Source organism: Kitasatospora sp. Ki12 (assembly GCF_054601375.1).
The window spans coordinates 1,601,568-1,716,540 of record NZ_BAAIHT010000001.1 but is presented as its reverse complement, the minus strand read 5'-3'; the positions used below and the strand labels follow the sequence as shown (position 1 = coordinate 1,716,540).

Here is a 114,973-nt window from a genome sequence, read left to right as displayed (position 1 = left end):
CGCCCGCGACGAGCCGGTCCTCGCCTTCCGGGCCTTCTGCGCCGACTTCACCGGAGGCACCGGTGCCTGAGGCCCCGCACCCGCACCTGCACCTGCGCCGTCAGGGCACCGGCCCGGCCGTGCTCTGGATCCACGGCTACACCATGGACTCCACCACCTGGCAACCGCTGTGGGACCGCCTCCCCGGCTGGACCCACATCGGCGTCGACCTGCCCGGCCACGGCGGCTCGGCCCCGCTCCCCCCGGGGCTGACGCTCACCGCTCTGGCCGGGCAGCTGGCCGGGGTCGCCGAGGAGACCGGCGCCCGGCGGCTGGTCGGGCTCTCCTTCGGCTCTCTGTCGGCGCTGCAACTCGCCATCCAGGAACCGTCGTTGCTCGACCGCCTGGTCCTCGCCGCCCCCACCCTCGCCGGCACCCCCAACGAGGACTCCGCGCGGGTCCGCTACCAGCAGCTGGCCATGCTCTACCGCATGACCGGCCCCGGCGAACCACTGGCCGACCTCTGGATGCAGTCCCCGCCCGACATCTTCACCGGCACCCGGCGCCACCCCGCCCTGCGCGCCGCCCTCAGGTCGGTCGTCGCCCGCCACAGCTGGGCCGAACTCGGCAACCGCGCCATGGACGCCCTCACCGCCCACCAGCACACCACCGACGACCTGCGCCGCATCACCGCCCGCACCCTGGTCCTCCTCGGCGACGAGGACATGCCCGCCTTCGTGCGCAACGCCGAACTCCTGCACGCCACCGTCCCCGACTGCACGCTGGAGACCCTGACGGCCACCGGCCACCTCCCCCTCCTGGAACGCCCCGAGGAATGCGCCCCCCTCCTCGCCGCCCACCTGGCCTGACCGCCGTACGCCCAGCGGCCCGCTCCCCGAGGACAGGGAGCGGGCCGCTTCGGTTCCGAGCCGGTACGGCTACTGGTGCAGGTACGTGTCGGTGAAGCTGGTGCCGCCGGAGCCGAGACCGCTGGTGCGGGCCTCGTAGGTGCCGTTCGCGCTGGGGTCGAGCGCGACCGGGCCGTAGGAGCCGAGGGACTTGCCGTTGACGGTGGCCGAAGTGAAGCTCAGGGTGCCGAAGTTGGGGTACGAGCCGGTCGGCGACTCGATGATGACCTCGGCGCTGGTGCGCTGCGCGGAGAGGGTCTTGGTGGTGGTGTACGTCCAGCCCCGCGAGGAGTCGGTCAGCTTCAGGGTGTACCTGTTGCTCCCGGCGTAGGTCACCGAGGCGCTGATGGAGTCGCCGGCCGACACCGGGTACGAGCCGGTGCTCAGGTACACCGGGGCCGCCGGGTACATCTCGTACCAGGCCTGGTTCACCGGGCTGCCGCTGGAGCAGTCCGTCGCCACCCCGGTCTGCTCCACGCTGGACGAGCCGTACCCGTCGATGCCGACCCAGGGGGCGTAGAGGTCGTCGGTGGAGTTGCAGGTCACGTGCGGCTCGGTCCAGGTCGCCGACACCGAGGTGAAGCCGCTCCCGGTGGCGGCGTAACCGCCCCAGTTGTACCCGTTGGTGTTGAACTGCAAGGGGCGGAACGACACCCCCTGCGCCGCGGCCGCCGTGCTCGGCGCGGCGGGAACGGCGAGCGTGGTCGCGGCCGCCGCGAGGGTGGCGACACGTATCAGGAATCTGCGCATGCTGGCTCCTTCGTGGGGGACGAGCAGGAGGCTCACACGCCGACCCGGGCCGTGGGGGTGGCCGTGGCAGGGTGGCAGAAGCAGGATTGCCGACCTGTCATGAGCCGAGCAAGGGGAGCGGCACGAAGGTTGATGAAGGAATTGCCATGCCGAGTACAGCACTTGACGTTGCACGGCGGTATCTCATGTTCCGGATGCCCACACGCCCGTGGCCGTCGGCCCGCCGCTCACGAGCGGCAGGCCGACGGGGAGGGAGCCGGATCAGGCCGGCGGGGTGCCGTTGGGCCAGACACAGGGCGAGCTGACGTTCAGGGAGACGTTGCGGCTCGCGTCGGAGACCCCGTCCAGGACGGCGAGGAAGTTGTCCGTGGGGTTCTTGAGCTTGATCCAGTCAGGATGGAAGCTGGGAGTGTCCGGTACCGGCTGGAATCCTCGCTGGGTCATCAGGGTGCGAAACGCACTGACAGCCTCGGCCCTTGCGGCGGACGGAACGTCCCCGAAGTCGTATCCGCGGCTCGTCTGTTTTCTGCCATGCGGACCGATGTCGTTGGCATCGCATTCCAGATCGCCGAAGTCGCCCGAACTCGCAGTTGGCTTGATCGGCAGCTTGGCCAGGATGTCGGTGAGGTAGTCGTCGATCTGCTTCTTGGTCTGGTCCAGTGTCATCGTGGGCTTGGACCGTTCCTTCAGCGTGCTCGCTCCACAGGCATTGAGGGTCAGCATCGTGAGCGTCAGGACGGCCGCGATCCCGAGGCTTCTGGCCGATGATGCCGTTGGGGAGACGCGCATCGAGGTGCTCATGAGATCGGCTTTCCCGCGATGGCCTGTCCCATCGCGACGAGGGACGGGGAGTTGGGCTCCCAGTAGCCCGAGTGATCCGTCCCCGGGCTGGTGGGGAGTGCCTGCGCGCCGAACTGCGGGACGCTCGGGTCGCGTCCGAAGGCTACGTGATGGTCAGGATTGTCGGTGAACCCCAAGTCGGCGCCGACGTTGTTCACGATATTGCTCGCCGCATTGTCCGCGTTCTCCGGAATCGCGAACTTGATGGGGTCCTTGTCGCCCTGTGCCACGAAGACGCGGGACGGGTCGACGCCCAGATCACGGGCGTGTTCGACGCCGGCGCCCGGGCTGGCGATCAGGACGACGTTGTCGACCGGAAGCCCCTTGTCACGCAGGGTGTAGCCCACGGTGGTGGTGCCGAAGCTGTGGCCGAGGATGGTGTTGTTCGACGGCTTCCCTTCGTGCGTGGCGCGGAGCCCCGTCTCGAAGTTGTGCAGATCGTTCTCGGCGGCCTTGGCGTAGAGGTCGATCGCCGCGTCGGGGACGATCGACTGTGGCGCGGTGTAGCCGACCCAGGTGATCGACGACGTGGTGGCGGGGTCTCCAGCCTTCTTGTTGGCGGCGTTGGCGGAGGCGACCATCCGGTCCGAGCGCTCGATGTCGCCGGCGAGGCTGCCGCCGACGCGCGCTCCGGTGCCGGGGACGTAGGTCGAGACGTTGTCGGCGGTGTCCGGGTTGTTGACCGCGATGATGGCACGTCCCGTGCCCTTGGTGTCGAAGCCGAGCAGGAACGCGGGCGGGTGGTCGGCGTCGACGCGCGTGGTCAGCCGGTTCTCGATGGCCTCGATGCCGTGCTTCTTGTCCTCAAGGGCGGCGTACTTGCGCTTCCACTCGTCGTAGCCGGGGTTCTTGACGGGTTGGCCGTCGACGGTTGTCAGGGTCTTCACCGGCTCGGGGCCGAGGTCGTTGATCTGGCGCTGCACGTCCTCCTTGCCGCGCTGCAGGTTGATCCAGTTGGCCTGGTTCCGGGCTACGGCGGGGATGCCGTCGAGGCCGCCGACCTTGTCAGGTGAGGTGAGGATCATCCGCTGGCGCTGAGCGTCGGTGAGGCCGTTCCACCAGGTCTTGACGCTGTTCGGGTCGGTGCCGGCGGGCGGGACCTGGCTGAGCGCGTTCGCCGCGGCCTGGTCGTTCTTCGCGGTGGCGGCATCGAGCCCGGTGCCGTCGGTCGCGTTGGTGGACAGGTGGCCGAGCCGGGCGCTGATGGCCTGGTCGGCGTGGTCGGCCTCGGTGAGCGCGTCGGTGATCCGTTTGCTGATCGCTTGGGCGGTGGACTCGGCCTTTTCACCCGCGTAGTTGGCGGAGTTGGGGTCGTTGTCCCAGGTGATGCGGCCGTCGGGGGCCACGGTCATCTTGTTGTTCTTGGCGTCGTCCAGCGCGGTGATCAGGTGGGACTGCGCTGCCGCGATGCCCTCGGCGGCGTCGGAGAGCGCCTTGCTGATGAGGCCGAGTTCCTGCTTCGCCGCCTGGAGTTCGGTGCCCAGGAACTGGATCCGGGCGTGGGCGTGGCCGGAGGCCGTACCGGTCCAGTGCGAGTTGGTGAGCCGGTTGACGACGTCGTGGTCCCAGGACTCGATGTGCTGTCCGAAGGCGGTGAAGAGGGCGTCGTAGGCGTTCTTCGCGACGGTGATGTTGTTGATGTTGGCGTCGTAGAGCGTCTTGATGTCCACCGGCTACTCCGCCGCCTTTGCGCTGTAGGGCTTCACCGGGCCTGGGGCGACGACCGTGCCGAATGGGTCGGGCTCGTCCGTCGGCGAGTTCGGGTCCTTGAGGCTGGCGTGGATGGCCTTCTCGACCTGGCGGTAGTAGGTGGCCGACGAGGCGAGCTTGGTGCCGACATCCCCCATGTCGCCGCCGAGCTTGTCCAGCAGTGTCTTCCAGTTGGTGCCGCAGTTCCGGATGGCGGTGGCCAGCTGCCAGCCCGCCAGGGTGCCGGCGGCCTGGTTGGACGGTTCGGTGATCTTCGAGGTCTCGCCCGGTATGAGCCCTCCGATGTGCTGGGCGCTCTGCCCGCAGCCGTCCAGCTCGGCCGGGTTGACCTTGAGCTCCAATGCCTGATCAGTGTCTGCCATCTGTTCCCCCCTGCAGTCGGGCCCCGGTGCGCCGCCTGGGGCCGTGTATTCGACAGCATGTTCCTGTCCGATAGTAGTCGGCTGCTTCCTGGGAGCGATCGACAGGCCGCGTGCGCCGGCGTCGGGCACCGCGGAGCAAGGCTGTTGCGGAGGTTCGCGCCACCCGTGGACGCGAGGCAGGTACGCCAACGGCCCGCCGCCGGGAGCGGGCCGTCTCGGTGCGCCGGTTACGGTGCCCGGCGTGCGGGAGCCGGCCGCGCGCACAGGTGTCTCGTAACCCTCGTACGAGAGGAGGAGTGGGAAGTCGGCCGGGCCGACTTCCCACTCCTCCGTGGCCGACGTGCCGGCTCAGGTCGCCCGGACCGGGCGGACCTCGACGAGGTCGCCCGGGGCGGAGGGCAGGCGGCGGGCCCAGGTGACGGCCTCGGCCTCGTCGGCCACGTCGATGACCCAGATGCCGCCGAGGTGTTCGTGGCCGGAGCGGTACGGGCCGTCGGAGACCGGGGCTCCGGCGGCGCCGCCCGGCACCACCAGGCGGGCGGTGCAGCTGCGGTGCAGCCCGCCGCCGTAGCGGACGGTGACGCCGGCCTCGTACATCTCGCGGCCGAATCTCGCGTGCGCGGCGTCGAGGGCGGCCTCCTCCGCCTCGCTCAGCCCGTTCCAGACCCGCTCGTCGCCGTGAATGAGCAGGGTGTATTCCATCGCTATCGCTTCTCCGTTCCCACCGGCCGGTTGGTCCGCGGGGGCCCGTCGCAGCGACGGACCTCCACCCGGCCCGATTCGCTGAGCGGGAGTTTCGCCGCCCAGCCGAGCGCCTCCTGTTCGGAGGGCACGTCGATCACCCAGAGGCCGCCGACCTCCAGGACGCCGTCCGCGGCCCGGGCCTCGCCCTCGGCGGCGGCCGGCCGGGCCAGCCGCGCGCCGTAGGCGATGCGCACGCCGGCTTCGGCGAGTTCGCGGCCGAAGGCGCGGTTGGCGCTGAAGCGGGCCTCCCGCTCCTCGGACGTCATCCGGTCCCAGTCCGTCTCCTGGCCGTAGACCAGCAGGGCGTACTCCATGTCCCCTCCCCGGAGCCGAGAACTACATCTGGCGGCTGGCGAGGCGGGCGAACAGCCCGTCCCGGTCGGCCAGCAACTCTTCGTACCGGCCCTGTTGGACGACCCGGCCCTGGTCCATGACGATGATCCGGTCGGCCTCGGCGACGGTGGAGAGCCGGTGGGCGATGACGACCCGGGTGGCGTTGAGCCGGCGGGTGGATTCGGTGACCAGCCGCTGGGTCGGGTTGTCCAGGGCGCTCGTCGCCTCGTCGAAGAAGACGATGCGGGGCCGGGAGACGAGCGCGCGGGCGATCATCAGCCGTTGCCGCTGGCCGCCGCTGAGGGTGCTGGTGCCTTCGGAGAGCACGGTGTTCATGCCCATCGGCAGCGCGGCGATGTCCTTGTCGATGCCGGCCATCTCGGCGGCGGCCCAGGCGTCGTCGAGGGTGTGGTTGGTGGAGCCGACGATGTTGGCCTTGATGTCGCCGGCTAGCAGTGCGCCGTGCTGGAGGACCACCCCGCACTGGCGGCGGACGGCGGAGACCTCCAGCTCGCCGAGGTCCTGGCCGTCGTAGAGGACGGTGCCGGCCTCGGGCCGTTCGAAGCCGAGCAGCAGTCGCAGCACGGTGGACTTGCCGCTGCCGGAGGGGCCGACGACGGCGACGAACTCGCCGGGTTCGATGGTGAGGGTGACGTCCTGGAGGGCGGGCGGGCCGTCCTGGCCGTAGCGGAAGGTGACGTGGCTGAGGCCGAGGCGGCCGGAGAGGTCGCCGGGGTCGGCCTTGCTGTCGTCGACCTCGGGCTTCTCCTCCAGGATGGGCCGCAGCCGTTCCAGCATCGGGACGACGCCCATGGCGGTGACGGCGGCCGAGGTGAACTGGAGGCTGGAGGCGATCAGCAGGTTGAAGGCGGTGAAGAAGGAGAGGAAGACGGGGATCGGCACGCTGCCGTCGAGCGGGCCGGCGATCACGCCGAAGACGATCACCGAACAGACCAGCGGGAAGCCGGCGTTGAAGGTGGTGACGGCGTTCTGCACCCGGCGGGAGGAGGCGGCGAGGCCGCGGCCCTTGCCGAATTCGGCGGCCCAGACCCCGAACACCCGGTCCTCGGCCGCGGTCACCCGCAACTTGGGGATGGCGGTGAGCAGTTGGAAGACCCGGGCGGACATGGTCTGCTCGTGCGCGTACAGCCGGCGCTGCCAGCGGACCTCGAACCGGCCGGCGGCCAGCGCGAAGCCGCCGCCGATCAGGACGAGGGCGGTGGCGAGCGCGGCGAGCCGCAGGTCGTAGAAGAAGACCAGCACCAGGTTGGCCAGCCCGGTCAGCAGCCCGAGGGTCGCCGTGGTCATCATCCCGGAGAGGGTCTCCTGGGCGGCGCTGACGCCGAGCACGGTGGTGCCGAGTTCGCCGGTGGAGTAGTTGGCGAAGAACGGCGCGGGCAGGGAGAGCAGCCTGGTCCAGACGCCGACCTGCATGGCGGCGGTGGAGCGGCTCTCGATCCGCAGCACCGCGATGTTCTGGACGATGGAGAGCGCGGCGACCGCCATCGCGGAGCCGATCACCACCAGGGCGCCCTCGGTGATCAGGTTGCGCTGGGCGTGGGCGACGAAGGTGCCGAGGACCTCGCCGGTCATCACCGGGACGAGCAGGCCGATCAGGGCGACCAGCGCGGCCATGCCGGTGAACATCCACAGGTCGCGCCGGTTGTTGCGCAGGCCGAACCTCAGCAGCCCGGCGACGGACCGTACGGTCGCCGGGAGCGGCCGGTAGAGGACGGTGGCCTTGTTCTGGAGTTCGGCGGCGACCTTCGGGGTGAGCGGGGTGACCTTGCCGCCCTCGGCGAGGACGTAGCCGCCGCCGGAGCCGTCGCCGATGGGGAGCAGGGCGACCGGGGCGCCGGCCTTGCGGTAGCCGACCATGGCGCCGAGGTCGTGGTGCCACCACCGGCCGTCGAGGCGGACCGAGCGGGTGCGGACGCCGGAGGCCAGGGCGATGGCCTGGAGCCGGTCGAGCCGGCGGTCGTGCCCGTTGCCGGTGACCGGGGCGGTGACGGTGTAGCCCTCGTGGGCGGCGACCAGCCGGGCGGCGGCGAGGGTGGGTTCGTCGCCGGTGGCGTCGCTGATCCGCAGCCGGGAGGAGGTGTCGCGCAGGACGGTCTCGAAGCCGCGCGCGGAGTCGGCGAGGGTGCCGGCGTCGCGTTCCCGCCGGGTGGCGATCAGCTCGGTCTCGCCGTCGCGGCGGGTTTCGATCCGGCGGTCGACGGTGTCCAGCAGCCGCCCGCAGTGGGTGGCGAGGCGTTCCCAGAGGCCGCCCTCGTCGAGCAGTTCGCGCGGGGAGCGGGCCCGGACGGTGGCGGCGCCGGTGGCGACCAGCCAGTCCTTCTCGGTGAGGCAGATTTCGCTGCCTTCGGTGAGTTCGCCGGTGCCGCCGCCGGGCGTCTCGCCCTGTGCTCCGTCGGGCGCCTCGACGGTGCCTTCCTCGATCCGCACCCACTGGAGGCCGTCGACGGAGCGCAGGGCCTGGCCGCGTTTGAGGGCGGTCGGCCCGGCGGGGTCGAGCGGGGTGAACTCGCGCGGGGGCAGGGTGTCGCGCAGGGCGCCGGCCAGTGCGGTGAGGCCGCGGCCGAGGCCGGCCAGGAACTGGTCGGCGGCGAGCTGCTGTTCGCCTTCGGGCAGGGCCCGGACGGCGGCGCCGGCCGCGGTGCCGCAGTCCCGGCCGCGGGCGGAGAGGCCTTCGACCCAGGCGGTGGCGAGGAAGGAGAGTTCGGCGCCGAGCACCGGGCGGGCGACGATGCCGCGCCGTGGTCCGGCGGCCGCGCCGGGGACCAGGGTGCCCGCCTCGATGCGGCAGAGGAAGTGCCAACGGCCTTGCGGTGCACCGGAGTCGATGCTGACCGCGAACAGGTCGACGGCGCCCGAGCGGACCAGCAGCATCCGCCGGGGGTCGTCCAGGACGAGGTAGCGGTCGGCGAGCGGGTCGACCGGTTCGGCCGCGTCGGTGAAGAACGGTGAGAAGACTTCCATCGCGAGCGTCATGCGTCCACCTCGCTACGCTCGGCAGCCGCTGACGCGAAGTCGCACCTTCTGATGGTTCGCTCGCTCACAGTTCGTCCTCCTCCTCGCGGCGCGCGGACTCGATGAGCGCGGTGTAGTGCCCGCCCAGCGCCAACAGCTCGTCGTGGGTGCCCCGTTCGACGATCTCGCCCTGGCTCAGCACGATGATCTCGTCGGCGTCGCGGACGGTGGAGAGCCGGTGCGCGATGATCAGGCAGGCGCAGCCGCGGCGGCGCAGGTTGTCCATGATCACCCGCTCGGTCTCCGGGTCGAGCGCGCTGGTCGCCTCGTCCAGCACCAGCAGGGTCGGTTCGGTGGCCAACGCGCGGGCCAGCTCCAGGCGTTGGCGCTGTCCGCCGCTGAAGTTGCGCCCGCCCTCCAGGACGGCGCTGTGGATGCCGCCGGGCCTGGTCATCACGGTGTCGAAGACGGCGGCGTCGTGCAGCGCGGCGGTGACGGCCTCGTCGGGGACGTCGTCGTTCCACAGGGTGAGGTTGTCCCGGACGGTGCCCTCGAAGAGCGAGATGTCCTGGTCGACGTAGGCCAGTGAGGAGGCCAGGACGGTCCGGGAGAGCTCCTCGCGGGGCCGTCCGTCGAGCAGGATCCGGCCCGACCACGGGGTGTAGAGGCCGGTCAGCAGTCGGCCGAGGGTGGACTTGCCGCTGCCGGAGCCGCCGACCACGGCGATCCGGCGGCCGGGGACCACGGTCAGGCTGAGGTCCTTGATGATCGGCTCGGAGAGCGGGCTGTAGCCGAAGCGGACGTTCTCGAACTCCAGGTTGCCGTCCAGCTTGGGCCCGGCGGGCGGTTCGGGCTTGGCGAAGGCGGCGGCCACCGGGTAGCGCTCGACGTCGTACAGCCGCTTGATGTCGGCGGTGACGTCCTGGAGCCGGCCGCCCAGGTTGGTGAGCTGGGTGACGGGGCGGCTGAGCGCGGCGAGCAGGGTCTGGAAGGAGACCAGGATGCCGACGCTCATCGCGCCGTCGACCACCCGCTGTCCGCCGACCAGCAGGATCAGTCCGCTGTTGAGGGCGGCGAGCATCGGCGGTACCACGGTGAGCACGGCGCTGGGGATGCCCAGCTTCTGCTTGGCGGTGACGACCTTGGCGAGGAAGCCGGCCCAGCGGCTGAACGCGTCCGGCTCGGAGCCGGTGGCCTTGACCGTCTCGATCAGCGAGAGCGTGGTGAAGGTGGTGGCGGTCAGGTTGCCGCGGTCGGTGCGCAGCGCGGCGACGGCGTCGGTGCGGGAGCGGGCGACGGCCTGCAGCACCACGATGTTGAGCAGCGCCATGCCGAGGCCGACGACGCCGAGCAGGATGTCGTAGCGGATCAGTACGGCCGCGTAGAAGAGCACCAGGCCGAGGTTGATGACGGTGAGCGCGAGGTCGCGGGAGAGGATCTCGGCGACCACGTCGTTGCCGGACACCCGTTTGGCGACTTCGGCGGGGCGGCGTTGCAGGAAGAAGTCGACGGGCAGCCGCAGCAGGTGCCGGAAGAACCGGGCGGAGCTGACCAGCCCCATCCGGATCTCGATCCGCAGCAGGTAGTGCCGCTGGACGGAGGTCAGCACGAAGACGACCACGGCGGTGGCGGTCATGGCGGCCAGGAGTGGCAGCAGGTAGCCGCCGCCGCTGCCGGTGAGCACCCGGTCGATGAAGACCCGGGTGTACGCGGGGATCGCGATGCCGGGCAGCACCAGCAGCAGGCTGGCGAGCAGCACCAGCGGCATGGCCCGGCCGGTGGGCAGCCGGCGTTCGAGCAGGGCGCGGGTGACGCCGCCCTTGTCGCCGCCGGGTTCGAAGTCGGGGCCCTTCTCGAAGGAGAGCACGATCCCGGTGAAGCCGGAGTCGAACTCGTCCCACTCCATCAGGCGGGGGCCGCTGGCGGGGTCGTTGACCGCGACGACGGTGCGCCCGTACCGGGTGCGGATGCCCTCGACGACCATGAAGTGCTGGAAGGCCCAGAAGATGATCACCGGGCCGTCGAGGTCGCGGAGCTTCTCGGCCTCGGTCTGGTAGCCGCGGGCCTTGAGCCCGTACGTACGGGCGGCGTTGAGCAGGGTGGAGGCGCGGGCGCCGTCGCGGGAGACGCCGCAGACGCCGCGCAGGTCCTCCAGCGGCACCCAGCGGCCGTGGTGGGCGAGGATCATGGCGAGGCTGGCGGCGCCGCACTCGACCGATTCCATCTGCAGGACGGTCGGTACGGCGTGCCGCCAGCGCCGCGGCGCGGCCGCCCGGGTGGGGCGGCCGCGGCGGTTCTTCTTCTGTCCGGGTTCGGGCTCGGGCGCGGTGGCCCGGGTGGCCTCCGGGATCGTGGCTGTCATCGGAGCCCCCTCAGCGGCCGAGGATCAGGTTGAACGGGGTCTGCTTGCCCACGTTGATCGTCGCGGTGACGGCGACCTGGGTGCCGAGTGGGTTCGGCGGGCCGCTCTGCGAGGTCCAGGCGTAGCCGGTCGGGGTGTCCGGGTCGGGCGTCAGCTCGACCACGACCAGCCGCGGGGCGTCCTTGCCCAGGTAGCGCTGGGCGGCGAGGTCGCCGCCGACCAGGCCGGAGATCGCCTCCTTGGTGAGCGCGTACGGGCTGACCGAGCTGACCGTGCCGCGCAGCAGGCCGAAGGCGCCGGCCGGGCTGGTGGACACGTTGAGGTCGACCTGGTCGCCGGGCGTGAGCCCGACGGTGTGGGTCGCGGGTACGAAGACCATCGCGACCACGCCCTCCTGGGGGTCGTCGATCCGTTCGACCGAGACCACCGGGGAGCCGGGGGCGACGACCTGGCCGTCGGTGACCGACAGGCCGACCACCCGCCCGCCGAACGGGCTGGTGATCTCCCGGCTGTGGCCCTCGGAGTCCTCGACCCGGGCCACCGACTGGCCCTGCTTGACCTGGTCGGAGGGCTTGGCCAGGACGGTGCGGACCATCCCGCCGAACGGGCTCTGGATCATCGCGGTGCCGTGCGGGCGGGTCAGCAGGCCGGGGGCGTCCACGGTGATCGGGATGGTGCCGGCGAAGGTCCAGAGCAGCGCCGCCGCCATGGTGATCATGACGACGAACAGGGCGATCCAGCCCCGCGGCGCGGCGAGCAGCGTGGGCGAGTCCAGCTCGTCCGGCTCGCGCATCCGCTGCAGCGCCTTGAAACGGAACTTCATCTTCTGGCTTCTCTCCGTGGGACGCCGACGTCCTGGCGCAGCGTCGGGGGCCGGCTGCCGATCACGAGCTCACCGACGGTGCCCTCGGTGAAGTAGTCGATGCCGCTGGCCGCGGCGAAGTCGGCGGCGTCGCCGCCACCGAGGCCGCAGACCGCGAGGTCCATCGCGGTGCCGACCAGGTAGAGGGTCTGGTAGAGCGCGCCGACGTGCTTGAGGATCAGCGGGTAGGCGACCGTCTCGTACTTCCACATCACCCGGCCGAACCGCGCGGTGACCAGCAGCACCACCTGCGGGTCGGCCTTCATCAGGCTGGACTCGCGGGCACTGGCGACGAGTTGGGCGGTCGCCGGGGTGGGCTCGCTGACCAGCTCCAGCTCGTGCCGGTCGGTCGCGTAGTGCCACAGGCCGGGCTCGAGGCCGGCGCAGGAGGTGACCAGCGGGTACACCTCCAGCTCGTGCACCGCGCCGCCGCTCGGGTACGGCCGGTCGGCCAGCTCCTGGCCGTCGCCGCCGGTGAAGGTCTGCCGCCGGCGCACGGAGCGCCAGAGCAGTTCGCCGAGCCGCTCGACGGTGATCGGCGCCTGCTCGTCGTGGTCGCGCACCGAGCGGCGCTGTTCCAGCACCTCGGTGAACGGCCGGTCGGCGCGGACGAGTTCGTCCAGGTCCGGGACGGGCAGGGCGACCTTCTCGCCGGGGAACGGCGCCGGCGAGGCCGGCTCCGGGGCGAACCGGTCGCCGAACCGGTAGGTGCCGCCGTACCCGGCGACCGTGGTCGGCCGGCGGGTGCGGGAGTGGAACGCGAGGTCGGCCGCCTGCCACTGGGCGAAGCGCTGCTCCTCGGCCTCCGGCTCGGCGCCGGGGGAGCCGTACGCGAGCAGGCCGGCCGCGGCGAACAGCCGCAGGGTCTGCCGGACGGCGTCCAGCGGCAGGCCGCCGGGCAGCTGGGCGAGCGCGGCGGGGCTGGTCCAGCCCGCCAGCGCGGCGAGCAGTCCGGCCGCCCGGGCGGTCAGCCCGACGGCCAGCGGGCCGCCGGGGGCGCGGACCAGCAGGGCGCCGTCCTCGGCCGAGGCGGAGGCGAAGCGGGACAGCTTCACCCGCCCGGTCGGGTCCGGGGTGGGCCCCGGCTCGGCGGCGCCCCGGCCGACCGGCCGCAGCCGGGCCAGCGGCTCGTCCGCGGTGTCGGTGACCAGGTGGACGGAGTGTTCCAGCAGCCCGGCGGTGCCGAGCCGGCGGCGGGTGAGCTGCCAGCGCAGCAGCCCGGCGTCGCCGTCCCGGGCCGCGACCAGGGCGGCCAGCTCCTCCTCGGTGTGCTCGCCGGCGGCCAGCGCGGCCACGGCCTCCAGAGCGCCGGGGGCGAGGTCGTTCAGGTTCAGCGCGCCGACGGGCGCGGTCAGCCGGACGGCGCGCGGGCCGAGCGGCGCGAACGAGCCGTCGGGGCGCAGCCGCAGCCGGCGGACCGTACGGGCGGTCGCGGGCAGGTGGGCGTCGTCCTGGGGGGTCGTCAGAGCGGTGGTCATGGTGTCAGCACCCGGCCGTTCCTAGAAGAAGACGTTCTTCGGGTTGAGCTGCTCCTCGGTGTGCGGAGCGGCGAGCCGGCCCTGGCGCACCGGGACGTCGTACAGCCGGCCGGGGGCGAGGCGGCGCCAGAAGTGGCGCATGCCGGGGGCGATCACCTTGACGACGCTGAGGTCGAGGTCGGGGCGGCTCTGGTCGAGCACGATCACCTCGACGCCGGCCTTGGCGGCGCGCTCGACGCAGTCCCGGACGTGGTCGGCCAGGTCGTCACCGACGAGCGGGGCGAAGTCGGCGAGGGTGCTGGCGGCGGTGTCGCGGTCGGGCAGCAGCCAGGGCTCGTTCGCGACGGTCGCGGTCCTGCACCACTCCAGGGTCTCCAGGTCGTCGGTGCGGTAGAGGGTGTTGCCCTCCTCGTCCCGGCGGTCGACGAACGGGAGGAACTGGTTGACCTCGGTGAGCGCGCGGATCGCGGCGATCCGCGGGTCCGGGTGGGCGCCGAAGCCGACCATGATGTCCTCGACCGCGTGCTTGCGCCGGGAGATCGCGGCGAACACCGGGACGCCGAGGTCGGAGGTGATGTCGAGGACCCACAGCTCGCGGTCGACCGAGGCGTAGAAGGCCCGCATGGTGTCGACGTACGGGTCGTTCAGCGAGTCGAGGTCGAACTCGGGCTGGGCGAGCCGGTTGTACCACCACAGGGCGACGGCGTCGCGCTCGACGACCTCGCAGAAGCCCTGCAGGATCGCCTCCTCCAGGGTGTTGCCGCTGGCGCAGCCGTTGGAGTCGCCGACGCAGTAGAAGTGCTGCTGCAGGTCGGGGTGGCCGTACCAGGCGTAGCCGGAGGGGACGAGGCGCTCGGCGTCGTGGGTGAGCGACCAGGCGCGGGTCCAGTCCAGTTCGACGTCGGTCGGGAACGGGTCGGGCACCAGGTGCAGCCGGTGGTTGGGGTCGGCGTTCCACGCGGCGCGGCCGGCGAACTGCTCGTCGGAGAACTGCAGCAGGGCGTCCATGTGGACGGCGGTGGCCGGGTCGAGGTCGCGGTAGGCGGCGCGCACCACCGGCTCCTCGCCGCGCCAGACCGCCGAGTAGCGCTCGATGGCCTCGCAGATCGCGCTGACCTTGGCCTGGATCTCGGAGCGGCCCTTGCCGCCGCTCTGGCCGCGCATGTTGCGGCGCAGCAGGTCCATGTTGTCGTTGACCATGGCGAAGTTGTGGCCGGCGGTGAAGCTGAAGGTGATGCCGTTGCCGGTGTCCTCGTGCGCGCCGAGGCGGGTGATCGCGCCCAGCTGCGGGCTGATGTGGTGCTTCAGCCGGTCGTAGGTGAACTGCGGGGCCTGTACCCGGTAGCCGCCGTCGGTGGTGTGCCGGGCGGGGCTGGGCCGCAGGACGACCTTGGGGCTGCGCTCGGTGAGCAGCGCCGGGTCGCCGCAGCTCGGGCACTGCGGCTGGCGGACCAGCGTGTGCTCGGTGGTCTGCAGGGTGTTGAGGTCGAGGCTGATCATCGTGCCGGCCAGCGCGGCGCAGCACTCGTCGGCGAGGGTGCGGGCGGTCTCGGCGGCCAGCAGCTGGGCGGCCATCGCCGGGCCGGCCGGGATCGCGGCGCGCAGCGGGTGCAGCGGCACGGTCTCGCCGCGCTTGCCGGCCAGGTAGCGCTCGACCTGGCGGTTGCCGCTGATCCGCTGCGCGAGGCAGGTCCAGCAGCCGGTGTCGCCGGGGCGCAGCAGCGGGCCGAGCCACGGGGCGGTGCCGGTGGGCTTGGCGAGCAGCCAGGGGCGGCCGTCGGCGAGGCGGGCGGTGTTGAGCCGCTCCAGCGCGCGGTCCAGGTAGTCGTCGGTCAGCGCGATCACCATGGCGGCGGGGCCGCCGGCGACGGCCTCGTCCTCGGTCACCGGGCGGGCCCGCAGGCCGGTCGCGGTCAGCGCGTCCACCAGGGGCGCGGCGTCGGCGGAGCCGAGGGCCAGCACCAGCAGCTCGGTGGCCTGCGCGGTCTCCAGCGCGACGGCCGGGTCGACGCCCTGGGCGTCCCAGTACGCGAGCACGTGGTCGGGCAGGTCGGGCCGGCCCTCGGCGAGGTGCCCGGCGGCCTCGTAGCGGCGCAGTGCGGTCAGCGCCTGGCCGAGGGGCACGGTGCCGCCCAGCTCCTGGAGGATCTCGGCGACGGTGCGCCGTCCGTCCAGGTAGGGCAGGAGGCGCACCGCGGCGGCCCCCGGGACGAGGTAGTCCTGCCCCTCTCCGAGCAGGAAGACCTTTTCGCCCACCGTCTCGGTGAGGAAATGGGCCTTGAGCCGCGGTCGCTCCATAATCATCCCCCTGTGTTCACAAGTTCGTCGTTGATATTGAACACTCCGTGAAAACCGCTGTACATACTGCATATTCGTCCGGGCGGCCGATATACGCATCGGCCGGAATTACGTATTCCGCCGGGCCGGTACGTAGCGCGGTACGTATTCGTCCGGCGCGTTGACAGCCGGGTGGGCGAGGCGATACTGGTGGGTCCGCGTGAGGTACCGACGGGGGGTTGCGTTGACTGGTGGAGTTTTGCTGCACCGTGAACAGGAGCTGGCCGAGTTGGCCCGGGCGGTGGCCGGCGCGGGTGCCGGACGACCGGCTGTGGTGCTGGTCAGAGGGGTGCGGGGGATCGGCAAGAGTGCGCTGCTGCGGGCCGCGCTGGCCCGGATGCCGGGCGAGGCGGTGGTGCTGCGGGCCCGATGTCACGACAACGAGCGGGACTTTCCGTACGGGGTGGTGCGCCAGCTCTTCGACCCCTTCATGCGCATGTCAAGCAATGTCGCGCAGGGCGCCGAATTCCCCGGCGGGGAATTTCTCGCGACCGCGCTCCCGGAAGGCCCGGAAAGTCCCGGGAACGGTCGGGAACGGGTCCTCAGCAACCTTTTCCAGGCCGCCCGCTCACTGACCTCCCGAACCCCCGTCGTGATGGCCGTGGACGACCTCCACCTGGCCGACGAGGAGTCCCGGCAGTGGTTCTCCTACCTCGCCCGCCGGCTCGACGGCCTGCCGGTCGCGCTGCTCGCCACCACCGCCGACGAGGCCGACGACCCGCTCGCCGCCGAACTCGGCGCACTCGGCCACGCCCGCACCGTCACCCCCGGACCGCTCTGCGACAGCTGCGTCGCCGAGCGGGTCGCCGAGGAGTTCGACGCCCCGGTCGACCCCGAACTGGCCGCCGTCTGCCACAACCTCTCCCGCGGCAACCCGCTGGTGCTGGAGGAACTCACCGCCCGGCTCGTCGCCGCCCGGATCTCCCCCGGCTCACCCGACCTCCACACCGTGCGCCGGATCGGCGCCGGCACCCTCGCCGACACCACGCTCAGCTGGCTGCGGCAGAGCCACCCCCGGGCCGCCGACCTGCTCACCGGCCTCGCCGTCCTCGGCGCCGACGCCGACCTCGCCACCGCCGCCCTGCTCGCCGGCCAGGGCGAACTGCTCGCCGACGAGGCCCGCGAGGCGCTGCGCCGCACCGACCTGATCGAACCCGGGCCGCCCGAGACCTTCCGGCACGAACTCGTCCGCACCGCCGTCCTGGCCCGCACCGACCCGCGGATCCTGGTCGCCCTGCACGAGCGGGCCGCCGCCCTGCTGGTCCGGCTCGGCGCCCCGGCCGGCCGTACCGCCGAACACCTGATGTCCTCCGGCACCACCGGCCTCGACTGGGCCGTCCCGGTGCTGCGCACCGCCGCCCGGGACGCCGCCGCCGACGGACACTGGGACGACGCCGCCCGCTACCTCCAGCGCGCGCTCGCCGACACCACCGACCCGGACACGGTCCGCTCGCTCACCGGTCAGCTCGGCGCCGTCGAACTCCACCGGGACGTCGCCGCCGCCGCCCGCTGCGCCGCCGGCCTGGCCACCGTCGCCGACCCGGTCGACCGGGCCCGGCTGCTGGCGCCCTTCACCGGCCCGGTCCTGGCGCTCAGCTCCTCCGGCGCGGCCACCGTCCCCTTCACCGAGGCCGCCCACGCCCTCGCCGCCACCGCCGGACCCCCCGCCGACCTGCTGCTGCCGCTCGCCGCCCAGGCCCTGCTGACCGGCCGGCGCACCGCCCTGCGGCAGGCCGTCGCCGCCCTGCGCGCCGACCCCGCCGCCGCCTCGGCCCCCGCCCTGCTGGGCGCCCTGGCCGCGACGGCCGCCGCCGGCGGCCAGCCCCGTACGGCGGTCCGGCTGGCGGCCCGCAGCGTGCGCGGGGTCTCGCCCGCCGAGGCCGGCGTCGAGGTGCTCGGCGCGGCGATGGCCTACGCCTGGACTGGACGGCTGGACGAGGCGGCCGCCTGGGCCGGCCGGGCGGTCCGCTCCGCCCAGCGCTGGAACCACCGCGGCGAACTCGCCCTCGCGCTGCTCGCCCGCTCCGACATCGCCCACCGCCAGGGCCGGCTGGACGCCGCCCTGGCCGACGCCGAACACGCCGCGGAGCTGGCCTGCAGGGTCCGCGCCGAGGAACTCGCGGGCGCCGCCCGGGCCCTGGTCGTCCGGACCCGGCTGCGCCGCGGCCTGCCGGTGGACGGCACGGACCTCGCCGCGGTCGACCTGCCGGCCGAGGCCCACCCGCTGCTGCGCGCCGCGGTGCTGGAGGCCCGCGGCCTGCTCGCCGCCCACCGCGGCGACCACCAGCAGGCGCTGCGGCTCTTCCTGGAGTGCGGACACCAGCTGGCCGCCCGCGGCATCGCCAACCCGGCCTGCGTGCCGTGGCGTTCGCACGCCGCCCAGGCGTACCAGGCGCTCGGCGAACCCGCCGCGGCCCGGACCATCGCCGCCGAGCCGCTGCCCGGCGGCGACGCCCGCCCCCGCCCCGCCGAGGACCGCGGGCCGGCCATCGGCACCCGCGACGCCGGGCCGGTCCGGCTCACCCCGAGCGAACGCCGGGTCACCGAACTGGTCCTGCAGGGGCTGAGCAACCTGGAGGTCGCCGAGCGCCTCTGCCTCAGCAAGCGCACCGTCGACACCCACCTGGGCCGGATCTACCGCAAGCTGGCGATCAAGGGCAGGCCCGAACTGGCCTCGGCGGTCAAGGCGTTGTGACGTTCGGCGCCGGGGCGGCCCGGTGCACTGACGGTCCGGTGCCGTCCTGCCGTGACGCCGTGACTTCGTGACGCCGTGACAGCAGGACGGCAGGACCCGATCCCCCCGGTCGGGCCCTGCCGTCAGTCCCGGTCGCCGTCGGCCGGCGCCGAGACGACGCCGAACTCGGCGCCCCACGGGTCGCGCAGCACCGGCGGCTCCTCGCGGCCCGGGCGGATCAGCCGCGCGCCGAGCTCCACCGCCCGGCGCACGGTGTCCGCCGGGTCGAGGGCGCCGACGTGGGGCAGCCACTGCGGGCGGCCCTGGTCGCTCTCGACCACCCGGGCCCGTCCGTCCCCGTCGAGCTCGAACTCCCCGTCGGCGGTGAGCCGGTAGCCGAAGAGCGCGCCGTAGAAGGCCTCGGCCCGGGCGGCGAGCGGCACCCGCAGCTCGTGGCCGCTGATCGCGCCGGGTTCGTCGGCGAGCACCACGCCCTCGGCGCGGCTGCCCTCCCAGAAGCCGACCGCGGCGCCGGAGGGGTCGACGGTGAGGAAGAGCCGGCCGTTCGTCCCGACCGGCACCGGCGGCATCACCACCCGGCCGCCGTGGCGCCCGACCTGCGTGCAGGTGCGGGTGGCGTCCTTGGTCGCCAGGTAGATGTTCCACACCGCGCCCGGCGGCATCCCGGCCGGCGCGGCGCCGAAGCCGCCGATGATCTCCCCGCCGAGCATCGCGAGCTGGTAGTCGGGCGACTCGGCGACGAACTCCCAGCCGAACAGCGCCGAGTAGAAGTCCCGGCTCCCGTTCAGATCGGGAGTGATGCAGTCAGCCCAGCACGGAGCGCCGATGGCATAGCGGGTACGTCGAGGCACGACTCGTCCTTCTCCTTGGTCATTGCGTGATCGATCAGGCCCGCCGCCTCCTCCGCCCCGCCCACACCGGGCAGGTGCAGGCAGTGGGTCGGCGCCCCGGCGAGCAGGCCGGCCGATCCGGCCGGCCAGGTCTGGGTCGTGAACTCCCATGGTGCCAGCCGGACTTCCTCGTCGACGCCGCGACACAGCCGGACCAGCGCGGGCGGTGCCAGCCGGGCCCGTACCGGAACGACCGGGCCGAGGCACTCGGGGCGGACCAGCAGCACCTCGCCGCCGATCGGCGAGGCGACCGTGCGCCACATCCCCTCCGGCAGTCCGGCGCCGCGCAGCCAGGCCGCGGCGGGGCCGCGCGCCTCCAGCGGGGTGAGGTAGGGCAGCACGTGGCCGCTGCGGCGGTCCAGCACCAGCAGCCGTCCGGACACGAACTCCCAGGAGCGCTGGGCCAGCGCGGCGCCGACGTTCGCCTGTTCCGAGTACGGCCCGCCGAGCAGTGCGACGGTGGCGCCGCCCTTGGCCAGCACCACGGCCGGGAGCAGGCAGAACCGGTCCTGCAGCGCGGCGAACGGCGGCACGGCGGGCGGCACGTTGCCCCAGCCCCGGAAGGGCCGCCGCAGCAGCGGCGTGCCGTCGCTGCGGCGGACCAGGAAATCGCCCGGGGAGCCATTTCCGGCGGCGCCGGAGAATTCCACCCGCAGCTGGTCCGGATCCTGGGAAATCCCTGTGAGGTGAGGACCGAAATGGAACGAGATCTCATCGCGGTCGGCCCGGACGAGGCCGACCTCGATGCCGAAGAAGTTCAGCACAATCGGCTCGATAACCGGCACTGTCGCTCCTGACGGGTTTGTTGCACATTCAATTTCTTGCGGCGCCCGGAGTTCGGTCCCGGCCGGGTCGGCCCGGGTGGGGCGCGCGGGGGCGGGCGGCACCCTTCGGCGCGGCCGGCGCGGCGGGCCGACGGATGCGGTCGGCCGGTGCGGCCGGAAGGGGCCGGCGCGGGGGCCGCGCCCGTCGGCCGGCCCGGTGGGCGGGTGCGTCCACCTGGGGCCTCGTCACCGCCCGACGGACGGTGTGCGATGAGGGGACGTCATGTGCGCGGTGTGTCGGCGGCTTTGCCGCTCACTCCCAGCGCCAGTCGCCCGGCGCGTTGATGCCGGGCAGCTTGGCCAGCCGGGACGTGCTGATCTCGTCGGCGAGGTGGCCCAGCGCGGTGGACACCGAGGCGACGGCGGTCGGGCCGGCGGTCGGCGCGTGGCTGGTCGCGGCCTGCGCCGACCCGGCCAGGACGCCGCAGGCCAGGGCGATCGCGGCGGCGGTGGTACAGGCGAACCTACGGCAGGAAAGCATGGAGTCCCCCAGGACGAACAGTGTTTCGGAAGCGGCGCCGGGCATTTCCCGCGACCGCTGCGGTCGACCGCCGGTGAGAGCGGTCCGCGGTCATTGGCGGGCCCGGCCGGGGAGCTCGCCGCTCCCCGACAACCGAAAGTCTGCTGCACGCCGAGGGGCACCGGAAGGTGTTCGGGACGGCAGGAAGAACGGCGTGGCACGATGGTGCCATTACCATTCCATTACCTTTCCCGGGCGGGCCGATCGACGGACCGGAACAGGGGGCTCCGGGCGGTTGTCCCGGTCCGCTCGCCCTGGCATGATCAGGCGGCAACTCGTCCGGTCGAAATTGCCGGTCGGGGCGACGGACTACGGGGGTGGTGCGCCGATGACGGACGGGATCGACGACGCCGCACAGGCGGTCTACCGGTTGATGCTGACTGATCATCATCTGGATGCCAAGGGGATCGCCGACGAGCTCGGCCTGCCCGAGGGACGCATCCGTGCCGCGCTCGACCAGCTCGCCGACCTCCGACTGCTCCGGCCGTCCGAGGAACTCCCGGGCGAGCTCCCGGGCGGCCTGCGGCCGGTCGACCCCAGGGTCGGGCTGCCGGCCCTGCTGCGCCACTACGAGTCCGTCCAGCAGCGCACCCAGCAGGAGTTCGAACGGCGCCAGAACGCGATCACCAGCCTGCTCGCCGAGTACCGGGACGAGACCGCCCGGGAGGACAGCCAGCTGGAGCGGCTGATCGGGCTCGCCACCGTGCAGGCCCGGCTGGACGAGCTGGTCCGCTCGGTCACCGGGGAACTGCTCACCTTCAACCCCGGCGGCGCCCAGTCCGCCGCCTCGCTCCAGGCCAGCCGCCCCGGCAACGAGGAACTGCTCGCCCGCGGCGTGGCGATGCGGACGGTCTACCTGGACAGCGTCCGCAAGGACCGGGCCACCGTCCAGCACGCCGAGTGGCTGACCGGCCTGGGCTGCGAGGTCCGGACGGTGCCCGCGCTCCCGCTGCGGATGATGGTCATCGACCGCCGGGTGGCCCTGGTGCCGATAGACCCGGCCAACACCCGCAAGGGCGCGGTGCAGATCTCCTCGCCCGGCGTGATCACCGCCCTCCTCTCCCTGTTCGAGCAGACCTGGTCCGACGCCACCCCCTTCGGCGCCCCGCGCGAGCGCGACGAGCAGGGCCTGACCCGCCAGGAGCACGAACTGCTCCGCCTGCTCGGCCAGGGCTACACCGACGAGGCGGCCGGCAAGCACCTCGGGCTCTCCCTGCGCACCGTGCGCCGGATGATGGCCGACCTGATGGACCGCCTCAGCGCCCGCAGCCGCTTCGAGGCCGGCCTCCTGGCCGGCCGCCGCGGCTGGCTCTGAGCCCGCCACCCTCCCCCGGGCAGTGGCATGAGTCACGTCGGAATCGGTCGGTTTCAGGTGTTCTGCCTGGTGATCGCCCTGCCGTCGCCGCGGTAGCCGGGTGACCGGAGGTCGGTGATCGCGTCGCGCCTAAATATGATCGGAAGCAACGATTGTCGGTTGGTGCCGATGGTCGTACGTGCAACCTGGGAAACGGTTGGGGCCGTCTCTCTGTGTGCGGTGCGCCAGATCGTCCGGGGCGTCGCTTCCGTCGGTGAAAGGTACGCGCATGTCAGGTCAGTGGGGCGAGGGCCCGGCTCGGGGCGAGGACGCACCCGGCGCGCTCACGACCGAGGGCACCGAGAGCGGCGGCGCCGTGCCGTCCCCCCGTTCCGGCGGCCGGGCCGAGGCCCGCCGTGCGGCCTCCCAGGGCAAGGGCGGCCGCGGCGGCAAGGCGACGGGCCCGGACACCGGCGGCCGGGCGGCCGCGCGCAAGAACGCCAAGCCGAAGAAGAACGTCAAGAAGATCGTCGCCTGGTCGGCGGCCGGCGTCCTGGTCCTGATCGCCGGCGCGGGCGGCGCGATCTACTTCAAGCTGAACGCCAACATCAAGTCCTTCGACGGCGACGCGATATCCCATGACCGTCCGCCCGAGGCGAAGGCCGACGCGGACGGCAACAAGCCGGTGAACATCCTGCTGATCGGCTCGGACAGCCGCGGCAAGAACAACGCCGACCTCGGCGGCGGCGAGGACGGCGGCGCCCGCTCGGACACCACGATCCTGCTGCACGTCTACGCCGACCACAAGCATGCCGTGGGCATCTCGATCCCGCGCAACACGATGGTCCAGCTGCCGTCCTGCAAGCTTCCCAACGGCAAGTGGACCAAGGGCGGCAACACCGACCTGTTCAACGCGGCCTTCTCGACCGGCGGCAGCGACGACGGGAACCCGGCCTGCACCCAGAACACCGTGGAGAAGCTGACCGGCATCCGGGTCGACCACACCATGGTGGTCGACTTCAACGGCTTCGCCGCGATGACCAAGGCCGTCAACGGCGTGGACATCTGCCTGCCGAAGGCGATCTACGAGGGCGACATCAACCCCAACCTGCACAAGAAGGGCGACCTCGTCCTCCCGGCGGGCAAGCAGACCGTGGACGGCCAGAAGGCGCTCGACTACGTACGGCTGCGGCACGGCATCGGCGACGGCTCCGACATCGGCCGGATGAAGCGCCAGCAGGCCTTCATGAGCTCCCTCATCAGCAAGATCAAGAAGGACGGGCTGAGCCCCACCAACCTGCTGCCGCTGGCCGACGCCGCCACCAAGTCGCTGACCGTCGACCCGGGCCTGAACTCGGCGGACAAGCTGCTCTCCTTCGGGCTGTCGATGAAGAACATCGACATGCACGACCTCAAGTTCGTGACGGCGCCCTGGCGTTACCGCACCCAGGACTCCAACATCGACCTCATCCAGTCGGACGCCAACAAGCTCTGGGAGACCCTCAAGGCCGACCAGACCATCGACGGCCAGAACGCCACCGGCCAGCAGCCCGACGCGCCCGGCAGCGGCACCAGCCCGGCCGCGCAGCCGCCCGCGCCCACCACCCCGGCCGCCCCCGCCGCGGACGCCTCCAACGCCGCGATCAAGGTGTCGGTCTACAACGGGACCGTCGTCAACGGCCTGGCCGGCAAGGGCACCGAACTGCTGAAGACCGCCAAGTTCGGCGCCACCACCGCGGGCCAGGCGGCGAGCACCAAGTACAAGACCACCACGATCGAGTACGGCTCCGGGCAGAAGGCCAATGCCGAGAAGATCGCCGCGCTGTTCCCGGGGGCCGAACTGTCCTCCGGCAGCTCCAAGGGCATCTCGGTGATCGTCGGCCAGGACTTCGCGGCGACCACCGGCGGCGGCACCGGCTCGCCCAGCGGGACGGCCGGCGCCACCCCCGGCGTCCCGTCCCCGCCGCAGCCGCTGCCCACCACCGTCACCAACGACGCCCGCTCGGCGGACGACGACATCTGCGCCAACACCACGTACGGCAGCGGCGGCTGATCGCACCGCCCGCCCCGGGACCGACCGTCCCCGGCACGACCCCCGACCCCCGACCCCCGACCGGCGTCCCAGGGCGCGCGGGCCCGGGGGTCGTGCCATCGTGGCCACAGGAGGAGGGGACGGGCACCGAAAGGCGGACCCCATGCCCGAGATCGCCCTGCAGTTCGACATCGCCGCGCCCCGGGCCGTCGTCCTCACCGCGCTCACCACGCACGACGGGCTGACCTCCTGGTGGACCACCGCGGTGGACCGGGAGGACGACGTCCTGCTGTTCGACTTTCCCGAGGTCCCCGAGCCCTTCCGGCTCCGGGTGGAGCGGGCCGACCAGGACCGGGTGGTGTGGACCAACGCCGGGGCCTTCCCGCCGCACTGGGCGGGCACCTGGATCAGCTGGGAGCTGGCCGAACAGCCCGGAGCACCCGAACGCACCCGGCTGCTGTTCCGGCACGGCGGCTGGCAGCCGGGCAGCGAGGAGGGCGTCCCGGCGGTGGCCGGCACCTGGGCCGAGCTGCTGGTCCGGCTCAAGGACCACGCGCAGAGCGGCAAGGTCCAGCCGTACTTCGTCACCGCCCGGCGCCACGACGCTCCGTGACCGCGCCGTGACCGCCGTGCCCGCCAGCACCGGCCCGTACCGGTCCGCGACGACCGGAACCGGCCCTTCCCGCGACGCGCCGCCGGGAAATCGGCGGCTTCCCCCCGTTCCCGGGTAAGACTGCACCCATGCTGGGGCTACCGGACGACATCCGTGCTTTCCTCTTCGACCTCGACGGGGTGCTCACCCAGACCGCGAAGGTGCACGCCGCGGCCTGGAAGGACACCTTCGACGCCTTCCTGCGCGCCGAAGCCGCCCGCACCGGCGGGCCGTTCGTCCCCTTCGACGCCGTCGCCGAGTACGACGCCTACGTGGACGGCCGTCCGCGACTCGACGGCACCCGGACGTTCCTGCGCAGCCGGGGCATCGACCTGCCCGAGGGCGCCCCGGACGATCCGCCCAACTCCCGTACCGTGCAGGGGATCAGCCGGGCCAAGAACGACACCGTGCTGCGGATGATCCGGGAGCAGGGCGTCCAGCCGTACGAGGGCTCCGTCGCCTACGTGCACCGGATGCGCGCGGCCGGGCTGCCGGGCGCGGTGGTCTCCTCCAGCGCCAACTGCCGTGACGTGCTGCGGGCGGCGGGCATCGAGGACCTGTTCGAGGTGATCGTGGACGGCCAGGTCGCCAAGGCCGAGGGCCTGCCCGGCAAGCCCGCCCCGGACACCTACCTGTACGCCGCCCGCGCACTCGGTGTCGAGCCCGCGCACGCCGCCGTCTTCGAGGACGCGCTCGCCGGGGTGGCCTCCGGCCGGGCGGGCGGCTTCGGCGCGGTCGTCGGGGTGAACCGCACCGGTCAGGCCGCCGAGCTGCGCCGCGACGGCGCCACCGTGGTCGTCGAGGACCTCTCCGAGCTCCTGGGAGAGGGAGAGGGAGAGGGAGAGAAGGCATGAGCGAGCGCAGCGAGCTCATCATCGAGAGGTGCGTCTGGGCGAATGCCCCTGCCGAGCGCAGCGAGGTGGGCGCATGAGCCCCTCGGACAACTTCGCGATCGACCCCTGGCAGGTCACCGAGCAGGGCCTGGACCTGGGCGCGCTGGCCCGCGCCGAGTCGGTCTTCGCCCTCTCCAACGGGCACATCGGCCTGCGCGCCAACCTGGACGAGGGCGAGCCGCACGGCCTGCCCGGCACCTACCTCAACGGGGTCTTCGAGCTGCGCCCGCTGCCGTACGGCGAGGGCGGTTACGGCTATCCGGAGTCCAGTCAGAGCGTCATCAACGTGACCAATGGCAAGATCATCCGGCTGCTGGTGGACGATGAGCCCTTCGATCTGCGCTACGGCGAACTCATCAGCCACAAGCGCTGGTTGGACTTCCGTGAGGGGCTGCTTCACCGCGAGGCCGAGTGGACCTCCCCGGCCGGCCGGACCATCCGGGTGCGCTCCTCGCGGCTGGTCTCGCTCACCCAGCGCGCGGTCGCCGCCGTCGAGTACAGCGTCGAGGCGGTGGACGGCCCGGTGCGGATCGTGCTGCAGTCCGAGCTGGTCGCCAACGAGCAGCTGCCCGGCGGCCCCGAGGGCGACCCGCGCGCCGCCGCCGTCCTGGAGGCGCCGCTGCAGCCCGAGGTGCACCACGCCGGCGGCACCAAGGCCGTCCTGGTGCACCGCACCCGCTACAGCGGCATCCGGGTCGCGGCCGGCATGGACCACGTCATCGCGGGCCCGGAGAGGTCCGACACCGTCGCCGAGGCGGAGGCCGACCACTGCCGGATCAGTGTCACCACCGTCCTGGAGCCCGGCGCCAGGCTGCGGCTGACCAAGTTCATCGCCTACGGCTGGTCCGGCACCCGCTCGCTGCCCGCCGTCCGGGACCAGGTGGAGGCCGCGCTGACCGCCGCCCGGTACACCGGCTGGGACGGCCTGGTCGCCGAACAGGCGGAGTTCCTGCGGGAGTTCTGGGAGAACAGCGACATCGAGATCGAGGGCGACGTCGAACTCCAGCAGGCCGTCCGGTTCGCGATCTTCCACGTGCTGCAGGCCGGCGCCCGCAGCGAGGAACGGGCCATCCCCGCCAAGGGGCTGACCGGGCCCGGCTACGACGGGCACAGCTTCTGGGACACCGAGACCTTCGTCCTGCCGGTGCTCACCTACTGCCTGCCCGCGGCCGTCAACCAGGCCCTGCGCTGGCGGCACACCACCCTCCCGCTGGCCCGTGAGCGCGCCGCCCAGCTCGGCCTGGCCGGCGCGGTGTTCCCCTGGCGGACGATCCACGGCGAGGAGTGCTCCGGGTACTGGCCGGCCGGCACCGCGGCCTTCCACATCGGTGCCGACATCGCCGCCGCCGTCGCCCGCTACGTCCGGGCCACCGGGGACGAGGAGTTCGAGCGGGTGTACGGGCTCGAACTCCTCGTGGAGACCGCCCGGATGTGGCGCTCGCTCGGCCACCACGACGTCGCCGGGAAGTTCCGCATCGAGGGCGTCACCGGCCCCGACGAGTACAGCGCCATCGCCGACAACAACGTCTTCACCAACCTGATGGCCCAGTCCAACCTGCGCGCCGCCGCCGAGGCCGCCGTCCGTCACCCGCACGAGGCCGCCGAACTCGGCGTGGACACCGAGGAGACCGCCGCCTGGCGGGACGCGGCCGCCGCGATGTTCATCCCCTACGACGAGGACCTCGGCGTCCACCCGCAGGCCGACGGCTTCACCGACCACCAGGTCTGGGACTTCGAGAACACCCCGCCCGAGAAGTACCCGCTGCTGCTGCACTTCCCGTACTTCGACCTCTACCGCAAGCAGGTGGTCAAGCAGGCCGACCTGGTGCTCGCCATGCAGGTCCGCGGCGACGCCTTCACCGACGAGCAGAAGGCCCGCAACTTCGCCTACTACGAGCGCCTCACCGTCCGCGACTCCTCCCTCTCCGCCTGCACCCAGGCGGTCATCGCCGCCGAGGTCGGCCAGCTCGACCTCGCGTACGACTACACCGCCGAAGCGGCCCTGATGGACCTCCACGACCTCGGCGGCAACACCCGCGACGGCCTGCACATGGCCTCCCTCGCGGGGGCCTGCATCGCCCTGGTGGCCGGCTTCGGCGGGCTGCGCGACCACGGCGAGACGCTCGACTTCCGGCCCCGGCTGCCGTCCGGACTGATGCGGCTCAGCTTCTCGCTGCTGGTGCGCGGACGGCTGCTCGGCGTCCGGATCGGCCACGACGGGACGACGTACACGCTGCGCCGCGGCGAGGTCCTCCACCTGCGCCACGACGGGGAGGAGGTGGAGGTCAAGGCCGGCGCCCCGGTCACCCTGCCGACCGCCGCCCCGCCCGCCCAGGAGCGGTTCGCCCAGCCCCCCGGCCGGGAGCCCGCCCGCCGCCAGCCCCAGGCGGGCCTGGCCGCCGGCAAGCTCGGCCAGCAGGACCACCTGGCCGCCGAGTAGCCGTCCCGGGGCTCCGCCACCGCGGCCGTTCCGGACCCTCACCCGTTCGGCCCACTCCGGGTGCCCCGGGGCCCCGCCCGTCGGAGGGTGCAGGTGTCCTGCGCCGCCGCAGGTGTCCTGCGGCGGGGCGGCGGTGAGTGACGACGATGGGAGCACACCCGTGGCGAGCGTGGCCGAACAGATGGTGGAGGTGCTCCGGCAGGCCGGGGTGGAGCGGGTCTACGGCGTCGTCGGCGACAGCCTCAACCCCGTCGTGGACGCGATCCGCCGGGCCGAGGGCATCGCCTGGGTGCACGTGCGCAACGAGGAGGCCGGCGCGTTCGCGGCCGCCGCCGAGGCCGAACTCACCGGCCGGATCGCGGTCTGCGCCGGCTCCTGCGGCCCCGGCAACACCCACCTCATCCAGGGCCTCTACGACGCCCAGCGCAGCGGCCTGCCCGTCCTCGCGCTGGCCTCGCACATCCCCTCCGCCCAGATCGGCACCGGCTTCTTCCAGGAGACCCACCCCGAGCGGGTCTTCACCGACTGCAGCAACTGGTGCGAGATGCTCTCGGCCCCCGCCCAGCTGCCCCGGCTGCTGCGGATCGCCGTCCAGCACGCGCTCGGCTCGCACGGCGTCTCGGTGCTCTCCTTCCCCGGGGACGTCGCCGCGCTGCCCGCCGCCGGCCCCACCGGCACCAGCCACTTCCTCACCGAGCAGGCCGTCGCCGCGCCGCCGTGGTCCCAGGTCCAGGAGCTGGCCCGGCTGCTCAACGCCGCCCGCAAGGTCGTGCTGTTCTGCGGCGCCGGGGTGCGCGGCGCGCACGCCGAGGTGATGGCGGCCGCGCAGGCCCTGAACGCGCCGATCGGGCACTCGCTGCGCGGCAAGGAGTGGATCCAGTACGACAACCCGTACGACGTCGGGATGAGCGGTCTGCTCGGCTACGGCGCCTGCCACGAGGCGCTGCACTCCGCCGACCTGGTGCTGCTGCTCGGCACCGACTTCCCCTACGACTCCTTCCTGCCGCAGGCGCACACCGTCCAGGTCGACCACGACGCGACCCGGCTCGGCCGCCGCACCGCCCTCGACCTGGCCGTCCACGGCGACGTCGCCGCCACCCTGCGGGCCGTGCTGCCGCTGCTGGACGCCAAGCGGGACCGGGCCTTCCTGGACGGCATGCTGCGCAAGCACTGCCGCGCCCTGGAGGACGTGGTCGGCGCCTACACCCGCGACATCGAGAAGCACCTGCCGATCCACCCCGAGTACGTGGCCTCGGTCCTCGACGAGGTCGCCGCCGAGGACGCCGTGTTCACCGTCGACACCGGGATGAACAACGTCTGGGCCGCCCGCTACCTGCAGCCCAACGGCCGCCGCCGGGTGATCGGCTCCTTCCTGCACGGTTCGATGGCCAACGCCCTCCCGCACGCCGTCGGCGCCCAGCTCGCCCACCCCGGGCGCCAGGTGGTCGCGATGGCCGGCGACGGCGGCATCGGCATGCTCCTCGGCGAGCTGCTCACGGTGGCGAAGCACCGGCTGCCGGTGAAGACGGTGGTGTTCAACAACGGCGCGCTCGGCATGATCAAACTGGAGATGCTGGTCTCCGGCTACCCGGAGTGGGAGATCGACAACGGCGACGTGGACTACGCGGGCATCGCCCGGGCGATGGGCATCCCGGCCAAGCGGGTCACCGAGCCGGCCCGGGTGCGGGAGGTGCTGGCCGAGGCGCTGGAACGGCCGGGGCCCGCGCTGGTGGACGTGGTCACCGACCCCAACGCGCTGTCCATCCCGCCGCACATCACCGCCGCCCAGCTGAAGGGCTTCGCGCTGGCGGCCGGGCGGACGGTGCTCTCCGGCGGCGTCGGCCGGATGGTCGACCTGGCCCGGAGCAACCTGCGGAACATCCCCCGACCCTGAGCCGGCAGGGGCCCGCCGAACGGGCCTGCCGAAGGGGCCCGCCGAAGGGGCCCGCCGAACGGGGCCGCCGAAGGGGCCTGCCAAGGGCGCGCGGACGTGGTTTGCCCCAGAGGCAAAATTCTTGCCCGTGCGGCACGTCGGGTGTCCACTGGGCACATGACCACCAGCTCCACCGGCACCCCCGCCACCGGCGACCAGCTCGACGACCAGGAGGTCGTCGGCCTCGCCGCCCGCCTCCGCGAGCACCGGCTCAGCAGCCGCCTCACCCTGGAGGTGGCCGCCGCGCGGGTCGGGCTCTCCCCAGCCTATCTGTCCCGGCTGGAGACCGGCCGGCGGCAGCCCTCGCTGCCCGTCCTGCTCGGCCTCGCCCGCGCCTACGGCACCTCGGTGTCCGGCCTCCTCGGCGAGACCGCCGCCGAACCCGACCCGGTGGTCCGCGGCGGCGCCATCGAACCCGGCCGGGCCGGCGGCTGGGGCTACCGCCGGGCCGGCGCCCCCGGCCGCGCCATGCAGGCCCTGCGGGTGCACGTCCCGCCGGGCGTGCAGGACGCGGTGGTCCGGGTCCACCCGGGCGAGGAGTGGCTGTACATCCTGCGCGGCGAGCTCCGGCTCACCCTCGGCGACCGCGTCCACCACCTCGGCGTGGGCGACTCCGCCCACTACGACTCGCTCACCCCGCACTGCATCGCCGCCGAATCCGACAGCGGCGTCGAACTGCTCTTCGTCCACACCCTGCTGCAGAGCCCCGGCGGCGAACTCTGCCTCGGCGGCGGCCCCGCCACCGTTCACTGACCAGCCGTCAGAACACCCTGGAGGAGATCACCATGGCCGATCCCACCACCACCGTCACCCCCGTCGCCGCCGTGACCCCGGCCGCTGCCGTCACCCCGGCCGCCGCCGGCGACACCGCCGCCGGCCCGAAGACCATGGACGCTGGCAAGTGGGCCAACAAGCGGGTCTACCTCCGCCTGGTGATCTACACCGCCGGCATCCACGCCTTCGCCGGCTTCATCATGCTCCTGTTCGAACTCGGCAGCCGCAACAAGTAGCCCCGCCCCCGATCGCCACCCCTCAGGCCCCGCGCAGCAGTTCGCAGAGGGCCCGGACCGCCGCCGGGAAGGCGTGGTCCGGCGGGGTGGCGTAGCCGATCACGAGGGACGGCGGGGGCGGGGTGTCGGCGGCCCCGGTCGGGACGGCGCGGTGCGAGACGAGGCCGCTGAGGGAGATGCCGGCGGCCTGGGCCCGGGCCAGGAGTTCGGGTTCGGGGGTGGCGTCGGGCGGCAGCTGGACGACGGCGTGGAGGCCGGCCGCGATGCCGGTGACCCGGACGTGCGGGGCGTGTTCGGCGAGGGCGGCGACCAGCTGGTCGCGGCGGCGGCGGTAGTGCAGCCGGCAGCGCCGGACGTGGCGGTCGTACGTGCCGGAGGTGATCAGTTCCGCCAGGGTCAGCTGGTCGAGCACCGGGGACATCGTGTCGGCCAGCACCTTGAGCCGGGCGACCGGTTCGACCAGGGCGTCGGGCAGGGCGAGCCAGGCCAGCCGCAGTCCGGGGGCGAGGCTCTTGGCGGCCGTACCGGCGTACACCACCCGCTGCGGGTCGAGCGCCTGCATCGCGCCGAGCGGCTGCCGGTCGTAGCGGAACTCGCCGTCGTAGTCGTCCTCGATGACGTACCGGTCCTGCTCGCGCGCCCACCGCACGGCCTCCGCCCGGCGTTCGGCGGACAGCGGGGCGCCGGTGGGGTACTGGTGGGCCGGGGTGAGCAGGACGGCGCCGGGCCGGGCGTCCAGCCGGTCGACCAGGGCGCCCTCCTCGTCCAGCGGCAGCGGGACGGTGGTGAGTCCGGCGGCGCGGACGACGGCGTGCTGCGGCGGCAGCCCGTACTCCTCGACGGCGAGCGTCCGGGTGCCGCGTTCCCGCAGGGCGGCGCAGAGCAGGCCGAGGCCCTGGGTGACGCCGCTGCAGACGAGCAGGTGGTCGGGGTCGGTGCGCACGCCGCGGACCCGGGCGAGGTAGTGGGTGAGGGCCTCCCGCAGTTCGATCCGGCCGAGCGGGCTGCCGTAGTCGAGGGCTTCGTGCGGCGCGACGGCGAGGGCGCGGCGGGCGGCGGCGAGCCAGGCGGTGCGGGGGAAGAGCGAGAGGTCGGGCCGGCCGGAGGTCAGGTCGTGCCGGGCGGTCCGCCGCGGTGCCGTCCGGGCGTCGGTGCGCCGGCCGGGGGCGGGGTTCTCCGGTACGGCGCGGCGGGCGACGGTGGTGCCGGAGCCCTGCCGGGAGTCCAGCCAGCCCTCCGCGGTGAGCTGGCCGTACGCCTCGACGACGGTGTTGCGGGCGATCCCGAGGTCCTCGCCGAGGGCCCGGGAGGAGGGCAGCCGGGTGCCGGGTGCAAGCCGCCCGTCCTGGACGGCTTCGCGCAGGGCGTCCTCCAAGGCGGCCCGCAGGCCGGTGCCGGCGGCGCGCCGTTCGGTGAGGTCCAGGTGGAGGTCGCCGCCGAAGGAGGTCCAGGAGCTGGTCACGGGCCCATTCTCGCCCGGGACCGGGGGTCCCGGGGTTCACCAGGTGGTGCCGGCGGGCTCCTCGATGGTGGCGTTGATGCGGTTGAAGAGGTTGGTGAGCGCGATCATCAGGATGATCGCGGAGAGCTGCGCCTCGTCGAAGTGGTCGGCGGCGGCGTCCCAGACGTCGTCGGGGACGGCCTTGCCGGTGCGGTCGGCGATCCGGGTGGCGGCTTCGGTGAGTTCGAGCGCGGCGCGCTCCTCGTCGGTGAAGAACGGGGCCTCGCGCCACGCGGCGACGGCGTGCAGCCGCTCGTCGGTCTCGCCGTGCTGCTTCGCGCCCTGGACGCCGGAGAACACGCAGGCGCTGCAGCCGTTGATCTGGCTGGCGCGCAGGTGGACCAGTTCCAGGATCCGCGGGGCGACGCCGCCCTGGTACGCGGCCTTGTAGATGTTCTGGATGCCCTTGGTCGCGTCCGGCAGGACCAGCGCGGGGTTCTTCATCCGGGCGGTGCGGGCGGTGCGGCCAGCCGGAGCGGTGGGGGCGGTGGTGCGGTCGGTGGTCACGGTGGTCTCCTCGTCGGTTAGCGTCCGTCACTGGACCGACGGATCCCGACGCGAGGATGTGACAGGGTGAGCGAGGAAGTTTCTTCGGCCGAACTGACCGGACTGGCAGGGCGGTTCGAGACCGAGCGGCCGCAACTGCGGTCGGTGGCCTACCGTATGCTGGGGTCGATCGCGGAGGCCGAGGACGCCGTCCAGGAGGCCTGGCTGAAGCTGAGCCGCAGCGACGTGAGCGAGGTGCGCAACCTCGGGGCGTGGCTCACGACGGTGGTCGGCCGGATCTGCCTGGACCAGCTGCGTTCCCGCGCCTCCCGGCGGGAGGACCCGCTGCCCGAGCAGGACGGACAGGTACGGCTGCCGGACCCGGTGGTGAGCGGGCTGGCGGCGTTGGACCCGGTGCACGAGATCCTGGTCGCCGACTCGGTGGGGATCGCGCTGATGGTGGTCCTGGAGACGCTGTCGCCGGCCGAGCGGGTGGCGTTCGTGCTGCACGACATGTTCGAGGTGCCCTTCGACGGGATCGCCGAGGTGCTCGGCCGCACCTCGGCCTCGACCCGGCAGCTGGCCAGCCGTGCCCGCCGCCGGGTGCAGGGCGCGACCCCGGCCGGGGACGCGGACGACGCCCGCAAGCGCGAGGTGGTGGAGGCGTTCCTGACGGCTTCCCGGGCGGGTGACTTCGACGCCCTGCTGACGGTGCTGGACCCGGACGTGGTGGCGCGTTCCGACGGCGGCACGCTGGTGCCGAGCGTGCTGCGCCGGGGCGCGGGCGACGTCGCCTCGCAGGCGATCGTCTTCGCCCGGTACGCCAAGGAGGGCCGGACGGTCCTGGTCAACGGCTCGCCCGGGGTGGTGTCGTTCGCCGACGGCCGTCCGCTGTCGGTCATGTCGTTCACCATCCACGAGGGCCGGATCACCGAGATGAACATCCTCACCGACCCGACCCGGCTGGCCGCGCTGGGCCTCACGGCCTGAGCGGCCCCGCCCGTCCCGGGTCCGTCCGGCAGCCCGCCGGGCGGACCCGGGCGGGTCCTCAGGCCAGGCCGCCGGTGGCGCGGAGGTTCTGGCCGGTGATCCAGCGGCCGTCCGGGCCGGCCAGGAAGGCGATGACGTCGGCGATGTCCTCGGGCCGGCCGAGGCGGCGCAGCGGGGTGAGGCCGGCGACGCGGGTGAGGGCCTCGGGCGGGTTGGTGCCGCGCAGCAGGTCGGTGTCGGTGGCGCCGGGGGAGACGGTGTTGACGGTGATCCCGCGCGGGCCGAGTTCGACGGCGGCGACGGCGGTGAGCTGTTCGACGGCGCCCTTGCTGGCGGCGTACGCGGCGATGCCGGGGACGGGCCGGACGGTGTTCGCGGTGGAGATGTTGACGATCCGTCCGCCGTCGCGCATCCGGCGGGCGGCGTAGCGGACGGTGGTGAAGACGGAGCGGGTGTTGACCGCGAGGACGCCGTCGAGGGCCGCGTCGTCGAGCTCGGCGAGCGGGGTGGGGACGAAGGACTTGGCGGCGTTGTTCACCAGGACGTCCAGCCCGCCGAGCCGTTCCTCCGCCTCGGCCATCAGCCGTTCGGCGGCGCCCGGTTCGCCGAGGTCGGCCCGCAGGGCCCAGGCGCGGCCGCCCTCGGCCGCCACGGCGCGGACCGTCTCCTCGGCGGCCTCCTCGTCGCGGGCGTAGGCGAGGACGACGTCCGCGCCGTCGCGCGCCAGTCGGCGGACGACGGCCCGCCCGATGCCCCGCGAGCCGCCGGTGACGACCGCCGCCTTCCCCTCCAGCGGCCTCGACCCGTTCGACCCGTTCGGCGGGCTCGACGGATACGACGGGTTCGACGCTTCCACCATGTTTCCTCCACGTGTTGTTCGCCGTAGTTTCCCGGGCCGCTGTCGGACCCGCACGCTACGGTGCCGCCCATGGCGAACTTTGTACTGGTGGCGGGCGCGTGGCTCGGCTCGTGGGCTTGGGACGAGGTCGTGTCGGAGCTGCGCGCGGCCGGGCACGGAGCGTACCCGCTGACGCTCTCCGGGCTCGCGGAGAAGGGCTCGGCACCCGCCGGGCAGCAGACGCACGTCGCGGACGTGGTGGCCGAGGTGGTGGAGCGCGACCTGCGGGACGTCGTGCTGGTGGGGCACAGCTACTCGGGCATCCCGGTCGGCCAGGCCGCCGAGCGGATCGGCGACCGGCTGGCCGGGCTGGTCCTGGTGGACGCCAACGTGCCGGTGGCGGGGGAGTCCTTCGCCGACCAGATACCGGAGCCGGCCGGGCTGCGGGCGGACCTCGCCGCCCACGGGGGCTGGTGGCAGCCGCTGCCGCCCGCCGACTTCGCCGGGCAGGGGCTGTCGGCCGGGCAGATCGCCCGGATCGCCGAGCGGGCCACCCCGCACCCGGGCGCCTCGCTGACCGAACCGGCCGTCCTGGCGGGCCCGTTGAGCGCGCTCCCGACGGTGTACGTGAAGTGCCTGCTGGACTGGCCGGAGCCGCCGCCCGGGGTCGCCCGGCTGGTCGCGGACGGGCACTGGCGGCTGGTGGAGCTGGACACCGGGCACTGGCCGATGTTCTCCCGTCCGGCCGAACTCGCCCGCGTCCTGAGCGAGTTCCGGGGCGCCGTGCCGGCCCGGACCGACAGGGCCGAGACCGACGAGGCTCAGACCGACGGGGCTCAGACCGACAGGTAGACCGCGCTGCCGACGCCGGCCAGGAAGCAGTAGACCGCGAACGGCGTCAGGCTGCGGGTCTCGAAGTACTTGGTGAGGAACCGCACCGAGACGTACCCGGCGGCGAAGGCGGCGACGCTGCCCGCGGCCACCGGGCCGAGCACGGCGGAGTTCTCCGGCTTGAACAGCTCGGGGACCTTCAGCGCCGAGGCGGCCAGGATGACCGGGGTGGCGAGCAGGAAGGAGAACCGGGCGGCGTCCTCGTGGTGGAGTCCGCGCAGGATGCCGGCGCTCATGGTGACGCCGGAGCGGCTGATGCCCGGGAACAGGGCGAGGATCTGCGCGGCGCCGATCCAGGCGCCCTGGACGAAGCTCAGCCTGGTGAGCCGCTGGTCGGAGGCGATCGCCGGGTCCAGGCCCGGCTCGTCGACGGGCGCGGCGTGTCCGTGCCCGGCCCGGCGGCGGCCGCTGCCGCCGCGCTTGAGCCGTTCGGCGCCGAGCAGCACCAGCCCGTTGAGGGCGAGGAAGACGGCGGCGGGGACGGGCTTGCCGAGCGCGTTGCGCAGGGCCTTCTCCAGGACCAGGCCGGCTACGCCGACCGGGATGGTGGAGAGGATGAGCAGCCAGGTGAGCCGCTCGTTGCGGGTCTCCACCCGGCGGTGGCGGATCGAGCTGACCAGGCCCTCGGCGACCCGGACCCAGTCCTTCCGGAAGTAGACGACCAGCGCGAGCGCGGTGGCCAGGTGCAGGGCGACCAGGGCGGCGAGGTAGGAGGAGCCCTCGGCGGTCATGTCGAGGTCGTGCTGGATCTTCCCGCCGATCAGGGCGGGCAGCAGGATGCTGTGGCCGAGGCTGGAGACCGGGAAGAGTTCCGTCACTCCCTGCAGCAGGCCGACGCCTATCGCTTCCGGGTAGGTCAGGGTGGACATCGCGCACCTTCGCTCGGGGGTCGCCGGCCGGTCCGATCCGGGGGCCCTCGCGAAGCTACTACGGGCATGTAGACGCCCGGCAGTCCCGCCGCCAGAAGTTCACCGACCGTACGTCCGGCCGACATCGAGGCCGAGGTGGTGGACCAGCGCCCCGGCCACGGCGGCCGGCACGGTGACGGACGGGACGGCCCGGTGCGCGGCGTCGCCGAGCAGGACGGCGGCGGTCACCGCGAGCGGGGTGCCCACCAGCGGCAGGGCGACGGTCAGGACGGCGGGCAGACGGTGCACGGTGGCTCCCGGGGCTCGGGTTCGGGTTCGGCGGGGACTTCTGGTCCGGCGCACGCCACGATGCCGCCTCCCGCAGCGTCAGGCTCAAGTCCTTTTCCGCCGCCCGGTTCCGTGGCGCCCAGCGCCCGAGCCCGGCTCAGCCCGTCGCCACCCGCCGCCAGCCCGATCCGTCCGCCGCCACCGGAGCCGCCGCGAAGTCGTACCGCAGCCGGTCCGGCCCGAGCGCGAGCAGCGAGATCGAGGAGGAGCCCCAGATCCGTCCGTCGCCGAAGTCCCGCCGCTGGACCAGCGCCGCGTCCGCGTCCGGCGCCAGCCCGTCCCCGGCGACGATCGGCAGCCAGGCGCCCCAGGCCCGGGCGGTCGGGGCGTCGCCGGTCGGTTCGGGCCGGGGCGCGGCGGTGAAGCGGGCCCGGAAGTGGTCGGCGCGGGCGGCCATCAGCGCGCTGACCCGCTCGGAGGCGGAGCGGTTGGCGGCCTGGCCCTCCAGCCCGTCGTTGAGCACCACGCTGAGGCCGGCGGGCAGTTCGCGCCGCTCCAGGCGCCCGCCGTCCCAGCTGCTGACGGTGGCGCCGTCCGGCCGGGCCAGGACGAGGTGGAAGGGGTCGTACGGGGTGAGGTCGAGGTGGTCGATCCCGCCCGCGGTGACGGCGGTGAGCGGCAGGTGGCCGCGGGTGCGCCGGGTGCCGGCGGGGGCGGGCGGGCCGAAGCCGTTCAGCAGGCAGGCGGCGGTGCGCCGGGCGGGGTCGACGGCCAGCCAGGTGCCGCCGGCCGCGAGGTCCAGTCCGCCGAGCAGCCCGGGCCGGTCCGGCCAGTGGTGGTCCGGCGGCAGCCAGGCGCGTCCGAGGTACTCGTCCCGGACGGACAGCAGCAGCACCGGTACCGCCGCCCCGGGTTCGATGCTGACGAACGCCGTGCACACGACCTGGGCCCCCTGACCTCGTCCTCCCGGTGATCCTCGCACGGCTGTTCGCACACCGGAAGTGGCCCAAGGAACCCGGTGCCGAATGCACCAGGACGGCGGGCCACCGCCCTCCTAGGCTGGCGCTCATGACGACGAACGAGACCGTGCCGGCCACCGACGCGGCGAACCGCGCGCCCGTACCCGCCCCGGCCCAGCGCATCGTGCTGCCGAAGCTCGCCCCGGCCTTCTACCGGGCGATGGCCGCCACCGACGAGGCCGCCAGGAACGGCCTCGACCCGGTGGTCGTCGAGCTGGTCAAGCTGCACGCCTCGATGATCAACGGCTGCGCCTACTGCATCGACATGCACTCCACCGACGCGATCGCGCAGGGCGAGCGGGAGCACCGGCTGCTCTCCCTCCCGGCCTGGCGCGAGACCTCCTGGTTCACCGCCCGGGAGCGCGCCGCGCTCGCCCTCACCGAGTCGGTGACCCTGCTGACCCAGGGCCACGTGCCGGACGCGGTGTGGGCGGAGGCCGCCGAGCAGTTCGACGAGACCGAGCTGGCCCAGCTGGTGGCGCTGATCGCCACCATCAACGCCTGGAACCGGATCGGTGTCAGCACCCGCATGAGCCCGGCCGCGAAGTGAGGGCCGCGGACATGACCTCGCTGCGGGAGAAGGCCCTGCTGCTCCGGGAACTGCACCGCCCGGGCGATCCGCTGGTGCTCGCCAACGTGTGGGACGCGGCGAGCGCCCGCCTGGTGGCGGCCGCCGGGGCGCGGGCGGTGGCCACGGCCAGCGCGAGCGTCTGCTGGTCGCTCGGCAGTCCGGACGGCGGCGGCGTCGACCGCGAGGAGGTGCTGGCCCGGACCGCCGGGGTGGTCCGGTCGGTGGACCTGCCGGTCACCGCCGACCTGGAGGACGGCTACGCGGCGACCGCGGCCGGGGTCGGCGAGACCGTCACCGCGCTGCTCGCCACCGGTGCCGTCGGGGTCAATCTGGAGGACGGCGGACGCCCCGTGGCGGAGGCCGCCGAGCGGATCGCGGCGGCGCGGTCGGCGGCGGACGCGGCCGGTGTCCCGCTCTTCGTCAACGGGCGCACCGACGTGTTCCTGCTGGGCACCGGCGCCCCGGAGGGCCGGCTGGACGACGCGGTCGAGCGGCTGCGGGCGTACGTCGAGGCGGGTGCGGACGGCGTGTTCGTCCCCGGCGTGGCCGACCCGGAGACCGTCGCCGCCCTGGTCGCGGCCGTCCCGGCGCCGCTGAACGTGCTGGCCGGCCCGGGCTCGCTGTCGGTCGCCGAACTGGCGAAGCTCGGCGTGGGCCGGATCAGCCTCGGCCCCGGCCTGGCCAAGGCCGCGTACGCGGCGGTCCGCCGGGCCGCCGAGGAGGTCTACGCGAGCGGCACGTACACCGCCCTCGACGGCGGGCTGACCTACCCGGAGCTCAACGGGCTCTTCACGGACTGAGCGGCACCGGCGCACCGGCGCACGGGCGGCCGGCCGTACGGGGGTCGGCCGGCCGCCCGGGCGCTCAGCCGAGGGCGCGGTCGATGGCGTTGGTCCTGCCGCAGTCGTCCACGTGGTCGCCGAGCGAGCCGCCGAGCACCGGCACCACCGCCACCTCCTGGAAGCAGACGGCGGCGGCGGTGAGGCCCCAGCCGCGGGCCGGGGCGGTCCCGTCGGCGACCGCGGGCGCGGCCGACGCGGCCGACGCGGCCGACGCGGCCGACGCCACCAGGGCCAGGGCGAGGGCGAGCGGCGTGCGCATCCCGGTCAGCCGATCTGCCCGCTGAGCCCCGGGTGGCTCATCTGGTTGGTGCCGACGGCCTCGATCTCGTTGGCGGTGTGCCCGACCACCGGGAGCTTGCCCGCGGTCTGCAGGGCGAGGTCGGCGGGGGAGAGGTTGAGCCCGTCGGTCAGGCCGCCGGTGGCGTCCGGCGAGGCCGCCGTCTGGGTGGTGGCGGAGGCGGCCGGGGCGGCGAGGGCGAGGCCCGCCATGGTGAGGGCGGCCAGGGTGGCGAGCTTCTTCATGCCGTGGTTCTTCATGCCGTGGCTCCTCGCGCCTTCGTTCGTGCGGTGCGTGCCGTGCGTGCCACGCGTGCCGTGGTTCGTCATGCACTGCCGAACGACCCGGCCGCCCTCAGGTCACCGGCCGGGTCCGACGGTCACCCACAGGGTCCGCACGCTGTTGCTGACGAAGGACGCGATCGGCTCGTTCGTCCGCCCCTCGGCGAGGGCCAGCCCTGGGAAGCGCGTGAACAGGTGCCGCAGCGCCGTCTCGGCCTCCAGCCGGGCGAGCCCGGAGCCGAGGCAGAAGTGCGGGCCGTGGCCGAGCGACAGGTGCCGGTTGGGCTGCCGGGTGAGGTCGAAGCGGTCGGCGTCGGGGTGGTGTCCGCCGTCGCGGCCGGCCGCCGCGTACGAGGCCAGCAGGGCCTCGCCGCGCCGGATCACCACGTCGCCGACCTCGATGTCCTCGATCGCGTAGCGCAGCGGGAACTGGCCGACCGGTGAGTCGTAGCGCAGCGTCTCCTCGACCACCGCCGACCACGGCTGCGCGCCGTCCAGGACGAGCCGCAGCTGGTCCGGGTGGGCGAGCAGGGCGCGGACGGCGTTGGTGATCAGGTTGAGCGTGGTCTCGTGGCCGGCGACCAGCATCAGCAGCAGGGTGCCGACCAGCTCGGCGTCGCTGAGCCGCTGCTGGCCGGGGTCGTGGCCGGACTCCTGGGCGGCGATCAGCGCGGTGGTCAGGTCGTCGCCGGGCCGGGCCCGCTTGGCGGCCACCACCGAGGCCAGCAGCGCGTTCAGGTCCCGCTGCGCGGCGACGGCCGCGGCCGGGGTGGCCGAACTGGAGACCAGGGTGTCGGAGAGCGCGTGCAGCTCGTCCTGCTGTTCCAGGGCGAGGCCGAGCAGTTCGCCGATCACCTGCATCGGCAGCGGGTAGGCGAAGTGCTCGCGGAGGTCGAACTCGCCGTCGAGCTCGGCGACCTCGTCGAGCAGCGCGACGGCCCTGGCCTCGATCGCGGGGGCCAGGTCGGCGATCCGGCGCGGGGTGAAGGCCTGGGAGACCAGTCCGCGCAGCCGCCGGTGGTCCTCGCCGTCGGCGGTGACCATGCCGGGGACGGCGATGAAGTTGGTCAGCGGCCAGCCCTCCGGGAGCCGCCCCTCCCGGAAGGTCGTCCACAGCCGGGCGTTCTTGCCGACGCGGGGGTCGGCCAGCAGCGCCTGGAGGGTGTCGTGGTGGGTTATCGCCCAGACCACCACCCCGCCAGGGAGCTCCACCAGGACCGCGGGGCCGGCCGCTCGGAGCCGGGCGTTCTCTCCGTGCTGGTCGCCTCCGAAGGGGTCGAGTCTGACGGGTTCGGGGCGGGCTCCTGCGGAGTCGACGGCGGTGTCCATGCGGGCCTCTCGGGGGCTGGCGGGCGGGGCGGGGTGAAGGCGCTGTAGAGCACCGGCAGGGCGGTCAGGGCCCGTGACCACGGGGACGGCCGCCAGGTCAGTTCGCCCGGCGGGACGGCGAGTTGGAGGTCCGGCAGGCGGTGCAGCAGGGTCTCGACGGCGGTCTCGACGATGATCCGGGCCGGCTGCTGGGCCGGGCAGACGTGCCGGCCCGCGCCCCAGGCGAGGTGGGCCCGGTTGCCGCCGAGCGAGCCCTGGGCGGCGGCCGAGACGCCCTGGGCGGCCGGGTCGGCGTTGGCCGCGGCCAGGCCGAGGACCAGCATGTCGCCGGCGCTGATGTACTGGCCGCCGAGCACGGTGTCGCCGGTGGCCCAGCGGCCGGGGAAGTTCTGCGTCGGCGGGTCGCGCCAGAGCACCTCCTCCAGCGCGTCCGAGACGGTGAGCCGGCCGCCGGTGAGGGTGGCCCGGAAGCGCCGGTCGGTGAGCAGCAGCCGCAGGGTGTTGCCGGTCCAGTTGATCGAGGTCTCGTTGCCCGCGACCAGCAGCACCACCAGGTGGTGCACCGCCTCCTCGTCGGTCAGCCCGGCCGGGTGGGCGAGCAGCCAGGAGGTGAGGTCGGCGCTGGGCGCGGTCCGGCGGCGCCGGACCAGGTCGACCAGGATCCCCTGGAACTCGGCGCCGGCCCGCTGGGACTCCGCGCTGCTGTCCACGAAGTGGCTGATCAGCTGGACCAGCCGGGGCCCGGCCTCGACGGGGAGGCCGACCAGCTGGGTGAAGACCAGCAGGGGCAGCTGCCGGGCGTACCGGGCGATCAGGTCGGCGGTGCCGTCCGGCCCCCAGCTGTCGATCAGGCCGTTGGCGGCGGCCTCGGTGGTCTCGCGCAGCTGGTGGTGGTCGATCTGGGCGAGGGTGTCCGAGACGGCGGAGCGCAGCCGCTGGTGCTCGGCCCCGTCCAGGTTGAGCAGGGTCGGCCGCCAGGAGGTCATCGTGAGCAGCCGGGACTCGGCGGACAGCCGGCCCTCGGCGGGCACCCGCCAGCGGCGCGAGTCCTTGGAGAACAGCGCCTCGTTGCGGGTGAGTTCGAGCATCTCGGCGTAGCCGAGGACGAGCCAGGCCTCGACCCCGGGCTCCAGCTCGATCGGCGCGACCGGGCCGTGGCGTTCGCGCAGCCGGGCGTACAGGCCGTGCGGGTCCTCGGCGACGGCCGGTCCGTACAGCGGGGTCAGCGGTACGCCGACGGGCAGGCCGCCCGGCAGGCCGCCGGTCAGGCCGCCGGTCAGGCCGGCGCCGTGCGCGACCGGGCAGCCGGGGGCGGCGCCGGGTTCGGGGGCGGTCATCCCTGCAGCTCCAGGATCGAGTTGCGGTGCAGATGGTCGACGAAGTCGATCAGCAGGTCGTACGACTGCCGCCGGTCGCGCGCGTCGCAGAACAGGATCGGTACGTCCGGCAGCAGGTCCAGCGCCGAGCGCAACTCCTCCTCCGGGTAACTCGGGGTGTCCGGGAAGGTGTTGACCGCCACCGCGAACGGGATGCGCTGCTCCTCCAGGCGGCCGAGGACGTCGAAGCTCTCGTCCGGGCGGCGCAGGTCGACCATGGCGATGGCGCCGAGCGCGCCGCGCGACAGGTCGTCCCAGAGCGGCCAGAACCGCTGCTGCCCGGGCGTGCCGAACAGGTACAGCGCGAGCCGGGAGTTGAGCGTGATCCGGCCGAAGTCCAGCGCGACCGTGGTGGTCGTCTTGTCGCCGCGCCCGGTGAGGTCGTCGACGCCGCTGCTCGCGGCCGTCATGGTCTCCTCGGTGCGCAGCGGGGTGATCTCGCTCAACGACCCGACCAGGGTGGTCTTGCCGACCCCGAACGGTCCGGTGACCAGGATCTTGACCGCGCCCTGCACCGAGGACGGCAGGTACTGCGGCCCGGCGGCGGAACCGGCGGCCCCGGGGGCCTCGGCGGGGGCTTCAGCGGAGTTGGCGGAGGCCAACGAGCACCTCTTCCAGGAGGGTTGCGGGCAGGCGTTCGGCCTGCGGGACGGGCGGGAGCACCTGCACGGCGCCGAGGTCCCACAGGTCCCCGACCAGCACCTTGACGACGCCGAGCGGCAGCCCCAGGTGGGCCGCCACCTCGGCGATGGACAGCAGGCTGTGGCAGAGCCCGAGGATGCGCCGGTGTTCCCGGTTCAGCAGGTCGTGCTCGGGCAGTTGCGGCGGGCCGGGTAACGCGCTGACCAGGCTCTCGACGGCCAGCTCGGTCCGGGTGGAGCGGCTGCGGCCACCCGTGATGACGTACGGCCGGACCGGCCCGCTCACCGGTGGCCCCCCGCCGCGTGATCGACGCGCGGCGGGCTGGTGAGGTGGGTTCCGATCCGCTCGACGAGGACCTGCATCTGGTAGGCGACCAGGCCGGCGTCCACCGCCTCGCCGGTCACCACCGCCAGGTGCGCCCCGGCGCCGGCGGCGACGATGAAGAGGTAGCCGCCGCCGTACTCGATGATGATCTGGCGGGTGGCACTGCCCGGTCCGCCGAAGCCCGTCGCGACGCCGCGGGCCAGCGACTGCAGACCGGAGCAGGCGGCGGCGAGCCGTTCGGCGTCCTCGCGCGGGATGCCGGTGCTGCGGCCGATCTCCAGGCCGTCGTTGGAGACGACGACGGCGTGCTGCACCTGCGGGACGGCGATGATGTCGGCGAGCAGCCAGCCGAGATCAGGGGTGGTGGTCATGGAACTCTCCGGAGCGCTGGGGAAGTCGGGGGAGACGGGGGAAGCGAGGGGGAGGCGTCAAGGGGTGCCGGGCGGCGTCTGGGTGCGGGCCCGGGCGGCCGACCGGCCACTGGCGGTCCCGGCCTGGAACATCGCCATGAACGCCTGCGCGTCCTGGGCCGAGCGGTACGGCGGGACGGGCTGCGGCGGGGGAGCGGCGTGCTGGGCGGGGCGGTCGGCGCGGTCGCGCCGGTGGCTGCGGCGGGGCAGCGGCGGCGGGGTGGTGCCGCTGACCGGGGCCGGGCCGGGTGGCGGGGTCTCCACCAGGGGGTGACCGGCGGGGGAGACCGGCCGGGGATCGGGGGTGAACGCCCGGTCGTCGGGCCCGAGGCCGGGGACGGTGGGCGGCAGCGGCTCGGTGAGCAGCGCGTTCGGCAGCAGGACGACCACGCGCACACCGCCGTACGGTGAGGGCGCCGAGCTGAGGGTGACCCGGAAGCCGTACTGCTCGGCGAGCCGGCCGACGGCGGCCAGGCCCAGCTGCGGGACCTCGCCCAGCCGGGAGACCTCCAGGCTGCTGCCGCCGGCGAGTGCGGAGGCGGCCTTGGCGACGGCCTGCTCGGGCATGCCGACGCCGCCGTCGTCGATCTCGATGACGGCGCCGTTGTGCACCGGCATCAGGGTGACGAAGACCTGGGTGCTGGGCGGGGAGTAGCGGGTGGCGTTGTCCAGCAGTTCGGCGATCGCGTGGATCAGCGCCTCGGCGGCGGCGCCGACCACCGCGGTCTCGATCCGGCTGCGGACGACCACCCGCTGGAACGGCAGGATGCGCGACTGGGCGCCGCGGACGACGTCCTCCAGGGTGACCGGCTCCGGCCAGTGCCTCCCGGCCCGCGCGCCGCACAGCACGGCCAGGGTCTGGGCCAGCCGGGCCTGTTGGGCCGCCGCGTGGTCGGCCTTGAGCAGGCCTTCCAGCAGCGCCGGGTCGTCGTGGGTGCGTTCCATCTCGTCCAGCAGCGCCTGCTGGTCGTGGGCCATCACCAGGATCCGGCGGGCGACGCTGAGGAAGGCCCGCTGGGTGGAGGCGGTGAGCTCCTGTTCCTGCTGGACGGCGGCGAGTTCGGCGCCGCGGCGGCTCTGTTCGTGCAGGATCCGCTCGCCCGCGAGGTGCAGCTCGCGCTGGAGGCCGTCGGCCCGGCGGCGTTGGGTGACGGACACGGCGCGGTACCGCGCGGCGGCCACGAGGGCGAGGACGGCGAGTACGCCGGTTGCCGTTACGGACCACTGAGTCATCGTCACGCCGCGAATTCTAGGGTGATGATCCTACGAAGGTGTGAACGGATCTCGCCAGGTGACCGGATCTCGTCAATATCCAGTCAATCCGGCCTCAATCCGGACTCGTTCGCCCTCGATCACCGCACCTGGCAGGGGTTCGGATCGCCGTCGCCCGGCCGGTGGTTCCAGGGTTCGGGCACACCTGATGGCCGGATCCCACCTCGACATGTGTGAGACATGTGCGCAAGGTGTTACGGAAGTGGCGACATCCGGTGCAGGAGCAGCAGCGCCACGTCGTCCGGCCGCGACCGCCGCTCGGTCACGTTCAGGGTCAGCAGGTCCGCCAGCCGCTCCAGCGCGGGCGCCGGCCCGATCTGCCCCGGCCCGGTCTGCCGGGCCCACAGCTCCAGCCCGCCGAGCATCCGCTGCACCGACTCGTCGTAGTCCTCCTCGCGGTCCTCGACCAGCCCGTCGGTGTACGCCAGCAGCGTCTCGTCGACCGCCAGCCGGTCCACCGCCAGCGGGTACGGCTGCTCCGGGTCCACGCCCAGCGGCGGCCCGCCCGGCAGGTCCAGCTCCACCGCCCGGGCGCCCGCCGTGATCCGCACCGGCGCCGGGTGCCCCGCCCGGGCCGCCGTCAGCACGCCCTCGGCCGGGTCCAGGGTCAGGTAGAGGCAGGTCGCGAACAGCTCGGTGTCCAGCTCGGCCAGCAGCCGGCTGGTGCGGGTCAGCGTCGCGGCCGGGTCGTGCCCGTCCGTCGCGTACGCCCGCAGCCCGCTGCGCAGCTGGCCCATCACCGCGGTCGCCTCGGCGTTGTGGCCCTGGACGTCACCGATCACCAGCCCGATCCGGCCGTCCGGCAGCCGCAGCAGGTCGTACCAGTCACCGCCGATCTGCATGCCCTCGGTGCTCGGCAGGTAGCGGGCCGCGCTCGCGATCCCCGGCAGCCGCGGCAGGGTGCGCGGCAGCATCGCCCGCTGCAGCTCCGTCGCCCGGTGGTGGTGGGTGTCGTACAGCCGGGCCCGCTCCAGGGACTGCGCCAGGATCCCGGCGAACGCCGAGTACAGGGTGCGGTCCTCACGGCTGAACGCCCGCTCGGCCGTGAAGGTGATCAGGCAGGAGCCGACCTGCTGCCCGGAGGCGACCAGCGGCAGCACCGCCCAGGCCGCCGGGGCGAGCGGATCGCGCCGGGCCCGGGCGGCGGACGGCTCGCTGAACAGCGGGGCCGAACGCGTCAGCGACCGCTGCATCACGTCCTCGGACAGGTCCGCCAGCCGGGTGAGCTCGGTGCGGCGCGGCCCCCCGTACACGGTGTGCGAGACGGGCAGCAGCCGGCCCTCCTCCACGAGGTCCAGGACGATGCCGGCCGCGCCGAGGGCCGGGCGGACGACATCGGTGACCGCGGTCGTGACGTCCCGGACGGTCACCGCCCGCGACAGCGCCCGGGTGAGCGCCAGCAGCAGCGCCGTCCGGGCGGTGGCGGGCGTACGACCCCCGTCCCCCGGCGGGCTCCCCGCACCGTCCGGCGGCCGCGCCCGGTGGCCGACGTCCGCGAGCAGCCCCGCGATCCGCACCGGCCGCCCGTGCACGTCCAGCATCACCTCGCCGGACTCCTCCACCCGCGCGACCCCGCCGCCGTGGCGCAGCACCCGGTAGCCGATCCGGTAGCGCCCGCCGGCGGCCAGCGCCTCGGCCAGCGCCGCCTGCACGTCCGGCAGGTCCTCGGGGTGGACCAGCCGGTCCAGCTCGGGGGCGGCGCCGTCCGGGGCGACCGGCCGCCCGGCCACCCGGAACGCCTCGGCGTCCCAGTAGCTCTCCCCGGTGACCAGGTCCCGCTCGAAGGCCCCGTGCCCGGCGGCCCGCACCGCGAGCGAGAGCAGCGGGTGCGCCAGCCCGGCGGGCCGGCCGTCCACGCCCTCCGACGCCGGGCCACCGGCCGTCCGGACGCCGTACGGCGACCGGGCGTCCCGCGGCAGCCGGGCGTCCGCGTGGTCCAGCAGGTGGGCGAGCCGGTGCGCGCAGGCGTCGGCGACCGTCTCCAGGACGTCCAGGTCCCGCCGCGGCACGGTCCCCCGGTGGGCCAGCGCCAGCGCGAGCACCCCCACCGGCCGCCCGTCCACGACCATCGGCAGGGTGATCACGGCGACCATCCCGGTGCCCATGCCGGCGTTCCGGTTCGGGTAGTCGAGGCTGGTGTGCTCCGGGCTCAGCAGGTACGGGCGGCGCAGCCGCAGCGCCATCGCGGCGGGCAGCTCACCGGCCGGATCGACCACGCCGTAGCGCTCGTGCGCCCAGTCCGGCAGCCCGTGCGAGGCGGTCAGCCGGAGCATCCCGGCGGAATCCAGCAGGTAGAGCGCCGAACCCTCGCCGGTGATCCAGCTCGGCCCCTCGGCCAGGACGGTGCCCAGCAGCTCGGCGGCGCTGGTGCAGCCGAGCAGCAGGCGCACGCAGCGCATCGCACCGCGGGTGGTCGGACTGCTGAGCGGTGTCCGGCTCTGGTCCGGTGTCCGGCTCTGGTCCGGTGTCCGGCTCTGGTCCGGTGTCCGGTCCTGGTCCGGTGTCCGGTCGTGGTCCGGTGTCCGGTTCTCGTCCTCGGAGGGGGGCACTGATTCTTAATACCCCATTTCCCCGGACGGTGACTGCGGACCGAACCGCCCCACCGGCACCACCGTCACCCCCGGCCGCACCCCGCGGCGGGGCCGGCTCCCGCTGCCGGGCCCGTCAGACGGGCCAGCTGCGGAGGCCGGTGGTGAGGGTGGTGATGAGGCGGTCCTGGGTGGTGGTGAGGTCCTCGGCGAGCTGGAAGGCGCCGGCGGTGGTGAGGGAGGCGAAGCCGTGCGCGAGGGAGCGGACCAGGCGGGCGGCGTGGACGGCCTCGGAGCCGTCGAGTCCGTACTCCCGCAGGACGGCGATGATCACGCCGACGAGCCGGGTGGCGGCCCGGGCCAGGTCGTCGTCGGGCTGCGGGGCCTGGGGGAGGGCGTTGTAGCGGTGCGGGCGTTCGGTGGCGTACGCGTGGTAGCCGCGCAGCACGGCGGCGACGGCGTCGTCCCCGCTGCGGCCGACCGCGGCGTCCGCGAGGCGGTCGGCGAGCTCCTCGGTGACCCGGACGGCGATGAGCCGCCGCAGTTCGGCGAGGCCGCCGCTGACGTGCTTGTAGAGGGAGGGGGTGGCGACTCCGGCCCGGGCGGCGACGGCGGCCAGGGTGAGGGCTTCGGCGCCCTGTTCGTCGATGAGGGCGAGGGCGTGGTCGACGACCTGGTCGGGGGTCAGTCCTACGCGGGGCATGGTTCGGTCTCCGTACGGAAGCGGGCGGGGCCGGGCGCGCGGCGCGGGGCCGGGCGGCGGTCAGGCGAGTTCGGCGAGGAAGGGCAGCAGGGCGTCCGCGGTGGCCTGCGGGTTGTCGGCCATCGGGTAGTGCCCGGACCCTTCGATCATCGCCTTCCGCGCGCCCAGTGCCGCGACCTGCCGGTCGGCGACGAGTTCGGGCTTCGGGAAGTCGGGGTCCTTGCTGCCCATGACGACGAGCGCCGGGCAGCGGACGGCGGCGGTCCAGCCGGCGGGCGAGGAGTCCCCGGTGGCGTAGCCGCGGGTGGCGGTCTTGCGGCCGGGGGTGCGCAGGGCGGCGACGAGCCCGTTCACGTACGCGTCGAAGTCGGCGGGCTTGGCGCCGGGGAAGGCCATCCGGCGCAGGTAGAAGCCCCAGAAGGCGGGCCAGTGGACGAGTGCCACGCCCATCAGGCCGAGCACGCCGCGCATCAGGGCGCCGGGCGGCGGGTTCTCGACGAAGGCGTCGATGAGGACGATCCCGGCGACCCGGTCGGGTGCGTCCCCGGCGACCTTGACGACGGTGGCGCCGGTGTACGAGTTCCCGGCGAGGACGGCGCGCCGGATGCCGAGGTGGTCGAGCAGGGCGAGGACGTCGTCGGCGAGGGCGGCGGGGCCGTAGTCGTCCCAGGCGATGGAGGACTCGCCGAAGCCGCGCAGGTCCATGGTGATGACGCGGTGGCCGGCGGCGACGAGCAGCGGGCGCAGGTGCCGGTACGCGGTGCGGCTGTCGAGCATTCCGGGGAGCAGGACGACGGGGGTGCCGTCGCCGGCGACGTCCTCGCCCTGCCGGGTGTCGTCGTAGGCGATGCGGCCGCCGGGGACGGTCAGGTACTGGGTGTCCGGGGTGCTGGTGGCGTTCATGGTGGGCCTCCTCGGTCCGCCGCTGCGGGGTCTCGGCGGTGCTGCCGATAGCCATAAAGCTAAGGCTAATAGCCTTAGCCGTCAAGGGTCCGGACGGAGACGGGGTGGAAGCGGGGAGGGGGCTCAGGTGCCCTCGACCCGGAACGGGTCGTGCTCGGCGAGCAGCTTCTCCAGCCGGGCCTGGTCGACCCGGCTGACGATCTCGTTCGACTCGTGCCGGTCCCGGATCACCTTCGCCAGGGTGAACGCGGAGGTGACGGTGTAGAGGAGGCCGATCCCGAGGAACGCCCGGGTCCACCCGCCGACCGGCAGGTAGGCGATCCCGACGGCGAGGGAGACGCCCGACAGGGCGAAGGAGAGGACGGCCTGGATGTAGTAGGCGGCCGTCGTGCGGTTCTGCATCGGTGCGCTCATGGCGTCAGGATGCGGCCGCCGGGTCGGGCCGCACATGAGTAGGAGTACTCAGATGGGGTGCTCGGATGAGGGGTCGTTCGTTGACGTCCGATCACCTGCTCCGGGGTGGTCGAGGACGGATGGCTTGGAATCGGAGCGTCCTAGGATTAACGTTTGATAACGCAGCGCGGTCGTCAACGCCGTACCCAGACGGCACCGTGCGCCGTCGCCTAATCCCGCCGGCCGGCCTCCGGGCAGGTCAGGGAGCCGGGGAACCACGTTCCTTGGGGTGAATCGGCGGGGCTCCGGCCCGGCCGTAGGAGACCTTCCTGCTCCGAACCCGTCAGCTAACCCGGTAGGCGCGAAGGAAGGAAAGGAGCGCGCCTCCGTGGCGTCGACGCACACCCCGGCACACCCGGCCGGCCCCGCAGCCGGTACCCGGCTCCTCGACCACCCCGGTGCGGACGGGCTTGAGGCCTTCGGCCCCGAGGCCGACACCAACCGCCACCGGATGCCGCGTCAGACGCGCGGAGCCTCCCCGCTGCTCGGCGTCACCGCCGTCGCCGCCACCCTGGGCGCCACCGGTTTCGCCTCGGCCACCCCGGCCGCCGCCCCCGCCATCGAGGCCCCGGACGACGCTCCGGTCGCCCTCGCCGCCGACCCCGGCCTCGCGCTCGCCGCCCGCATCCAGCAGCAGGCCGACAGCCAGCGCACCGCCGCCGAGGAGGGCGCCCGGGTGCAGGCCGCGCAGGAGGCCGAGGCCAAGGCCGCCGCCAAGGAGGCGGAGGCCAAGCGCGCCGCCGAGGAGGCGGAGGCCAAGCGCGCCGCCGCGCTCACCCTCCCGGTGCAGGACTACCGACTCTCCGCCCACTACGGCCAGAGCGCCCGCTACTGGGCCAACCTGCACACCGGCCTGGACTTCGCCGCCGACACCGGCACCCCGGTGCTCGCGCTCGGCCAGGGCACCATCACCTCGGCCGGCTGGTCCGGCTCGTACGGCTACCGGATCGTCGAGACCCTGCCCGACGGCACCGAGATCTGGTACTGCCACCTCTCCTCGATCATCAAGGGCTCCGGCAAGGTCACCTCCGGCCAGCAGATCGGCAAGGTCGGGGCGACCGGCAACGTCACCGGCCCGCACCTGCACCTGGAGGTCCGCCCCGGCGGCGGCGCCCCGGTCGACCCGGAGCCCTGGCTCCAGCAGCGCGGCCTCAACCCGTAACGGACACCCGAGAGCCCCCGGCCGCCGCATCGAGTGCTCGCGGCGGCCGGGGGCTCTTCGCGGTCGTCCTCAGCCCTCCGCGGCCGGCGCCGTCCCGTCGTCCTCCGCGGGCAGCTGCGCCAGGTACGCCTCGATCTCCTCCGGGCCCGGCTCCGGCGCCAGCCCCGGGAACTCCTCGACCAGCAGCCGCGGCAGCCCCGGCACCGTCCACTCGCCGAACAGGTCGAGCGCCGCGTCGACCGCCGCCTCCTCGAACTGCCCGAAGTCCCCGGCCAGTTCGTCCGGCATCGGCCGCCCGAGCGCGGTCAGCTCGGCCAGGTTGCGGTAGCTGCGCCGCATCAGCCCCTGCTCCAGCAGCCGGCGCGCGCCGTCCGTGGCCATGCCGACCGACAGCACCCGGCCGGGGCCCCAGCCCAGCTCGTCGGGCTCGTCCAGCCAGCCGGCCGGTGCCAGCGCCTCGAAGGCGGCCAGCCGGTCCTCCTCGGCGAGTCCGGCGAAGCCGGCCAGCCAGTCCCGCACCGCCGCCGCGTCCGCGACGTCCACCCCGTGCGCGTGCAGCAGCACCGCGTAAAGCCGGGGCCAGGTGATCAGGTCGGCGCGGCGCAGCAGCCCGGCCGCGAGCTCGCCCTGCCACTCGGCCTCCGCGTGCAGCCGCTCCTGGCGCTTGGCGTTGAGCCGGCGGGCCGCCCGCTGGTGGTCGACCAGCAGCCGGACGGCGTCGCCGTACGCGAGCGGGTCCTCCTCGGGCGCGGGTTGGACGTACAGGTGGAGCCGTTCGTACAGCAGGTGCTCCACCGCGCCGGAGGTCAGTTCGGGCCAGCCGTCGTGCATCCTGCCCTCGCCCAGCTCCAGCAGCGCCAGCACCGCGCGCAGCGGCTCCTCGGCCACCGGCGTGCGGCCCTGCTCGGCCGCCCAGGCGAGCAGGTCGGCGGCCCTGGTGCGCGGGGCGAGCCGCAGGTCTTCGTCGTTCATAGTCCGAACGGTAGTCGCCGGGGGCCGGTAGGGTCGGCAGCCATGGTCCCCGTACGACTCACCGGCCCCCGGCTGGCCATGCGCGAGTACCACCACACCGAGGGCGACGTGGACGCGCTGCACGCGCTGTTCGGCGACCCGGAGGTCACCCGCTACCTGCCGTTCGGGCCGCGCGACCGCGAGTCCTGCGCCGACCAGATCGAGCTCTACCTGGAGCAGGCGATGGCCGAGGAGCGGGACACCTACCGGCTCGCCGTGACCAGGCTCGACGGCGCGCGGGACCCGCAGGACGCGCCGCCGATCGGGCTCGCCTCGCTCACCCTCGGCACGCACCGAGCCGCCGACCTCGGCTACGTCCTCGCCCGCGACCACTGGGGCCACGGCTACGCGGGCGAGATCACCGCCCTGCTCTGCGACTTCGCCTTCCGCACCCTGGACCTGCACCGGCTGGCGGCCCGGGTCGACGTGCACAACGCCGCCTCCGCCAGGGTGCTGACCAAGCTGGGGTTCCGGCTGGAGGGGCGGGCGCGGCACGACCAGTTCAAGGACGGCGTCTGGTCCGACTCGTACCACTACGCGCTGCTCGCCGACGAGTGGCCGGGCCCGGACGGCCGGTGGCACGGGAACGGGAACGGGAACGGGCACGGGAACGGGAACGGGAACGGGAACGGGCACGGGGACGGCGGCCGAGGGCGGGAGCCGGGGAGCGGGGGTTAACCCCACCCCCGATCCGCCAGGCCTCCGGATCCCCCGCAACCTGCGGTTCGACCAGACTGGACGTCGTCAGGGAACGCGCACGACAGTCGGAACGAAGGGCCGGGGGCCGGGACATGAGCAGCAGCCGAAGCACGCTGGACCAGGAGTGGGACGTCCTGGACGGTCACGGCGACGACCCGCACCGCGACCGGGCGCACCGCACCGAGCAGCCGCCGGCCTTCTGGCGGGCACCGTTCTCCGCGCACTACTACCGCGAGATCGGCTACGTGCTCAGCGGCCTGCCGGTGGCGATCGCCGGCTTCACCGTGGCGATCACCCTGTTCTGCCTGGGCCTCGGCACCTTCGTCACCGTCCTGGGCCTGCCCGTGCTGGCCGGCCTGACCACCGCCGGCCGCGGCTTCGGCCGGCTGGAGCGGGCCCGGGCGCGCGGCATGCTGGCCCTGGACGTCCCCGGCCCGAAGCCGGTGCGCCAGGTCCGTCCGGGCAGCTGGGGCGCGATCACCGCGCGGCTGGCGGACGGGGCGGGCTGGAAGGCCGCGCTGCACCAGGTGGTGATGTTCCCCTGGGCGATCTTCAGCTTCACCATGACGCTGGTGTTCCTGGTGCTCGGCTGGGCGATGGTGTTCTACCCGGCCTACCACTGGGTCTTCCCGACCTACACCGACTGGCACGGGTACCGGGTGTTCGACTACACCGACAGCCACCACGTCCGGCACGTCTACGACATCGAGGGCGCGTGGCAGATCGCCGGATTCTCGCTGCTCGGGGTGGTGCTGGTGTTCGTCAGCGCGCAGCTGGTCCGGGGCCTGACCAACGTCAACCGGGCCGCCGCCCAGGGCCTGCTCGGCCGCTGAACCGACCCCACCGGCCCGACCGACTCCGCCGGCCCCACCGGCACTCCCATCGGCCCCGTCCGCGCTCCGAGTGCGGACGGGGCCGACCCGTGTTCGGATGACCGGGTGGCCGCCACCGGCATTCCCCCCGATCCCCCGGACGTCCTGGTCACCTCCCGTCCGCTGGACGAGTACTGCGCCCTGTTCGACCTCACCCGGGCCCGGCTCGCCGCCCTGCCCGGACCGCTGCTGGACTGCCCCGGCGGCGCGGCCGGCCTGGCCGCCGAGGCGCGGGAGCTGGGCTGCCGGGTGGTCGCCGCCGACCCGGCGTACGCGCTGCCGTTGCCGGTGGTCGCGGACCGCGCCCGGGCCGCCCGGGCGGCGATGGCCGCCGCGATGGCCGCCCGCCCGCACCTCTACCCCGCCCCCCGCGTCGACCGGCCCGACCGGCCCGGGCGCTACCTGCGCAGCTGGGACCGCGCCCGCGAGCTGTTCGCCGCCGACTCGGCCGCGCACCCGCAGCGGTACGTGGCGGCGGCGCTGCCCCGGCTGCCCTTCGCGGACGGCGCCTTCGCCCTCACCCTGAGCGGCTACCTGCTCTTCGCCTACCCAGAACTCTTCGGCCCGGAGCACCAGTTGGCCGCCCTGGCCGAGCTGGTCCGGGTCACCGCCCCGGACGGGGAGGTCCGCGTCCAGCCGCTGTGCGACGGCTGGGGGCGCCGCTGCGACCACCTCGACCGGCTGCGGTACGCGCTCGGCGAGCGTCGGATAGCCAGCGAGGTCCACCGCTTCCACCGGGCCGGGGACGGCCGCACCCGCCGGGTCCTGGTGCTGCGGGCCGCCGACCGCCGCCGACGGGCGGAGGCTCATTTTATGTAATGGTCAGTATCGGGTTTCACTCCTATACTCACCGCATGACCGAGACGATGATCCGGCGTGCCGAAGCGGCCGACGCCGACCGGCTCACCGAGCTGATCCAGGCCTCCGGCGCCTACCGCGGCGCCTACTCCGCGATGATCGACGGCTACCGGGTGAGACCCGACTACCTCGCGCGGCACGAGGTCCGGATGGCCGTGGCCGAGGCCGACGACCGCCTGCTCGGCTTCTACGCGCTGATCCGTGAACCGGCCGAGCTGGACCTGATGTTCGTCGCCGACGAGGCCCAGGGGCTGGGCATCGGACGGCGGTTGATCGACGACATGCTCGACCGCGCCCGGGCGGCCGGGATCGCCTCGGTCAAGGTCGTGTCGCACCCGCCCGCCGAGCGCTTCTACCTGCGGGTGGGCGCCGAACGCACCGGAACCCGGCCACCGCAGCCCAAGACCCCCTGGGAGCAGCCCGAACTGCGCTTCACCGTCTAGGAGTCACCGTCGGCCGTGGACGGAGTGCTCGCGGCCGGTGCGGCCGGTGCGGCCGGAGAGCCAGCCCCGGCGGACTGCGCCGGCACGAAGACCGTCACCTGCAGCCGGGACAGGATCTTCTCGGCCAGCCAGGCGCGGTCCGACCCGTACGGGATGCCGCGCGGATCGACCAGCTGGGTCGCCACCGCGTCCCGCAGCCGCTGCGCCCCGGCGGCCGGCAGCCGGGAGAGCAGCCCCCGGGCGGCCAGCAGCGCGTGGTACTGCTCGAAGCCCGAGCGCGGCTGCGTGATCGCGTCCAGCACGCTGTCCAGGTCCGCCAGCGACGGGTCGCCCTGCATCAGCGCGAGCGCCTGGATCCGCCGGCCCTCGGAGCCGTCCGCGAAGAGGTCCCGCACCTGGTCGGCGGTCAGTGCCGAGCGCCGCGCGGTCGAGCGGACCTCGGCCACCACGCCCTCCGGCCCGGCCGGGGAGCCCGAGGCGGGCGGCAGCTGCCCGGCCAGCGCGGCGGGGTGCTCGGCGCTGCCGCCCAGCAGGCCGAGCTGCTGCATGGCGCGGACCCGCAGGTCGTCGGCGCCCACCTTGTCGCCGTGCCGGTCGCGGTCCTGCCCGGCGAGGAACAGGTCCAGGGCCCGGTCGGCGTCGTTCAGCGCCCGGGGCAGCGCGAGCCTGGTCACCAGCCAGCCGGCCAGGAAGCCGAGGACCAGGAAGTAGAGGACCAGGGCCGCCGCGAACGGTACCGCCGCGTCGCCCCCGCCGAGCACGGGCGCGAGCGCGGCCCCGAGGTCGTGCAGCCGTGTGCCGAGTGAGCCGAGCTGGGTGAGTCCGACGCCCAGCAGCACCTTGGTGAGCCAGTCCGAGACCTGCTCCAGGTTGGTGTTGGGCGCGTACGAGCCCTGCGGCTCGTCCGAGCCGCCGCGCACCCGGGGCACCCCGAACAGGAAGCCCAGGCCGCCGCCGAGCACCGTCGAGGCCCCGGCCACCACCAGGCCGCCGCCGAGCGCCTGCCAGGTCTCGTCCCGGCCGAGCGCGAACAGCAGCAGTCCGGTCAGTCCCGTCCCGGCCAGTACGCCGGTGGCACCCCACTGCGCCGTCCGCAGCGTCGAACCGCCGCCCGGCCGCCGCGCCTTCGCCATCGCCTACCCCCTGTGCCCGCGCCGCTCCGCTCCGGAACCCGCGCCGACTCTAGCGCCGCGGCCCCGCCTCGGAAACGTTCCGGGCCCGCCCCGGCTACGACACGGGGGCGCCCGTCACAGGAACAGCCCGTCACACGAGCGGCCCGTCACACGAGCGGCCCGTCACGCGAGCGGCCCGTCCCGGAAAACGCAGACGGCCCGCGGGCTGCTCCTCCGCGCCGGCCCGTGCACTGGCCAGGCGCCGAGGCACCGGGGATGATCCGGTGAGCCCGCGGGCCGGGTGACTGCTGTGGATTTCGCCTGCCGGAGGCCAAGGGCCTCACCCTGCGCAGGCAGGGGCGCTCTAGCGAGCAGCCACCTCACACATCCTGATGGAACTCAACTCAGGATCACCTCCTTTCAGTGTGCTGCCACTGTAGGCAGCCCACCGGAGGGAGGGCAACGGATTATTCGCGGCCCCCGTCGGAGGCCGGCGGAGCCGCTCAGGCGGTCTTGAACTGGTCCTTGAACTTGGTGAAGTCGATGACGTTGTCGGCCGAGGGGGCCTGGATGGTCAGCGGCTTGTCGAAGTCGGAGAAGTCGATCTGGCCGTCGCTGCCCTTGGCGCCGGCGTGCTCGATCCGGACCGGGTAGGGCTTGCCCTCGGTGGCGACGTGGATGGTCGACACCTCGCCCTTGGAGTCGGTGGCCTTGAGGCTGAAGGTCTTCACACCGTTGACGTTGCCGGCGGAGCCCTTCTCGACCTTGCCGTCCTTGCCGTCGTCCTCGGTGATCTTCTTGCTGAACTCGGCCAGGTTGCAGACGCTGGAGAGGGACTTCATCTCCGGGTCGCTGTCGAAGCCGGTCAGGTAGCGGCCCTTGAACAGCTCGGCCGCCTTGGCGCCGTTCGGGCCGCCGAGGTTGGTCCAGAAGTCCTTGTCCGGCTTGACGTACGAGGTCTTGCCGTCGCTGATGATCTCGAACTTGCCCATGCCGGGCATCGCCATCGTGCCGGTGCACTGGCTCTTGTTGTCCAGGGCCAGGTTGATCTCCATCTTGCCGTCCTCGTCGGCCATGTTGCCGCTGATCTTGAGGGCGGTGGCGCCGGCCAGGGCGTCCTTGGCCTGCTTCTCGATGTCCTGCGCGCTCAGCTTGTCGGTGTCGAGCTTCTGCGGCGCGGCGGCCTTGGTGGCGCCGCCCTTGGCGTCGCTCTTCGCGTCGCTCTTGTTGTCACCGCAAGCGGCGGTGCCGGCTGCCAGGAGGAGGCAGATCGCGGCGGTGCTGACCAGGCGCTTCGAGAGCATGTGGTGCTTCCTGTCCCGGGGGAGGCCACGGGCCGCCCCCACATGGATGAATTTTTCCTCAGGAAGTATCGGTCAGGCTTCGGACACCGGATCTCCCGATCGGCCGCCGTTACAGCTTCGTGGCAGGACCGTGCTCTCCGCGTTCCCGGAAATGCGAAAGGCCCGGAGGACGAATCCTCCGGGCCTTTCGGCTACTGAGTAGCGGGGACAGGATTTGAACCTGCGACCTCTGGGTTATGAGCCCAGCGAGCTACCGAGCTGCTCCACCCCGCGTCGGTGAACACAACAATACGTGGAAGTCGCCGAGATGGGAAATCGGTTCTCCAGGGGCCCCTGCCGGGCTGCCCTGCCGAGCGCTTTTCCGAGCGTTTCAGGCCGCCCCGGCGGAGTGCCCGGCGGCGCCCCGGCCGCCCCGGACCCGGTGCCGGTGCCGGGCCGAACGGGCTCTCGCCCAGGCCGCGAAGCAGACCAGCGCGACGAAGCAGGGCACCATCAGCACCCCGTACACCACCAGGAAGCCGTCCGTGCCGAGGTCGGCGGCGGCGTTCCAGGTGCCGTGCAGCACCATCGCCAGCAGCAGTCCGGCCGGTGCGGCCAGCCGGGCCAGCCAGCGCCGCCCGGTGGTCAGGGTGACGGCCAGGCCGATGCCGGTGAGCGCGGTGAACAGCGGGTGGGCGAAGGGCGAGAGCAGGGCGCGCAGCACGAAGGTCTGCACGGTGCTGTCGAAGTCGCGCAGGCTGGGCGGGTCGCCGAGGCCGATGCTGTCCAGCCGCTGCCGCTGGTCGCTGGTGAAGGCCCGGCCCAGGTAGAGGGCGTTCTCGGTGAAGGCGAAGCCGCACGCGGTCATCCCGCCCAGCACCACCCCGGCGGCCAGGGTGCGCGGCCGGGAGCGGCGGTGCGGCCCGCCGCCGGACGGCGGGGCCGGGCAGAGGTAGGGCAGCGGCCGCAGGTAGGGGCGCAGCCGCAGCCGGCCCCGGGCGTGCGGCCCGACCGGGCGGCGCTGGTACGGGCGGGGGCGCCGGGGCGCGGGCGCCCGGTGCAGCAGCGGCGCGCAGGGGCGCCCGGTGCGGCGGCCGTGGCAGCGCAGCCGTTGGCCGAACGGCAGCAGCAGCACCAGCAGGGCGGTGGCCTTGGCGAGTTCCTCGATCGCCGGGGTGGCGATCCCGGTGCCCAGCAGGCCGCCGAACGGGCCCCGGTGCCTGGTCAGGTAACTGGTCGTCCAGTTGTTGGCGACGATGGCGATGCTGGTGGCCGCGCAGGCGCCCCAGGCGAGGCAGAACAGGGTGTGCCGCAGCGGCACCCGGGCGGTGAGGTTGAGCCAGGCCAGGGCGCCGAGCACGAACGGCAGCGGCACCATCGCCAGGCCCAGGCCGACCAGCAGCCCGGCGGTGCCGGTCTGCCGCTGGACCAGGTGCAGGATCAGCGTCCCGCAGCCGATCAGGGTCAGGACGACGGTCGCGGTGACCGAGGAGAGCGCCATCGAGCGGCCCCGGCCCCGGCCCGGCGGGGCACCTGCTGGTACCGGGGCGGCGGGGGAGCCGGTGGCGGCGGCGGACGGCCGTGACGGACCGCCCGGCCGGGGCAGCAGGCGGTGGATCCGGCGCTTCCGGGGCCCCGGGATGGTCCGGGTGTCGCCGGTGCGCGGGACCGTCTCCGGTGCGTCGGCGGCGGCCTGAGGAACCGTCCGAACAGTCGTCCGAACGGTCGGCCGGGGCCCGCCGCCGGACGGGCTGCCCATGCGGCACAGGGTAGGCCACAGCGGCCGTCCACCGGGAGGACTCGGGACGAACCGGCCGTTCGGGGCGCACCGGGACGGTCACCGCGCGGCCGCCGTTCGAACGGCGGCCGGTGGGTCAGCGGCGGCGGAACAGCAGGTCGTGGACGACGTGGCCCTTGGCGATCCCGGCCCGTTCGAACTTGGTCACCGGCCGCCAGTCCGGTCGCGGGGCGTAACCGGGGACGCTGCCGTCCGGGTGGTCCGCGGGCTCCAGCCAGCCGGTCCCGTCACCCTCGGGGTGCAGGTTCTCCAGCTCCGGAGCGGCGGACAGCACCTCCAGCATCTGCTCCGCGTACGGCTCCCAGTCGGTGGCGCAGTGCACCAGCGCGCCGGGGGCGAGCCGGGGCAGCACCAGGTCGAGGAAGGAGGACTGGACCAGCCGGCGCTTGTGGTGCTTGGGCTTGGGCCACGGGTCGGCGAAGTAGACCCGCAGTCCGGCCAGCGAGGCGTCCGGCAGCATGTCGCGCAGCAGGATGATCGCGTCACCGGCCGCCGTCCGGACGTTGCCGGAGCCGTCCCGCTCCAGCAGGCCGAGCAGGTTGCCGTGGCCCGGGGTGTGCACGTCGGCGGCGAGGATGCCCATGGCCGGGTCGGCGGCGGCCATCGCGGCGGTGGTCTCGCCCATGCCGAAGCCGATCTCCAGGGTCACCGGCAGCCCGTCGAACAGCTCCCCGAGGTCGAGCGGGGTGCCGTCGATGGGGATCCCGTACGTCTCCCAGCTCCGGTCCAGCGCGCTCGCCTGGGCGTTGGTCATCCGGCCCCGGCGCGGCTGGAAGCTGCGGATCCGGCGCTCTCGGTGCTGGGCCTCGGTGGCCTTGTGCGGGTACATCGGCGCGGGGTAGGCGGCCGGCGCGGCGGACAGCCGGGCGGACGGCGAAGGCTGGGGGATCGGGGCGGTGGCAGTCACAATCACCCGAGTCTACGGGGCCGCGCGGGGCGCTCGCGGGGGTGTGTGACGGGGCTCATCCTGGGCCCCGCGGGCGCGACCTGCCGCGTCCGTCGCCCCGCCCGCGCCGCGCCTGCGCCGCGTCCTGGGCGGCCGGTCACCCGCCCGCCTCCAGCGCGGCCAGGGCCCGGCGGGCCACCTCCCGGCCGATCGGCAACGAGGCCGTCGCGGCGGGGGAGGGGGCGTTCAGCACGTGCACCGCGCGGCGCGGGGAGCGCGGGTCCTCCGGGTCGAAGCCGGCGAAGGCGAAGTCGTCCAGCAGCGAGCCGTCCCGGGCCACCGCCTGGGCCCGCACCCCGGCGGTGGCCGGCACCAGGTCCTCGGCCGAGACGGCGGGCAGCAGTCGCCGTACGGCCGTGGTGAACGCCCGCTTGGAGAGCGAGCGGTGCAGCTCGCCCAGCTCGTACCGCCAGTGCCGGCGGGCGATCCGCCAGGTGCCGGGGAAGGCCAGCGTCCCGGCCAGGTCGCGCGGGCGCACGGTGCGCCAGTCGTACCCCTCGCGGGCCAGCGCGGGCACCGCGTTCGGGCCGACGTGGACGTCGCCGTGGATGCCCCGGGTGAGGTGCACGCCGAGGAAGGGGAAGGCCGGGTCGGGCACCGGGTAGACCAGGCCGCGCACCAAGTCCCGTCGCTTCTCGGTCAGTTCGTAGTACTCGCCGCGGAACGGCACGATCCGCACCCCGGTCTCGTCCCCGGCCAGCCGGGCGATCCGGTCGCTGTGCAGCCCGGCGCAGTTCACCAGCACCCGGCAGCGCAGCTCGCCGGCGGCGGTGCCCACCGTCACCCCGTCCCGGCGCCGTGCCACCGTCCGTACCTCGCTGCCGGTCCGCAGCTCGGCGCCGGCCTCCCGGGCCAGCCGGGCGTAGGTCGCGGCGACGGCGGGGAAGTCGCAGATGCCGGTGGTGCCGACGTGCAGGCCGGCCAGACCGGTCACCTCCGGCTCGTACTCGGCGATCCCGGCCCGGTCCAGCTCGGTCACCGGGATGCCGTTCGCCCGCCCCCGCTCCGCCAGCGCCGCCAGCCGGGGCAGCTCGGCCGCGCCGGTGGCCACGATCAGCTTGCCGGTCACCTCGTACGGGACGCCGTGCTCGCGGCAGAACTCCACCAGCTCGGCGGCGCCCGCGACGGCGTACCGGGCCTTGTAGGAACCGGGGCGGTAGTAGACGCCGCTGTGGATCACCCCGCTGTTGCGCCCGGTCTGGTGCGCCGCGAAGCCGGCCTCCTTCTCCAGCAGCGCGACCCGCACCCCGGGCCGGGCCCGGGTCAGCGCGTACGCCGTGGCCAGCCCGACGATCCCGCCGCCCACCACCAGCACGTCGAACTCGTCCGCCACCGCCCGCTCCTCGCCTCGCCCGGCCGTGCCCGTCCTCGCTCCCGCCGATGCTGCCACGGCCTCCCGGCCGGGTCGAGAGTGCGTGCCGCCGGCCCCGGAACGGCGGAACGGCCGGGAAGGGACCACCCCCGTGGACCCCTTCCCGACCGCTCGCCCGCCCCCGGAGCTCCCTACTCCTCCCAGGGCCAGCGGGCGTCCGCCCCGGCCTCCAGGAGGGGGACGAGGCGGAAGGCCGCGTCGCTCAGGCCGCCGAAGGTGTGGCGGTGGGCACCGCCGCTGGGGCCGTGCGCCGGGGCGTAGCCGGCCAGGTTCCAGGTGTAGACCGGGACCTGGGCCGGGACGGTGGCGAGCGGGTCGCCGCCCCAGCGGTTCGGGCCGGTCTGCTCGTCGGTGACGATCACCACCCGGTCGTGGCCGCGGTAGTGGGTGCGGACCGCGTCGGCGGTGTTGGTGCCGCCGAGGCTGGAGTAGCGCTCCAGCACCCGCAGCACCGACTCGCCCCGGCCGACCTCGATCACCCGGCTGGTGGTGCCGAACTCGACCAGGTCCGCCAGGGCGGCGCGGACCTTCAGCGCGGTGCCGAAGATCGCCGCCGAGTCGGCCCGGTTGAGCTCGGTCGGGCCGCCGGCGCGGTCGAACATCGAGCCGGAGCGGTCCACCAGGATCAGCGTGCGCCCGGGCAGTTCCGGCACGTTGGCCAGCGAGTGGCCGAGCGCGGTCTCCAGGGCGTGGCCCCAGCGCAGCGAGGGCGCGTGCCGGTACGCGGACAGGTAGCGGAACGGGAACTGGCGCGAGCGCCGTACCTCGACCGGGTCGGAGATCCGCCGGGCCACCTCGGCCGCGACCTGGTCACCGACCCCGGCCCGGTCGAAGTTGCGGAGGTTGCGCACCAGCGCCATCGGCCCCATCGACGGGATGACCGCCTCCCAGACCGGCGCGTCCAGCGGGCCCTGCAGCCAGCCGGCCAGCGCCTCCCAGGTCAGCCCGGCGGCGGCCAGCCGCTCGGCGCCGCCCTCGGCGGTCACGGCCGCCCGGCGGTCCTCGACGGGCAGCGCGAGCAGCTCGCGGTTGGCGGTCAGCAGCCGGTCCGCCGCGGGCGGGACGGCCTCCTCCGGCCGGTGCCGGCGGTCCAGCGCGTACGCGAACAGCGCGCCCTGCCACGGCTTGTCCGGGTCCGGCGAGGGGTGCGTCAGCTCGATCACGTCGCCGAAGCGGTAGCCCTTGCTCGCGGTGTCGTACTTGAGCAGCGAGCGGGCGTCGTAGAGGCGGCGGACGGCGTCGGCGACACCCCGCTTGAGCGGCTTGGGCAGCGCCCGGCCGTAGCGCGAGGTCCAGTAGGCGAGGAGCTCGCCGGGCTCGTCGGCGCGCCGCAGCACCGCCGCGACGGCCTGCCGGGAGTGGCCGTGGACCCCCGCGTCCAGCCGGGCGCGGGTGAACTCGGCGGCGCCGACCAGGGCCGCGGTGCGCATCTGGGCGTCGTGGCGCAGCCAGCGCAGCAGACCGAGGGTCCACTCGGGCTCGGTGACGGCGAGTCCGCGCACCAGCGCGGTGTAGCGGTCGTCGCGGTCGCCGCCGCGCTCGTAGAAGGTGTCCTTGCCGACCATGTTGGCCACGGCGAGCAGGAACAGCTCGGACTTGGCGTCCCGGACGTGGCCGACGCCACCGTTGTGGTTGCGGGTGAGCTGCCCGGTCGTGGTCACCGGCGAACTCGGACCCGTCTTGGCCTTGCGGACGTTGAACCTGGACATGCGACAGCCCCCCTCGGCCTGTTGGTGTCAGTGGGAGGGAGGCGTGCCGCGGTGAGGGGTGCCCGAGATCGTGCCGGCCGTGGGACGGCCGACGTCGGCGGAGGTATATGCCTTGTGCTCTACCGGATTGAGCTACCGGCCGCACTCGCGTGCGTCCGTCCGGGATTTGAACCCGGAACCCCAAGATCCGAAGTAACCCCCGCCTGCGCACCGGGCACTCCGAAGCGCACTGCCTCCCGAGATCATGCCGGCGGCGGTGTTTCGCGGGCTCGAACCGCTACGCCGGAGAACCGGCGTCTACCAGAAGTAACCGCTGCCGTCGCACCGGGAGGTGCGGAAAAACTATTCAGGTATAGGTGTCCAGAGGTCGAAGGCGGCTGAGGTGACGAAGCTGCTCTGGCCACTGAGCTACACCGGTCCGAAACCGGTGACGGGATTCGAACCCGCGACCTGCCCATTGGAAGTGGAAGTAACCTCTGCCTGCGCACCTGGACGAGAGAGACCATAGCCAGGCCGCTCTCGCGGGTGCACCTCATTTACCGTCAGGCCGCGTCGGCCCCGCCGCTCACGCCGGGGCGACGATCACCGCCCGGGCCCGTTCGGCCAGTTCCCGGACCCGGCGCTCGCCCTGGAAGGGCTCCAGGCGCCGCAGCATCTCGACCACGTACTCCCGGCTGCGCTGCGAGGAGATCCGGCCGGCCACCTCGACGGCGCGTTCGCCGGCGGCGACCGCGGCGTCCAGGTTGCCCGCCTCCGCCTCGGCCATCGCCGAGACCACCAGCCGCAGGCCGTGCGAGCGGACGAACCCCTCGGTGGGCTTGGCGAGCGCCTCGCGGGTGAACTGCCGGACCTTGGAGGGCACTCCGAGGTCGCGGAAGCACTCGGCGGCGTCGGCGGCGAGCCGGTCGTAGGCGTAGAAGTCGATCCACGCCGGATCGGGGTCCCCGGCGCGCGCTCGTTCGAGTGCGCTCTCCGCCGCGCCGAGCGCCGTCGCGCACGCCGCCGCGTTGCGGGCCTTGGCCTGGGCCCGGGCCTCCACGAGGTGGAAGAAGCTCATGGTGCGGGCGGTGGCCAGGCCCCGGTTGCGCTCCAGGGCGGCCTGCGCGAGGTCGACCGCCTCCTCGGCGAAGCCCCGGTAGCCGGCCTGCAGGCTCATCGACGCCAGCACGTAGCCGCCGAGCGGCACGTCGGCGGCGGCCCGGGCGAGCCGCAGGGCCTGGATGTAGTACCGCTGGGCGGCCTCGTGCTGCCCGGTGTCGAAGGCCATCCACCCGGCCAGCCGGGTCAGTTCGGCCGTCGCGCCGAACAGCGCCCGGCCGACGGCGTCGCTGTACGAGGCCAGCAGCAGCGGCGCCGCCTCGACCCGAAGGCACTCCGGCACCATCGACGAACGCCAGTCCCCGCCACCGTACTTGGAGTCCCAGCGGCGGGCCTCCTGGGCGGCCTCGCGGAGCTTGGCGGCGTCCGAGTGGCCGACCCGGTAGGAGGACGTGTCGGTGGGGGAGAGCGGCACCTCGCGGGCCACCGAGCCGTCCGCCGGGGCGATCAGCCAGCGGGAGACCGGCGTCGCGTAGGCGGCGACCGAGAAGGTGCCGGCCAGGCTGTCGCTCCACCGGCCGCCACCGGGGCCGCGGCGCAGGTCGAGGTCGACCCGCCACAGGTCGGTGGCGGAGCGGACGGCCTCGGAGACGTCGCGCGGGAAGGCCAGGCCGAGTTCGGGCGCCGGGTCGGTGTCGCCCAGGCCGATCTCCTCCAGCGGGACGGGCCGGCCGAGCTTGCCGCCGATCGCGGTGGCGATCAGGTGCGGGACGGGCCCCTGCGGGACCATGCCCTTGCTGACCCAACGGGCCACCGAGGTCTTGTCGTACCGCAGGGTCAGCCCGCGTTGGGCGCCGAGGTCGTTGACCCGGCGGGCCAGTCCGGCGTTGCTGATCTGGGCGAGGGTCAGGAGCGTGCCGAGCCGTTCGTTCGGTCCGCGTGGGCTGACGGTCATGGTGGCGGCGGCACCTCCTGCGGCCTTGTGCGCGGGGCCCGGGCGGCACCGGGCCGTAGCTGCTGTACCTAGAGTAGTCGGACGCGTTCCGACGGTTAAGAGGTCGCATTCCGGATGGCGGGATCGCGCACTCGGCTGCGCCGCACCGGAGTTGGTCCGGACCGCTCGGATCCGGCCGATCATGCCGCGCGCCGGAGCGTCGTGCTCCGGTCCCGTGTTCACGTGCGCCCGGCCGTGCCCCCTGGCCCGACCGGCTGGTCGGCGATTCGCTGGTGGTCGTGGGTCGGCCCGCCGTCGAGGACCCGGCGGGCCGGGGGAAGCCGCCGCCTCAATCCCCGCGGGCGACGGTGAAGTCCGGGAGGGCATGCGGATGCCCTCCCGGACTGGGCGACGCCTTTCGGCCATCTCGCGATGCCCATGCCAAAGGCGGCCCGCGGGCGGTCCGGGCCGGGGAGGGGAAGGCCCGGCCCGCCCGGTCCACCCCGCTCCCCGGCCCGGACCGCCCGGCCTCGTCGGGCACCGGCCGGCACTCGTGGGTCGCCGCCACTCGCGGGTCGCCCGCCGAAGCGGAACCCGCAACACCGGCCACAGCGGCGCCCAGCGGTGGCACGATGTCTCCTGACGGCGCGTCGAGCTGCGGGGGCACGTCCGGACGCGCGCGCGGGCCGCCACGGCACACCCCGCCTCGCCGCCCGCCCGGCGGCGAACGTGCCGCCCGGGTGCAGGTCCTCGTCCGGTGGAGGCGCGATGCGGTGGCTGACGGGCTGGTGCACGGGCGCCTCCAGGACGGGCGCGGGCGCGTCCAGGGCGGGCGCCCCCGCCCACGAGCCGCCCGCCACCGTCGCACCGATCGCCGCCCGCGCCCTCTGGACCGGCCCCGACCCGCTCTGGGCCGTCGGCGACTGGCGCCCCGAGGAGATCCGCCTGGTCACCCTCCGTCCCGGCGCCCCCGCCGCGGTCAGCACCGGCCCCACCACGCCCGACCCGGTCGAGGACACCCCCGCCACCACCCGGCTCGCCGTCCTCGGCCACTGCGGGGCCACCGACGCCGAGCTCGCCGCCGGCCTCGCCGCCGCCCGCGGCGGCGCCGTCCGCCACCTGACCGCCTGGCCCGGCAGCTACACCGTCGTGCTGCGCTCCGGCACCCGCTCCACCCTGCTGCTCACCGACCTCGCCGGCGCCCTGCCCGTCTTCCACACCCCCTGGGGCGGCGGCACCGCGTACGCCACCGCGGCCCTCCCACTGGCCGACCTGGTCGGCGCCGCCCTGGACACCGGCCACCTCGCCGCCCGCCTCGCCTGCCCCGAGTCCCCCGAGGCGCTCGGCACCGGCACCCCGTACCTGGGCGTCCAGCAGGTCCCGCCCGGCCAGGTGCTCGGCATCCGCGGCGGCCGCCCCTACCTGTCCTCCTACGACGACCCGGCCGGCGCCGAACAGCCCCGCGACGAGGCGCCCGCCGTCCGCGAACTCACCCGCGCCCTGCTGGAGTCCGTCCGCTCCCGGGTCCGCACCACCACGCCGGCCCCCGGCCCCGCCGGGCGGGCCCGGCTCGGCGTCGACCTCTCGTACGGCACGGCCTCCGCCACCGTCGCCCTGCTCGCCGCCGCCGTACCGCTGCCGCCGGTGTCCGCGGCCGCCACCACCGCCCCCGGGGCCGCGGTCACCGGCACCGCCGGGGCCAGGAACGGCGCGGTCAAGGGCTCCTGGGCCCGCACGGCCGTCCAGGAGCCCGCCGCCCCCGAGCAACTGGCCGCCGTCACGCTCGGCGAGACCGAGCCCCCGGCCACCCTCGCGCTCACCCCCGACACCCCGCGGCTGCGGCACACCGTGCTCGACCCCGGCCCCGACACCCTCCCGTACGCCGGCCTGCGCACCGACCCGCAGGCCGGCCGGCTCACCGACGAGCCCGGGCCCGAACTCGTCGCCGCCGCCCGCGCCGAGGCCCGCTTCGACGCCGGCGGCACCGACCACCTCACCGGCTACGGCGCCCGCCAGGTCCTGGACGGCCACCCGGCGCGGCTCGCCGACCTCATCCGGGCCGGCCGCCCGCGCGAACTCCTGCCCCCGGTCGCCGCGCTGGCCGGGGCCGACCGGGCCGTCGCCGGGGTCCTGGCCGGCGCGCTGCGCACCCCGATCACCGTGGTCCGGGCCGCCCACCGGCTCTCCCGGGTCCGCTACGCCGAGGCGCTGGACGACGCCGCGGCCAAACTGACCGCCCGCCACGTCCCGGACGGCGGCGGAACGGCCGGCAGCCGCTCCGCCCTCGACCTCGCCTGGTGCGTGCCCGGCCCGGCCGCCCGCTGGCTCTCCGACGAGGCGCTCTCCTCGGTCGCCCTGCGGCTCCGCCTGGCGGCGCGCAAACCGGCGCCCGAGGAACACCCCGGCGCCCGCCGCGCCCGGCACGCCCTCTACCGCCAGGCGCGCTCCTTCCGCACGCTCGTCCACGCCGCCGAACTGCCCGGCCAACGGCTGCACGCGCCCTTCCTCGACAACCAGGTCGTCCGCGCCGCCCGGCTGCTCCCCGACGACGTCCGCCTCCAGCCCGGCGCCCGGCACGCCCTCCTGCACGCCGTCCTCACCGGCGCCGGCCGCACCGACCTGCCCCCCGACTGGGGCCGCGGCCCCCGCCCCGACCGCACCGCCCCCGCCCGTGCCGGCCTGCGCCTCGCCGCCGACGGCCTCGCCGAACTCTTCGACGCCCCCCTCCTCGCCGAAGCCGGCCTCATCGACCTCCCCACCCTCCGCGCCGACCTCGCCCACGCCTCCGACCCCGCCACCCCGCTCTCCCCCGCCGCCCTCGCCGGCCTCGCCGACCTCGTCTCCACCGAACTCTGGCTCCGCCGCATCCGCGCCCGCCGCCACGGCGCCTGCTGGACCGGCCTCCCCCACCGCCAACCCCCAGCCCTCACCCCCTGACCCACCCATCCGCCTGGCGCCCTCCGGCCTCGGCCTCCCCCCGCCGGCGCCTGCTGGACCGGCTCGCCCCACCGTCAACCCCGGGCCCTCACCCCTGGCCCACCAGCCACCCGGCCTGACCCGCCGGGCGCCCTCCGGCCTCGGCCTCCCCCCTGCCCGGCGCGTCCTCTCGGCGCGGTTGCGGGGTCGGTGTCGTCCGGGCGGGCCATGATGGCGGGGGTGCGGGTCGGTGGTGAGGAGGGTGTGCGGTGGCCGGTGGGAGCGCGGGGCGGGAGGTGCCCGTGGTGCTGTCGGTGCTCGGGCGGCCGCCGACGGGGCGGCCGGCGGGGGTGCTGGCGGCGTGCGACGGGTCGGACGGGTCGTTGTGGGCGCTGGACCGGGCGATGACGGAGGCGGAGCTGTTCGGCCTGCCGCTGTACGTGCTGGCCGTGGTGAACCCGGCGCCGGCCGGCTATCCGCCGGGGATGGCGGAGCTGGTGCAGGAGAGCGTGGAGACGCTGGTCGAGAGCACGGCGGACGGGCTGCGCCGGTCGGTGGCGGCCGTGCAGCGGCAGCGTCCGGTGCCGTACGCGGGTGAGCTGTCGCTGCACGTGGTGCTGGGCAATGTGATCGAGGTGCTGCTGGAGGCGGCGACCCGGCAGCACACGCTGGTGGTCGGCACCCGGGGCAACGGCGGGTTCGCCCGGTTGTTGCTGGGGTCGGTGAGTTCGGCGGTGGTGCACCACGCGGCCTGCCCGGTGCTGGTGGTGCCGGCGCCGGTGGCGGGCTGAACGGGCAGGTCAGCGGGTTGTCGGGAATGTACCGAGTTGGTTCATCGTTCACCCATCTCGTCCACACCCGACAAACGCCCCCTGGAGTTCCCCGCATGAAGGTCGAGATCTGGTCCGACATCGCCTGCCCCTGGTGCTACATCGGCAAGCGCCGTTTCGAGCAGGCCCTCGCGGACTTCCCGGGCAAGGAGCAGGTCGAGGTCGTCTACCGCCCGTACCAGCTGGTCCCGGACGCCCCGGAGACGGCGAGCCCGCACCGCGCCTGGCTGGCCGAGCGCTACGGTCCGCAGTCCGTGGCGATGGACGCCCGGGTGGCCGAGCTGGGCCTGGCCGAGGGCATCACGTACGACTTCGACGAGGCGCTGCACGCCAACACCTTCCTGGGGCACCGGCTGCTGCACCTCGCCGAGAGCGAGTACGGCGCGGCCGCGCAGGGGCGGCTGAAGGAGGCGCTGCTGAAGGCGCACTTCACCGACGGCGTCGACGTCGGCGACCGCGCCGCGCTGGCGGACGTCGCCGTTTCGGCGGGCCTGGACCGGGCGCGGGTGACCGCCTACCTGGCGGGCGACGAGGGCACCGCCGAGGTCAACGCCCAGCTGGCCGAGGGCCGGGAGCTGGGCATCAGCGCGGTGCCGACCTTCGTGTTCGAGGGCAAGTGGGCGGTCCAGGGCGGTCAGGACGCCGGGACGTTCCGCAAGGTGCTGGACCAGGTCGCCGCCGAGATCGGCGAGCGCCGGCCGGCCCCGGTGCAGGTCGCCCCGGCCGGGGAGGCCTGCGCGGACGGCTCCTGCGCCATCTGAGCCACCCCACTCCCCGGTCCGGACGCACCCCCCGTCCGGGCGCCCGAGGCCCGTTTCAGGAGCACCTGAAGCGGGCCTCGGCCCAGTCCGCGACGTTCAGCGCCGACCAGATCCCGTTCGCCGGGGTGACCACCAGCCGGATCGACTTCTCCCCGGCCAGCGGCACGTGCACCGGTACCGCGTCGTCGCCGACGGCGAGCGCCCGGGAGTGCCACAGGGTGCGGCCGTCGCCGCCCTCGACCGAGAAGACCACCCCGCCCGGGGAGAGCGTGGCGTCGTCCACCCCGGCCACCGCGTCGAAGGACGTGCAGCTGCGGTTGAGGTCGATCAGGGTGGTCGCGGGGGCGTGCACGGTGAGGGCGTGCGGGTGGTAGTCGCCGCCGATCCAGCCGCCGTCGCGCTGCCAGAAGTTGTCGCTGCCCTTCTGCCGGATGCTCGGCCCGTCCGGCGGCACCCGGTTGTTGCCGGGCTTGACGACGGGCAGCGCGTCGGCCCAGAAGTCGGTGGGCGCGGGCGGCGTGGGCCGGGTGACGGTGGGTGTCGGCACCGGCGGCAGGGTCGGCGTCGGGATGACGGGGACCTCGGGGGTGGGCACCGGCGGCAGGGTCGGCCGGGGCACGACCGGGGGAGTGAAGGCCGGCTCGGGGGCCGGCGGGCTGCTGGGTGCGGGCGGGCCCGGCTTGGGCGCCGTGGTGGTGGGCGGGGCCTGCGTGGGCTTGGCGGACGGCTTCGCGCTGGGGCTCGGCGCGGGCGGCTCCGGGGCCGGCGCGGCGGGTACCGGCGCCGGGGCCGGCGTGGGGACGGGCGCGGGTGCCGGGGGTGCGGGCGGTTCCGGGGCCGGTGCGGCCGGGGCGCTGACGGCCGGAGGCGCGGCCACCGGGGGCTTCGGTTCGGGCGAGCCGGTCAGCGCGTACGCGGCGACGGCGGCCGCGGCCACCGCGACGGCGGCGGCGATCCCGGCCTTGGCGGCGGTGCCCAGGCCCTCGCCGGCCAGGGCGGCGGCTCCGCCCCCGCTGCCACCGGACGCCGCACCGGCCGCCCCGGCACCGGCGGCCGCCGAGCCCGCCGTCGAGCCGGCCACGGCGCCCGAGGAGCCGGCGGTGGCCGCCACCGTCCCCGCGGCCGCGCCGCCGACCGCGGCGACACCGCCGACGGCGGCCGCGGCGGCACTGAAGCCGCCGACCCCGACCCAGACGAGCACTCCGCCGGGCAGCAGGGCGCGCAGCCCGGTGTTGATCTCGGTCAGTTCGAGGCAGGCCGCGGTGCAGCGGTCGCACTCCTTGAGGTGCCGTCCGACCTCCGCCGAGGCCCGCTTGCGCAGCGAGCCGCGGGCGTACGCCCCGAGCCGGTTGGCGTAGGACTCGCAGGTGCTCTCCTGGCTGCCGGAGACGTGTGCCTGCAGGAACGCGGCGGCGAGCCGGTCGCGGGCCCGGTGGGCCTGGACGGCGGTGGCGTTGGCGGTCTTGCCGAGCATCACGGCGACGGTCTTGGGGGATTCCCGCTCGACCTCGGTGTGCCAGAGCACGACCCGGTCGTCCTCGGGCAGTTCGGCGTAGGCCTGCATGACCATCCGCTGGTCGGCCATCGCCATCGCCCAGGCGTCGGCGCCCGGGTCGGCGAGGTCGAGGTCGACGACGGCGGCCGAGGTCTGCGCGAAGACGGCGAAGTCGTCGACGAGTTGTTCGCGTCGCTCGCTGCGGTGCCAGGCGGCGGCGACGTTGCGCACGGCGGTCAGCAGGTACGCGCGGACGGCGAACTCGGGGCCCTTGCCGGCGCGCAGCGCTTGCAGGGTGCGGGCGAAGACCTCGCCCGCGAGGTCCTCGGCGGTGAAGTTGTCCCGGCAGCAGGTGCGGGCGTAGCGGCGGACCGAGTCGGCGTGCCGGCGGTAGATCTCCTCGTACGCGGTGTCGTCGCCGGCCCGGACCCGGGCGGTCAACTCGGCGTCCGAGGGCGGGCGCTCGCCGTCCATCGGGTCGGCGGGAGCGGGTACGGTCGGGCGCGCGGTCCGGCCGTCGCCGCCGTACGGCTCTCCGACGAAGGCCTCGGGGGCGACGCCGCCCCGGCCCGCCGGGGCCTGGCCGGGCACCCGGCCGGTGGGCAGCGCGGCGGCGGAGGCGGAGAGCGTCTCGCGGCTGGGCATCCCGGCCTGGTCGGGGACGTGTCCGGCGGCCGGGCCCGGTGCGGCGCCCGGCACTTGGGCCGCCCCGCCGAGGCCACCCGTACTGCCGCCGACGCCACCCGTGCCGCCACCCGTACTGCCGCCCGTACCGCCACCGATGCCGCCGGGGCCCGCGGCGGACCCTTCGGCGGTGCTACCGGAGAGCCCCCCGAAGTCGAGGCCGTACCCGTAGTCGTTCTGTTCCTCGGCGCTCACAACGGACCCCAGATTCCACGACAGCCCCCGTAGTGTGGCAGGGCGCGCGGAGGTGCGTAGGCGCACGGCTCCCCGGCGTACGGCGCCGACGGCGCGCGAAGGGCGCGCATCGGGACATTGGCTCCAACCACGGGCAAAGGATGGCATAGCGCAGGGACGGGCGGTAGCCGGACCGGCCGTTCCCCACTCTTCCGTGGGGCCGTCGCGGATGTGTTCGCCCGGCGTGCGGCGGCGGGTCGCGCGACGCCCGCACCCGGCGCGCGTTCCCGTTCCGCGCGCCGGCGTTCCGTCCAACTGCCGCGCCCGCCCGGCGAGGCGGCCGCGCCCCTCCCCGGGGTCAGCGGGCCCGCAGGCCGTCCAGCAGTATCTGCAGCAGCCGTTCCGAGGGCCCGGGAGCCGCCTGGCCGCCCGTCTGCGGGGAGACCGGTGAGAAACCGCTCGCCGCCGGCGTCGAGACCGACGGCCGGGCCGCGTGCACCGGCACCGACGCGGTCAGCACCAGCACCACGTCCGACACCGTGACGCCCGGCCGCAGTTCGCCCGCCGCACCGGCCCGCGCCACCAGCGCGGCCAGCAGCTGCAGCAGCAACCGGGGATCGGCGTCGGCGGCCGACGGTTCCACCGCCCCGCCGGAGCGGGCCTCCTCACCGCGCAGGTCGAAGCGGACCGCGGCGGGCGGTTCCGGCATCCGCTGTTCGGGCACCCGGCCCAGTTCCTCCGCGTACCGGAACGCCTCCGGCGGCAGCAGCCGCCCGGCGCCGCTGCTCACGGCCCGGGCCAGGTAGCCGGCCAGTGCCTCCCAGGCGCCGTCACCGCCGTACAGCGATTCGCGCGCCTGCGCCGTCAGCCACGCCACCTCCTCGGCGGCGATCCGCTGGACCAGCACCTCCTTGCTCGGGAAGCGCCGGTAGACGGTGCCGACGCCGACCCCCGCCCGGCGCGCGACCTCCTCCATCGGCGCGCCGTAGCCGAACTCGCCGAAGACCTCGCGGGCCGCCCGCAGCACGCTCTCCAGGTTCCGCCGCGCGTCCACCCGCAGCCGGGCCCCGGGCACCGGCACGGTGGCCGACACCGGCTCGGCCCGGTACGGGACGGCGGTCTGAACCATGCCCACCTGCGCCATTCCGGTCTGTGCCGTCCCGACCTGCGCCATCCCGGTCTGGGCCGGCAGGTCCACCGGGCCGCGTTGCTCGGGCACCATGCCCGGCCCGGCCTGCGGTGCACCCGCCCGGCCCCACACCTGCTCCTGTTCCATCATCCCAACTCTCCCCCGCAGGCGTCCGAATCCGGACCCTGTCGTCGCCCGCCCCTGCACCCCCCGGTGCAGCTCAGCCCGTCAGAAATGACCCGATGAACCATCGCTCGTGCCGCCCGTCCCGATCCGGTGACCACGGTTCGTGCCGCCGGGCCGGGTCCACATCCGGCTCGGCGCGTCGGCACCGTCCGGGGCCCTGTCCGGGAACTACCCTTCCCCGGATGACTGTCCCCCAGTCGGGTTCTCACGCCAACGCTGGAACTGGCCGTAGTGGCCGCTCCACGGTGCGTCGCCGCCGATTGTCATGGCGACGGCCGCCCCGGTACACAATCCGACCATAGTTCACGGCTCTTCGCGGCCGAAAGTGCGTCAGAAAGTCGCCCAGCAAGCACAACTGGCCCCGGCGGCCCCTCGTGTCGCAACCAGCCCCGTACGGACTGTGGACAAGACCACCTCCGCCGGTCCTTCATAGGGGGGCGTGATGGCGGGGACACCCCCCGGCCGCGGGGCCGGGACGAAACGTCACATCGGCAGGAGGTGCACCATCAGGATCCTGATCGCCGGCGGGGGTTGCGCCGGTACGGCCACCGCACTCCACCTCCAACGCGGCCTGCGGGAGCGGCTGCGGCGGGGCGAGGTCGAGATCACGGTCGTCGAACCCCAGGCCTACTTCACCTACCACCCGCTGCTGGCCGAGGTCGCGGCCGGCTCGATCGACCCGAGACACGTGGTCGTCCCGCTGCGCCGGGTCCTGCCGGACTGCCGGGTGGTCACCGCCAGGATCACCCGGATCGAACACGCGGCCCGGCGCGCCCTGGCCGACGCCGCGGTCCCCGGCGAGCCCCCCGCGCCGATCGAACTGCCCTACGACCTCCTGGTGGTGGCCCCCGGCTCGGTCTCCCGGACGGCTCCGGTGCCGGGGCTCGCCGAACACGGCCTGGGCTTCTCCACGGTCGGCGAGGCCGTGGGCCTGCGCAACCACGTCCTGGAGCAGCTCGACCTGGCCTCCGCCACCCGGGACCCCGCACTGCGGCAGGCCGCGCTCACCTTCGTCTTCGTCGGCGCCGGCTACGCGGGCGTCGGCGCGCTCGCCGAGCTGGAGGACATGGCCCGCGCCGCCGTCCGCGGCTACCACAACGTCCGCGCGGAGGACCTGCGCTGGGTGCTGGTCGAGGCGACCGACCGGATCCTCGCCGAGGAGTCGCCCGAACTCGCCGGGCACACCCTCGGCGAGCTGCGCGAACGCGGCGTCGACATCCGGCTGCGCACCACGCTGGAGTCCGCCGTCGACCGGGTCGTCGCACTCTCCGACGGCACCCGCTTCGGCGCCCGCACCCTGGTCTGGACGGCGGGCACCCGGCCGTCCCCGCTGCTGCGCGACACCGACCTGCCGCTGGACACCCTCGGCCGGGTCCGCTGCCTCGCCACCCTGCAGGCGGTCGGACCGGACGGACGCGCCCTCCCCGGCGTCTGGGCGGCCGGCGACTGCGCCGCCGTCCCGGACCCGAACGCGGACGGCGCCCCCTGCGCGCCCAACGCCCAGCACGCCTTCGCCGAGGCCGAGCTGCTCGCCCGCAACATCGCGGTGGCCCTGGACGGCGGCCCGCACGCGCCGGACCTGGCCGAGTACCGGCCCGGCCCCGCGGCCTGTTCGACCTCGCTCGGTCCGGGCCGGGCGGTCGCGCACACCCGGGGCGGCCGCAAGCTGACCGGTCGGCGGGCCTGGTGGCTGCACCGGGCGCGGCACCTGCGGCGGCTGCCGAGCGCGGAACGGCGGGTGCGGGTGCTGGTGGACTGGGTGCTGGGCGGGGTGTTCTCCCGGGAGGTGGTCTCGCTGGGCGCGATGGAGCACCCGCGTTCGATCTTCGAGGGCGGGTTCGAGCCGAAGTCGGGACGGCCGTCCGACGCCGGGCCGGATGCGCCCCGCTGACCGCCCCCGCCGAACCGGGCCGGAGGCCGATCCGACGGCCACGCCGGGCGTGCGACTTCCGGAATCGGGCCTCCGCCTGACAGGATCAGCCCGACCCGGTCATTACCCCGTGTGCTGATGTGTACACAAAAAGTGATGATATGCCTGGAAAACGAGGAAGCGGCCGTCGTTTGAACCTGATGCGCTGGAGCGCCCGGCTCACCGGAGCCCCCTGGCGTGCCGCCCCGACCAACGGGGCCGGCACCGACGAGGGCGTGCCCTCCGCCGACGGCGTCGTGGTGCCCGGCCCCCGCGACCCGACCAGCCCCACCACCACCGCTGAGCTCCTCGACCCGCACAAACCCCAGAACCTGCGCGAGGTCCTCAACCGCATCCCCGCGCCGGTCGCCGTCACCTACGGCCCGCTGCACCAGCTCGGCTACGCCAACCGCGCCTACCGCGAACTCTTCGGCGACCGCCCCACCGGCCTGCCCGCCGCCGAGGCCCTCCCGGAACTCGGCACCATGGGCGTCCTGCCCCTGATGGACCAGGTCATCCGCGGCGGCCGCCCGCGCAGCGTCAAGGCCCGCTGCATCCTCGGCCTCACCGGCAACCGCTACTACAACGTCTCCTGCGTCCCGCTCGGCCCCGGCGACACCACCGACACGCCCCCCGAGGGCCCGCCCGCCGGCGTACTGATCTTCGCCGCCGAGGTCACCGACCAGGTCCTCGCCGCCGCCCGCCTGCGCGAAGCCGAACGCCGCCAGCGCGAGGCCGCCGTCACCCTCCAGCGCAGCCTCCTCCCGCAGAAGCTCGACCAGCCGGCCGACCTGCGGGTCGCCGCGACCTACCAGCCCGGCGGCGCCGAGGCCGCCGTCGGCGGCGACTGGTACGACGTCATCGCCATCGACGGCGGACGCACCGCACTCGTGATCGGCGACGTCATGGGCCGCGGCCTGCGGGCGGCAGCCGTGATGGGCCAGCTGCGCACCGCGGTCCGCGCCTACGCCCGCCTCGACCTGCCCCCGCACGAGGTGATGCGCCTGCTCGACGGCCTCGCCATGGAGATCGACGCCAACCAGATCGCCACCTGCACCTACGCCGTCTGGGACCCGAGCCGCCGCACCCTCACCTACGCCTCGGCCGGCCACCTCCCGATGCTGCTGCGCTGCCCCGACGGAACCATCCTGCGCAGCGAGGAACAGAACGGCCCCCCGCTCGGCACCGGCGACGGCCTGCACATCTCCCACACCCTGCGCCTGCTCCCCGGCACGACCGGCGTCCTCTATACGGACGGCCTGGTCGAGCGCCGCGACGAGGACATCGACCAGGGACTCGACCTCCTGGCCCGCACCCTGACCGGCGCGATCGGCGCCCCCGAGGTGATCTGCGCCCGGCTGCTGCGGGCGATGGGGGTGACCTCGGAGCACGACGACGACGTCGCCGTCCTGGCCTTCCAGCTGCCGGCGGAGGAGGCCGCCGAGAATCCGCTTGCGGAGCTTGACTCGGCCGTCCCAGAGGTCTAGTGTTCTTCGAGCTGCCTGGCAGGGAGCACCGGACACGCATCTGCGCGGACGGTCCCGGGGCAGCCAATCCTCTGAAACACCACTTCCCAGGTTCGGGCTGGGTCGCGTTCGCGTTTTCGCGTCGTGGCTCGGTTCTTCATTTGATGTGCTCGTTTTATTGGGTTGCGGTCGATTCGCTTTTCGGAGCGGGGATCGGCTAGAGTTTGAAACGTCGGACGGGGCGTCAAGCCGCAGAAGACACCGGCGAGTTGGATGAGGAAGCCCGGAAACGGCGCGGAAAACATCTGATAAGCTGGAAACACGAAAGAACGAAGCCCGGAGGGCCTGCTGGAAGGCAGTCCGAAGGAAGCGTCCGTTCCTTGAGAACTCAACAGCGTGCCAAAAGTCAACGCCAGATATGTTGACATCCCCGGCCTCAGATTGTTCTGGGGTTGGAGATTCCTTTTGAAGTAAAACACTAGCGAGGACGCAGTGCGCGGGGCCGCCCTATTCCGGTGGTTGCCGTGCCGCTCAACGCGGGTGTCGACCGGCCCTGCTTGATTTTCGGGGCCGAGTAAACATTCACGGAGAGTTTGATCCTGGCTCAGGACGAACGCTGGCGGCGTGCTTAACACATGCAAGTCGAACGGTGAAGCCCTTCGGGGTGGATCAGTGGCGAACGGGTGAGTAACACGTGGGCAATCTGCCCTGCACTCTGGGACAAGCCCTGGAAACGGGGTCTAATACCGGATATGACCTTCCTCCGCATGGGGGTTGGTGTAAAGCTCCGGCGGTGCAGGATGAGCCCGCGGCCTATCAGCTTGTTGGTGGGGTAATGGCCTACCAAGGCGACGACGGGTAGCCGGCCTGAGAGGGCGACCGGCCACACTGGGACTGAGACACGGCCCAGACTCCTACGGGAGGCAGCAGTGGGGAATATTGCACAATGGGCGAAAGCCTGATGCAGCGACGCCGCGTGAGGGATGACGGCCTTCGGGTTGTAAACCTCTTTCAGCAGGGAAGAAGCGCAAGTGACGGTACCTGCAGAAGAAGCACCGGCTAACTACGTGCCAGCAGCCGCGGTAATACGTAGGGTGCGAGCGTTGTCCGGAATTATTGGGCGTAAAGAGCTCGTAGGCGGCCTGTCGCGTCGGATGTGAAAGCCCGGGGCTTAACCCCGGGTCTGCATTCGATACGGGCAGGCTAGAGTGTGGTAGGGGAGATCGGAATTCCTGGTGTAGCGGTGAAATGCGCAGATATCAGGAGGAACACCGGTGGCGAAGGCGGATCTCTGGGCCATTACTGACGCTGAGGAGCGAAAGCGTGGGGAGCGAACAGGATTAGATACCCTGGTAGTCCACGCCGTAAACGTTGGGAACTAGGTGTTGGCGACATTCCACGTCGTCGGTGCCGCAGCTAACGCATTAAGTTCCCCGCCTGGGGAGTACGGCCGCAAGGCTAAAACTCAAAGGAATTGACGGGGGCCCGCACAAGCAGCGGAGCATGTGGCTTAATTCGACGCAACGCGAAGAACCTTACCAAGGCTTGACATATGCCGGAAACATCCAGAGATGGGTGCCCCCTTGTGGTCGGTATACAGGTGGTGCATGGTTGTCGTCAGCTCGTGTCGTGAGATGTTGGGTTAAGTCCCGCAACGAGCGCAACCCTTGTTCTGTGTTGCCAGCATGCCTTTCGGGGTGATGGGGACTCACAGGAGACTGCCGGGGTCAACTCGGAGGAAGGTGGGGACGACGTCAAATCATCATGCCCCTTATGTCTTGGGCTGCACACGTGCTACAATGGTCGGTACAAAGGGCTGCGATGCCGCGAGGCGGAGCGAATCCCAAAAAGCCGGCCTCAGTTCGGATTGGGGTCTGCAACTCGACCCCATGAAGTTGGAGTTGCTAGTAATCGCAGATCAGCATGCTGCGGTGAATACGTTCCCGGGCCTTGTACACACCGCCCGTCACGTCACGAAAGTCGGTAACACCCGAAGCCGGTGGCCTAACCCGTAAGGGGAGGAGCCGTCGAAGGTGGGACCAGCGATTGGGACGAAGTCGTAACAAGGTAGCCGTACCGGAAGGTGCGGCTGGATCACCTCCTTTCTAAGGAGCACATGGCCGCTTGCAGGCGAATGTTCTGCACGGTCGCTCATGGGTGGAACGTTGACTATTCGGCACAGGAAAAGATCGGACGTTAGTACTGCTTCGGCGTGGAACGCGATCTGGGATTGACTGTGTCGGGCACGTTGTTGGGTCCTGAGGGAACGGGTTTCCGTTGTCTCAGTGCCGGCCTCACTTGAGGCGCTCTTCGGAGTGTTGAGGGTGTGTGACTGGTCGTTGTTTGAGAACTGCACAGTGGACGCGAGCATCTGTGGCCAAGTTTTTAAGGGCGCACGGTGGATGCCTTGGCACTAGGAACCGATGAAGGACGTGGGAGGCCGCGATAGGCCCCGGGGAGCTGTCAACCGAGCTTTGATCCGGGGGTGTCCGAATGGGGAAACCCGGCAGTCGTCATGGGCTGTCACCCGCTGCTGAACACATAGGCAGTGTGGAGGGAACGCGGGGAAGTGAAACATCTCAGTACCCGCAGGAAGAGAAAACAACCGTGATTCCGGGAGTAGTGGCGAGCGAAACTGGATGAGGCTAAACCGTTTTGGTGTGAGACCCGGCAGGGGTTGCCAATGCGGGGTCGTGGGATTTTTCTTGATCGGTCTGCCGGCCGGTCGGCGAGTCAGAAACCGTATGGGTAGTCGAAGGACATGCGAAAGGTCCGGCGTAGAGGGTAAGACCCCCGTAGACGAAATCTGTACGGCTCGTTTGAAGAACTCCCAAGTAGCACGGGGCCCGAGAAATCCCGTGTGAATCTGGCGGGACCACCCGCTAAGCCTAAATATTCCCTAGTGACCGATAGCGGATAGTACCGTGAGGGAATGGTGAAAAGTACCGCGGGAGCGGAGTGAAATAGTACCTGAAACCGTGTGCCTACAAGCCGTGGGAGCGTCGTTCATCAGCTTGCTGGTGGGCCGTGACTGCGTGCCTTTTGAAGAATGAGCCTGCGAGTTTGCGGTGTGTAGCGAGGTTAACCCGTGTGGGGTAGCCGTAGCGAAAGCGAGTCCGAATAGGGCGATACAGTTGCATGCCCAAGACCCGAAGCGGAGTGATCTAGCCATGGGCAGGTTGAAGCGCGGGTAAGACCGTGTGGAGGACCGAACCCACCAGGGTTGAAAACCTGGGGGATGACCTGTGGTTAGGGGTGAAAGGCCAATCAAACTCCGTGATAGCTGGTTCTCCCCGAAATGCATTTAGGTGCAGCGTCACGTGTTTCTTGCCGGAGGTAGAGCACTGGATAGGCGATGGGCCTTACCGGGTTACTGACCTTAGCCAAACTCCGAATGCCGGTAAGTGAGAGCGTGGCAGTGAGACTGTGGGGGATAAGCTCCATGGTCGAGAGGGAAACAGCCCAGAACACCGACTAAGGTCCCTAAGCGTGTGCTAAGTGGGAAAGGATGTGGAGTCGCAGAGACAACCAGGAGGTTGGCTTAGAAGCAGCCACCCTTGAAAGAGTGCGTAATAGCTCACTGGTCAAGTGATTCCGCGCCGACAATGTAGCGGGGCTCAAGCACATCACCGAAGTCGTGTCATTGCAGCATATAGGGCCAACGCCTGCTGTGATGGGTAGGGGAGCGTCGTGTGCCGGGTGAAGCGGCGGTGGAAACCAGTCGTGGACGGTATACGAGTGAGAATGCAGGCATGAGTAGCGATACAAGAGTGGGAAACTCTTGCGCCGATTGACCAAGGGTTCCTGGGTCAAGCTGATCTGCCCAGGGTAAGTCGGGACCTAAGGCGAGGCCGACAGGCGTAGTCGATGGACAACGGGTTGATATTCCCGTACCCGCTTTGAAGCGCCAACGTCGAACCTCTTGATGCTAAGCCCGTGAAGCCGTCCTGGAGCCTTCGGGCAAAGGGAAGTGGTGGAGCCGGTGACCCAACAGGGTAGTAGGTGAGCGATGGGGTGACGCAGGAAGGTAGTCCAGCCCGGGCGGTGGTAGTCCCGGGGTAAGGGTGTAGGCCGAGTGATAGGCAAATCCGTCACTCATTAAGGCTGAGACCTGATGCCGAGCCGATTGTGGTGAAGTGGATGATCCTATGCTGTCGAGAAAAGCCTCTAGCGAGTTTCATGGCGGCCCGTACCCCAAACCGACTCAGGTGGTCAGGTAGAGAATACCGAGGCGTTCGGGTGAACTATGGTTAAGGAACTCGGCAAAATGCCCCCGTAACTTCGGGAGAAGGGGGGCCATTCCTGGTGATGGGTCTTGCACCTTGAGCTGGGGGTGGCCGCAGAGACCAGCGAGAAGCGACTGTTTACTAAAAACACAGGTCCGTGCGAAGCCGTAAGGCGATGTATACGGACTGACGCCTGCCCGGTGCTGGAACGTTAAGGGGACCGGTTAGCTCTGTTTCGACAGGGCGAAGCTGAGAACTTAAGCGCCAGTAAACGGCGGTGGTAACTATAACCATCCTAAGGTAGCGAAATTCCTTGTCGGGTAAGTTCCGACCTGCACGAATGGCGTAACGACTTCTCGACTGTCTCAACCATAGGCCCGGTGAAATTGCATTACGAGTAAAGATGCTCGTTTCGCGCAGCAGGACGGAAAGACCCCGGGACCTTTACTATAGCTTGATATTGGTGTTCGGTTCGGCTTGTGTAGGATAGGTGGGAGACTTTGAAGCAGCAACGCCAGTTGTTGTGGAGTCGCCGTTGAAATACCACTCTGGTCGTGCTGGATGTCTAACCTGGGTCCGTGATCCGGATCAGGGACAGTGTCTGGTGGGTAGTTTAACTGGGGCGGTTGCCTCCTAAAGGGTAACGGAGGCGCCCAAAGGTTCCCTCAGCCTGGTTGGCAATCAGGTGTTGAGTGTAAGTGCACAAGGGAGCTTGACTGTGAGACTGACGGGTCGAGCAGGTACGAAAGTAGGGACTAGTGATCCGGCGGTGGCTTGTGGAAGCGCCGTCGCTCAACGGATAAAAGGTACCCCGGGGATAACAGGCTGATCTTCCCCAAGAGTCCATATCGACGGGATGGTTTGGCACCTCGATGTCGGCTCGTCGCATCCTGGGGCTGGAGTAGGTCCCAAGGGTTGGGCTGTTCGCCCATTAAAGCGGTACGCGAGCTGGGTTTAGAACGTCGTGAGACAGTTCGGTCCCTATCCGCTGTGCGCGTAGGAGTGTTGAGAAGGGCTGTCCCTAGTACGAGAGGACCGGGACGGACGAACCTCTGGTGTGCCAGTTGTCCTGCCAAGGGCATGGCTGGTTGGCTACGTTCGGGAGGGATAACCGCTGAAAGCATCTAAGCGGGAAGCCTGCTTCGAGATGAGCACTCCCACCTCCTTGAGAGGGTAAGGCTCCCAGTAGACGACTGGGTTGATAGGCCGGATATGGAAGCCCTGTAAGGGGTGGAGTTGACCGGTACTAATAGGCCGAGGGCTTGTCCTCAGTTGCTCGCGTCCACTGTGTTGTTCTGAAACAACGACCCACCCGAAACATCGGGTGTCGGTTGACAGTTTCATAGTGTTTCGGTGGTCATAGCGTGAGGGAAACGCCCGGTTACATTCCGAACCCGGAAGCTAAGCCTCACAGCGCCGATGGTACTGCAGGGGGGACCCTGTGGGAGAGTAGGACGCCGCCGAACAATCATTGCTGAAGAGCCCCTGATCCACTCGGATCAGGGGCTTTTCGCATTTCCGGTGACGTATCGTCAGGGCATGGACGATCAGACAGCGGTCATTGCGAACAACGTGCTCCGCCCCGAGGAGCGCGACGGCGCCCTGCGTGTCCTGGCGGAGGCCCAGGCGGTGGACGGCCGGGCCGCCGTGTCCGAGCAGGGCCGGCTCCGGCTGCGGTCCGCCGAGACTCCCCGTCCGGGCGTGACCCACCTCGTCGAGACCGAGACTCCGACCCAGCAAGAGACCGAGCCGGCACCCGAGCCCGCGGCCGTCGTCGGCTACGGCCAGCTCGAGGTCCCGCAGGGCGAGGCCGTCGACCCGAGCGCCAACCCGGCCGCCGAGCTGCTGGTCGACCCGGCCGCCCGCGGCCGCGGCCTGGCCCGCCCGCTGGTGGACGCCGTCCTGGCGGAGGCGCACCGCGCCGGGCACGACGCCGTGGACTTCTGGGTGCACGGCGGGCACCCGGCGGCCCGGCACCTGGCGGAGGCGTACGGTGCGGAGCTGGTCCGCGAGCTGCGGCAGATGCGCCGCACCGGTCGGCAGACCGAGGAGGTGTCCGTCCCCGAGGGCGTCGAGCTCCGCACCTTCCGCCCGGGGGAGGACGACGCCGAGTGGCTGCGGCTGAACGCGCTGGCCTTCGCCCACCACCCGGAGCAGGGCGCCTGGACGGAGCAGGACCTGGCGGAGCGGATCGCCGAGCCGTGGTTCGATCCGGCCGGCTTCTTCCTCGCCACCCGCGGCGGCCGGGTGGTCGGTTTCCACTGGACGAAGGTGCACCCGGCCACCGCGACCGAGCCGGAGCTCGGCGAGGTGTACGTGGTCGGGGTGGACCCGGCGGAGCAGGGCAGTGGCCTCGGGCGCGCGCTGACCGCGGCGGGTCTGCGTCACCTGACCGGCTCGGGCCCGGGCGAGCGCGGACTGGGTACGGTCCTGCTCTACGTCGACGCCGACAACCCGGCCGCCGTGCGGGTGTACGAGCGACTGGGGTTCACCGTTCACGAGGTGGACCTCATGTACCGGGCCCGGTACCAGGGGGACCGGTCGGTCTGACCGCCCCGCACCGCGCTCCGCCGCTCCTTCCGAGGGGGCGGGGTCGGCCCGGAGCTGTCGCGGGCGGGTGCGGGGCCGCCGACGGCCCTTGCCCCGACCGCGTCAGCTTTCCTCCTGGCCATGCGGTGTTTACCGTGGATTCAATTGCTGCCGCGAAGATCACAGGATGAAGTCCGTAGTGTCTCGCTCGTGCAGAGTCGACCGCCACGCACCGGCCGGTCCTGTACGGACCGCGCCCGGAGGTTGGGCGCTGCTCCCGGGATCGTCCCGGGGCGAGGGCGACGGCCCGCAGAGCCATTCGCGCCCGGACGCCGTCCTTCTGCTGGAGGAGCTGGAGCCCATGAGCATCCCCCGCCCCGTCTCTGCCCCGCTGTCGCCGACGGCCCGGATGTCCAGTGCGCTGGGTGTCCCGCCGGAGCTGCCGGCGGCGGACGAGCAGGAGCTCGAAGCGTTGCCGCAGGGCCGCTTCCTGGACCGTGAACGCAGTTGGCTGGCGTTCAACGAGCGGGTCCTGGAGCTCGCCGAGGATCCGGGGATACCGCTGTTGGAGCGGGCCAAGTTCCTGGCGATCTTCGCCAGCAACCTGGACGAGTTCTTCATGGTCCGGGTGGCCGGCCTCAAGCGCCGGATCGCCACGGGCGTCGCCCAGCGCAGCGCGTCCGGTCTGCAGCCCCGCGAGGTGCTGGACCTGATCTGGACCCGCTCGCGGGAGCTGATGGCCCGGCACGCCGCGGCCTTCCAGCAGGAGGTGCTGCCGGACCTCGCCGCCGAGGGCATCGAGGTGGTCCGCTGGCCGGAGCTGGCCGAGAAGGAGCAGGCCCGGCTGCACACGCTGTTCCGGCAGAAGATCTTCCCGGTGCTGACCCCGCTGGCGGTCGACCCGGCGCACCCCTTCCCGTACATATCGGGGCTCTCGCTCAACCTGGCCGTGGTGGTGCGCAACCCGGTCTCCGGTCACAAGCACTTCGCCCGGGTGAAGGTGCCGCAGTCGCTGGCCCGGTTCCTGGAGGCCTCGCCCCAGCGGTACGTCCCGCTGGAGGACGTGATGGGCGCGCACCTGGAGGAGCTCTTCCCGGGGATGGAGGTGCTGGCCCACCACGCCTTCCGCGTCACTCGCAACGAGGACCTGGAGGTGGAGGAGGACGACACCGAGAACATCCTCAAGGCCCTGGAGAAGGAGCTGATGCGGCGGCGCTTCGGCCCGCCGGTCCGGCTGGAGGTCGAGGAGTCGATCGACCCCTACATCCTGGACCTGCTGGTGCGGGAGCTGAACATCACCGAGGCGGAGGTCTTCCCGCTGCCCGGGCCGCTGGACCTGACCGGGCTGTTCGGGATCGCCGAGCTGGACCGTCCGGAGCTGAAGTACCCGAAGTACGTGGCGGGCACGGCCCGCGGGCTGACCGACGTCGAGTCGGCGTCCCAGCCGGACATCTTCGCCGCGATGCGCGAGCGCGACGTCCTGCTGCACCACCCGTACGACACCTTCTCCACCTCGGTGCAGGCCTTCCTGGAGCAGGCCGCCGCCGACCCGGACGTGCTGGCGATCAAGCAGACCCTGTACCGGACCTCCGGCGACTCGCCGATCGTGGACGCGCTGATCGACGCGGCCGAGTCCGGCAAGCAGGTGCTGGTCCTGGTCGAGATCAAGGCGCGCTTCGACGAGCAGGCCAACATCAAGTGGGCCCGCAAGCTGGAGGAGTCCGGCTGTCACGTGGTCTACGGCCTGGTCGGGCTGAAGACGCACTGCAAGCTGTCGCTGGTGGTCCGCCAGGAGGGCGACACCCTGCGCCGCTACTCGCACGTGGGCACCGGCAACTACCACCCGAAGACCGCCCGGCTGTACGAGGACATCGGTCTGCTGACCTCCGACCCGCAGGTCGGCGCCGACCTGTCGGACCTCTTCAACCGGCTCTCCGGCTACTCGCGCCGCGAGTCCTACCGCCGGCTGCTGACCGCCCCGCGCGGCCTGCGGGACGGGCTGGTGTCGCGGATCAACAACGAGGTCGCCCACCACCGGGCGGGCCGTCCGGCCTTCGTGAAGCTCAAGCTCAACTCGATCGTCGACGAGGCCGTGATCGACGCGCTGTACCGGGCCTCGCAGGCCGGGGTCCCGGTGGACGTCTGGGTGCGCGGCATCTGCGCGATCCGCCCGGGTGTGCCGGGGCTGAGCGAGAACATCCGGGTCCGCAGCATCCTGGGCCGCTTCCTGGAGCACTCCCGGATCTTCGTGTTCGGCAACAACGGCGATCCGGAGGTCTGGATCGGCAGCGCCGACATGATGCACCGCAACCTGGACCGCCGGATCGAGGCGCTGCTGCGGATCACCGATCCCGCGCACCGCGCCGAGCTGTCCGGACTGATCGACCTCGGGATGTCGGACGAGACCGAGTCCTGGCACCTGGGAACGGACGGCACCTGGACTCGGCACTCGCAGGACGCCGAGGGCCGGTCGCTGCGGCACGTCCAGGACCTCCTGATCGACTCGCGCCAGCGCCGCCGGGCCGCCACCTCGCGCTGACGCGTCCACTGATGCGAAGCCGTCGGAGCGGCGGGCCTTCGAAACCCTCGAAGGCAGCCACTCCGGCGGTCGGCCGCCAGCTCCGGGGAACCGCCCCGGGGGAACGGGGATTCACCACGCCATGACCGATGCGCCGATGACGGCCCAGGCGGCTTCCACCGCGACCGCCGGGGACATCCTTTCCCGCCACCTGACCGCCCAGGCCGGCGCCTTCCTGCGCGCCCTGCCGCTGGCGGTGGGCGAGGCCGGCGCAAGACCCGGGACGGCCGCGGCCGTCCCGACGGCGGGCACCGCGGACCTGCTGCGGGCCGTCCGGCGGGTCGGCGGGCTGCTGCACACCTTCGGCTCGCTGTTCGAGCAGGCCTGGGCGCAGGAGTCGCGCACCGAGCTGCGCTGGCTGCTCAACCTGCTGGCGCTCGAACCGGGGTACGTCCGCCGGTCGGCCCGGCTGCTGGGCGCGCTGGACTCGCTGAGCGGCAGCGACCCGGAGGGGACGGGCATGCTGGCGGGCCACGCGGGCGCGCCCAAGGCGCGGGCCCTGCTGGACCGGCAGCTGACCCTGGCCAGGACCCGGGCGCACTCCACCGTGCTCCAGGAGCTCCGGTCGGCCCGGCTGCACGCGCTGGCGGACCGGATGACGCTGCTGGTGGGCGAGGCGCCGCTGCTGGAGTCGGCGGGCGGTCGGGCGTCGACGGTGCTGCTGCCGCAGGCGGCGGCCGCGTTCGCCGCGCTGTCCGCGACCGCCCAGCAGCTGCCGCTGCACCGTGCCGCGACGCCGTACGGCGGGGACGGGATGCGCCGGCTGGGCGCGGTCCCGGCGGCCCGGGGCGCGGTGGACGCGGACGCGGCGCTGGCGGCCGACGACGCGCCGTGGGCCCGGCTGCGGATCCTGGTGAAGCGCGGCCGGTACGCGCTGGAGGTGTGCGGCCGCTCGTCCTCCGAGCTGGACGAGCTGGACGCGGTGCTGGCCCGGCAGCAGGAGGCGGCGGACGCCGCGGTCACCGCCGCCACCGCGGCGCGCACGCCGCGGATCACCCCGGCGACCGCGTACGTGCTGGGCGTGGTGCACGCCGACCAGCGGCTGGAGGTGGAGTCGGCGCGGTACCTCGTCGGCCGTCGGTGGCCCGAGCTGCCGCCCGGCCCGGACGGCTGGCTGGAGCTCCCGCCCGAGGGCTGGGGCCACGTCGCGGCACCGGGGACGGTCTGAGGTGGGCGGGCGTCCGGGGGCCGGGCGTCCGTCGGGGGGCACGACCGGGACGGAGCACGGCCAGGTGGTCCTGGCGGCCGGCGCGGTGCTCTGGCTGCCGGGTCGGCCGAAGAAGAGCGGCCGGCTGGGGCGGCCGCGGATCGCGGTGATCCACCGGCCCAAGTACGACGACTGGAGCCTGCCGAAGGGCAAGCTCGATCCCGGCGAGGGCATGGTCGAGGCGGCGCTGCGCGAGGTCTGGGAGGAGACCGGGTTCCGCTGCCTGCTCGGCCCGGAGCTGCCCGCGCAGCACTACCGGGTGCAGGGCCGGCCGAAGGAGGTCCGGTACTGGGCCGCGGTGCCGTCCAGCGGCGCCTTCCGGCCGAACCGGGAGGTGGACCGCTTGGAGTGGCTGCCGGCCGGGAAGGCACGCGCCCGGCTCACGTACGACCACGACCGGTTGCTGATCGACGCGCTGCTGGCGATCCTGGGGGCGAAGCCGGTCAGGACCGCCGCCGAGCCGGTGAAGGACAGGTGGGAGTGATCTCCCCGCGCTCTCGCCGTGACGCAACCGTTACTACCTGGCGTAGTTTCCTGTCATCCTTTCGAGGTTCACTCGCCGTTCACTTGTGACCGGCTGTCGTGTCACTTCTCCGGCTTAACTTCGGGATCACCGGAGGGCCGAACGGGCCCCGGACCACAGCAGAACCCGCACTGCGCCGTATGCCTACGGACCCGCGGAACGGGTGCTGCCTCAGAAAGGGACACCCCTGTGAAGCTCCAGCGGAACGGCCGCTCCAAGGCCCTCGCCATCGGTGCCGTGGCGCTCGTCAGCTCGCTGTCGCTCGCCGCGTGCGGCTCGGACAACAACAACGGCAACACGACCGCGTCCGGCTCCAGCGGTTCCGCCTCGGCCGCTCCCGCGATCAACTGTGGCAAGTCCGGTTCGCTGATCGCCGCCGGTTCGACCGCCCAGGGCACGGCGATCGACGTCTGGAAGACCAACTTCAGCGGCGCCTGCTCCGGCACCACCATCAACTACCAGGGTGTCGGCTCGGGCGCGGGCATCCAGCAGTTCAACCAGGGCAAGGTCCAGTTCGCCGGTTCCGACTCGGCCCTGAAGCCGGCCGAGGTCGACGCCTCCAAGGCGGTCTGCACCGGTGGCCAGGCCATCGACCTGCCGATGGCCGGCGGTCTGATCTCGCTGGTCTTCAACGTCGAGGGTGTCGACAGCCTGGTCCTGGACGCCCCGACCGCGGCCAAGATCTTCGACTCGCAGATCACCAAGTGGAACGACCCGGCCATCGCCGCCCTGAACCCGGGCGCCAAGCTGCCGGACGCGGACATCCAGTCCTTCCACCGCTCGGACGACTCCGGCACCACCGACAACCTGACCAAGTACTTCGCGGCCGCCGCCAACGGCGCCTGGACGTACCCGTCCAGCAAGACCTGGGCGGCCAAGGGCGGCCAGTCCGCCACCGGCAGCGCCGGTGTCGCGGCCCAGGTGAAGCAGGTCAAGAACTCGATCAGCTACGTCGAGCTGGCCTTCGCCCAGACCAACAACCTGAAGAGCGCCGCCATCAACACCGGCGCCTCCAAGCCGGTCGAGGCCACCGCCGCCAACGCCGCCACCACCTTCGCCAAGGCCGCGATCTCCGGCACCGGCAGCGACCTGGCGCTGAAGCTCGACTACGCGACCAAGGACGAGGGCGCCTACCCGCTGGTCCTGGTCACCTACGAGATCGTCTGCGACAAGGGCAACAAGGCGGAGACGCTGGACACCCTGAAGGCGTTCCTGGGCTACACCATCAGCGACGCGGGCCAGAAGGCCGCCGGCGACAAGGGCTACGTCCCGCTCCCGAAGGAGCTGACCGACAAGGTCAACGCCGTCATCCCGACCCTGGCCTGACCCGACAGGACGACCGGTGGGACGGCCCCGTGAGCGAGGGGGCCGGGGCCGTCCCACCGGAACGCACCACACCCAGCACCAACGTCCGGGGCACCGCCGCCATGGTGCCGTCCCCCTTCCGGGGCGGCGCCACCAGACCGGAGTAGACCAATGACTTCATCCTCCCCTGCCGCCCCGCAAGGCAGGGAACGCCGAACGCGTGACAGCCGGGTCGGCGACAAGATCTTCATGAACCTCGCCCGGGGATCGGGCATCCTGCTGCTGGTCATCATGGCCGCCATCGCCGGCTTCCTGGCCTGGCGCTCCGGCCTGGCCCTCAGCAAGAACCAGGGCAACTTCCTGACCACCTTCGAGTGGGCGCCGGACGCTCCGAAGCCGGTCTTCGGCATCCCGGTGCTGGTCGTCGGCACCATCGTGAGCGCCGTCATCGCGATGGCGATCGCCGTCCCGGTGGCCATCGGGATCGCGCTGTTCATCTCGCACTACGCGCCGCGCCGGATCGCCCAGCCGTTCGCCTACCTGGTCGACCTGCTCGCCGCCGTCCCCAGCATCGTCTACGGCCTGTGGGGCGCGCTCTTCCTGGTCCCGCACATGGACGGTCTGACCAGCTGGCTCAACGAGTACCTGGGCTGGACGTACATCTTCGACCAGACCAAGAGCGGCACCCCGCGCAACCTGTTCACCGTCGGCATCCTGCTGGCGATCATGGTCCTGCCGATCATCACCGCGGTCACCCGCGAGGTGTTCCGCCAGGTGCCGCGGATGCACGAGGAGGCGGCGCTCGCGCTCGGCGCGACCCGCTGGGAGATGATCCGCACCGCGGTGCTGCCCTTCGGCCGCCCCGGCATCATCTCGGCCTCGATGCTCGGCCTCGGCCGCGCGCTCGGCGAGACCATCGCGGTCGCGGTGGTGCTCTCCTCCAGCAACGTCCTGTCGCTGCACATCCTGGACGCGGGCGGCGGCACCTTCGCGCAGAACATCGCGCTGAAGTTCGCCGAGGCCGGCGACAGCGGGCGCAACGCGCTGATGGCCTCCGGCCTCGTCCTGTTCGTCATCACCCTGCTGGTGAACGGTGCCGCGCGACTGATCATCGCCCGCCGCAAGGAGTACTCGGGGGCCAACGCATGACCGTCACCGCCGTCGTCGAGGACTCGCGTCCGGTCGGTCGTTCGCTGACCGCCAACCGTCTTCCCAAGTGGGCCCCGGCCGCCGTCGCCGTCGGCTCGATCGCCCTCGGCTGCGGGATCGGCGCCGCCGCCGGCCTCGCCAGCCACCTGCAGTGGGGCCTGCTCTCGGCCGCGCTGTTCCTCCTGATCAGCTACGGCCTCTCGGCCCGGGTCGAGGGCCGCCGGCAGGCCAAGGACCGGTTCGCCACCTCGGTGGTCTGGGTCGCCTTCATCCTGGCCGTCGTCCCGCTGGTCGCCCTGACGGTCTACACCGTCCAGCAGGGCATGGACGTGGTCAACGGGAACTTCCTGAGCCACTCGATGAAGGGCGTTCTCCAGTCCGGCCCCGGCGGTGGCATCTACCACGCGCTGATCGGCACGCTGGAGCAGGTCGGCCTGGCCACCGCGATCGCCGCCCCGATCGGTCTGCTGACCGCCGTCTACCTGGTCGAGTACGGCCGCGGCAAGCTCGCCAAGGCGGTCACCTTCTTCGTCGACGTCATGACGGGCATCCCGTCGATCGTCGCCGGTCTGTTCATCCTCTCGGTCTGGAACCTCGCCCTGGGCTTCGGCTACTCCGGCTTCTCGGGCAGCCTCGCGCTGGCGATCCTGATGATGCCGGTCGTGGTCCGGTCCACCGAGGAGATGCTGAAGCTCGTCCCGAACGAGCTGCGCGAGGCCTCCTACGCGCTCGGCGTGCCGAAGTGGAAGACCATCCTGCGGATCGTCCTCCCCACCGCCATCGGCGGCATCACCACCGGTGTGATGCTCGCGGTCGCCCGCATCACGGGCGAGACCGCCCCGGTGATGATGCTGGTGTTCGGCGCCGACTACATCAACAACAACCCGTTCGACGGACCGCAGCAGTCGCTTCCGATGTACATCTGGACGCAGTACTCGCAGGTCAACAACGACTTCGGCTACGCCCGTGCCTGGGGCGCGGCGCTGGTGCTGATCGCCTTCGTGATGGGGCTCAACCTCGTCGCGCGGGGCATCGCCCGCTGGCGCTCGCCCAAGAGCGGGCACTGACCGACCGACTGACGTACGAGACAGACGAGAGAAGCAACGATCATGGCCAAGCGCATCGACGTCAGCGGACTGTCGGCCTTCTACGGCACCACCAAGGCCATCGAGGACATCTCGATGAGCATCGAGCCCCGCTCGGTGACCGCCTTCATCGGCCCCTCCGGCTGCGGCAAGTCCACCTTCCTGCGGACCCTGAACCGCATGCACGAGGTGATCCCCAACGCCCGGGTCGAGGGCAAGGTCCTCCTGGACGACGAGAACCTGTACGCCGCCAACGTCGACCCGGTCGCGGTGCGCCGCTCGATCGGGATGGTCTTCCAGCGGCCGAACCCGTTCCCGACCATGTCGATCTACGACAACGTGATCGCCGGCCTCCGGCTCGCGGGCGTCAAGAAGAAGTCCGTCCTGGACGACGTGGTGGAGCGCTCGCTGAAGGGCGCCAACCTCTGGAACGAGGTCCACACCCGGCTGAACAAGCCCGGTGCCGGCCTCTCCGGCGGCCAGCAGCAGCGTCTGTGCATCGCCCGCGCCATCGCGGTCGAGCCGGAGGTGCTGCTGATGGACGAGCCGTGCTCCGCGCTCGACCCGATCTCCACCCTCGCCATCGAGGATCTGATCGGCGAGCTGAAGTCGCAGTTCACCATCGTCATCGTGACCCACAACATGCAGCAGGCGGCCCGCGTCAGCGACCGCACCGCCTTCTTCAACCTGGCCGGGGTGGGTCAGCCGGGCAAGCTGATCGAGCTGGACGACACCCAGCGGATCTTCTCCAACCCGTCGGTCCAGGCGACCGAGGACTACATCTCCGGCCGCTTCGGCTAGACCGGCCCCGGTCCGGCCGGACCGGTCCCCGTCACCCGTCGCACCGCGGCGGGTGACGGCACGCGAGCTGTCCCGTGGTGCTGCATGGCGGTGCCGCCGCGGGACATGAAGAAGGGCCCGCCCCCGAGATGTGGGGGCGGGCCCTGTCAGTTACTCGCCCGGCTCGCCGCCGGGGCGCTCGGACCCGGTGCCGACGGTCGGCGCTCCGGCGCTCGTACCTCGCTTGTCGCTTCTCCCTTTCGGCACCGGCGCGCCCCTTCGGCTCGGGGCGGTGTTCGCCCGCTCGCAGTTGTCCGCCCGCTCGCCGCCGGGGCGGATCAGGCAGGTGCCGGGCCGGGGATCAGCCCCAGAACAGGTGGACGAACCAGTACACCAGCGCTGCGACGATGGCGGCCGCCGGCATCGTGATGAACCAGCCGAGCACGATGTTCTTGGCGACGCCCCAGCGCACCGCGCGGATCCGCTTGGTGGACCCCGCGCCCATGATCGCCGCGGTGATCACGTGGGTGGTGGAGATCGGCGCCTTGAAGACGAACGACGTGATGTACATGACCGCCGAGGCGGTGGCCTCGGCCGCGAAGCCCTGCGGCGGGTCCAGCTCGATGATCTTGCGGCCGAGCGTCCGCATGATCCGCCAGCCGCCCGCGTAGGTGCCCAGCGAGAGCATCGTCGCGCAGGAGATCTTGACCCAGACCGGGATGTCGCCGGTGGTCTGGTGGCCGGAGATGGTGAGCGCCATCACCACGATGCCCATGGTCTTCTGGGCGTCCTGCAGACCGTGCGCCAGGGCCATCGCGGCCGCCGAGGCGGTCTGGGCGACCCGGAAGTTGCGCTTGGCCCGGTGCGGGTTGGCCCGGCGGAAGATCCACAGGATCGCCAGCATCACCAGGAAGCCGCCGATCAGGCCGACCACCGGGGAGAGCACCATCGGGATGACGATCTTGTCGATCACCCCGCTCCAGATCACGTCGATCCCGCCGGCCAGCGCCGCGCCCACCATGCCGCCGAACAGCGCGTGCGAGGAGGAGGACGGCAGGCCGAAGTACCAGGTGACGAGGTTCCAGGCGATCGCTCCGACCAGGGCGGCGAACAGGATCGCCATCCCCTGGTTGCCGGTCGGGGTCTCGATGATCCCCTTCGAGACGGTGTGCGCCACGCCGCTGCCCAGGAAGGCGCCGGCCAGGTTCATCACCGCGGCCATCGCGAGCGCGGCCCTGGGGGTGAGCGCCCGGGTGGAGACCGAGGTGGCGATCGCGTTCGCCGAGTCGTGGAAGCCGTTGGTGTAGGTGAAGAAGAACGCAACGCCGATGACGGCGATGAGTGCAGCCGTGTCCACGGGGGTCAGGACTCCTTGACGGCGATGGTCTCCACCGTGTTGGCGACGTGCTCGAAAGCGTCCGCCGCCTCCTCAAGGACGTCCACGACCTGCTTGAGCTTGAGCACCTCGATGGCGTCGTACTGACCGGAGAACAGGTGGGCGAGCAGCTTGCGGTGGATCTGGTCGGCCTGGTTCTCCAGCCGGTTGACCTCGATCCAGTACTCGGTGAGGTTCGACATGCTCCGCAGGTTCGGCATCGCCTCGGCGGTCAGCTCGGCGGCCCGTGCCAGCACCTCGATCTGCTGCTCGATCCCCTTCGGCAGGGTCTGGATGTCATAGAGGACGACCAGGTCGACCGCCTCCTCCATGAAGTCCATGATGTCGTCCAGCGACGAGGCGAGGCTGTAGATGTCCTCGCGGTCGAAGGGCGTGATGAAGGACGAGTTCAGCTGGTGGAACACGGCATGGGTGGTGTCGTCCCCGGCGTGCTCGGCGGCGCGCATGCGCTCGACGATCTCCGCACGGGCCGAGACGTCTGATCCCAGCAGCTCCAGGAGGAGTTTCGATCCGACGACGAGGTTGTCCGCCGCGGCGGCGAACATCTCGTAGAAGCTCGTCTCCTTCGGGGTCAGGCTAAAACGCACGGAAATCTCCGATGTGCGGGGTAGGGACTGAACGATGCTAGGTGCAACCAAGCGCAATCACGCAAACGGGGGCCCGGGGAGGGAGCCGGAGCCTCCTCTTCCGTTCAGCTGCCGAACCGGTCGGCCCGGCCCGTACCGCCACGCGCGGACCGAGCCCCCAGTCTGACGGAACCTCGCCCGGATTGTCCCCGTCGTGCGTGCGGAGGCCCGGGGCGCCGCTCAGACGGCTCAATCGCCGCCGAGCCCGCCCACGCGGTGCGGCACATGCCGCCTCGGCCGTCGGAACACCACGCGGGGCGACGGTGTTGGACACTGGTGGCCGACGCAGCCACCAGGCACTCCAGACGAAGGCGGGGCCGATGACCACGACTCAAGCGCGCACCGAGGCGGATCACGCGCACGGGGCCGACCCCCAGGCCGCACCGGCGGCCGCCGGGCACCAGGGCGGGCACGGCCCGCACGGGTACAGCGCGCAGAAGGACGCCCACCTGAAGCGGCTGCGCCGGATCGAGGGCCAGATCCGCGGCCTCCAGCGCATGGTCGACGAGGACGTCTACTGCATCGACGTGCTCACCCAGGTCTCGGCCAGCACCAAGGCGCTGCAGTCCTTCGCGCTCTCCCTGCTGGAGGAGCACCTGCGGCACTGCGTCGCCGCGGCCGCCGAGGAGGGCGGCGCCGAGCTGGACGCCAAGGTGGCGGAGGCCACCGCCGCGATCAGCCGCCTGCTGCGCAGCTGAGCCCCCCGGCTCCGGGCGGCCTGGGCCGGGCCGCTCTCTCAGGACCGGTCGACGCCCTGGTCCCCGGCCTCCCGCTCGGCCGGCCCGGGATCGGCCGGTCCCGGACCTGTCGGCCCCGGATCGGCCCGGTCGAGCAGCACCTCGTCGATCCGTTCGGTCGGCAGCCGGTCGCCGGAGCTGGCCGTCGCGGCGATCATCAGCTCGCCGGCCAGATCGATCTCGTCGAGGGCCGCGTCGTCGTGGCCGCCGCTGCGGCCGCCCGTGGACGACACCACCTGCACCACCCCTTCAGTGCCTCGCCAGCCCGGGCGGCAGCCACCCGGCGTCCAGCCTAGGCACTCCGGGGCCCGTCCACATGGCACGGACGGGCCATCTCGGCGCCGCCGAAACGGGTGGCCGTCGCTCCCCGGACGGCCACCCGCCCCGGCGGGGCCCCGTCTCGCCCCGGCGCCGGAGCGCTGCCAAGGCGGCTTACTTGGGGCTCTCGGTGGGCTTCATCTGGTAGATGTCCGAGGCCGCCGGCTCGGCCGCCTCGACCGGCTTGCCGAAGTCCGCCAGCGAGGTCGTCGAGGTCACCTTCACCTGGTCCTTGGCCTCCTTCGACCCGGCCACCCCGGCGAAGGTGAACACCTCGACCACCTTGTGCAGCCGGCCCTGGTCGTCCAGCCAGGCGTCGTACGGGACCTCCTTGACGGTGAAGGTCTGCCCGCCCATCCGCAGGCCGTCCCCGCCCCGGCCGCCCGTCGCGTCCGCCGCCTTGGCCAGGTCCAGGGTGCCGCGGTAGTGGTGCAGCGCGACCCCGTCGACGGTCTCGGTGCCGACCGCCTCCGCCTTCTGCGCCCCGCGCAGCGCACCCGCCGCCGAGGCCGGATCGGTCGCGCCGCTGCTGACCAGGTTGCCGTCCGGCAGCTGACGCACGTCCAGCTTGACCCACTTGCCCTCGGGCACCTTGGCGCCGCTGTTCTGCAGGTAGACGGTGCCCGGCAGGACCACCTCGACGATCTTCCCGGTGGTCGCCGCGCCCGGCGGCACCTGGACCTCCAGTCGGCCGATCCGCTTCACGTAGTCGTAGCCGCCGGTGCCGCTGAAGGCGGCCTTCTTCTCGGCCGACTCGGTGACCAGCTCGGTGGCGGTGTGCGCCGAGCCCGTGCGGCCGGTGATGTCGGCGGCGTTGCGGACGGCCGTCAGCGGGTCCGCGGCGAGCTGGTCGGGGGCGTTCGACTGCCGGTCGGAGGAGCCGCTGCCGGAGCCGCCCGAGCAGCCGGCTGCCCCCGTCGCCAGCGCGGCGGCGAGCAGGGCGGCCCCGGCCGCCGAGCGCAGGTGCGGAACCGGACGGCGCGCCGGCCGTCCGGTGCGCTGCTGGTCGGTCATCTTCATCCTCGCGCCAACCCCCTCGGGCCCGACTGCCCCGCCGGCCACCACCGGGTGGGCAGAGCTCTTTCCGGGCAAACGAGTTGGACGGCGAAGGGTTACGGGTGTCCGCCGTCCGGAGGCCGTCGCGCTTCGGGCGTCCGGCGCGTTACGGTGAACCACGTGCACAGTGAGCTGCCGGCCGCGCCCGGCACCCGGATGCCAGAGCACCGTCTCGCGATCAGCGAGCGCGGTTCCTTCGCCTTCGCGACCTGCAGCTGCGGCTGGTACGCCCCGGCCCGCCGCTCCCGCGACCTGGCCCGCCGTGAGGGGAACGACCACCTCGTCGCGAGCGGTGTCGAACCGGACTGACCGTGCCTGCGCTTGTGCCTGTACGCGGTACCACCGCGCGGGGGCCGGGTCAGGCCGCGAGGTCGGACTCCGGAGGCTGCTCCTCGGCCCGCACCGCCGCGCGCCCGCGCCGGCGGCCCCGCGGGCCGGCCGTGCCACGGGCCGCGCCGCCCTGCTCCCGCGCCCGGATCAGCGGGGCGACCGGCGTCCGGCTCAGCGCGTGGCAGAACGGGACCAGCACCGCCATCGCGATCGGCGCCAGCAGCAGCACCACGGCGACGGCCAGCGCGAAGCCGCCGATCACGTCGGTCGGGTAGTGGACGCCCATGAACATCCGGCAGAAGCCCTGCAGCAGGGCCAGCCCGCCGGCGATCCAGCCGAGCTTCCGGTTCACCAGGAAGAGCGCCACCGCGACGCCCATCGTCATGGTCGAGTGGTCGCTGACGAAGGAGTGCGTGCCGGCCTTGCCGTCCACCAGCACCAGCAGTCCGGGATGGTCCACGAAGGGGCGCGGGCGGTTCACGATCGCGGCGATCGGCAGGTTGGCCAGCTCGGCGACCGCGACCGACAGCGGCACCCAGAGCAGCCCGGCGACCGCGACCGGCGCGTCCGGGCGGCGTCTGGCCTGCAGCCAGGCCACCAGGCCGAGCATGCCCAGGCCGACCAGGATGCCGTACTCGCCGATCCACGAGACCAGGTGGTCCAGCCACTGCGGGGAGCGCTTGGCCAGGCCGTTGACGGCGTAGAGCAGGCCGAGGTCGGGGTTGGTCGTGTCGGCAAGCGGCGTCGACACGCCGCACCTCCTTCTGGTCCGCTGCACCTGATCGTCGTGGCCGGAGCCCGCCCGGTGCGGGAAACTGACGAGGGGCCACCGGAGGAAACGTCATTTCCGGGATACAGCGTTCCACGGAAACGCGCGGTTATCGAAACTTGACTCAGCGTCCACAGGGCGCACACAGGTCCCACGGGCCCCGGCCGTACCCCGGTCGTACCCCCGCCTACCGGGCCGCCGCCGCGGGAGTCGGCCCGGCCGGTGCGGGCGGTGCCGCCACGGCCGGTGCCGCCGCTGCCGGTGCCGCCGGCGGCGGGGTCGTCGAACCGGGCCGGCTCGGGGCGTTGACCGCGCCGTCGTTGTTCCGGCTCGGCAGCGCCTGGGCACCGTCCGAGGTGACCCGGGTCGCGCCGATGTACTCCTTGGTGTCGATCTTGTCGTAGCGGATCACCGCGCCGGTGTGCGGCGCGTTGATCATGTACCCGCCGCCGACGTAGATCCCGACGTGGTGGATGCTCCGCGGATCGCTCAGGTCCGTCGCCCAGAACACCAGGTCACCGGGCCGGAGCTGATCGCGCGAGGGGTGCGGGCCGGCGTACCACTGGTCGTTCGCCACCCGGGGCAGGGTGATCCCCACACTGGCGTACGCGGCCTGGGTCAGGCCCGAACAGTCGAACCGCCCGTTCTGCGAGGGCAGGCCCTCACCGCCCCACAGGTACGGGGTGCCGAGCTTGGTCTGCGCGAAGTAGATCGCCGCCGCCGACTGCGCGGACACCTCCAGCGGCGCCGTCGGCGCGGTGAAGCTCCGGGCCATCGCCTGGATGCTCCGCACGTAGCCCTGGGTCTCCTTGTACGGCGGGATGCCCCGGTTGCTCGTCACCGCGTACGGGCCGGCGTTGTAGGCGGCCAGCATGTTGGCCTGCGGGTCGCCCGGGACCTTCGAGACGTCCTTGGCGAGCGCGCAGTCGTAGACCGCCGCCGAGGCGATCGCGTCGTACGGGTCCCAGACGTCCTTCCGGCCGTCACCGTTCGCGTCCGTCCCGTACGTCGCCCAGGTACCCGGCATGAACTGCGCCATTCCCTGCGCACCCACCCCGGACCGGGCCTTGGGGTCGAATCCGCTTTCCTGGTACAGCTGCGCCGCGAGCATCGGCGGAGAGATCTCGGGGCACAGCGTGCCCCACTTCTGGACCGCCTCCTGGTAGGCCGCGGGGACCGTTCCGGGCGAGAGAGCGGAACGATTCGCCGACTGCTGCGGCGTCCCGCTCGCCGCATAAGTCCCCATCGTCACCAGCCCGATGAACCCGAACGCAACAACTCCCGCAGCGACGGCGGCCGTACCGGCCTTCCGGAGTACCATCAGCACCATCCCGACGATTCGTCAGTCGAAGTGTCCCGGAAGGCGTTGCTCACCGCAATCATCAGAGATACAAGGAGTGAGCGCTATCCTTCGTACGGTGGACATCCTCGCGTACGTGTCCGATGCCTCACGACCAATCCGCGAGAAGTAGCCAAGTCGACATCAGATCTGGCCAAGAATAGGCACCGACCCTTCGCGCGGGCGGGGTCCGGGCCCTTGAATTTGCCTGATCGGGCGGTGAGATGGAAATGAACCTGAGCAGCGTGCACACCTATGCGGTCGGCCACCTGGCCGAGGACCCTCCGAAGAAGCCGAATATCGACACCATCATCGGCGGGATCGCCCCGGACTGGGGCCCGTTCGCGAGCCTCGGGTCGGAGGCCCGGGTGATGGTCGAGGTCGTCATGGCCGTCGCCATCCTCGTCTGCCTCGGCATCGCCGTCTGGGGCGCCGCCAAACAGCGGATCGGTGCGACCGCGATGCGGGACAGCTTCGGAGCCGAACAGGGCAAGGGACTGATCGTCGCCGGGCTGACCGGCGTGTTCATCATCGGATCACTCGGCACTCTGTTCACCATTGTCTACGGCATGGCGATCTGACGATCGGACAGCAGCAGGCCGGTTCGTCCGAGGCCGGGTCCCCCGTCCGGACCCCCTCCAGCGGCCGGCCCGCCAGCAGTTCACCCCCGTACCCACCCTCCGTCCGCGCCCGCCCCCGGGTGGAGGGCCCCCGGAGCCGCCCCCGGCTCCCCGCACCAGGAGGGCCGCCGTGCCGTTGTCCGACGACCAGCCGCACACCCGTACGCGGCTACCGGTCGGCGAACAGCCCTCCCCGCAGCCGAGCCTCCGTCAGTCACGCCCGCTGCGGACCCTGCTGACCGTCCTCGTGGTGGTCACCCTGCTCGTCGTCGCCATCGCCATCGCCAACCGCGGCAAGCCCGCCACGGGCACCGGCACCGGCGGCTCCGCCGACCGCGCCGCCCCCAGCGCGGCCTCCGGCGCCGGCCCAGGGCCCAGCGGCGACCAGCCCGTCGGCACCGCCGTCAACGGCATCGCCGCCGGCTTCCCCCACACCGACCAGGGCGCCCAGTCCGCCGCCGCCAACTACGCGGTGGCGATCGGCTCCGCGGACATGTTCCGCACCGACAGCCGCCACACCATCGTCGCCACCATCGCCGACCCCGGCGCGGCGGCCACCCTGCAGAGCCGGCTGGACCAGGGCTTCGGCGGCGACACCGTCACCCGCTACGGTCTCGACGCCCAGGGCCGCGCGCCGAAGGGCCTCACCTTCGTCAGCCGCACCGTGCCGGTCGGCACCAAGTCGACGGGCTACACCGAGACCGACGCCAAGGTCGAGGTGTGGTGCACCGGCCTCACCGGCCTCGCCGGCGAACGCTCCGTCCAGCCGGTGACCACGAACTGGTTCACCCTCACACTCTCGCTGCACTGGACGGGCGGCGACTGGAAGCTCGCAGACTTCACCAGCAGGCAGGGCCCCGCGCCGATGCCCGGAGACCAGCAGGCCGCTACCGCCGAGGAGATCACCGGCGCCGTCCAGCAGTTCGGGGGGTTCCGCTATGCCCGTTGACCAGATCACACCGCGCCGATCCACCGCACGCCGTGCGGGCACGCTGGCAGGTGCGCTCGTCAGCCTGCAGGTGACGGCGCTGCTGGCCGCCCAGCGGGTGTTCGCCGACCCGTCGCCGACGGCCGCACCGAGTGGAACCCCCAGCGCCAACTGCCCTGACCTTCCGATCTCCGGGAACGGCATCCTCTGTGTCGACAAGCCCGGAGGCGGCTCGCTTCCCGGGAGCAGCACCGTCGGCAACGTGACCGATCCGCTCGGGTCGTTGGCGAAGAGTTGCGCGCAGGCGGCGGCGTGGGTGGTGCGGAACCTGTCGGGGGCGATCGACGGGACGACGCAGGTGGACTTCACCAATGCGTCGTTCCTGCAGCAGTACGCCGTGGTGTTCGCGGTGTCGACGGTGATCACGCTGGTGCTGTGGCTGCTGGCGGTGACGAAGCGGGCGGTGCGGGGGGCGCCGTTGACGTCGGCGTTCTCGGAGGCGATCGGCTTCCTGTGGCTGACGGTGGTGGCGTCGGCGTTCACGCCGTTGATCCTGTACACCGTGGTGAGCGTGACGGACGGGCTGACGAAGGCGATCGCGGTCGGGACGAAGACGGACACCGGGTCGTACCTGGGCGGCTTCGCGGACACCCTGGAGAAGGGGAACGTCGGCGGCGGTCCGCTGATCCTGGTGCTGGTGTCGCTGGTCGCGGTGCTGGCGGCGGCGGTGCTCTGGATCGAGCTGCTGATCCGGGCGGCGATGCTGTACGTGGGCGCGCTGCTGGGGACGGCGGTGTACGCGGGGCTGGTCGACAAGCAGCTGTGGAAGCACGTGCGCCGGTGGGCGGGGGTGATGCTGGCGGTGGACCTGGCGAAGCCGATCATCGTGGTCATCCTGGGCCTGGCGGGTGCGGTGGCGAGCGGGGCCGGGGCGAGCGACGACTTCGCCCGGGTGCTGTCGGGGCTGGCGATCCTGTTCCTGTCGATCTTCGCGAGCGCCGCGATCTACCGCTTCGTGCCGGGCTTCGGCGACGAGATCCTGAACATGCGCCAGGCCCGGGCGAACGCGGTGCAGGCGGGTTCGGCGATGATCAACGGCACGGCGAACCTGATGAAGCAGGGCATCAGCACCCACGGCGACCGCGGTGCGCCGGGCGGCGGCGGGGGTGGCGGTGGTGCGGGCGGCGGTTCGGTCGCGCCGGGCATCGCCGCGCACGCCGGCCGGACGCCGGCTCCGCCGCCGCAGGCCGGGCCGCCGCAGGCGACCCCGGTTCCGATCCGCGACAGCAATCCAGCGAAGGGAGGGTGACGGGTAAGTGAGCAGTGAACCGCTCGGCCAGTACGGTGCCCAGTACGCCCAGCCGTACGTGCACCATCGCCGCACCTACCTGATCGGCAAGGCCCGCCCGAACGCGCCGATCGGCCGGAACCGGGAGTCCGGCGAGATCGTGCTGATCATCTTCGGGGCGTTCCTCGGGATGCTCTGGGGTCTGCTGATGCCGATCCTGCCGCTGCGGATCGGCGGTCTGGTCGGTCTGCCGGCGCTCGCCATCGCCGCGGTGTACGTGCCGTACCGCAAGCGGACGTTCTACAAGTGGGTGGAGATCAACCGCACCTACCGCCGGACGGTCCGCAGCGGGCGGGCGGTGTGGCGTTCGGACGTGATGGACGCGGGCACCCGGCTGGACGGCCGGGAGGTGGAGGTCGGTCCGCCGCCCGGGGTGGGGCGGCTGCGCTGGCTGACCGCGCCGTTCGGGCCGGACGAGGTCGGGGTGCTGATGCACCTGGAGCGGCGGACGGTGACGGCCGCGATCGAGATCGAGGGCCCGGGTGTCGGGCTGCGCGACTCGGAGGACCAGGAGGCGCTGGTCGACCGGTTCGGGACGCTGCTGAAGCACGTCGCCAACGGGGACGGCTTCGTCACCCGGCTGCAGATCCTGGCCCGGACCCTGCCGGCCGACCCGGACGCGCACGCCAAGGACGTGGAGCGCCGCGGTGACCGCGACGCGCCGCGCTGGCTGCAGGACTCGTACGACCAGCTGCAGTCGATGGTGTCGACCTCCTCCGAGCAGCACCGGGCCTACCTGGTGGCCTGCATGCACTACACCCGCGACCTGGCCGCCGAGGCGCACGCGATGGGCCGCACGGCCACCGGCCGGCGGGCCAGGGACGACGAGGGGCTGGCGGCCGTGATGGCGCGCGAGCTGACCGACATCTGCGCCCGGCTGGCCGAGGCGGACATCCGGGTGCGCCAGCCGCTGGGCCAGGCCCGGCTCTCCTCGCTGCTGCACTCGATGTACGACCCGGACCACCCGATCGACCACATCCAGGCGATGTCCCGGCGCAACGCCTGGCCGGCCGAGCTGGACGCGACCCAGACGCAGTACCTGCAGGCGAAGACCCGCGAGTCGGCGACCCGGGAGCCGTGGTGCCACGCCACCGCGTGGATCAAGGAGTGGCCGCTCACCCCGGTGGGGGTCAACTTCCTGGCGCCGCTGCTGGTGCACACCCCGGACGTGATCCGGACGGTCGCGGTGACGATGGACCTGGAGCCCACCGACGTCGCGATCGAGCGGATGCTGACCGAGAAGACCAACGACGAGGCGGAGGCCAGCCGCGCCGCCAAGATGAACCGGACGGTCGACCCGCGCGACCTGGCCCACACCGGCCGGGTGGACCAGCGCGGTGACGACCTGGCCTCCGGCGCGGCCGGGGTGAACCTGGTCGGCTACATCACGGTCTCCGCGCGCAACCCCGACGCCCTGGCCCGCGACAAGCGGACCATCCGGGCCTCGGCCGGCAAGAGCTACCTCAAGCTGGAGTGGTGCGACCGCGAGCACCACCGCGCCTTCGTCAACACCCTTCCGTTCGCCACCGGCATCCGCCGCTGAGCGACGCGCGCGATCCGGGCGACCCGCCCGACCCGCGCGGCCCGCCCGTACTCCCCGTCCACCGCTGACCCGTCAGGAGGCCACCCATGGCGCTCGGCAACCTCACCGACGCCTTCACCAGCCTGATGTTCGGGAAGGTGGAGACCACCCGCCTGCCGGTGCGCACGTCCACCGGCCAGGCGCAGGCCGTCTACCTGCCCACCGCCGCGCCGGGGCTGGGCGACTCGGGCGTGATCATCGGCCGCGAGGTCTACAGCGGCAAGGGGTACGTGTACGACCCCTTCCAGCTGTACGGGCAGCAGCTGCCCGCCCCGCACTGGCTGGTGCTCGGCGAGTCCGGCAACGGCAAGTCGGCGCTGGAGAAGACGTACGTGCTGCGGCAGCTGAGGTTCCGCGACCGCCAGGTCGTGGTGCTCGACGCGCAGGGCGAGGACGGCGTCGGCGAGTGGAACCTGATCGCCAACGCGCTGGGCATAAAGTCGATCCGGCTGGACCCGATGGCCGCCCGGGACGGCGGGGTGAAGCTCAACCCGCTGGACCCGGCGATCACCCAGACCGGTCAGCTGTCGCTGCTGCGCACCATCATCGAGGTGGCGATGGGGCGCGGCCTGGAGGAGCGGGCCGGCTTCGCGCTGAAGGCTGCGCACGCCCACGTGGTGGCCTCGGTGACGGACCGCCAGCCGGTGCTGGACGACATCATCGACACCCTGCGCAACCCCGAGCTGTCCTCGGTGGAGTCGCTGGGCGTGGCGGTGGACGAGGTGCAGTCCTGGGGCCTGGACGTGGCGCTGGTGCTGGACCGGCTGGTCGACGGTGACCTGCGCGGCATGTTCGACGGGTCGACCACCGACGGCATCGACCTGGACGCGCCGCTGATCGTCTTCGACCTCTCGCACATCGACCGCAACTCGATCGCGATGCCGATCCTGATGGCGATCGTCGGGGTGTGGCTGGAGCACACCTGGATCAGGCCGGACCGGAAGAAGCGCATCTTCCTGGTCGAGGAGGCCTGGCACATCATCAACAGCCCCTTCGTGGCCCAGCTGTTCCAGCGGCTGCTGAAGTTCGGCCGCCGGCTCGGGCTGTCCTTCGTCGCGGTGGTCCACCACCTGTCGGACGTGGTGGACGGCGCGGCGGCCAAGGAGGCGTCGGCGATCCTGAAGATGGCCTCCACCCGGACGATCTACATGCAGAAGGCGGAGGAGGCGCGGGCCACCGGCCGGGTGCTGGGCCTGCCGCGGTGGGCGGTGGAGATCATCCCCACACTTTCGCCGGGCATCGCGGTCTGGGACGTCAACGGCAACGTCCAGGTGGTCAAGCACATCATCACCGAGGCCGAGCGGCCGCTGGTCTACACCGACCGCGCGATGACCGAGGACGCGGTGGCGGAACGGGTACGCGCGGAACGGCAGTTGGCCTCGGAGCCGGGGGTCTGAGCCGCGCCGGTCCGGGGGTCGGGCCCCGTCGGGAACGAGGGCTCCGGGGGCGGTGCCGGGGCGGGCTCCGCAGTCTCCGCACCCCTCGGACGGCGATGGTTCGTCAGTAGGTAATCCTCTCGTTACGTTCGACGTCCTGACAGCTACGCGCGTTGACCCTAGGCTTCACACGCGCAACACCTGCCCGTACGCCGATGCTGTCCGCAGCCGGTGCTCCTCCGATGTGCAGAGGACCCCTCATGCTCCCCGTCAGATCCCGACGGACGGCGCTCGCCGTCGTCGCCGCCGCAGGTCTGCTCGGCACGGTGGTCGTGCCGACGGCCGCCCAGGCCGCCGACGCCAATGCCAAGCGTCACAAGACCGTCAACCTCCAGCTGCTGGCGATCAACGACTTCCACGGCAACCTGGAGCCCCCGGCCGGCTCGTCCGGCACGATCAAGGAGATCGACCCGGCCACCGGCAAGGAGGTCGCCACCCCGGCCGGCGGCATCGAGTACCTGGCCACCGAGCTGCGCAAGGCCCGGATCCCCGCCGACGACTCGATCACCGTCGCGGCCGGCGACATCATCGGCGCCTCCCCGCTCACCTCGGCGCTCTTCCACGACGAGCCGACCATCGAGGCGATGGACAAGCTCGGCCTGGACGTCACCTCCGTGGGCAACCACGAGTTCGACGAGGGCGCGCAGGAGCTGCTGCGCATGCAGGAGGGCGGCTGCCACCCGACCGACGGCTGCTACGAGCCCGGCCGCACCTTCAAGGGCGCCAACTTCAACTACCTGTCGGCGAACGTCACCGACGAGAAGACCGGCAAGCCGCTGCTCGCCCCGTACTGGATCACCAAGTCCCAGGGCGTGAAGGTCGGCTTCATCGGCGTCACCCTGGAGGGCACGCCGAACATCGTGACCGCCGAGGGCGTCAAGGGCCTCAAGTTCGCCAACGAGGTCACCACGATCAACAAGTACGCCGCCGAGCTCAAGGCCAAGGGCGTCAACTCGATCGTCGCGCTGATCCACGAGGGCGGCTACCCGGCCAGCAGCGTCTACAACTACGACTGCGGCGCGGCCGGCCAGGGCGTCTCCGGCCCGATCGTCGACATCGCGAAGAAGATAGACCCGGCGGTCGGCGCCATCGTCACCGGCCACACCCACAACGCGTACGCCTGCACCATCCCCGACCCCAACGGCGTCCCGCGCTCGGTGACCAGCGCCGCCTCCTTCGGCCGGCTCTTCACCGAGATCGACATGAAGCTGGACAAGACCACCGGCGAGATCGTGCGCCCCTCGGTCAAGGCCGAGAACCACGTCGTGCGCCGCACGGTCGACAAGGCCCCGGACATGACCGAGCTGGTGAACCACTACGCCAAGCTCGCCGCCCCGATCGCCGGCCGCCCGGTCGGCTACATCGGCGCCGACATCAACGGCCGCGGCAGCTCCGACCTGGAGAAGCCGCTCGGTGACGTGATCGCCGACGCGCAGCTGGCCGGGCTCGCCCCGGCCGACAAGGGCGGGGCGCAGGTCGCCTTCATGAACCCGGGCGGCATCCGCTCCGACCTCGTCTACAAGGCCTCGGGCAGCGAGGGCGACGGCGTGGTGACCTACGGCGAGTCGTTCACCGTCCAGCCGTTCACCAACATGATGCAGGTCAAGACGCTGACCGGCGCCCAGCTGGTCCAGCTGCTCCAGCAGCAGGTCAGCGGCTCCAACGCGGCCGCGCCGAAGGTCCTCCAGGTGTCCTCGAACCTGCACTACACCCTGGACATGCGCAAGACCGGCGCGGACCGCGTCCTCGTGGACTCGATCCGGCTGAACGGCGCCCCGGTCGACCCGGCCGCCAAGTACCGCGTCGCGGCCAACGAGTTCCTGGCCGGCGGCGGCGACGGCTTCCCGGCCTTCGCGGCCGGCACCGACAAGCTCGTCGGCGGCTCCGACCTGGACGTCTTCACGGCCTACCTGGGCGCCCACAGCTCGGCCGCCGCGCCGCTGCAGGTCCCGGCGCAGGACCGGATCAAGATCATCGGCCCGGGCAGCGACATCGACTGACCGTGAGCCGGCCCTGAGGGGCGGGTGGGGCGCTGTCGGGGCGCCCCACCCGCCCCTTCCGCTATTCGGGGGCGGGACCGCCGGGCAGCCGGACGGTGGCCAGCGCGCCCGGCCCGCCGTCCGCGGCCGGGCCCAGCGTGACCTCGCCGCCCGCCTCCCGGACGCTCTGCGCCACGATCGACAGCCCGAGGCCGGAACCCGGCAACTGCCGCGAGGACGGCGAACGCCAGAACCGGTCGAAGACGTACGGGAGTTCCTCGGCCGGGATGCCCGGGCCGTGGTCCCGGACCGTCAGCACGCCCTGCCGGAGCCGGACGTCGATCGTGCCACCGGGCGGGCTGTACTTGACCGCGTTGTCCAGCAGGTTGATCACCGCCCGCTCCAGCCCGGCCGCGTCGCCGTGCACGAACCACGGCTCGGCACTCGTCTCGAAGACCAGCCCGGGGCCGCGCAGCTTCGCCCGCTCGACCGCCCGCCCGGCGATCTCGTGCAGGGCGACGACGGAGAGGTTCGGACCCGGCTTCGGGGAGTCGGGGCGGGAGAGCTGGAGCAGGTCGCCGATCAGGACGGTGAGTTCCTGCATCTGGGCCTTCATGTTGCCCAGCAGCTTGGTCTTGGTGGCCGGGGGGAGCGGGCGCCCGGTGTCGTTGCTGCGGATCAGCAGGTCGACGTTGGTGCGCAGCGAGGTGAGGGGCGTACGCAGCTCGTGGCCCGCGTCGGCGATCAGCCGGGTCTGCCGCTCACGGGAGTTGGCGAGGGCGGTGCTCATCGAGTTGAAGGAGGTCGAGAGACGGGCGATCTCGTCGTCCCCGTGGACGGGGATGGTGGTGCCGACCTCCTCGGTACGGGCGATGTGCTCGACGGCGTCGGTGAGTTGGTCGACGGGCTTGAGGGAGGAGTGGGCGACCAGCCGGCCGGCGACGGCGGCGAGCAGGATGCCGCCGAGGGACACCGAGCCGAGCAGGATGGCGAGGCCCTCGAGGGAGTCCTCGACGGACTGGGTGGGGGTGGCCACCATGACGACGACCGGCACCGTGTAGCGGGAGTCCGCGGTCAACCGGACCAACGCGGGGTCCCCGTTGGTGAACCGGCCCTCCCGGATGATCGACTGGCCGAACTTGAGGCGGAACACGGCGGTGTCCCCGGGCTCGGTGACGATCGCCTTGGTCGCGCCGGGGGGCAGGCAGATCCCTTTGCCCTGCGCGAGGAACTGGGTGTCCCGGGGGGCGGCTCCGCTGATGTCCTGGAGCCCGCCGCCGTGTTGGTGCTCCAGCGCCTGCTCGGGGGTGCTGTAGCAGTCGAGGGCGGGCCCTCGTGGCGGCATGGGCAGCGGTGCGCTCACCAGGTCGGTCTTGACCTGGTTGTAGAGCTGCTTCTCCACGATGAACCAGCACGCCAGCGCCGACAGCGCGATGGCCACCGCCACCGCCGCGGCGCTCAGGAAGGTGAGGCGGCTGCGGAGGGAGCGGGAGCGGAACCAGTGGGCGAGACGCCGCCGGCGGCCCCGGGTGCGGGGCGGAGCCAGTGGGGGTGGGGGTACGGCGGTCACGCGCCGGTGCCGGCGGTCGGGCGGAGGGCGTAGCCGACGCCGCGCACGGTCTGGATCAGGCGGGGCATGCCGCCCTGCTCGGTCTTGCGGCGCAGGTACATCACGTACACGTCCAGGGAGTTGGAGGAGGGCTCGAAGTCGAAGCCCCAGACCGCCTTGAGGATCTGTTCGCGGGTGAGGACCTGGCGGGGGTGGGCGAGGAACATCTCCAGCAGCATGAACTCGGTGCGGGTGAGTTCGATCGGCTTGCCGGCCCGGGTGACCTCGCGGGTGGCGGTGTTCATCCGCAGGTCGGCGAAGGCGAGCACCTCGCTCTCGTCCTCGGCGGCGGCGCGGGCGGCGGCTTCGGTGGCGAGGGCGTTGCGGCGCAGCAGGGCGCGGACGCGGGCGAGCAGTTCGTCGAGTTCGAAGGGCTTGGCGAGGTAGTCGTCGGCGCCGACGTCGAGGCCGGTGACGCGGTCGCCGACGGCGTCGCGGGCGGTGAGCATCAGGACGGGGACGGTGTCGCCGCGCGAGCGCATCCGGCGGACGGCGGTGAGGCCGTCCATCCGGGGCATCATGATGTCCAGCAGGACGAGGTCGGGCCGGTCGCGTTCGACGGATTCCAGTGCTTCGTAGCCGTCGGTGGCGGTGGCGACCTCGTAGCCCTCGAAGGCGAGGCTGCTCTCCAGGGCGTCCCGGAGGGCGGGTTCGTCGTCGACCACGAGGAGCCGGGCGGCGGGGTGGCCGGGCTCGGCGGCGGTGCGGTCGTCGGCGGACGGGGTCATGGGCGGCTGCCCTTTCTCGTCGGGTGGAGGGCCTGCTGGAGGTCTGCGGGAGGTCTGCTGGACGTTTGCGGGAGTCTGCTGGGGCCTGCTGGGAGCAATTGTGCGTCGCGCGGGCGGCGCCGTGGACGTTCCGGGCTACAGGTTCTGGCCGGCTTCGAGCTTCGGGAGGACCTGCTTGATGGAGTCGATCGGGATGGCGAAGCCGAGGCCGACGCTGCCCGCGGTGCCGCCGCCGGCGGTGGAGCTGGTGCCGTTCGGGGCGTACATGGCCGAGTTGATGCCGATGACCTGGCCGCCGGCGTTGATCAGCGGGCCGCCGGAGTTGCCCGGGTTGAGGGCGGCGTCGGTCTGGAAGGCCTTGTACGTGGTGGTGGTGCCGCCGTTCGACTGGGGCTGGCCGTTGCGCAGCCCGGGCAGGCTGGGGATGCCGAAGCCGCCGTTGCCGCTGGTGCTGCCCTCGTCGAGCCGGACGGTGACGTCGCGGTTCTCGGCGCTGATGATGCCGGAGGTGACGGTGCCGGTGAGGCCGTCGGGGTTGCCGATGGCGACGACGGGGTCGCCGACGGCCACGGTGGAGGAGGTGCCGAGGACGGCGGGGGTGAGGTTCCTGGCGCCGGTCGCGGTGATGACGGCGACGTCGAGGGACTTGTCGGTGCCGGTGACGGTGGCCTGGGCGGTGGAGCCGTCCTTGAAGGTGACGGTGATCCGGCCGCCGTCGGCCGCGGTGTCGATCACGTGGTAGTTGGTGAGGATCCGGCCGTCCTTGTCCAGGACGACTCCGGTGCCGGTGGCGGTGCCGTTGCCGTTCTTGACGGTGATCTGGACGACGCTGGGGGAGACGGCGGCGGCGATGGCGGCCACGTCGGCGCTGCCGTCGCTGCGGGCGGAGACCGGGCTGGCGACGGTGGAGACCCGGGTGTCGCCGGCCTGCCGTTCGGCGGCGACCACGCCGCCGGTGACCCCGCCGAGGACGGCGGCGACCGCGGCCACGGCGGTCACCAGGGCGATCCGGCCGCGAAGCAGGCCGCGCCGGGCCCGGTTGCCGTGGCCGCCGTGGCCCTCGGGGGAGCCGGGGCCGAGGAGGGTGGGCGGCTCGGGCGGCATGGGCGGGGGAGGCGGCGGTCCGTCGAAGCCGCCGTCGGAGTGGTCCTCGCGGTACGCGTACCCGGCCGGGCCGGTGCTGCCCGGGGTGCCGCCGCCGAGCACGGTGCCCTCGATCACCCGGGGCTCGTACGGGCCGTGGTGGTCGTCGTACCGGTCGCCGGGGTACTGCTGCTGTTCGCTCATGCCGACCAAGCTCCGCCCGGCGGATGAGGAGCGGATGAGAACCGGCTCAGAACGGGGAGAGAAGCCCGTTGGGTTCTCATAAAGCCTGGTCAGACGGCCTGCGGAGCGGAGCGGGCGGTTCCGGGTGCGGTCCGGGGTGTGGCCGGGTCCGCTGAGCCGTTCCGGTCGAGGGCCCCGCTCCGGCCGCTACTGGGCGGAGGGGCGGCCGGGTGCGGCGCCGTCGCAGCCGCAGGAGCGGCGGATGACCAGGCGGGACGGGAACTTGCGGACCCGCTCGGTGTCCGAGCCGGGGACCATCAGGGAGTCGTCCAGCACGAGGTCCACGGCGGCCCGGGCCATCGCGTCGCGGTCGGAGGCGACGGTGGTCAGCGGCGGGTCGGCGAGCGCGGCCTCCGGGACGTCGTCGAAGCCGGCCACCGCGAGGTCCTCGGGGACGCGCAGCCCGACCTCGCGGGCGGCCCGCAGCACGCCGATGGCCTGGTCGTCGGTGGAGCAGAAGATGGCCCGCGGCCGGTCCGGCGAGCTCAGCACGTCGAGGGCCACCTCGTACGCGCCGTAGCGGTGGAAGGGGGCGTCGATCAGGTGCGGTTCGGTGGGGACGCCGTGCGCGTCCATGGCGCGCTGCCAGCCCTCGACGTGGTCGATGACCGGGTCGCCGGGGGCGGGGGACTCGACCGGGCCGCCGAAGCAGGCGACGTACGGGTGCCCGTGCTCCTCCAGCAGGTGGCGGACGACGGCCTCGGCGCCGCCCACGTCGTCGGTGACCACCGCGACGTCGTCGATCGCCTCGGGGCGGCGGTGCAGCAGCACCACCTTGGCGCCCTCCATCGCGGCGAACTCCTCCGCGGCGCGCTGCGAGGGGCCCTGGCTGACCAGGATCAGGCCGGCGACGCGCATGCCGAGGAAGGCGCGGACGTAGTGGACCTCGCGGTCGTCCACGTAGTCGGAGTTGCCGATCAGCACGAGCTTGCCGCGCTCGGAGGCGGCCCGTTCGACGGCGTGGGCCATCTCGGCGAAGAACGGCTGGCGGGCGTCCGGGACGACCATGCCGATCAGGTTGGTCCGGCGGGAGGCCATCGCCTGGGCGACGCTGTTCGGCCGGTAGCCGAGCTGCTCGATCGCCGCGAGGACCTTCTCCCGGGTCGCGGGCGCCACCGGGCGCGGCCCGTTGTTGATGACGTAGCTGACGACCGCGGTCGAGGTCCCAGCCAGTCGGGCTACATCGTCGCGCGTCACTTTGGCCACGAGTGGAGTCTACGCGTGTGGCCTCGGGGGCGGCAGTGGGAGCCGGGGCCGCTTCCCGGTGAACGGGGTCCGGCTCCGGGATGAACCGGACAAGCCGGGCGGGGGTGGCCCGCCCGGCTCGCGGTTCAGGCCTCCAGCTGGCTGGCGGGGCGCTGGGCGAGCTCGGGACGGTCGCCCTTCTCGGGCTTCTCCGGGACGACGAAGCGGTAGCCGACGTTGCGCACGGTGCCGATCAGCTGCTCGTTCTCCACGCCGAGCTTGGCGCGCAGGCGCCGGACGTGGACGTCCACCGTCCGGGTGCCGCCGAAGTAGTCGTAGCCCCAGACCTCCTGCAGCAGCTGGGCCCGGGTGAAGACCCGGCCGGGGTGCTGGGCGAGGTACTTGAGCAGCTCGAACTCCTTGAAGGTGAGGTCGAGCGCCCGGCCCTTGAGCTTCGCGGAGTAGGTGGCCTCGTCGACCGAGAGGTCGCCGTTGCGGATCTCCATCGGGCTGTCGTCGGTGTCGATCTGCAGGCGGCCGAGCGCGAGCCGGAGCCGGGCCTCGACCTCGGCCGGCCCGGCGGTGTCCAGCAGGACGTCGTCGATGCCCCACTCGGCGGTGACGGCGGCCAGGCCGCCCTCGGTGACCACCAGGATCAGCGGGCAGCCGATGCCGGTGGAGCGCAGCAGCTGGCAGAGGCTGCGGATCTGCGGCAGATCGCGTCGGCCGTCGACCAGGATGACGTCCGCGCTGGGGGTGTCCACGAGGGCGGAGCCCTCGGCGGGCGCCACCCGGACGTTGTGCAGCAGCAGGCCGAGGGCGGGCAGCACCTCGGCGGACGGCTGCAGCGCGTTGGTGAGGAGGAGGAGAGAACTCATACCCGGTGGTCCCCTTTCCGGGTCGTCGCGGTCGCGTTCCGGCTGCCGCCACAGCCGGATGGCGTACGTGCTGAGGGTGGGAGGAGGAGGACGGGCGTCCGGGTCGTGCCGGGGGAGTGGGCGGCGCGCAGGGCACGACGGCGGATCCGCCCGGGGTCCCGCAACCCCTGGTGCACCGTTCCTGGCCTGCTCATCACCGAGAACCCTCCGGTCTGGTCCGGTGCCCGGGCGGCGGCCCGGGCACCGGTGGCGACGTCCCGTCCGGCGGCGACACGTCGCTGTGCCGCGTCGGACGGGGCGGTCCCTGCGGTGCGTCGGGGGTGGACCGACGAATCGCACGAACGTCCGTACTGGCGTCCTGAAAGCACAAAAGGACCCGGGGGCGACTCTGCCCGGATCCCTCTTGGTGGTTGAGGATAGCCGACCCGCGCCGCCGCCGGGAGTGCCCGGAACCGGCCGTCGCCCCGTTTCGGGCGTACGCCGGGTGAGCCTGGACACAGCGTCGAGCGCCGCCCCGGGCCGGTCGGACCGGGGCGATTGCCGGTCGTGGCGGCGGACACGCCATCATGGGACGCACATCGGCGGCGCCGCGCGGGTCCATCGTTCGGGTGGTCGGGCGGCCGCCCCGAGGCGAGCCGGACCGGGGTACCGGGACCGGGCGAGGACGACGAGAAGGGGTGGCCCGATGGATGTGACCACCGAGCCCGCGAGCGGCGCCCGGGTGCGCGGGACGATCCGCTACTGGGCGGCGGCGAAGTCCGAGGCCGGGCTGGCCGAGGAGCCGTACGAGGCGGCGACCCTGGCGGAGGCGCTGGCGGCGGCCAAGGAGCGGCACGCCGACAAGCCGAAGCTCGTCCGGCTGCTCGGGCACAGCTCGTTCCTGGTCGACGGCGGCCAGGTGGGCGCCCGGGACCACGCGACCGTCGCCCTGACCGAGGGCGGGACGGTCGAGGTCCTCCCGCCGTTCGCGGGAGGCTGAGCGGCGTGACGGACATGAACAACCCGAACCGCGGCGGCCACGGCGAGTGGCCGCAGCAGAACCAGCAGAACCAGCAGAATCAGCCGTACCCCCAGCAGCCGCAGGCTCCGCAGGGGTACCCGCAGCACGCGCAGTACCCGCCGCAGCAGCCCGGGCAGCAGCAGTCGCCGTACGGCTACCCGGTGGACGACGCGGCGGCGACCACGGTGCTGCCGCCGGTCCCGGCCTTCGACGACGCGGACGCGACCGCCCTGCTGCCCCCGGTGCCCCCGCTGGGCGACGCCGAGGCCACCGCGCTGCTGCCGCCGGTGGTCCCCGGCGCGGTGCCGGGCGCCCCGCCCGCCGCGCCGCGGCACCAGCGGCCGGTCCAGCCGCCGTTCCGGCCGGAGGGGCAGCCGCAGGGGTATCCGCAGCCGCCGCAGGCTCCGCAGGGGCACCTTCAGCCGCAGGGGCAGCCGCAGTCGCAGGGCCACCTCCAGCCGCACGGCCAGCCGCAGCCGCAGGACCGGCCCCGCGCCCGGGCCCGGCACGCCGCCCCGGCGGCGCAGCCCGAGGCCGCGCCGCAGCCGGCGGAGGTCTTCGACCCGCCGACCATGACGCTCAAGCGCCCGCCCGTCCCCGGTGCAGCGGGCCCGGTCGGTCCGGCGGGCCCGGTGGGCGCTCCGCCGGTGCCGCCGTTCGCGGCCGTCCCGGCGCAGCCCGCGCCGTCCGCCGCGCCGCCCGCCGCCCCGCGCGGCCGGACCGGTTCGCCGATCATCGAACCCGGCCTGCAGCCGGCCCTGATCACGGCCGGCGCGGCCGCGCTGCTGGCCGGTGGTGCCGCGCTCGGGCAGGTGGCGCTGGCCCTGGTGGTCGCGCTGCTGCAGCTGCTGACGGCGGCCGGCTGGTTCCGGCTGAACGGCATGTGGCCGGCCCGTCAGGGCATCCTGCTCGCCGCGCTGGCCGGGTTCACCGCCGACGCGGCGGTGCTGCTGGCGGATTCCGACGGCGGCGTGGCGGCTGTGGTGGGCACCCTGGGCGGGTTCTTCCTGCTGGTCCTGGTGCTGCAGACGTTCCGTCCGTCGGACCCGAAGGAGCGGTTCTACGCGCTGACGGTGCTGGGCTCGGCCACCGTGGTGACGGCGCTGTGCACCACGTTGCTGGCGGCCGACTGGGTGCCGGCCGGGGTGGGCGCGGTCGCGCTGGCCACCCTGCTGGCCGCGGCGCCGCTGCCCGGCCCGAAGCAGCTGGGCCCGGTGCTCGGGCTGGTCGCGGCCGTGGCGCTGGGCCTGCTGGTGGGCGCTCCGGTGGCGCTGGGCGCGCTCGCCGGGCTGGGGGCGCTGGTCGGCCGCCGGGTCGCGGCGTACGACTGGCCGTCCCGCTTCGTGCACATGACGGCGGGCGTGGCGCTGCCGCTGGCGGTGGCCGCGCCGCTGATCTGGATCGCCACCGACCTGCTGGCCTGACCCCGCCGCACGCGGCGGCGCCCTTCCCGTACGACGTCCCGCCCCGGAACCATGCTCCGGGGCGGGACGTCGTACGGTCGTGCGGGAGCGGCCGGGGCCGGCGACCGCCGCAGGACGGCGGGCGGCAGCGGACGACAGTGAACGACTGAACGACAGCGGACGACCGAAAGAACGACCACAGCGACCGGCGACGACGGGGGAGACGATGCGCGGATGGCTGAAGGCCACGATCGGCCTGGTGGTGCTCTCCGGCCTCCTGGTGGGCGCCGACCGGATCGCGGTCGGCGTGGCCGAGGACGAGGCCGCCGACCGGATCGTGCAGAGCGGCCGGATGAGCCAGCGGCCGGACGTCTCGATCGAGGGCTTCCCGTTCCTCGCCCAGGTGCTGTCGATGAAGCTGGACGACGTCCGGATCTCCGCCGACGGCCTGACCGTCGGCGACGGCAGCCACCAGGTGGCGCTGCACTCGTTCAAGGCCAAGCTCGCCGGCGTCAAGGTCAGCGACAGCATGAACAGCGCCACGGTGGACAGCGGCACCGGCAGCGGGATCATCTCGTACCCGGACCTGGCGCAGCTGCTGCCGCCGGCCTCCCAGCT

At 72.9% G+C, this 114,973-nt stretch carries 96 protein-coding genes, 1 tRNA gene, 3 rRNA genes, 1 pseudogene and 1 riboswitch (2 of these 102 only partly in view); of the genes and pseudogenes, 47 read left to right on the top strand and 54 right to left on the bottom strand.

Annotated elements, in window-relative coordinates; all coding sequences use genetic code 11:
- Positions 1-70: the 3' portion of a Rieske 2Fe-2S domain-containing protein gene (locus ACYP53_RS07420; RefSeq protein ID WP_189913445.1), read on the top strand. The gene continues 872 nt to the left of window position 1, outside the view; the window shows 70 of its 942 coding nt (coding positions 873-942); the start codon falls outside the window, past its left edge; it ends in the stop codon at positions 68-70.
- Entirely contained in the window at positions 63-848 is a 786-nt protein-coding gene (locus tag ACYP53_RS07415) for an alpha/beta fold hydrolase (protein WP_459646953.1), read from the top strand. The genes ACYP53_RS07420 and ACYP53_RS07415 overlap by 8 nt, the downstream gene beginning before the upstream one ends.
- Before the next feature lie 69 nt (positions 849-917).
- On the opposite strand, the gene ACYP53_RS07410 is transcribed toward ACYP53_RS07415, so the two are convergent.
- The 11 genes from ACYP53_RS07410 to ACYP53_RS07360 all read right to left on the bottom strand — a co-directional run bounded on the left by ACYP53_RS07410 (position 918) and on the right by ACYP53_RS07360 (position 15,599).
- Positions 918-1,637 (bottom strand): G1 family glutamic endopeptidase, encoded by a 720-nt coding sequence (locus ACYP53_RS07410; RefSeq protein ID WP_189913447.1) that lies wholly within the window; start codon positions 1,635-1,637, stop codon positions 918-920.
- Between the two features lie 261 nt (positions 1,638-1,898).
- Positions 1,899-2,438, bottom strand: coding sequence for a hypothetical protein (locus tag ACYP53_RS07405; protein ID WP_459646952.1), 540 nt, complete (start codon positions 2,436-2,438; stop codon positions 1,899-1,901).
- Positions 2,435-4,147, bottom strand: coding sequence for an alpha/beta hydrolase (locus ACYP53_RS07400; protein ID WP_459646951.1), 1,713 nt, complete (start codon positions 4,145-4,147; stop codon positions 2,435-2,437). Before ACYP53_RS07400 ends, ACYP53_RS07405 begins: the two co-directional genes overlap by 4 nt.
- Positions 4,148-4,150: 3 nt before the next feature.
- Positions 4,151-4,549, bottom strand: a complete 399-nt coding sequence (locus ACYP53_RS07395) for a hypothetical protein (protein ID WP_459646950.1) — start codon at positions 4,547-4,549, stop codon at positions 4,151-4,153.
- Between the two features lie 348 nt (positions 4,550-4,897).
- The gene (locus ACYP53_RS07390) at positions 4,898-5,251 is read right to left on the bottom strand and encodes a YciI family protein (protein WP_189913457.1); all 354 of its coding nucleotides are present in this window, start codon (positions 5,249-5,251) and stop codon (positions 4,898-4,900) included.
- A 2-nt stretch (positions 5,252-5,253) separates the two neighbouring features.
- The gene (locus ACYP53_RS07385) at positions 5,254-5,607 is read right to left on the bottom strand and encodes a YciI family protein (protein ID WP_189913458.1); all 354 of its coding nucleotides are present in this window, start codon (positions 5,605-5,607) and stop codon (positions 5,254-5,256) included.
- 22 nt (positions 5,608-5,629) lie between these two features.
- Entirely contained in the window at positions 5,630-8,620 is a 2,991-nt protein-coding gene (locus tag ACYP53_RS07380; protein ID WP_189913459.1) for an NHLP bacteriocin export ABC transporter permease/ATPase subunit, read from the bottom strand.
- A gap of 64 nt (positions 8,621-8,684) precedes the next feature.
- Positions 8,685-10,961, bottom strand: coding sequence for an NHLP family bacteriocin export ABC transporter peptidase/permease/ATPase subunit (locus ACYP53_RS07375; protein ID WP_459646949.1), 2,277 nt, complete (start codon positions 10,959-10,961; stop codon positions 8,685-8,687).
- Positions 10,962-10,971: 10 nt separating this feature from the next.
- Positions 10,972-11,784 carry an HlyD family efflux transporter periplasmic adaptor subunit gene (locus ACYP53_RS07370; protein WP_189913461.1) on the bottom strand — a complete coding sequence of 271 codons (813 nt, stop codon included), beginning with the start codon at positions 11,782-11,784 and terminating at the stop codon, positions 10,972-10,974.
- Positions 11,781-13,301, bottom strand: a complete 1,521-nt coding sequence (locus ACYP53_RS07365; RefSeq protein WP_459646948.1) for a SagB family peptide dehydrogenase — start codon at positions 13,299-13,301, stop codon at positions 11,781-11,783. Before ACYP53_RS07365 ends, ACYP53_RS07370 begins: the two co-directional genes overlap by 4 nt.
- Positions 13,302-13,322: 21 nt before the next feature.
- Complete coding sequence (locus tag ACYP53_RS07360; protein ID WP_189913463.1) at positions 13,323-15,599, bottom strand: TOMM precursor leader peptide-binding protein; 2,277 nt, start codon at positions 15,597-15,599, stop codon at positions 13,323-13,325.
- A 238-nt stretch (positions 15,600-15,837) separates the two neighbouring features.
- Between ACYP53_RS07360 and ACYP53_RS07355 the strand changes: the two genes are divergently transcribed.
- Positions 15,838-18,333 (top strand): AAA family ATPase, encoded by a 2,496-nt coding sequence (locus ACYP53_RS07355; RefSeq protein WP_459646947.1) that lies wholly within the window; start codon positions 15,838-15,840, stop codon positions 18,331-18,333.
- Positions 18,334-18,455: 122 nt separating this feature from the next.
- Here the strand turns inward: ACYP53_RS07355 and ACYP53_RS07350 are convergent, their stop codons facing one another.
- The 3 genes from ACYP53_RS07350 to ACYP53_RS07340 all read right to left on the bottom strand — a co-directional run bounded on the left by ACYP53_RS07350 (position 18,456) and on the right by ACYP53_RS07340 (position 20,528).
- Complete coding sequence (locus ACYP53_RS07350; protein WP_459646946.1) at positions 18,456-19,184, bottom strand: VOC family protein; 729 nt, start codon at positions 19,182-19,184, stop codon at positions 18,456-18,458.
- A complete protein-coding gene (locus ACYP53_RS07345; RefSeq protein WP_189913466.1) occupies positions 19,118-19,987 on the bottom strand; it encodes a hypothetical protein in 870 nt (289 codons plus the stop codon). The genes ACYP53_RS07350 and ACYP53_RS07345 overlap by 67 nt, the downstream gene beginning before the upstream one ends.
- 313 nt (positions 19,988-20,300) lie before the next feature.
- Positions 20,301-20,528, bottom strand: coding sequence for a hypothetical protein (locus tag ACYP53_RS07340; protein WP_189913467.1), 228 nt, complete (start codon positions 20,526-20,528; stop codon positions 20,301-20,303).
- A 367-nt stretch (positions 20,529-20,895) separates the two neighbouring features.
- Between ACYP53_RS07340 and ACYP53_RS07335 the strand changes: the two genes are divergently transcribed.
- From ACYP53_RS07335 to ACYP53_RS07300, 8 genes are all read left to right on the top strand, one after another.
- A complete protein-coding gene (locus ACYP53_RS07335) occupies positions 20,896-21,882 on the top strand; it encodes a helix-turn-helix domain-containing protein (protein ID WP_189913468.1) in 987 nt (328 codons plus the stop codon).
- 268 nt (positions 21,883-22,150) lie between these two features.
- Entirely contained in the window at positions 22,151-23,914 is a 1,764-nt protein-coding gene (locus ACYP53_RS07330; RefSeq protein ID WP_189913469.1) for an LCP family protein, read from the top strand.
- Positions 23,915-24,056: 142 nt separating this feature from the next.
- Positions 24,057-24,506: an SRPBCC family protein gene (locus ACYP53_RS07325; RefSeq protein WP_189913470.1), complete on the top strand. Its 450-nt coding sequence runs from the start codon at positions 24,057-24,059 to the stop codon at positions 24,504-24,506.
- 128 nt (positions 24,507-24,634) lie between these two features.
- Positions 24,635-25,399 (top strand): HAD family hydrolase, encoded by a 765-nt coding sequence (locus ACYP53_RS07320; RefSeq protein WP_459646945.1) that lies wholly within the window; start codon positions 24,635-24,637, stop codon positions 25,397-25,399.
- 73 nt (positions 25,400-25,472) lie between these two features.
- Positions 25,473-27,878, top strand: a complete 2,406-nt coding sequence (locus ACYP53_RS07315; protein WP_459646944.1) for a glycoside hydrolase family 65 protein — start codon at positions 25,473-25,475, stop codon at positions 27,876-27,878.
- 160 nt (positions 27,879-28,038) lie between these two features.
- A complete protein-coding gene (locus tag ACYP53_RS07310; protein WP_268256517.1) occupies positions 28,039-29,772 on the top strand; it encodes a pyruvate dehydrogenase in 1,734 nt (577 codons plus the stop codon).
- Positions 29,773-29,928: 156 nt separating this feature from the next.
- The gene (locus ACYP53_RS07305) at positions 29,929-30,564 is read left to right on the top strand and encodes a helix-turn-helix domain-containing protein (RefSeq protein WP_189913473.1); all 636 of its coding nucleotides are present in this window, start codon (positions 29,929-29,931) and stop codon (positions 30,562-30,564) included.
- Between the two features lie 32 nt (positions 30,565-30,596).
- Complete coding sequence (locus ACYP53_RS07300; RefSeq protein ID WP_189913474.1) at positions 30,597-30,821, top strand: DUF6126 family protein; 225 nt, start codon at positions 30,597-30,599, stop codon at positions 30,819-30,821.
- A gap of 22 nt (positions 30,822-30,843) precedes the next feature.
- On the opposite strand, the gene pdxR is transcribed toward ACYP53_RS07300, so the two are convergent.
- Together pdxR and ACYP53_RS07290 are read right to left on the bottom strand one after the other, a co-directional pair.
- Complete coding sequence (gene pdxR, locus ACYP53_RS07295; protein WP_459646943.1) at positions 30,844-32,283, bottom strand: MocR-like pyridoxine biosynthesis transcription factor PdxR; 1,440 nt, start codon at positions 32,281-32,283, stop codon at positions 30,844-30,846.
- Between the two features lie 36 nt (positions 32,284-32,319).
- Positions 32,320-32,766 carry a carboxymuconolactone decarboxylase family protein gene (locus tag ACYP53_RS07290; protein WP_189913571.1) on the bottom strand — a complete coding sequence of 149 codons (447 nt, stop codon included), beginning with the start codon at positions 32,764-32,766 and terminating at the stop codon, positions 32,320-32,322.
- Positions 32,767-32,895: 129 nt separating this feature from the next.
- Here ACYP53_RS07290 and sigJ point away from each other — a divergent pair, with 129 nt between their 5' ends.
- A complete protein-coding gene (sigJ, locus tag ACYP53_RS07285; protein WP_459646942.1) occupies positions 32,896-33,798 on the top strand; it encodes an RNA polymerase sigma factor SigJ in 903 nt (300 codons plus the stop codon).
- A gap of 58 nt (positions 33,799-33,856) precedes the next feature.
- On the opposite strand, the gene ACYP53_RS07280 is transcribed toward sigJ, so the two are convergent.
- On the bottom strand, positions 33,857-34,654 hold the full coding sequence (locus ACYP53_RS07280) for a glucose 1-dehydrogenase (protein WP_373313670.1): 798 nt from the start codon (positions 34,652-34,654) through the stop codon (positions 33,857-33,859).
- A gap of 72 nt (positions 34,655-34,726) precedes the next feature.
- On the opposite strand from ACYP53_RS07280, the gene ACYP53_RS07275 reads away from it, so the two are divergent.
- Positions 34,727-35,488 (top strand): alpha/beta fold hydrolase, encoded by a 762-nt coding sequence (locus ACYP53_RS07275; protein WP_459646941.1) that lies wholly within the window; start codon positions 34,727-34,729, stop codon positions 35,486-35,488.
- Here ACYP53_RS07275 and ACYP53_RS07270 read toward each other — a convergent pair.
- The 3 genes from ACYP53_RS07270 to ACYP53_RS07260 all read right to left on the bottom strand — a co-directional run bounded on the left by ACYP53_RS07270 (position 35,473) and on the right by ACYP53_RS07260 (position 37,603).
- Complete coding sequence (locus tag ACYP53_RS07270; protein ID WP_189913479.1) at positions 35,473-36,396, bottom strand: undecaprenyl-diphosphate phosphatase; 924 nt, start codon at positions 36,394-36,396, stop codon at positions 35,473-35,475. The genes ACYP53_RS07275 and ACYP53_RS07270 overlap by 16 nt on opposite strands.
- Positions 36,397-36,495: 99 nt before the next feature.
- Positions 36,496-36,684: a hypothetical protein gene (locus ACYP53_RS07265; protein ID WP_189913480.1), complete on the bottom strand. Its 189-nt coding sequence runs from the start codon at positions 36,682-36,684 to the stop codon at positions 36,496-36,498.
- Positions 36,685-36,820: 136 nt separating this feature from the next.
- Complete coding sequence (locus tag ACYP53_RS07260) at positions 36,821-37,603, bottom strand: NRDE family protein (RefSeq protein WP_189913481.1); 783 nt, start codon at positions 37,601-37,603, stop codon at positions 36,821-36,823.
- A gap of 128 nt (positions 37,604-37,731) precedes the next feature.
- Here ACYP53_RS07260 and ACYP53_RS07255 point away from each other — a divergent pair, with 128 nt between their 5' ends.
- Together ACYP53_RS07255 and ACYP53_RS07250 are read left to right on the top strand one after the other, a co-directional pair.
- Entirely contained in the window at positions 37,732-38,232 is a 501-nt protein-coding gene (locus ACYP53_RS07255; protein ID WP_189913482.1) for a carboxymuconolactone decarboxylase family protein, read from the top strand.
- 11 nt (positions 38,233-38,243) lie between these two features.
- On the top strand, positions 38,244-39,053 hold the full coding sequence (locus tag ACYP53_RS07250) for an isocitrate lyase/PEP mutase family protein (RefSeq protein WP_189913483.1): 810 nt from the start codon (positions 38,244-38,246) through the stop codon (positions 39,051-39,053).
- Between the two features lie 64 nt (positions 39,054-39,117).
- On the opposite strand, the gene ACYP53_RS07245 is transcribed toward ACYP53_RS07250, so the two are convergent.
- The 12 genes from ACYP53_RS07245 to ACYP53_RS07190 form a co-directional block, all read right to left on the bottom strand.
- Positions 39,118-39,354: a hypothetical protein gene (locus ACYP53_RS07245; RefSeq protein ID WP_459646940.1), complete on the bottom strand. Its 237-nt coding sequence runs from the start codon at positions 39,352-39,354 to the stop codon at positions 39,118-39,120.
- Positions 39,355-39,359: 5 nt separating this feature from the next.
- A complete protein-coding gene (locus ACYP53_RS07240; protein WP_189913485.1) occupies positions 39,360-39,632 on the bottom strand; it encodes a hypothetical protein in 273 nt (90 codons plus the stop codon).
- Positions 39,633-39,731: 99 nt separating this feature from the next.
- The gene (locus tag ACYP53_RS07235) at positions 39,732-40,865 is read right to left on the bottom strand and encodes a cytochrome P450 family protein (RefSeq protein WP_459646939.1); all 1,134 of its coding nucleotides are present in this window, start codon (positions 40,863-40,865) and stop codon (positions 39,732-39,734) included.
- Positions 40,829-42,319: a cytochrome P450 gene (locus ACYP53_RS07230; RefSeq protein WP_459646938.1), complete on the bottom strand. Its 1,491-nt coding sequence runs from the start codon at positions 42,317-42,319 to the stop codon at positions 40,829-40,831. Before ACYP53_RS07230 ends, ACYP53_RS07235 begins: the two co-directional genes overlap by 37 nt.
- Positions 42,316-42,960, bottom strand: coding sequence for a GTP-binding protein (locus ACYP53_RS07225; protein WP_189913487.1), 645 nt, complete (start codon positions 42,958-42,960; stop codon positions 42,316-42,318). The genes ACYP53_RS07230 and ACYP53_RS07225 overlap by 4 nt, the downstream gene beginning before the upstream one ends.
- Positions 42,938-43,285, bottom strand: a complete 348-nt coding sequence (locus ACYP53_RS07220) for a DUF742 domain-containing protein (RefSeq protein ID WP_189913488.1) — start codon at positions 43,283-43,285, stop codon at positions 42,938-42,940. The genes ACYP53_RS07225 and ACYP53_RS07220 overlap by 23 nt, the downstream gene beginning before the upstream one ends.
- A complete protein-coding gene (locus ACYP53_RS07215) occupies positions 43,282-43,695 on the bottom strand; it encodes a roadblock/LC7 domain-containing protein (protein ID WP_189913489.1) in 414 nt (137 codons plus the stop codon). Before ACYP53_RS07215 ends, ACYP53_RS07220 begins: the two co-directional genes overlap by 4 nt.
- Before the next feature lie 57 nt (positions 43,696-43,752).
- Complete coding sequence (locus tag ACYP53_RS07210; protein ID WP_229928268.1) at positions 43,753-44,967, bottom strand: ATP-binding protein; 1,215 nt, start codon at positions 44,965-44,967, stop codon at positions 43,753-43,755.
- Positions 44,968-45,200: 233 nt separating this feature from the next.
- On the bottom strand, positions 45,201-47,555 hold the full coding sequence (locus tag ACYP53_RS07205) for a SpoIIE family protein phosphatase (RefSeq protein WP_459646937.1): 2,355 nt from the start codon (positions 47,553-47,555) through the stop codon (positions 45,201-45,203).
- 115 nt (positions 47,556-47,670) lie between these two features.
- Positions 47,671-48,237 (bottom strand): TetR/AcrR family transcriptional regulator, encoded by a 567-nt coding sequence (locus tag ACYP53_RS07200; RefSeq protein WP_189913492.1) that lies wholly within the window; start codon positions 48,235-48,237, stop codon positions 47,671-47,673.
- Between the two features lie 60 nt (positions 48,238-48,297).
- Positions 48,298-49,140, bottom strand: a complete 843-nt coding sequence (locus tag ACYP53_RS07195; protein ID WP_189913493.1) for an alpha/beta fold hydrolase — start codon at positions 49,138-49,140, stop codon at positions 48,298-48,300.
- 123 nt (positions 49,141-49,263) lie between these two features.
- Positions 49,264-49,554: a YiaA/YiaB family inner membrane protein gene (locus tag ACYP53_RS07190; protein ID WP_189913494.1), complete on the bottom strand. Its 291-nt coding sequence runs from the start codon at positions 49,552-49,554 to the stop codon at positions 49,264-49,266.
- 196 nt (positions 49,555-49,750) lie between these two features.
- Positions 49,751-49,909: riboswitch (cyclic di-AMP (ydaO/yuaA leader) on the top strand.
- Between the two features lie 12 nt (positions 49,910-49,921).
- Here ACYP53_RS07190 and ACYP53_RS07185 point away from each other — a divergent pair.
- The gene (locus tag ACYP53_RS07185) at positions 49,922-50,755 is read left to right on the top strand and encodes a M23 family metallopeptidase (protein ID WP_308437516.1); all 834 of its coding nucleotides are present in this window, start codon (positions 49,922-49,924) and stop codon (positions 50,753-50,755) included.
- Between the two features lie 69 nt (positions 50,756-50,824).
- Here ACYP53_RS07185 and ACYP53_RS07180 read toward each other — a convergent pair whose 3' ends face one another.
- Positions 50,825-51,727: a hypothetical protein gene (locus tag ACYP53_RS07180; protein WP_459646936.1), complete on the bottom strand. Its 903-nt coding sequence runs from the start codon at positions 51,725-51,727 to the stop codon at positions 50,825-50,827.
- A gap of 42 nt (positions 51,728-51,769) precedes the next feature.
- Between ACYP53_RS07180 and ACYP53_RS07175 the strand changes: the two genes are divergently transcribed.
- The 4 genes from ACYP53_RS07175 to ACYP53_RS07160 all read left to right on the top strand — a co-directional run bounded on the left by ACYP53_RS07175 (position 51,770) and on the right by ACYP53_RS07160 (position 54,638).
- A complete protein-coding gene (locus tag ACYP53_RS07175; RefSeq protein WP_459646935.1) occupies positions 51,770-52,444 on the top strand; it encodes a GNAT family N-acetyltransferase in 675 nt (224 codons plus the stop codon).
- Between the two features lie 113 nt (positions 52,445-52,557).
- Complete coding sequence (locus ACYP53_RS07170; protein ID WP_459646934.1) at positions 52,558-53,298, top strand: sensor domain-containing protein; 741 nt, start codon at positions 52,558-52,560, stop codon at positions 53,296-53,298.
- A 105-nt stretch (positions 53,299-53,403) separates the two neighbouring features.
- Positions 53,404-54,156, top strand: coding sequence for a class I SAM-dependent methyltransferase (locus ACYP53_RS07165; RefSeq protein ID WP_189913498.1), 753 nt, complete (start codon positions 53,404-53,406; stop codon positions 54,154-54,156).
- Between the two features lie 35 nt (positions 54,157-54,191).
- Entirely contained in the window at positions 54,192-54,638 is a 447-nt protein-coding gene (locus tag ACYP53_RS07160; protein ID WP_459646933.1) for a GNAT family N-acetyltransferase, read from the top strand.
- Here ACYP53_RS07160 and ACYP53_RS07155 read toward each other — a convergent pair.
- From ACYP53_RS07155 to ACYP53_RS07120, 8 genes are all read right to left on the bottom strand, one after another.
- The gene (locus ACYP53_RS07155) at positions 54,635-55,771 is read right to left on the bottom strand and encodes a hypothetical protein (protein ID WP_459646932.1); all 1,137 of its coding nucleotides are present in this window, start codon (positions 55,769-55,771) and stop codon (positions 54,635-54,637) included. The two genes, ACYP53_RS07160 and ACYP53_RS07155, sit on opposite strands and share 4 nt — an antisense overlap.
- 482 nt (positions 55,772-56,253) lie before the next feature.
- Complete coding sequence (locus ACYP53_RS07150) at positions 56,254-57,054, bottom strand: hypothetical protein (RefSeq protein WP_459646931.1); 801 nt, start codon at positions 57,052-57,054, stop codon at positions 56,254-56,256.
- Positions 57,055-57,253: 199 nt separating this feature from the next.
- Positions 57,254-57,327 (bottom strand) — tRNA-Met (locus tag ACYP53_RS07145).
- 97 nt (positions 57,328-57,424) lie between these two features.
- Complete coding sequence (locus ACYP53_RS07140) at positions 57,425-58,792, bottom strand: PrsW family intramembrane metalloprotease (protein WP_459646930.1); 1,368 nt, start codon at positions 58,790-58,792, stop codon at positions 57,425-57,427.
- A 115-nt stretch (positions 58,793-58,907) separates the two neighbouring features.
- Positions 58,908-59,738, bottom strand: coding sequence for a tRNA (guanosine(46)-N7)-methyltransferase TrmB (gene trmB / locus ACYP53_RS07135; protein ID WP_229928244.1), 831 nt, complete (start codon positions 59,736-59,738; stop codon positions 58,908-58,910).
- Positions 59,739-59,874: 136 nt separating this feature from the next.
- The gene (gene lhgO, locus ACYP53_RS07130; protein ID WP_459646929.1) at positions 59,875-61,110 is read right to left on the bottom strand and encodes an L-2-hydroxyglutarate oxidase; all 1,236 of its coding nucleotides are present in this window, start codon (positions 61,108-61,110) and stop codon (positions 59,875-59,877) included.
- A gap of 170 nt (positions 61,111-61,280) precedes the next feature.
- Positions 61,281-62,858 (bottom strand): TROVE domain-containing protein, encoded by a 1,578-nt coding sequence (locus ACYP53_RS07125; protein WP_459646928.1) that lies wholly within the window; start codon positions 62,856-62,858, stop codon positions 61,281-61,283.
- Between the two features lie 565 nt (positions 62,859-63,423).
- Positions 63,424-64,851: an MFS transporter gene (locus ACYP53_RS07120; RefSeq protein WP_189913505.1), complete on the bottom strand. Its 1,428-nt coding sequence runs from the start codon at positions 64,849-64,851 to the stop codon at positions 63,424-63,426.
- Between the two features lie 747 nt (positions 64,852-65,598).
- On the opposite strand from ACYP53_RS07120, the gene ACYP53_RS07115 reads away from it, so the two are divergent.
- The 3 genes from ACYP53_RS07115 (at position 65,599) to ACYP53_RS07105 (ending at position 69,337) form a co-directional block, all read left to right on the top strand.
- Positions 65,599-67,767, top strand: coding sequence for an asparagine synthase-related protein (locus ACYP53_RS07115; protein ID WP_459646927.1), 2,169 nt, complete (start codon positions 65,599-65,601; stop codon positions 67,765-67,767).
- A 248-nt stretch (positions 67,768-68,015) separates the two neighbouring features.
- Positions 68,016-68,537 carry a universal stress protein gene (locus ACYP53_RS07110; RefSeq protein WP_459646926.1) on the top strand — a complete coding sequence of 174 codons (522 nt, stop codon included), beginning with the start codon at positions 68,016-68,018 and terminating at the stop codon, positions 68,535-68,537.
- Positions 68,538-68,632: 95 nt separating this feature from the next.
- Positions 68,633-69,337 carry a DsbA family oxidoreductase gene (locus tag ACYP53_RS07105; RefSeq protein WP_459646925.1) on the top strand — a complete coding sequence of 235 codons (705 nt, stop codon included), beginning with the start codon at positions 68,633-68,635 and terminating at the stop codon, positions 69,335-69,337.
- Between the two features lie 55 nt (positions 69,338-69,392).
- Here ACYP53_RS07105 and ACYP53_RS07100 read toward each other — a convergent pair whose 3' ends face one another.
- Both ACYP53_RS07100 and ACYP53_RS07095 read right to left on the bottom strand, forming a co-directional pair.
- Positions 69,393-71,711, bottom strand: a complete 2,319-nt coding sequence (locus ACYP53_RS07100; protein WP_229928245.1) for a sigma-70 family RNA polymerase sigma factor — start codon at positions 71,709-71,711, stop codon at positions 69,393-69,395.
- 337 nt (positions 71,712-72,048) lie between these two features.
- A complete protein-coding gene (locus tag ACYP53_RS07095) occupies positions 72,049-72,819 on the bottom strand; it encodes a TetR/AcrR family transcriptional regulator (RefSeq protein ID WP_189913575.1) in 771 nt (256 codons plus the stop codon).
- Positions 72,820-73,447: 628 nt separating this feature from the next.
- On the opposite strand from ACYP53_RS07095, the gene ACYP53_RS07090 reads away from it, so the two are divergent.
- The 13 genes and pseudogenes from ACYP53_RS07090 (at position 73,448) to pstB (ending at position 91,783) form a co-directional block, all read left to right on the top strand.
- Positions 73,448-74,896 carry an NAD(P)/FAD-dependent oxidoreductase gene (locus ACYP53_RS07090; protein WP_459646924.1) on the top strand — a complete coding sequence of 483 codons (1,449 nt, stop codon included), beginning with the start codon at positions 73,448-73,450 and terminating at the stop codon, positions 74,894-74,896.
- 170 nt (positions 74,897-75,066) lie between these two features.
- Positions 75,067-76,368: pseudogene (locus ACYP53_RS07085) on the top strand (SpoIIE family protein phosphatase); the annotation flags it as partial.
- A 593-nt stretch (positions 76,369-76,961) separates the two neighbouring features.
- Positions 76,962-78,485 (top strand): 16S ribosomal RNA (locus tag ACYP53_RS07080).
- A 270-nt stretch (positions 78,486-78,755) separates the two neighbouring features.
- Positions 78,756-81,876: ribosomal RNA gene (locus ACYP53_RS07075) — 23S ribosomal RNA — on the top strand.
- Positions 81,877-81,955: 79 nt separating this feature from the next.
- Positions 81,956-82,072: ribosomal RNA gene (gene rrf / locus ACYP53_RS07070) — 5S ribosomal RNA — on the top strand.
- Together the 16S, 23S and 5S rRNA genes form the textbook arrangement of a ribosomal RNA operon.
- 73 nt (positions 82,073-82,145) lie before the next feature.
- Entirely contained in the window at positions 82,146-83,156 is a 1,011-nt protein-coding gene (gene mshD / locus ACYP53_RS07065; protein WP_459646923.1) for a mycothiol synthase, read from the top strand.
- Between the two features lie 388 nt (positions 83,157-83,544).
- Complete coding sequence (locus tag ACYP53_RS07060) at positions 83,545-85,674, top strand: RNA degradosome polyphosphate kinase (protein ID WP_373313935.1); 2,130 nt, start codon at positions 83,545-83,547, stop codon at positions 85,672-85,674.
- Between the two features lie 121 nt (positions 85,675-85,795).
- Positions 85,796-86,881: a CHAD domain-containing protein gene (locus tag ACYP53_RS07055; protein ID WP_229929170.1), complete on the top strand. Its 1,086-nt coding sequence runs from the start codon at positions 85,796-85,798 to the stop codon at positions 86,879-86,881.
- A gap of 64 nt (positions 86,882-86,945) precedes the next feature.
- Entirely contained in the window at positions 86,946-87,404 is a 459-nt protein-coding gene (locus ACYP53_RS07050; protein ID WP_189924767.1) for an NUDIX hydrolase, read from the top strand.
- 228 nt (positions 87,405-87,632) lie between these two features.
- Positions 87,633-88,769 (top strand): phosphate ABC transporter substrate-binding protein PstS, encoded by a 1,137-nt coding sequence (gene pstS / locus ACYP53_RS07045; RefSeq protein WP_189924769.1) that lies wholly within the window; start codon positions 87,633-87,635, stop codon positions 88,767-88,769.
- A 150-nt stretch (positions 88,770-88,919) separates the two neighbouring features.
- Positions 88,920-89,897, top strand: a complete 978-nt coding sequence (gene pstC, locus ACYP53_RS07040; RefSeq protein ID WP_459646922.1) for a phosphate ABC transporter permease subunit PstC — start codon at positions 88,920-88,922, stop codon at positions 89,895-89,897.
- Positions 89,894-90,964 (top strand): phosphate ABC transporter permease PstA, encoded by a 1,071-nt coding sequence (gene pstA / locus ACYP53_RS07035; protein WP_189924773.1) that lies wholly within the window; start codon positions 89,894-89,896, stop codon positions 90,962-90,964. Before pstC ends, pstA begins: the two co-directional genes overlap by 4 nt.
- Before the next feature lie 42 nt (positions 90,965-91,006).
- Positions 91,007-91,783 (top strand): phosphate ABC transporter ATP-binding protein PstB, encoded by a 777-nt coding sequence (gene pstB, locus ACYP53_RS07030; RefSeq protein WP_189924775.1) that lies wholly within the window; start codon positions 91,007-91,009, stop codon positions 91,781-91,783.
- Positions 91,784-92,123: 340 nt separating this feature from the next.
- Here pstB and ACYP53_RS07025 read toward each other — a convergent pair whose 3' ends face one another.
- Together ACYP53_RS07025 and ACYP53_RS07020 are read right to left on the bottom strand one after the other, a co-directional pair.
- Entirely contained in the window at positions 92,124-93,119 is a 996-nt protein-coding gene (locus ACYP53_RS07025; RefSeq protein ID WP_189924777.1) for an inorganic phosphate transporter, read from the bottom strand.
- 5 nt (positions 93,120-93,124) lie between these two features.
- On the bottom strand, positions 93,125-93,745 hold the full coding sequence (locus ACYP53_RS07020) for a DUF47 domain-containing protein (protein WP_189924779.1): 621 nt from the start codon (positions 93,743-93,745) through the stop codon (positions 93,125-93,127).
- Between the two features lie 359 nt (positions 93,746-94,104).
- On the opposite strand from ACYP53_RS07020, the gene ACYP53_RS07015 reads away from it, so the two are divergent.
- Positions 94,105-94,482 (top strand): metal-sensitive transcriptional regulator, encoded by a 378-nt coding sequence (locus ACYP53_RS07015; RefSeq protein ID WP_189924782.1) that lies wholly within the window; start codon positions 94,105-94,107, stop codon positions 94,480-94,482.
- Positions 94,483-94,520: 38 nt separating this feature from the next.
- On the opposite strand, the gene ACYP53_RS07010 is transcribed toward ACYP53_RS07015, so the two are convergent.
- Both ACYP53_RS07010 and ACYP53_RS07005 read right to left on the bottom strand, forming a co-directional pair.
- The gene (locus ACYP53_RS07010) at positions 94,521-94,757 is read right to left on the bottom strand and encodes a hypothetical protein (RefSeq protein WP_189924909.1); all 237 of its coding nucleotides are present in this window, start codon (positions 94,755-94,757) and stop codon (positions 94,521-94,523) included.
- Between the two features lie 196 nt (positions 94,758-94,953).
- Positions 94,954-95,853 carry a LolA-like protein gene (locus ACYP53_RS07005; protein WP_459646921.1) on the bottom strand — a complete coding sequence of 300 codons (900 nt, stop codon included), beginning with the start codon at positions 95,851-95,853 and terminating at the stop codon, positions 94,954-94,956.
- Positions 95,854-96,015: 162 nt separating this feature from the next.
- Between ACYP53_RS07005 and ACYP53_RS07000 the strand changes: the two genes are divergently transcribed.
- A complete protein-coding gene (locus ACYP53_RS07000) occupies positions 96,016-96,204 on the top strand; it encodes a hypothetical protein (RefSeq protein ID WP_189924911.1) in 189 nt (62 codons plus the stop codon).
- 49 nt (positions 96,205-96,253) lie between these two features.
- Here the strand turns inward: ACYP53_RS07000 and ACYP53_RS06995 are convergent, their stop codons facing one another.
- Together ACYP53_RS06995 and ACYP53_RS06990 are read right to left on the bottom strand one after the other, a co-directional pair.
- A complete protein-coding gene (locus ACYP53_RS06995; protein WP_459646920.1) occupies positions 96,254-96,976 on the bottom strand; it encodes a phosphatase PAP2 family protein in 723 nt (240 codons plus the stop codon).
- A 205-nt stretch (positions 96,977-97,181) separates the two neighbouring features.
- Positions 97,182-98,315, bottom strand: coding sequence for a C40 family peptidase (locus tag ACYP53_RS06990; RefSeq protein WP_459646919.1), 1,134 nt, complete (start codon positions 98,313-98,315; stop codon positions 97,182-97,184).
- Positions 98,316-98,563: 248 nt separating this feature from the next.
- Here ACYP53_RS06990 and ACYP53_RS06985 point away from each other — a divergent pair, with 248 nt between their 5' ends.
- From ACYP53_RS06985 to ACYP53_RS06960, 6 genes are all read left to right on the top strand, one after another.
- Positions 98,564-98,914, top strand: a complete 351-nt coding sequence (locus ACYP53_RS06985) for a hypothetical protein (RefSeq protein WP_229929171.1) — start codon at positions 98,564-98,566, stop codon at positions 98,912-98,914.
- 169 nt (positions 98,915-99,083) lie between these two features.
- Complete coding sequence (locus tag ACYP53_RS06980; RefSeq protein WP_459646918.1) at positions 99,084-99,902, top strand: hypothetical protein; 819 nt, start codon at positions 99,084-99,086, stop codon at positions 99,900-99,902.
- The gene (locus ACYP53_RS06975) at positions 99,892-101,190 is read left to right on the top strand and encodes a hypothetical protein (protein WP_459646917.1); all 1,299 of its coding nucleotides are present in this window, start codon (positions 99,892-99,894) and stop codon (positions 101,188-101,190) included. Before ACYP53_RS06980 ends, ACYP53_RS06975 begins: the two co-directional genes overlap by 11 nt.
- 7 nt (positions 101,191-101,197) lie before the next feature.
- Entirely contained in the window at positions 101,198-102,772 is a 1,575-nt protein-coding gene (locus ACYP53_RS06970) for an SCO6880 family protein (protein WP_229929173.1), read from the top strand.
- 86 nt (positions 102,773-102,858) lie between these two features.
- Entirely contained in the window at positions 102,859-104,208 is a 1,350-nt protein-coding gene (locus ACYP53_RS06965; RefSeq protein ID WP_189924793.1) for an ATP-binding protein, read from the top strand.
- 239 nt (positions 104,209-104,447) lie between these two features.
- Positions 104,448-106,247, top strand: coding sequence for a bifunctional metallophosphatase/5'-nucleotidase (locus ACYP53_RS06960; RefSeq protein ID WP_189924795.1), 1,800 nt, complete (start codon positions 104,448-104,450; stop codon positions 106,245-106,247).
- A gap of 61 nt (positions 106,248-106,308) precedes the next feature.
- On the opposite strand, the gene ACYP53_RS06955 is transcribed toward ACYP53_RS06960, so the two are convergent.
- The 5 genes from ACYP53_RS06955 to ACYP53_RS06935 form a co-directional block, all read right to left on the bottom strand.
- Positions 106,309-107,796: a sensor histidine kinase gene (locus ACYP53_RS06955; RefSeq protein ID WP_229929174.1), complete on the bottom strand. Its 1,488-nt coding sequence runs from the start codon at positions 107,794-107,796 to the stop codon at positions 106,309-106,311.
- The gene (locus ACYP53_RS06950) at positions 107,793-108,563 is read right to left on the bottom strand and encodes a response regulator transcription factor (protein WP_189924797.1); all 771 of its coding nucleotides are present in this window, start codon (positions 108,561-108,563) and stop codon (positions 107,793-107,795) included. The genes ACYP53_RS06955 and ACYP53_RS06950 overlap by 4 nt, the downstream gene beginning before the upstream one ends.
- Positions 108,564-108,698: 135 nt before the next feature.
- Positions 108,699-109,850, bottom strand: coding sequence for a S1C family serine protease (locus ACYP53_RS06945; protein ID WP_459646916.1), 1,152 nt, complete (start codon positions 109,848-109,850; stop codon positions 108,699-108,701).
- A gap of 186 nt (positions 109,851-110,036) precedes the next feature.
- Positions 110,037-111,095 carry a LacI family DNA-binding transcriptional regulator gene (locus tag ACYP53_RS06940; protein WP_189924799.1) on the bottom strand — a complete coding sequence of 353 codons (1,059 nt, stop codon included), beginning with the start codon at positions 111,093-111,095 and terminating at the stop codon, positions 110,037-110,039.
- A gap of 125 nt (positions 111,096-111,220) precedes the next feature.
- Positions 111,221-111,952 (bottom strand): response regulator transcription factor, encoded by a 732-nt coding sequence (locus tag ACYP53_RS06935; protein WP_189924801.1) that lies wholly within the window; start codon positions 111,950-111,952, stop codon positions 111,221-111,223.
- A gap of 685 nt (positions 111,953-112,637) precedes the next feature.
- On the opposite strand from ACYP53_RS06935, the gene ACYP53_RS06930 reads away from it, so the two are divergent.
- From ACYP53_RS06930 to ACYP53_RS06920, 3 genes are all read left to right on the top strand, one after another.
- Positions 112,638-112,931, top strand: coding sequence for a MoaD/ThiS family protein (locus ACYP53_RS06930; RefSeq protein ID WP_459646915.1), 294 nt, complete (start codon positions 112,638-112,640; stop codon positions 112,929-112,931).
- Between the two features lie 5 nt (positions 112,932-112,936).
- Positions 112,937-114,376, top strand: coding sequence for a hypothetical protein (locus tag ACYP53_RS06925; RefSeq protein WP_459646914.1), 1,440 nt, complete (start codon positions 112,937-112,939; stop codon positions 114,374-114,376).
- A 205-nt stretch (positions 114,377-114,581) separates the two neighbouring features.
- Positions 114,582-114,973, top strand: the 5' portion of a protein-coding gene (locus tag ACYP53_RS06920; RefSeq protein ID WP_459646913.1) for an LmeA family phospholipid-binding protein. Its footprint extends 343 nt past the window's final position; the window shows 392 of its 735 coding nt (coding positions 1-392); the start codon lies at positions 114,582-114,584; the stop codon falls past the right edge of the window.

Excerpts from the sequence above, each read along its gene's own strand:
- ACYP53_RS07195 (WP_189913493.1), bottom strand. The coding sequence starts at position 49,140 with ATGAACGCCACCAGCACCCCGGACACCCAGTACCTGACCGTCCCCGGC.
- ACYP53_RS07160 (WP_459646933.1), top strand. The coding sequence starts at position 54,192 with ATGACCGAGACGATGATCCGGCGTGCCGAAGCGGCCGACGCCGACCGG.
- ACYP53_RS07365 (WP_459646948.1), bottom strand. The coding sequence starts at position 13,301 with ATGACCACCGCTCTGACGACCCCCCAGGACGACGCCCACCTGCCCGCG.
- ACYP53_RS07315 (WP_459646944.1), top strand. The coding sequence starts at position 25,473 with ATGAGCCCCTCGGACAACTTCGCGATCGACCCCTGGCAGGTCACCGAG.
- ACYP53_RS07210 (WP_229928268.1), bottom strand. The coding sequence starts at position 44,967 with ATGACTCAGTGGTCCGTAACGGCAACCGGCGTACTCGCCGTCCTCGCC.
- ACYP53_RS07240 (WP_189913485.1), bottom strand. The coding sequence starts at position 39,632 with ATGAAGAACCACGGCATGAAGAAGCTCGCCACCCTGGCCGCCCTCACC.
- ACYP53_RS07245 (WP_459646940.1), bottom strand. The coding sequence starts at position 39,354 with ATGCGCACGCCGCTCGCCCTCGCCCTGGCCCTGGTGGCGTCGGCCGCG.
- ACYP53_RS07395 (WP_459646950.1), bottom strand. The coding sequence starts at position 4,549 with ATGGCAGACACTGATCAGGCATTGGAGCTCAAGGTCAACCCGGCCGAG.
- ACYP53_RS07335 (WP_189913468.1), top strand. The coding sequence starts at position 20,896 with ATGACGGACGGGATCGACGACGCCGCACAGGCGGTCTACCGGTTGATG.
- ACYP53_RS07330 (WP_189913469.1), top strand. The coding sequence starts at position 22,151 with ATGTCAGGTCAGTGGGGCGAGGGCCCGGCTCGGGGCGAGGACGCACCC.
- ACYP53_RS06990 (WP_459646919.1), bottom strand. The coding sequence starts at position 98,315 with ATGGTACTCCGGAAGGCCGGTACGGCCGCCGTCGCTGCGGGAGTTGTT.
- ACYP53_RS07155 (WP_459646932.1), bottom strand. The coding sequence starts at position 55,771 with ATGGCGAAGGCGCGGCGGCCGGGCGGCGGTTCGACGCTGCGGACGGCG.
- ACYP53_RS07015 (WP_189924782.1), top strand. The coding sequence starts at position 94,105 with ATGACCACGACTCAAGCGCGCACCGAGGCGGATCACGCGCACGGGGCC.
- ACYP53_RS06960 (WP_189924795.1), top strand. The coding sequence starts at position 104,448 with ATGCTCCCCGTCAGATCCCGACGGACGGCGCTCGCCGTCGTCGCCGCC.
- ACYP53_RS06930 (WP_459646915.1), top strand. The coding sequence starts at position 112,638 with ATGGATGTGACCACCGAGCCCGCGAGCGGCGCCCGGGTGCGCGGGACG.
- pstC (WP_459646922.1), top strand. The coding sequence starts at position 88,920 with ATGACTTCATCCTCCCCTGCCGCCCCGCAAGGCAGGGAACGCCGAACG.
- ACYP53_RS07105 (WP_459646925.1), top strand. The coding sequence starts at position 68,633 with ATGAAGGTCGAGATCTGGTCCGACATCGCCTGCCCCTGGTGCTACATC.
- ACYP53_RS07340 (WP_189913467.1), bottom strand. The coding sequence starts at position 20,528 with ATGCTTTCCTGCCGTAGGTTCGCCTGTACCACCGCCGCCGCGATCGCC.
- ACYP53_RS07090 (WP_459646924.1), top strand. The coding sequence starts at position 73,448 with ATGGCGGGGACACCCCCCGGCCGCGGGGCCGGGACGAAACGTCACATC.
- ACYP53_RS07125 (WP_459646928.1), bottom strand. The coding sequence starts at position 62,858 with ATGTCCAGGTTCAACGTCCGCAAGGCCAAGACGGGTCCGAGTTCGCCG.
- ACYP53_RS07405 (WP_459646952.1), bottom strand. The coding sequence starts at position 2,438 with ATGAGCACCTCGATGCGCGTCTCCCCAACGGCATCATCGGCCAGAAGC.
- ACYP53_RS06950 (WP_189924797.1), bottom strand. The coding sequence starts at position 108,563 with ATGACCCCGTCCGCCGACGACCGCACCGCCGCCGAGCCCGGCCACCCC.
- ACYP53_RS07255 (WP_189913482.1), top strand. The coding sequence starts at position 37,732 with ATGACGACGAACGAGACCGTGCCGGCCACCGACGCGGCGAACCGCGCG.
- ACYP53_RS06975 (WP_459646917.1), top strand. The coding sequence starts at position 99,892 with ATGCCCGTTGACCAGATCACACCGCGCCGATCCACCGCACGCCGTGCG.
- ACYP53_RS07215 (WP_189913489.1), bottom strand. The coding sequence starts at position 43,695 with ATGACCACCACCCCTGATCTCGGCTGGCTGCTCGCCGACATCATCGCC.
- ACYP53_RS06935 (WP_189924801.1), bottom strand. The coding sequence starts at position 111,952 with ATGAGTTCTCTCCTCCTCCTCACCAACGCGCTGCAGCCGTCCGCCGAG.
- ACYP53_RS07320 (WP_459646945.1), top strand. The coding sequence starts at position 24,635 with ATGCTGGGGCTACCGGACGACATCCGTGCTTTCCTCTTCGACCTCGAC.
- ACYP53_RS07380 (WP_189913459.1), bottom strand. The coding sequence starts at position 8,620 with ATGACGCTCGCGATGGAAGTCTTCTCACCGTTCTTCACCGACGCGGCC.
- ACYP53_RS07390 (WP_189913457.1), bottom strand. The coding sequence starts at position 5,251 with ATGGAATACACCCTGCTCATTCACGGCGACGAGCGGGTCTGGAACGGG.
- ACYP53_RS07270 (WP_189913479.1), bottom strand. The coding sequence starts at position 36,396 with ATGTCCACCCTGACCTACCCGGAAGCGATAGGCGTCGGCCTGCTGCAG.
- mshD (WP_459646923.1), top strand. The coding sequence starts at position 82,146 with ATGGACGATCAGACAGCGGTCATTGCGAACAACGTGCTCCGCCCCGAG.
- ACYP53_RS06945 (WP_459646916.1), bottom strand. The coding sequence starts at position 109,850 with ATGAGCGAACAGCAGCAGTACCCCGGCGACCGGTACGACGACCACCAC.
- ACYP53_RS07370 (WP_189913461.1), bottom strand. The coding sequence starts at position 11,784 with ATGAAGTTCCGTTTCAAGGCGCTGCAGCGGATGCGCGAGCCGGACGAG.
- ACYP53_RS07095 (WP_189913575.1), bottom strand. The coding sequence starts at position 72,819 with ATGGTTCAGACCGCCGTCCCGTACCGGGCCGAGCCGGTGTCGGCCACC.
- ACYP53_RS07115 (WP_459646927.1), top strand. The coding sequence starts at position 65,599 with ATGCGGTGGCTGACGGGCTGGTGCACGGGCGCCTCCAGGACGGGCGCG.
- ACYP53_RS07175 (WP_459646935.1), top strand. The coding sequence starts at position 51,770 with ATGGTCCCCGTACGACTCACCGGCCCCCGGCTGGCCATGCGCGAGTAC.
- pstB (WP_189924775.1), top strand. The coding sequence starts at position 91,007 with ATGGCCAAGCGCATCGACGTCAGCGGACTGTCGGCCTTCTACGGCACC.
- ACYP53_RS07300 (WP_189913474.1), top strand. The coding sequence starts at position 30,597 with ATGGCCGATCCCACCACCACCGTCACCCCCGTCGCCGCCGTGACCCCG.
- ACYP53_RS07055 (WP_229929170.1), top strand. The coding sequence starts at position 85,796 with ATGACCGATGCGCCGATGACGGCCCAGGCGGCTTCCACCGCGACCGCC.
- ACYP53_RS07060 (WP_373313935.1), top strand. The coding sequence starts at position 83,545 with ATGTCCAGTGCGCTGGGTGTCCCGCCGGAGCTGCCGGCGGCGGACGAG.
- ACYP53_RS07385 (WP_189913458.1), bottom strand. The coding sequence starts at position 5,607 with ATGGAGTACGCCCTGCTGGTCTACGGCCAGGAGACGGACTGGGACCGG.
- ACYP53_RS07140 (WP_459646930.1), bottom strand. The coding sequence starts at position 58,792 with ATGGGCAGCCCGTCCGGCGGCGGGCCCCGGCCGACCGTTCGGACGACT.
- ACYP53_RS07305 (WP_189913473.1), top strand. The coding sequence starts at position 29,929 with ATGACCACCAGCTCCACCGGCACCCCCGCCACCGGCGACCAGCTCGAC.
- ACYP53_RS07230 (WP_459646938.1), bottom strand. The coding sequence starts at position 42,319 with ATGACCGCCCCCGAACCCGGCGCCGCCCCCGGCTGCCCGGTCGCGCAC.
- ACYP53_RS07375 (WP_459646949.1), bottom strand. The coding sequence starts at position 10,961 with ATGACAGCCACGATCCCGGAGGCCACCCGGGCCACCGCGCCCGAGCCC.
- ACYP53_RS06965 (WP_189924793.1), top strand. The coding sequence starts at position 102,859 with ATGGCGCTCGGCAACCTCACCGACGCCTTCACCAGCCTGATGTTCGGG.
- ACYP53_RS07120 (WP_189913505.1), bottom strand. The coding sequence starts at position 64,851 with ATGACCGTCAGCCCACGCGGACCGAACGAACGGCTCGGCACGCTCCTG.
- ACYP53_RS07005 (WP_459646921.1), bottom strand. The coding sequence starts at position 95,853 with ATGACCGACCAGCAGCGCACCGGACGGCCGGCGCGCCGTCCGGTTCCG.
- ACYP53_RS07200 (WP_189913492.1), bottom strand. The coding sequence starts at position 48,237 with ATGCCCCGCGTAGGACTGACCCCCGACCAGGTCGTCGACCACGCCCTC.
- ACYP53_RS07170 (WP_459646934.1), top strand. The coding sequence starts at position 52,558 with ATGAGCAGCAGCCGAAGCACGCTGGACCAGGAGTGGGACGTCCTGGAC.
- ACYP53_RS07410 (WP_189913447.1), bottom strand. The coding sequence starts at position 1,637 with ATGCGCAGATTCCTGATACGTGTCGCCACCCTCGCGGCGGCCGCGACC.
- ACYP53_RS07180 (WP_459646936.1), bottom strand. The coding sequence starts at position 51,727 with ATGAACGACGAAGACCTGCGGCTCGCCCCGCGCACCAGGGCCGCCGAC.
- ACYP53_RS07290 (WP_189913571.1), bottom strand. The coding sequence starts at position 32,766 with ATGAAGAACCCCGCGCTGGTCCTGCCGGACGCGACCAAGGGCATCCAG.
- ACYP53_RS07325 (WP_189913470.1), top strand. The coding sequence starts at position 24,057 with ATGCCCGAGATCGCCCTGCAGTTCGACATCGCCGCGCCCCGGGCCGTC.
- pstA (WP_189924773.1), top strand. The coding sequence starts at position 89,894 with ATGACCGTCACCGCCGTCGTCGAGGACTCGCGTCCGGTCGGTCGTTCG.
- ACYP53_RS06985 (WP_229929171.1), top strand. The coding sequence starts at position 98,564 with ATGAACCTGAGCAGCGTGCACACCTATGCGGTCGGCCACCTGGCCGAG.
- ACYP53_RS07190 (WP_189913494.1), bottom strand. The coding sequence starts at position 49,554 with ATGAGCGCACCGATGCAGAACCGCACGACGGCCGCCTACTACATCCAG.
- ACYP53_RS07275 (WP_459646941.1), top strand. The coding sequence starts at position 34,727 with ATGGCGAACTTTGTACTGGTGGCGGGCGCGTGGCTCGGCTCGTGGGCT.
- ACYP53_RS07250 (WP_189913483.1), top strand. The coding sequence starts at position 38,244 with ATGACCTCGCTGCGGGAGAAGGCCCTGCTGCTCCGGGAACTGCACCGC.
- ACYP53_RS07150 (WP_459646931.1), bottom strand. The coding sequence starts at position 57,054 with ATGCTCTCGAAGCGCCTGGTCAGCACCGCCGCGATCTGCCTCCTCCTG.
- ACYP53_RS07360 (WP_189913463.1), bottom strand. The coding sequence starts at position 15,599 with ATGGAGCGACCGCGGCTCAAGGCCCATTTCCTCACCGAGACGGTGGGC.